This window comes from Phaeobacter sp. S60 (genome assembly GCF_000826845.1).
Lineage (GTDB): Bacteria > Pseudomonadota > Alphaproteobacteria > Rhodobacterales > Rhodobacteraceae > Phaeobacter > Phaeobacter piscinae.
In genome coordinates this window covers 52127-159004 of the sequence record NZ_JSWJ01000019.1, presented here as the reverse complement: position 1 = coordinate 159004, position 106878 = coordinate 52127, and the positions used below count along the sequence as shown (strand labels likewise).

Sequence of the window (106878 nt, the reverse complement as noted above, 5' to 3'; positions counted from 1 at the left end):
TTTCCATCTCGTGGACTATCTTCCTGTGCGCCCGAATAGCCGTGTCAGGGCGCCAAACTGGCTGATGCACAGGCCGCTGAGGATCAGCAGCAGCGCGATCAGCATCGCGGGCGGCAACTCTTCGCCCAGAAAGACTGCGCCCAGCACCACGGCCCAGACGGGCACCTGATAATTCGTCAGTGTCATGAAGGTGGGTCCCGCCTCGCGGACCACGATCACGCGCAAGAGGTTTGCGGCGGCGGTCGGGATCAAGCCGAGGACTGCTGCGATAAACAGCGTGCGGGTGTCAGGGATCACCGGCGGCCCCTCAGCCAGCCAGGCGACGGGGATAATGAGCGCGGACCCGATGAGCAGCAGGATGGCCGCCAGCCCCAATGGATCCACCGGCGGCAGCCGACGTGTCAGGATGGAGCTGACCGAGTAGCAGGCGGCCGCCGCAAGACAGGCGGCGCGACCATAGCCTTCAAGCGCTGCGCCGCTGCTTTCAAACGCGGTGCTGCCCAGCAGGACCGCCACCCCGGCAAAGCCGATGGCAAACCCGATCACGCGGCGCAGGGTCATTTGCTCACCCGGGATAAAGACATGCGCCAGCGGCAGCACCATCAGCGGAATGGCGGCCATGCTGACGCCAGTGAAGCCAGAGGAGACATGCTGCTGTCCCCATGAGATGAGCATGAAGGGCAGGGCGGTGCTGAGGATGCCGATGAGGGTCAGCGAGGGCCAGTTTGCCTCGGATTTGAACAGTTTGAAGCCGCGCACACCCCAGATCGCGGTCAGCAATAGGGCGGCAAAACAGATGCGGCTGGCCGCCAGCCAGAATGGGGTCGTGCCCTCTAGCGCAAGCTTGATCAGCAGGAATGTCCCGCCCCAGACAAAGCCGAGGACGGCGATCATCAGCCAATAGCGCGGTGCGATGTTGGGCATGGGGTCCTCCGCCGGTTCACCGCGCGACAAGACCCCGCCGGGCAGGTGGGGTCAATGGAAATTGCTTTGTTATCTATCGAAGTGGTTTCACGGGCAGGCCGCGCGCACGGCGGTTGCGGCTGAGAAGAAGACCTCCGAGGATCAGCGCCAAGGCGGCAAAGAGCTGGGGCGGCAGGGTTTCACCCAAGAGGGCCGCGCCGAAGACCACCGACCAGACGGGCACCTGGTAGTTCACGGTTGAGAGGAACGCCGGACCTGCGCTGCGCGCGACCTGAACCAGCAGCACCTGAGCAAGGGCGGTGGGCAACAGGCCGAGGTAGATCACGGCGGCGAGCGGCTGCATGGCGGGCAGCTCTGGCACACCTTCGGCCCAGAGCGCGGCGGGGGTCATCATTGCAGCACCGCACAGGAGAGCCGCAGCGGAGAGGGACAGCATGTTCACCTGCGGACAGAGCCGGGTGATGATTGAGCCGATGGCGTAGCACAGCGACGCGCCGAGGCAGGCCAGCCGGGCAAGGGATTCAAAATCTGTGCCAGCAGAGCGAAAGGCATCAAGGCCAATCAGCACCACCACGCCGGCAAAGCCGATCAGGAAGCTGATGGTACGACGCAGGGTCATATATTCGCCGGGCACCAGAAGATGCGCCAGCGGCAGCACAAACAATGGCACCACAGCCATGCACACCCCGGCAAAGCCGCTGGCCACGTAAGTTTGCCCCCAGCTGAGCAGGGTGAAGGGTAGGGCGTTGCTGAAGAACCCCATGCCGAAAGCGCAGGCCCAGATAATCCGGCCATCAGACGTGCGCAGCGAGGGCAGGGCGATGCCCATGGCCCTGATGACAGCGAGCAGACACAGCGCGCCGATCAGGATTCTGAGCGCGGCGATGGTCATGGGCGGGAAGCCGCGCAGTGCCAGCGACACCGCCATGAAGGAGGCGCCCCAGATCACGCCAAGAAACAGAAGCTTGGCCCAATTGGTAGTGCCGGGGGAGTCGCTCATCACAAAACCTCAATCACTGGCAGCTTGCCGGTTTGCCGGAAAACTGCGCTGCTGCTGACAAGTCGGGGAGGGCGGCGCCTGACCCTGGGAGGGGCGAAGCGCCCTCCCGTGGGGAGGGTCGGTCGCTGCCCGGCCTATCGGCCGGGCGGCAGGATTGGAAAATGACTTTCTGAATAAAAAGGGCGCCCCAAATCGGAGCGCCCAGCAGAGGAAAAGGCTGCGGAGGGTACCGCGGGCGCCTTAGTTCTTTTCTTTGTCGACCATCTTGCCGGCCGAGATCCACGGCATCATGCCGCGCAGCTTGGCGCCGGTTTCTTCGATCAGGTGCTCGTCATTGGCACGGCGGGAGGCTTTCAGGGTGGGCTGACCAACCTGGTTTTCCAGCATGAAGTCGCGCACGAATTTACCCTGCTGGATGTCGTCCAGAACCGCTTTCATGCGGGCTTTGGTTTCGTCATACTTCAGGATGCGCGGACCGGTGACGTACTGGCCGTACTCGGCAGTGTTGGAGATCGAGTAGTCCATGTTGGCGATGCCGCCTTCATAGATCAGGTCAACGATCAGCTTCACTTCGTGCAGGCACTCGAAATAGGCCATTTCCGGGGCATAGCCGGCTTCGACCAGGGTCTCGAAACCACAGCGGATCAGCTCAACCAGGCCGCCGCAGAGAACGGCCTGCTCACCGAAGAGGTCGGTTTCGCATTCTTCACGGAAATTGGTTTCGATGATGCCGGAGCGGCCACCGCCGATGGCGGAGCAGTAGGACAGACCGATTTCCAGCGCCTTGCCGGTGGCGTCGGTGTCAACAGCCACGAGGCAGGGCACGCCGCCGCCTTTGGTGTATTCGCCGCGCACGGTGTGGCCGGGGCCTTTGGGGGCCATCATGATGACGTCGACGCCTTCTTTCGGCTCAATCAGGCCGAAGTGGACGTTCAGGCCGTGGGCGAATGCGATGGCCGCACCCGGCTTGATGTTGTCATGGACGTATTTCTTGTAGGTCTCTGCCTGCAGTTCGTCGGGCATGGTGAACATGATCACGTCACACCAAGCTGCCGCTTCGGCGATACCCATGACCTGCAGGCCTTCGCCTTCGGCTTTCTTGGCGGAGGGGGAGCCTTCGCGCAGAGCAACGACGAGGTTTTTTGCACCGCTGTCGCGCAGGTTCAGCGCGTGGGCGTGACCTTGGGAGCCGTAGCCCAGAATGGCCACTTTCTTGTCTTTGATCAGGTTAACGTCGCAGTCGCGGTCATAGTATACACGCATGATCATCGTCCTTTTGTTTCGTGTTTGAGGGCATCATAGGGCGTGTTGGCAGGCGAGGTAGCCCTGATGTGAGTGAAAATCACCCGAAATCTGCAATAGTTATTCGCCAAAAAATGATATAGCATAGCTTTCATGCTTGAAGACCTTGACCGACGCATACTTCGCCACCTGCAGGCGGACCCGGAGCAATCGCTGCCGGATTTGGGGGACCGCCTCGGCCTTACGGCCTCGCGGCTGTCCCGGCGGCTGGAGAAGCTGCGCGAGAATGGGATCCTGCTGGGGCAGCGTGCGGTGATTGACTGGCGTGCCTTGGGTTATGAGGTCGAAGTCTCCCTGCGGATCACGCTGGACAAGACCAATTCACGGGCCTTTGACGAGTTTATCCCCGCCGCACGCGAGATTCCTGAGGTGTTGGAGATCCAGACCTTTCTGGGGCAGGTGGATGTGCGGCTTTCGGTGATTGCGCGGGACATGCCGCATTACCAGCAGATTTACCGCGCTGCGATCCTGACCCTGCCGCATATCACCGATATCGAGGCACTTATGCATGTGGCGCGGATCAAATCGGACGAGGCGCTGCCGATATGATGGCGCTGGATGAGATTGATCACGCGCTGTTGCGCGCTCTTGGGCAGGATGCGACGCAGTCTGCGGGGGCTTTGGGGCGCGAGCTGGGGCTCAGCCAGCCAGCCACGTGGCGGCGCATTCGCCGGTTGCAGGAGGCCGGCATCATCACCGGGCGCAAACTGGAACTGGATGCAGGCAAGCTGGGGTTTGGTGTGACGGTTTTTCTGGGCATCAAGCTGGCCACCAAGGGGCGCGTGTCGCTGGAAGATTTCGAACGCGCGGTGTCCGCCATTCCCGAGGTGCAGACGGTGGAGCATATTCTGGGCATGTATGATTACCGCCTGCGGGTCACTGCCCGCGATATTGCCGATTTTGAGCGGGTGCTGCGGCGGCGGGTGATGACCCTGCCCGGCGTGGGCAGCGTCGATGCAAACGTCCTGCTGAGCGAGGAACGCAGGCCCGGTCCGCTGGGCTAGCCTAGAGGCTGCGGGGCAGGGAGATATTGCTGGATCGACCAAGCCCGTATCGAAGCGTCAGGCCGATCACTGCGAGGCTGATCACCAGCCAGAGACCACCCCAAATGACGGTCGTCCCGCCAATTTCCTCCGCCATCATACGGGCGTCGGAGCGCAGGTAAGAGCGCGCGATTGTATCGTCCCAGATATCAAGCGGCGCATAGATCATGCTGCTGATGCCGATAATCCGCAGGATCAGGTCATTGACGGCAAGGCTGAGATAGCGCGCGGTGGCCAACATCAACACGCCTGTCGTCAGGGTGAAGACCAGCGCGAAGAGATCACGGATATAGATGGCCGCAACAAGCAGCGTGAGTGCCCCAAACAGGGCGAGGATTCTCCGATCCCAATCGGTGCGCAGGGCGATGACAAACAACGCAGCCCCAATGAGCAGCGAACCGGTATACCCGGCTGACAGCATCAGAAAGCGGTTGCCACCCCGCGCGGTCACGCTGCCGCCCTCATAGGGGTCTACGGTGAGATTGAGACCCTCACCGCCGGTGGCAAGGGTGACAATGGCATGAGATGTTTCATGCAGGAAGACGGTCAGGATACGCAGTGGCAGCACAGCTGGCGTGGACCAGAGCAGCACGATCACCAGCGTCAGGCAGATCAGCTGCCAATGTCCTGTGATCACACGCCGAAGAACCTGCATCTTATTTGACACCCAGCCCCATCTGCATGAGCGTTTTGCGCACCGGTGCCATGGAGTAGAGCGCATTGAGCCCATAGGCGCGCAGATCGCGCAACGGACGCGGGGTCAGCATGGAGGTCCGGTTCAACAGGTCGATCCCCTTCACCCGCATCAGAATATCGCTGTGGCGGGCCTTGTGGTAGCTGTCGAGCATGGCAGCATCACCCAGCCCTTCGGGACGGGCCTGCGCCAAATCCAGCAGCACGCGCAGATCGCCCAGCGACATGTTCAGACCCTGCGCACCAATGGGCGGCACCACATGGGCGGCCTCTGCCATCAGGGCCAGGCGTTCGCCATTCATGCGGGCGGCTGATTGGCTGATGATGGGCCAGATGCTGCGGCGGGAGGCAAGCCGCAGCTGCCCCAGAACGCCGCAGCTGCGCCGGTTCATTTCAGCCTCGAAAGCGTCCACATCCATGCGCTGCAGCGCCTGCGCCCGTGGGCCGCGTTCCATCCAGACAATGGCGGACGAGGGCTGGCCGTTGTGATCCGGCAGCGGCACCAGTGTGAACGGCCCGCCGGAGCGGTGGATTTCGGTCGAGACGTTCTGATGTGGCTGCGCGTGTGTAACGGCAAACGCCAGCGCTTTCTGCCCGTAACGGGTTGTTCGCACGGAGATGCCCACCGCGCGTCGCATCGGGCTGTCGCGCCCATCACAGGCCAGCACCAGGCGGGCGGTGACGCAGGTGCCGTCACTCAGGGTGACCTGTGCGGCGTTTGTGCGCGTGAACAGGTTACTGGTACCAAGACCGGGGCGGAAATCCACGGTATCGAGGTCATCAAGGCGCGCCAGAAGTTCGCGGCGCAGGAGCCAGTTGGGCAGGTTCCAGCCAAACGGTTGATCAGAGATGTCGGCAGATTTGAAATCCTTGGTGACACGGGCCACGGGCTCAGCACCGCCTGCATCAATGATCCGCATAATCTCCAGCGGGGCGGCGTGGCAGTCGAGCCGTGCCCAGATCCCCGCCTCTTGCAGTAGTGCCTTGGCCGGTTGCAGGATCGCGGTGGTGCGCAGATCGGCCCCGGCATCGTCGCGCAGCGTCACGGGCGGCGTCGGGTCGACGCAGATCACCTTGAACCCGGCAGCCCCCAGTGTCGCCGCAGCGGTCAGCCCAGCGATACCACCACCGGAAATCAGAATGTCGCAACTGTCAGCCATGGAACCTGCCTTTCATCTCTGTTTCTGAGATAGGCCGGTGATGATCGGAATGACAAGCGACATACTGTCCTTTTTGGCGACGCCGTTGACTGCGTCTGCGCAGATCTAGCCGCGAGTGATGCTTACCAGGATCACGAACATGATCGCTGTTTTGGCGACCGCAGGCAGGAACAGCGCCGGCAGGCCCCAGATGGCGACGGCCAGCCCCCAGAGCAGCACATAGAGCAGAATGGCCAGCAGGGCCTTTGTCGCATTGGCCTGATCGCGGCTGTCAGAGTGCGTCACAGGGGATGGAGCAGCGGGGGCGGCCACCGTTGGGGCAATTTGCTGCTGGGCGTGGTCAAAAGTCATGTCGTTCATCGGGCGGCATCCTCGGTCTGAGCAATCCGCGCGGACCGTGGCAGCAGGACGCCACGGACGCGCATCAAAGATGCCAGCCATATATACCTTATCAGCCCCGGCAAAAGAGCGGTGCGGCGGCGCGCCACAGGGGGGCGACAGGATGCGCAGCCGGGGCTGCGGGTGGTGGCACCGGTGCTCAGAGCAGGCCGAGAAACCCGGTTAGATCATCGGTATGATGGTGGATATGCGCGCCGGGTGCTGCCTCGGGCGCGACATGGACGGTCCGCATGCCAAGTTTATGCGGGGCCAGCAGGTTGCGTGGATCGTCCTCAAACATCGCGGCCTTTGCTGTGTCGATGCCGGCCTTGGCAAAGATGATGTCAAAAGCCTGGCGCTCCGGCTTGGGACGATAGTTGGCGTGTTCAACGCCGTAGATTTCGTCAAAACAGCCCTCAAGCCCTCGCGCGGCCAGCACCTGCTCGGCATAAGGCGCGGTGCCATTGGTATAGATGATCCGTTTGCCGGGCAGGGTCTTGATCCGCTCAGCCAGCAGAGCGTCCGGCTCCAGCTGATCGAAATTGATATCGTGGACCTCCAGCAGGAACGGATCTGGATCCAGATCATGATGTGCCATCAACCCCGCAAGGGTGGTGCCATGCTCGCGCCAATAGTCGTCGCGCAGCTTGTTGGCCATTTGCTGGTCAACGCCAAGGGCGGACATGACATAATCCGTCATCTTGACCTCAATCTGGTCAAACAGCCGGGCAGACGGGTGATAGAGGGTGTTGTCGAGGTCGAACACCCAGTGGCGGACGTGAGAGAAAGATTGCGATACCATGGCGAGGGACCTAGGCTGCGACCTATGCGATTGCAAGCATCGCCGGTGGAATAGATGTGGTCGAAACGCGATCCTTGACTGGAATACACCGCGCGATCTTAACCGCTTGGCCGGGGCGGGGTTGATTGCACGGCGGCGAGGCCTGTAGACATCGGGGAGCAACAATCCAAGGATCGACATGAGCCTTCCTCGCAGTACCAGCCAGACCGACGCTTATGCGCTGATCCTTGAAGCCATTGATGTCGGGGTCTATCGCCCGGGTGACCGTCTGGTCGAAAGCGACCTTGCGGAACGATTTGGTGTGTCACGCACCCCGATCCGCGAGGCCTTGCAGCGGCTGGAGACGCAGTCGCTGCTGGAACGTGACGGGCGGTCGCTGATTGTTGCCTCGCTGGACCATAACCAGATGGCGGAACTTTATGTGGTGCGGCGTGAGCTGGAAGGGCTGGCCGCCAGCCTTGCGGCGCGGCATGCCACCGAAGAAGAGATCCGGGTGCTGCAGGAGATGGTCGCCTCGGATGATGCCTTTGTCGACAATCCGACGGAGCTGGCCAAGGCGAACCGTCGCTTTCATGAGCAGATCCATCTGGCCTCCCACAATCGGTATCTGGTGCAGCAGCTGAACCTCGTGCATCGCACCATGGCGCTGATGGCAACCACATCACTCGCTGCGGAGGGGCGGGGCCGGATCGCGCAGGCGGAGCATAAGAGCATTGTGAACGCCATTGAGCGGCGCGACGAAGAGGCCGCCGGCCGGGCGCTGAAGGATCATATTTCGGTGGCCTTCATGACACGGTTGAAACAGGACGCTGGCGATCGCAGCAAGGGGTAGGGCGCCCGCTGCCCTCACTCTATGTTCGGGGGAGCGGTGTTTTGCGGGATTTCCGTGACTGCCCATGCGCGGTCTTGTCCCAGAAAAACGGTTTGAAGATCAGCTCATAAAGCGCCTTGTAAACGGCGATCACACCCATCGGGAAATACAGGATCATGCTGGGCGCCCAAAGCGCCAGCCAGCGCCGTCCGCTGGCGAAGGCGGCGGTGATCCCGATCGTGATGCCCAGCAATTCAAAGAACACCAATACGGCAGCAGCGAGGTAGGGCGCCCCGGCAGGCAGCAGTGGCGTGCTGGGATGGTCGAACCCCAGGGTGATCAGCCAGAAGGTCCAGAGGCAGGGGGCCAGCAGGAACTGACCGACCGTGCCGAGGAAGAAGGCCTGCAAGCCAAGAAATTGCCGCCAGCCCAGTTGCCGCGCCAGGACAGCGGGGCGGCGCATATGGACCAGATAGGTGACCATGAAGCCTTTCAGCCAGCGTGATCGTTGCTTGACCCATGGCCAGGGGCGGCAGTTTGCCTCCTCATAGGTGGTGGTGGGGAGCATCTCCGTGCGATAGCCAAGACGGCAGAGTCGGACGCCAAGATCAGCATCCTCGGTCACGTTATGGGCGTCCCAACCGCCCAGTTGCTCAAGTATGTCGCGGCGAATGAAAAGTGTGGTGCCGCCCAAGGGCACTACCAGACCGAGGCGCGCGATGCCCGGCAGTACGATGCGGAACCAGCTGGCGTATTCAAGCGTGAAGCAGCGCGATATCCAGTTCTGACCGGGGTTGTAGTAATCTAGCGCGCCCTGCAGGCAGGCCAGATCATTGTCGCCTTGTGCAAAGGCGTGCGCAACCTGCTCCAGTTGGTCAGGGTCTGGTGCATCCTCGGCGTCCCAAACGCCGATAATCTCACCCCGGCAATAGTTCAAGGCGTAGTTCATGGCCCGCGGTTTGGTGGTGAGACCGCCGTGGGCGGGTACCTCGATCACCCGGAACCAATCCGGCAGATCGGCGCAGCGGATGGCATTGCGTGTAACCTCGTCATCCTCTTCCAGTACCAGCAGAATCTCCAGCAAACTTCGCGGATAGGTGAGTTTACACAGGCGTCGCAATAAGGCGCGACCAATCTCCGCCTCCTTGTAGAGGGGCACCAGAACGGAGATCCGCGGCAGGCGTCGCTGCGTCGTCGCCCCCCCCAGTGCCTGAACGGAGAGGAGCGGTGTTTTGGGCTGTGATCGGGTCCTTTGATGCAGGCGCTGCCTGCGTCGATCCTGAAGGTGGGACAGAAAACCAGCGCATTTCAGCAGCACAAACAGCAGTAGCGTCCCAAGAGCTAGGCCGCAGAGCAGGGTGAAAATCGCCCGCGGAATGATGGTGACAAGTGCGAGGGCCGCCAGTCCGATGATGAGCGGCAGACCGAGCCAGTTCGGCTGGCCAAGGGTGCGGCAGCTGTAGGCCAGCGGCACGCAGGCGCTGGCATCGCGGGCGAGATCGTCGCGAAAATGAGCGCTCAGCAATTCGGTGATCTGGGCCTCGCTGGCGATGACGGGTCGGATATCGCCAAAACTACCCGCAAGATCGCGTTGCAGCTCAGCCAGACCGGCCGGATGCGCAATCGCCACCACAAGTGTCTGCCCCAGTTGCATATATGGCAGCGCACAGCGACGCAGCCAGAACCGGGCGGGTTTGCGCGCGAGCAGACGCGCCTGGGGGCGGTGACCACCCAGATCAACCCGTTGCATTCCATGCTCGGACGACAGCGCATCCAGAACCTGCTCCCGACTGGCCCATCCTTCCGATACAAGGATGTGATCAATCGGAACACGCTGATGCTGGCGCAGAACCAGCGCCCGCATCAGGTGGTCCTTGCTGACGGCGTGATGTTCAACGAGACGCCGCTCAAACGACGTCTGGCGTTCTCGCCGGATAAGGGGTCGCGCAGCTTCAATCAGTCTTAGGTTGTGTTCAGCCATAACCATACAGTTTATGCGGTTATGGATTCGAACAAGGGATTTCTTGGCAGGGCGATTGCCCAAATCCCTGTTATCCATGGCAAAAGCTCGCCATGGATCGGTGCTTTTTGCGCAGGCTTATCTAAAGCCGTGCCGATTTACGCGGATTTACGCGCTGCCATTGCCTCGGCGAAACGCTCAAACAGATAGAAGCTGTCCTGCGGGCCGGGGCTGGCCTCCGGGTGATGCTGGACGGAGTAGACCGGACGATCCGAGATGCGAATGCCGCAGTTGGACCCGTCAAACAATGAGACATGGGTCTCCTCAACGCCGTCGGGCAGGCTCTGACCATCTACGGCGAAGCCATGGTTCATCGAGGTGATTTCGACTTTGCCGGTGGCGTTCTCTTTCACCGGGTGGTTGGCACCGTGGTGGCCGTGGTTCATTTTGACGGTCTTACCGCCGAGCGCCAGCGCCAGCATCTGATGGCCGAGGCAGATCCCGAACATCGGCAGATCGGTTGTGTCGAGGATTTCCTTGATCATTGGCACGGCATATTCGCCGGTGGCGGCTGGATCGCCCGGACCGTTGGACAGGAAGACGCCATCAGGGCTATGCGCCAGCACGTCTTCAGCGGTGGCGGAGGCAGGCAGCACGGTGACGTCGCAGCCCGCAGACGCGAGGCACCGCAGAATGTTGCGTTTCGCGCCATAGTCTATGGCGACGACTTTGTGCTTGGGATCTTCCTGCCGGGTGTAGCCCTCAGGCCAGGCCCACCGCATCTCGTCCCAACGGTAGCTTTGGGTGCAGGTTACGTCCTTGGCCAGATCCAGACCTTCCAGACCGGACCATTCGCGGGCCTTGGCGACCAGGGCTTCGATGTCGAAGTTGCCGTCAGGATCATGGGCCAGCGCCACATGCGGCGCGCCGAGCTGGCGGATTGCACGGGTCAGACGACGGGTATCAACGCCGCCGATGGCAATGCGATTGGTCCGGGTCAGCCAGTCCTTCAGCTCTTCGGTGGCGCGCCAGTTGGAGGCCAGGGTCGGATCCCATTTCACAACCATGCCCGCGGCGACCGGGTCGGCGGTTTCGTCATCTTCCGGGGTGACGCCGGTGTTGCCGATATGGGGGAAGGTGAAGGTCACGATCTGCCCCGCATAGGAGGGGTCGGTCATGATTTCCTGATAGCCGGTCATGGCGGTGTTGAAGCACAGTTCTGCAACTGTTTCGCCATATGCTCCGAAGCCGTTTCCGTAAAAGATGGTGCCATCTGCGAGCGCCAAACATGCTGTGGGTTTGGGCGTGACGGTATCGGCCATGGCGCGACTCTCCAATCTGGGCAAAATTCATGGGCTTTTAAGGGGAGGGCCGCAAGGCGTCAAGCCTGCCTAGGCGTGTTACGGCCGTGTTCTGACCCTGTACAGCTGGTCTTCTTGCTTGGCTAAGGCCTTTGATGGCCGCTGGGGAGTGCCCCAACGTCATTCGAAGGGCCGCAACTTGAATTGTCCTACCACTTTAGGTAAAGATCCGGTTTCCGACTCCGTGGGAATGGACAGATAAATGGATACGCGAACTCGGGTCAATATGGCCCTGAAACAGGCCATGAAGGACCGCGCAGCAGCCCGACTGGCAACCCTGCGTCTGATCAATGCCGCGATCAAGGACCGCGAAATTGCCGAGCGGGTGGATGGCGAAGCGGGGGGGATCGGTGATGCTGAAATCCTCGCCATTCTTGGTAAGATGACCAAGCAGCGCAAGGAGAGTGCGCGCGCCTATGAAGAGGGTGGGCGGCTGGATCTGGCAGAGCGCGAGCTGGGTGAGATTGCCATCATCGAAGAATTCCTGCCCAAGCAGCTGAGCGACGAAGAAGTCGCCGAAGCGGTAAAGACCGCCGTTGCCGATACTGGCGCCCAGTCGATCCGGGATATGGGTAAGGTGATGGGCGCGCTGAAGGGCAAATACACCGGCCAGATGGATTTCGGCAAGGTTGGCCCGCTGGTCAAGGATCAGCTGTGCCAAGGGGGCGATTGCTGACCTGCCTCTGACGGGCGGATAACGTTGCAGAGATCAGAAGCCCGCCGCGTTTGGCGGGCTTTTTTGTGTGCGCGGCATAACGGGGTTACGGCACAGATCGGCGGCGTGCTTCAGGAAGCTGTCCTGTATGTCTGCTGCAAACGGATTGTCGCGCAGGATCGCCTCCAGCACGCCGGGGGCATCCCCGGTCACCATGCGGCTGGCCTGCTGCATCAGCTCGAAACTGGTGGTGGTCATCCGAAGTGTCTCCGGCGCGACCTGATTGAGGGCCTGAGCGATCAGATGGGTGAGCCCCTGTACCGTCGCCAATTCACGGTCATGCGCTTCGGGTGTGGTCCAGATCACCTCAAGCTGGAAGATATGCCGCAACATTGCTGCCAAGCGTAATGGGCGACCGCCGCGCAGGGGGCAGAGGGCGATTTTCTGACCCTCGAGTCCCTGCCGGGTGCTTTCGGGACCAAAGAGCGGATGGGTGCCAAGCAGATTGACCTCTGACGGCAAGATCCGTTGCATCACATCGGCCGGCGCCATTTTCACTGATCCGACATCCAGCACCCATGTGCCGGGCCGAACCAGCGGCGCGAGCGCGTGACACAGCGGCTCCATCGCGCTGACAGGTACGGCCAGGATCACCAGGGGGCAGGCGGCGGTTTCCGCAAGTGAGCCAAACCGGAGAGATGGGTGGCGTGGCCTCTCATCGGTCTGTACCGGATCATAGACGCAGATTGGCACCAGGGGTGACAGCTGACGGGCGATTAACTGCCCAAATGCGCCAAAGCCAATGAGGCCAACACGGGAGAATAGAGGAGGTTGGGGCATCGAAATCGGGCTCCGGTCTGTGCCGCGATGCCGATGGAAAGGATGGGAGATGATGTCTCAGACCGCCGGATCGCGGCGGGGTAAACATCAAAGAAATGAGAATGCGTCCGCCGTTATGGAAACAGCGGATAATAGACGGTCGAAAAGATCAGGCTCGCATTGGTCATAAGACAGCCATAGCCGGGCTGGGGGTCTATGTCAAAGGGCGGCACGTCAAGGGGGGCGTCATGCCTTGCGAAATGCGGTTCGTAGTTCATCATAGAGCGCCTTGCGCTCATCCTCTGACAGGAAGGCACCAATTTCGACCTCGCGACCGCTGCCGCGCAGGGTGACATAGTTGGGCACCGGGCCATCATCGGTGTGCAGCTCGACCTCTGTCCAATAACGATTGTAACTCCAATTCTGGCGCGCGCCTGTTGGATTGATGCGTTCCAGATGCGCTTCGCTGGGGTCCAGCGTCAGCACCTCCAGCACGTGGCGGTCGCGGCGGCTGCGGTCCAGCGCCCATTTGACGGCAAAGAGCGTGGCCGTCACAAAGGGCAGTACCCCCCAGAGTGCAGCGCTGCCCAAAAGCGGGATCATTGGAATGGTGATCAGCGCGGCGAGTACGCCGAGAAAACGCACATACCCCTCCGGTGGCAGCGATTGATGCGGCCAAAGATGCAGCTCCTGATAGCTGTCGGTCCGGGTGGTGATCCATTGGTAGGGCATGGCGTGAATTTAGCGTCTCGGTGAGGGCTGTCCAGCACTCTGGCGGCAGACAAGTTCACAGATGTGCCAAGACCTGCTGATACAAAGAAGAAGGCCCCGAAGCGGGTGCTTCGGGGCCTGTCTGTGTTTCAACTCAACTGCACCTTAGTGCGAATGGGAGCGATCCCAGTCTTCCTGCTTGGGCAGGATTTCGAAGGTGTGCTCCGGCGGTGGAGAGGGCAGGGTCCACTCCAGCGTGTCGGCATATTCGTTCCAGTAGTTGTTCTGGGTGATACGAGCGCCACGCAGCAGCGAGTAGATCACAACACCGAAGAACAGCAGGAAGGAGGCAAAGGAGAGGAACGCGCCATAGGACGAGATCTTGTTCCAGTAGGCGAACCCTTCCGGATAGTCGATGTAGCGGCGCGGCATGCCCTGACGACCCAGGAAGTGCTGGGGGAAGAAGGTCAGGTTGGCGCCGATGAAGAACATCCAGAAGTGGATCTGGGCGCCCAGCTCGTTGTACTGACGACCGGTCATCTTGCCGAAGTAGAAATAGATGCCGGAGAAGATCGCGAACACTGCGCCCAAGCTCATCACGTAGTGGAAGTGCGCAACCACATAGTAGGTGTCGTGATAGGCACGGTCCACAGAGGCCTGCGACAGAACCACACCGGTCACACCACCAACGGTGAACAGGAACAGGAAGCCGAAGGCGAACATCATGGGGGCTTTGAACTCAATGGAGCCGCCCCACATGGTGGCGATCCAGGAGAACACCTTCACGCCCGTTGGAACCGCGATGACCATTGTGGCCAGCATGAAGTAGGCCTGCTGGTTCAGCGACATGCCGACGGTGTACATGTGGTGCGCCCAAACGACGAAGCCCAGAACACCAATCGCGATGATCGCCCAGACCATCGGCAGGTAGCCAAAGACCGGCTTGCGCGCGAAGGTCGCGATCACGTGAGAGATGATGCCAAAGCCCGGCAGGATCACGATGTACACTTCCGGGTGGCCAAAGAACCACAGGATGTGCTGATACAGGATCGGGTCGCCGCCGCCGGCAGGATCAAAGAAGGTGAAGCCGAAGTTACGGTCCATCAGCAGCATGGTGATCGCGCCCGCCAGAACCGGCAGGGACAAGAGGATCAGCCAGGAGGTGACGAAGATCGACCAGCTGAACAGCGGCACCTTGAACAGGGTCATGCCCGGCGCGCGCATGTTCAAGAAGGTGGTAATCATGTTGATCGCACCCAGAATCGAAGACGCACCAGAGACGTGAACGGCGAAGATCGCCAGGTCCATGGAGAAGCCGCCTTCGTTGGTGGACAGCGGCGGGTAGAGCACCCAGCCAACACCGGAACCAGCCTGATCATTGCCGCCAGGTGCCAGAACCGAGGCAACTGCCAGCGAGGTGCCTGCGACATACATCCAGAACGACAGGTTGTTCATCCGCGGGAACGCCATGTCCGGCGCGCCGATCTGCAGCGGCATGAAGTAGTTGCCGAACCCGCCGAACAGGGCAGGAATAACCACGAAGAACATCATCAGGATGCCGTGGCCAGTGATCAGAACGTTCCAGAGGTGCCCGTTGGGGGTACATTCCGCAGACGCATCTGCAAAAAGACGTGCGCCTTCGAGGCACATGTACTGAACGCCGGGATCCATCAGTTCAAGCCGCATGTAAACGGTGAACGCGACGGAGATGAAACCAACGATCGCCGAAACGATCAGGTAGAGAATGCCGATATCCTTATGGTTCGTGCTCATGAACCAGCGGGTAAAGAAACCGCGCTCGTCTTCGTGGCCGTGACCATGAATGGCTGCATCTGCCATTAAGGTGCCTCCTGTTGCATAACGATAGGCCCAAAAAACCGTATAGGTGGGCCTAGACTCATCTTGCGTTTTAGTTCGCCCGCAACAGGCCTTCAATGGCGGAGTTTGATATGGATCAAGAATAATTGTCGCGGGCAGTCCCGTTTTGGGCTGCGCGGACTCCCGGCGGGTGTCACGGTCGAGGGCGGGACTTCGTTTTGGCGCCCGCGGCATTCATCGCCAATACCGCAAAGCGATACTGTTTTGTCAATCAAGATGCCGTGGCATGCTTGACCCCGATCGCCGGTGGCGCGAAAGTCTGTCCGACGACCTCACGGAGTGCAGATAGTGGCGCAATACGATCCAAACAATATCTTCGCGAAAATTCTGCGCGGAGAGCTTCCCTCCTACAAAGTGTATGAGGATGAGGCGACCTTCGTCTTTATGGATATCATGCCGCGATCTGACGGTCATATGCTGGTCATCCCCAAGACGCCGTGCCGCAATCTGCTGGATGCATCTGCCGAGCAGCTGGCCGCCGTGATGGCCACGGCGCAGAAGATGAGCCACGTCGCGATGCGCGCGTTCGATGCGCAAGGGGTCACGGTACAGCAGTTCAATGAGGCTGAAGGCGGACAGGAGGTTTTTCATCTCCATTTTCACATCCTTCCGCGCCGAAGTGGCGACGCTCTGCGCCCGCCGGGGCAGATGGCTGAACCGGGCGTCCTCTCAGCCCATGCCGAGAAAATGCGGGCTGCGTTGGCATCTATCTAAGGGAAAAGGCGATTGCGGGCGGTCTTGCGCCTGTGGGTGTTATTGCGCGACCTGCGTCTGTCTTGGGTGACTTATTCTACCCTGAGGCGAAAAAAGGATTGATATGTGTGACCCGTTTATCCTAGGGTCGCCGAAATTTTCACGCAGTCCTTGAAAAAACTTGGGTTGGCCGCGTCAGGGGAGTGGCGCGGCGCATAACTGGTGCGGCCTGAAGTCGGTGGCGTTCAATAATGCGGCGTGACCATTCTCGTCACTGTCGGAGTATCAGGCCGATGGAGAAAATAGACAGAACCTGGGCAGGGTGACTGCCCTCGTAAGTGTAAGGGCTGATTGGGCTCGCACCGCGTGCATTTGATTGCCGCGGGATTGCAAAGTGACGGGCGTTTTTGCCTGTGTATGTTGCTGAGGAGGGGCCGTGGGTAGGACGGCAGAGGATAGTGGCGCTTCAAACGGCCTGTCAGACGAAACGGTGGCGGCCGCAGTGTACGCCTCGGTTCTGGGCGCGGCCAATGCTGAGGCTTGGCGTGACCGATTGAACCGGGCAAGCTATGATGGTGTTTCAGAATTGGCGGCCCGGGCAGTTCCTGGCGCTGGCCAGGCCAGCAGGTTTAATGCTGCCACGGGGATTTGGAGCGGCCCGGCAACATCCGAAAGCGATATTCATCTCTGCTCGGTTCCCTCTTCAGAGGGGGGGGGCTCAGGCCCGATGCTGATTGGGCGTCATTTCGATAGGGCGATTTATCTCAGAAGTCGACTTGCTGCGGCGCAGAATCATGGATTTTGGCCTGAGCTGCAGACCGTATTGCCTTGCAATGGTCGCAACTGGACTCTGGTGTCATGTGAATCCGAAGTTCTGGCTTCTGGTGGGCGGTGGCCCAAAAGTGGTCGTGTGACCGATCCGCTGATTTCACAGAAATTGCAAATCGCGGATGTTGACCTGCGCAAGTGGCAGGACCTATTTGAAGTCAGCGCGCGCCGCCCCTCACTTGTATTTGTGCGGGCGACGGGGGGGCAGTTGCTGATGTGTCAATCCCTTAGTGGACGAACAGCGGTAGCTGAGGCGAGCGAGGGCTTTGCAGTTTCTGGTCGGATGGGAGCGGGGGCGGCGGACCTGCCTTCTCGACCTGTTGAGGCGGATGATGTGGCCGCTCCTGCATATTTGGTGGAGCAGGTGCAATCCGCCTGGTCCGAACCGGCTGCGACTTTGGTGGCAGAGCGCTTTGGTTTCAGTCGAGAAGACATGTTGCTGTTGCGGCGCCTGTTGACCGGTGACGATTGGGTTGACCTGCGGACCGGAACGGGTGGGCAGCGTAGTCCTGAGTTGGCTGTTCTGGCAGGTATGCTGACCAAAACGGCCGCTCCGAATTGCCCGGACATGTTACGATTTCTGGCTTATCTGATCTCTCAGACAGTAGAAGACTATGAAATTGCGGCGGCCAGTGTTTCACCGCCGCAGAAACGCCTCTCCCTGTCTTGTGGACTGAGCTCGCATTATCTGTGTTTTGGTGCAGCCCGTGGACAGGCAGTGGTGTTTGTTCACGGGATATTTGACGGTATCGCGGGGTTGCAACGACTGCAACCGGAGCTGCGTGCACGCGGTTTACGGGTCCTTGCGCCATTGCGCTGCGGATATGGGGCCTCTGATCGGTTGCCGTGGCAGGCTGATCCTGTCGATCTATTCGTAACACAGCTAGAAGCATTGATTGATACTGAGGGGCTGGAGCGGCCAATCCTTCTGGGACATCGCAGTGGATGCATGTTTGCGGCCGCCGCGGGGCGCCGCCTGCGGGATCGTCTGGGCGGAGTTGTTGGGGTGGGCGCGACGCTGCCGCTGCCGAGTATGGGGCAGGCGGGCGCGTTGCGTGGACATCAGCGTGCCATGGCGCTGAGTGCGGTTCATGCCAGTGCCGTTCTGCCGCTGGTCGTGCGCAGCTGGTCCCGGTCGGTACGCCAAAAAGGATCCCAGGTTCTGGTTTCACGGCAGATTGCAAAAGATAGTGCTGACCGGAGATTGCTGGCGGACCCACGGCTGAGCGCTGTGTTGGAGCAGAGCCACAGGATGATGATGCAACATGGTCGCGGCGGATATGAGACCGATCTGCGGTTGGTGGCGCGCCCACGCGACACCCGTCACTGTACCAAAGCGGCGCCGACCATCTATCTGCATGGTGGTGAGGATACGGTAACTCCTGCGGGACGATTGCAGGCAGCGTTGGGTCCCGGCAGCAAAGACTTGCAGATTCGAGTCTGCAAACGGGCAGGGACCATGCTTCTCTATACACAGCCTGAGCTGGTATTTGCAGCGATCGAGGAGCTGCGTCAGCGCATCACCTTATGAGTGTTCAAAGCTTGGCGGCCCAGAAAGCTGCTTTAGCTCTTGGAGCAGGTATCAGTGGTCGCGAATGCCACATCGAAACATTGTTTCAGCGCAACATCGACGTCGGTCATGGTCACTGGCAGGCCCAGATCCACCAGGCTGGTAACGCCAAACTCTGTGATGCCACAGGGCACAATACCGTCAAAATGGCTGAGATCCGGTTCGACGTTGATCGAGATGCCGTGGAAGCTGACCCATTTGCGCAGGCGGATGCCGATAGCAGCGATTTTGTCCTCGGTCTTCTCACCATTAGGCCGCAGCGGCTTGTCATCACGTTCAACCCAGACACCAACCCGACCATCGCGGATATGACCGGTCACATTGAAGCGATCAAGCGCCAGGATCACCCAGCGTTCCAGCTGGCGCACGAAGCACCGCACATCCCGGCCACGCTTGGCGACATCCAGCATGACATAGACCACGCGCTGCCCCGGCCCGTGATAGGTATATTGCCCGCCGCGCTTGCTCGGATAGACAGGAAAGCGATCAGGGTCTGTCAGATCTTCGGGCTGAGCTGAGGTGCCTGCAGTGTAAAGCGGAGGGTGCTCGACCAGCCAGATGCATTCCTCCTGAGTTCCAGCGGCGATCCCGGCGGCGCGGTCTTCCATAAAGGTGACGGCTTCGTCATAGCCGGTCAGACCTGAGGTGGTGATCCATTCAACCATCGAAGGTGTCCTTTGTTACGACTTTGGTAACCAGTATAGGGCTGTGCGCCGAATTTTCTGGCCTGCGCTGCGGGTGGTGCGCTACCTTGATTGCATGTTTTCATCAATAGGGGGGCGCGTAATATGTTCTCAAAATCAGTTAAAACCACATTAGTCGCATCAGTTCTGGCAACCTCAGGGGCAGCACCCGCAGTCGCGGATAATCTTGGTGCGGCGCTGGTCGGCAGCATCATTGGTGGCGTCATTGTCAATGAGGCCCATAAAAACCGAGCGCGCAAACAACCTGTTACACGTAAGCGCACCTATTCGCCCGCGCGCGCGCAGAACCGTGAAACGCAGACTGCACTCAATTATTTCGGCTTCCCGGCGGGCTCTCCTGACGGTGTGATGGGGCGGAAATCCCGCGCCGCTGTGGCCCAATATCAGGGACATATGGGATTCCCTGCGACGGGCCAGTTGACCCAATATGAACGCGATTTTCTGGTGTCGTCTTACAGTCGGGCGCAAATCGGTGGTCCGCAGGTAATCAAGGCCATGCAGGGGCCGAATGGTGTGCGCGGTCTTCTGCGCATCTGGCGAGATGAGGCCACCGGCACTCGCAGTGCCAACGCTGGCGGCTATGGCAGCTATGGGGGGTTGCCCTTCGAGGTTAGCGAGGCGGTGGATGAAATCGCTGCCAGCGCTGATCCCAGCGCCGAGCAATTGCTGCAGCGATCCGGATTTATGCAGTTGGCAGATCTGAATGGGGACGGCAAGAACGACTATATGATCGACACTTCGGTGTCTGGCAGTTCCTTCTGGTGCGGGGCGTCGCATTGTTCTGTCATGGTGTTCGCCTCAACCCCGCAGGGGTATCAGCGCAATGACTTCATGGCGCGCGGGGTCACCACCGCGAATTTCTCCTGTCATCAGGGCGTGTGCCGGATGAGTGATGAACCAGGGTCCGGCACTGTCCAAGCAGCGGCGCCGACGCCTGCACCAGCACCTGCGCCTGCACCAGGTGGTGGCGTGGGCGGCACGGTGCTCGCCTCCGCACCGCAAGCCGTGGCTCCTGCTCCTGCTCCTGCCGGTGGTGGTCTCGCGGCACTTCAGCTGTTCCAGCAACCGGCACCAGCGGCCAATACGGCCTCGCTGACCAGCCATTGCAGCAAAGTCAGCCTGCTCACCAGCTCCAACGGCGGCTACATGACCGTGTCCAATCTGCGCGATCCCGAATTGGCGCTGGGTGAGCAGTTCTGCCTGACACGCTCTTACGCGATCAACTCCGGCGAAGCGCTCGTTGCCAAGGTGCAGGGCGTGAGCCAGGCGCAAGTCGACAGTCAATGCGACGCCTTTGGTCCGGTGGTGCAGCCCTATCTGGCCAAGCTGGGGAGCACAGGCAGCGACGCGCTGGTCTCCGATCTGCAGAAATTCGTCTTGCAGTCGAATATGTCGATCGAACAGCTCTCCAATACCGCGGGTATCTGCCTATTCTCCGGGTATCGCCGGGACAACATGGAGGTGGCGCTCGGCGCGGCCTTGATCATGGTGGGTGTCGGGCAACGTCCCTACGCTGAGTTGGTCGGTCACCATCTGGCTCAGGGCTTCGGTGTGGCAAAATCACCGGAACAGGCACAGGGCTGGTACCAGACAGCCATTGCAGCCCTGGAGGCGGGGGTCGACCCTGTTTTCGCTCCAGGTCAGCCGGAACGTCTGGCGCTGATCAAGGCAGCGTCAGCCGGGCTGACCGGTGGGCTGGCGCAGCCGGTTCCGGCCTCCAGCGCTGCCGCTGCCCTGCCAAGCTTCTCAACTGACTGAGTTTTTTTAGCGCTAGGACCGCGCGTGTCGGGGGCGGGATACACATTCGCCCCCGTTACATTTTGGAGGCAATAGAAAACCCTGCAAAATGATCATTTTGCATCTTCACAACTGCGCCATGCTCGTCTATACGCCGCTACACCAAGTCAAGACAGTGCGGTCGTGGCGGAATTGGTAGACGCGCAGCGTTGAGGTCGCTGTGGGGTAACACCCGTGGAAGTTCGAGTCTTCTCGACCGCACCAACATTCAAGCCGGATCGAACGCGTTTGAATAATTATCCCTACAAAACAAGTTAGTTGCGGGTTTCAAAGGACTGCGTGACTGCCCGTAAGGTTCTGGAATGTGTAGTCGTTTACGCCTATCTTCCGCACGGCGCGTTATGCACGGGGTCTACTCGTAAGCTGCAATCGGAATATCGGACCGAGGTTGCCCGCAATGGTGTCCGAAAGTCAAAGGTATGGCCGCCAAAGCAAGAGGCCAAAGACTGGGCCGCTCGTACTGAACCTGAAATTTTGTACTATGACAAGCTGGCGGCCAGGCTGACACTAGGGCAGGTGTTTGTGCGCTCGGCTTTAGCGATTTGCGCCGTGCGGTTCGCTTCTAGGTGCGGCATCGGCTCCTCAAGCCGACGAGTATGTTTAGCAGCCTTCAGTTCATCAGTGAGTGCAGGCTGGCCTTAAGATCGGTTTGCGCAGTGCGAGCACCTCAATAAGATTTGGGTGGCCCAAGGTTTGAGGGGGGTGAGGAGTACCCATTGCAATCTGAACCGAAAGTTTGAAGCGTTCTGTCGAACGTGGGAGGCAGAGGCTCCTGATAGCTATTGGCAAGCAGCGTCAGCGCTCGTCAATACAGAACCGTTCTTCGCCATCTGCACGGCACTCGATCAGAAACACGGATGTCGCTGCTGGTACTGATAGCCGTTTCGAAGATCCTCAGCGGGTGAGCTTGTTGAATGGGCAGATGTCATCTTCAAATGGTACGCGGCGGCGACGGAAAGTCGTGCCTTCTACAGCAACCGGATGGCTGATCCGGTCCATGCGAAAGTGCCGAAAATCCTCACGCATCGGATCCCAAGCCACCAGATACCATAGTGGCTGAAGGATGAGCATGGCCTGCGGCTCTACCTCGCGTAAGGTCTTGCGGCCCTTCGCGTCGCTATAGTGGAAGCGCAGGGACTGTCGCTGAAGGAACCCGGTTTCGAAGGCTGCCAAGAGATCAGGATCCATTTTGCCAATGTCCGAGACATCCTGCAGCGGCGACAGCTGACCAATGTGGAGGCAGTCCAAAAAAGCGCGCAGATCTCTGACCTTGTCAGATGGCACTGCCTTTTCGATTTTGGCGAGGCCGACATCGGCTAAGTCAGAGAACGGCAAATTGCCTGCTGCACGCATTGCGGAAACGCTTATCAGGAGCGCAAAGACTTCAGGAACGGAAAGTCGAGCGGTGGTTTGCATGGATTGCGGATCAAGCCTCAAGCCACCGCCGCGCCCAACATCGGACTGAATGACATAACCTTCATCGCGCAGAACGCTGATGTCGCGTAACACCGTGCGGCGTGACGCTCCCACTTCATCAGCAAGTTCGTCAACGGTTGTAGCGCCGTTGCGTCGAAGGGTGCGGACGATGGCATCATGTCTGAGTCGAAATCTCATACTGCGACCCTACCACAATTGGTGACAAATTTTGGCACCATTTTAGCCTACAAAGTTTCCAGCAACATGAGAGGAGATTCGAAAGATGGAACGTACAGCTGTGAACCCATGGGATTGGTCCCTGAAGTTGGGCTATAACCAAGCTGAAGTGGTCGAAGGCGTAACACGGCAAGTCATCTGTGCGGGCCAGACGGCTGTAGATGGCGAAGGCAATCCGCAGCACCTCGACGACATGCGCGCCCAGATTGGTTTGGCATTGGACAACCTTGAGGCGGTGCTGGAGAAGGCGGGGATGGATCTCAGTAATATCATCCGTCTTGGCGTCTACGCGACGGATGTAGATGAGGCTCTGACGAATTTTGATGTCATGGGGATGCGTTTTGGCATACATCAAAATGCCCCGCCAATGACGCTTCTAGGGGTGAGCAGACTGGCGATACCAGGGCTGCTGTTCGAAATCGAAGCAACTGCAGCGGCCTAGGAGATGGATATCAACGGGCCATTAGGGTCAACCCCTCAATGGCCCGCTCGTGCAGTGTGAGTGAGGGCGCTTGAGCGAGCCTGCGTTCACTACGTTTACGGCTGGCGAAGGCCACCAAGTCAGGAGTCAGGCCGGCTGAATGTTCTAAGGCCACCCAGCGACTAAGCGGGGTGGTGGAGGTGTCGGCGGTCAGTCCCGAGCTGATCCAAGATCTGTCGAACGCCGCCTGTTGGTTGAGAGGGTGGCACATTCAGCGACGGTTCTAGCTAAGCTGATGCCTGGCAATAATAGTGCCACTCGACGTTCCGTTGATGATATGCGGTTTGCCGACCACACCGCAAGCGATCTTAAGTGTTCTCCACGTGAATGAGGGAGCTGAATACCAGATCTCGCCGATGCAATTTCTCTGTTGTTCACAACCTTGTTGTACAACGAACGTGTCTTACCGAAGATCCGTGGCCACCTCCTACCTCTTGCTGTTTGCGAGGCGACCTTGTCTCTTCTTCTGCCAATTTGCGCTCGAATTCTGGCAGCTGTTCAAGGGTAAAAGATAAGTCTGCCACCTAGGGCCATCGTCACCAGATCATCCGTAGAGCTATGTACGCAGGCCTCTTGGCTTCCGTAAGTGACTAGAAAATCCGTTGGATCCTAGGCCACAAGACAGCTTCACAGCAGTAGGTGTTGCGACAGCCCGGACGCCTAGGAAGCAGCCACTTGGGGCAGTTAACCAGTCAACTATAAGAGGATCGATTTCGTCTCACTGTAATGGGGCGCAGGGATTGGTGTGTGGATGGCCGTTACGTGACTTAACTTGTCAGTATTGACAAGTTAAGTTCATTGCTTCATACCTTGTCAAAAGTGACAGGAAATTAACTGCGATGAGTACAGACAAAACTTATTCGGCTAACCCCTCTGGGCGCGCGATCTTTCCTTCCAGTGTAGAGACAGGTGGCGCCTAGTGATGGGCCGTCCGTCGAACCGCGATGAGCGCTATGAGCAAGTTATGCAGGCATTGGTGCGTTGCGTGGCGCGTTATGGTCTAGAAGGCGCATCTCTCGCCCAAGTCGCAACCGAGGCTGGTCTGACTCGCCCCTTAGTCCGTTACCATCTCGGTAATCGTAGCGAAATGACCCTGGCCTTGCAGGCCTATGTATTGGACAGCTTCGATAGTCAGACCGACGCGCTGGTAGAGGTACTGCCAAAAGCCGATCCCGGCACAGCATTGGTCGAATTACTTTTTGACGATACCTGTGGAACGTCACCGGACATGGTCCTTGCTCTTGCGGCGCTAACGGCAAAAGCTAGTGAGGAAGTCGAATTGCGCGATGCTTGTCGGGCCTCAGTGCTTAATTTTGAGGCCGCCGTGGCTGGCGCTCTTAGAGGTGCTTATCCACAGGCCGGGGCTGGCGCGGTGGACGCGTGCGCCCACGGTGTTATTGCGCTCTACTACAACGTGTCGTCACTACGCCCATTGGAGATGCCTGCGACCTGGTCTGAGACCGCACGCGGTCTCGCTGTGAAGCTGGTCCGAGAGTTAGAGGACTATTCATGACCCGTATGCGCCTTCTGAACTATATCACCTTTGTAATCCTGATGGTCTCAACGGTCATGGGCTACCAATCCCCATGAGGGCTATTGTTCGTCTATTGGACAATTCAAAATTTCTATTCGGGCCGCGCCTTTTTACTTTCGGATGTGAACCGGGACGGGGAACCCGTGCTGTTCTGGTTGATCCAGATTGCCTGGATCGTATTGGGACTCATGCTCGTTGCGCTTGATCTCTTTCCGGTTCAATCCTGACACATGCCCTGAGGAGGTGCCTACATGTCCAACATGCTTCATCTGCTGCCCGTAGAAGCCTATACATCGCAGCATTGGTTCCATCGTGAAATGCGCGACATCTTCTCAAAAACCTGGCGTTACGCGGGGTTCTTGGAAGACGTTAGTAAGCCGGGTCAATACATCACCGTCCAAGCCGGGTTGAACAACATCTTTATTGTCATGGGGCGTGACCGTCGCCTGCGGGCGTTTCACAACATTTGCCGCCATCGCGGTACGCAACTCATCCGTGCTGTAGGTAAAACACAAAAGGCACTTACCTGCCCCTATCACGACTGGACCTACGATCTAGAAGGCAACCTGATTTCAGTCCCTGAAGAAAAGGAGGAATTCGGACAGATCGATAAATCCTGCCTTGGACTGAAACCAGCCAAGGTCGACATCTGGAAGTCGATGATCTTTGTGCATCCTGATCCGAATGCGCCTTCCATTGCTGACTGGTTTGGTCCGGTTGAACCGCACATTGGCCCGCACGTGCCGGGAGAGCTGATTGAATATGGCGAGCTAAAGAGTAGCTACGAGATCAAAGCGAACTGGAAGGTCGTCGTTGAGAATTACATTGATGTCTATCACTTGAGCCATCTGCATTCGAACACGCTACAGATGTATGATCACAAGGCGGCCAAGTATCACTGGGAGGGTCCGCACTATATGTTTTGGGAACCACCGGTTGAAGAATTCCTGGAAAATCAGGAAAGCAAACTGATTGCGCCTCGTGTCATTCCTGAAGGTGCCAATGGTGCTTGGGTTCCGATGCTGTTCCCCGGTATCGGGCTTGCGGGTTCGGAGGATGGCTGGAACATCTTCATTATCGAACCACTGGAGCCTGAGCTGACCCGCGTTATCAACCGTGGGCGTGTCTCCAACAGTTCTGGCTGGGAGTTCACCAAGCAGTCAATGAGATCATCGAACTTCTGGACGAAATTTGGGCTCAGCGGCAAATATGAGAGCCATGACGCAATGAACGACGATGACCCGATGGTTGCGGGAGACTTCACCGGCGAGGACGTCTATGCCTGTGAGCAACAGCAAAAGTCACTGAAGTCTCCCTATTTTGAGACCGGTCCTGTTGCCACTGGTGAAACCCCTATTGTCGAACATCAGAAAGTCGTCCTTGAATGGTTGGGAAGAGACAAATGACTGCGCGCAGTTTTCATCCGCTGACCGTTCTCGAGACACGCGAAGAGATTGATGGTATGGCCTAAACAGTGATGTTTGATGTGCCATCGCCTCTGCGTAGAGTATTCGGTTGGAGACCCGGGCAACATCTCTCGTTGCGCGTCACGGTGGATGGCCAGGAGCAACGTCGAAGCTATTCGATATCCTCCTCACCTTTCACCGGAGATCCTTTGCGGATCACTGTCAAACGGGTCAAGGGCGGCGTGGTCAGTAATCACATCAACGACACCGTTTCAGCAGGAGACATTATCGACGTAATGCCTCCTTTCGGCAGATTTCACCTCGACCCCAGCGCAACATCGCGGCGCACGCATTATTTTTTTGGCGCTGGATCTGGTTTTACCCCACTGTATTCGATGTTGAGTTCGGTTATGGCTGAAGAGCCTGGCTCCTTCGCGCATGTGGTATATGGCAATCGCAATGAAAAGAGCATTTTGCTCGAGGATGAGCTGAATCGCCTTTGGGAGGCAAATTCCGAGCGTATGTCCGTTCACCATGTCTTTTCTAAGCCGGGCTGGTGGTCAAATGCTCAGTATTGGCGCAAGGGCATTGTGAACAAAGCGGCCATTGAAGCAATGATCGCCGAGAACCCACCCTATGCGCAGGATACACAGTATTATGTCTGCGGCCCTGGGGAGATGAATAATGGAGTGAGAGAGGCGCTTATGTCGCTCGATGTCCCTGTCAGCCGCATTCACATGGAAAGCTATGGCGGTATTGATGATCACGACACAAGCACCATAGGCATAGCCGCAAAAGCAAGCGTAACCCTGGGTGGCTTGGTCCACCAAGTCAATATCTCAAAGGGGCAAACACTGCTCGATGCTATCAAGGGGGCGGGGCTCAAGCCGCCATTCTCTTGTCAGTCAGGTGTCTGCGGTGCGTGCTGTGCCAAGCTCACACAAGGCAGGGTCCATATGCGTGCACGTGCGGCACTTGAAGACGGGGATATTGCAAGGGGCGAGGTGCTAACCTGCCAATCCCTGGCTACGACGGAAACCCTTGCACTCGCCTATAAATAGGCCGTCGGATAGCAGAAATGCCCTTGTTCTTTGTACCACGTCGATCGTTAAGGCTCTCGCTTTTAGAGCCGGGTGCCCCAAAGGTGCCGGTCAGGCGTTGCGCAACTACGGCCATTAGACTGGCTTAACATCGGGTCCTTGTTCATGCGAACCAGTCGCTTCAGTAGGCAAACGGCAGTTTTAACTTAAGTCATTGTTTTAAAATAAACCACAGGCCGTAGCGCGACCGGTGGTCATCAACTCGTGTCAGAAGGGTAATTGGCCTCCGAAGATTTGCGCTATTGCTGACCTCATAGAAGTAAAATGATCCATAGTTTTCCCATTTTAAAATTGTTCATATTATGTAAATCAAATTTTTAACCAAAGCCCATCTTCAAGGATTACTCTTTGGTGTTTGAAAATACACATAGCATGTAGGTTGAACCTGAGTGCGGTTTTTTGAAAATGGAGCCTTTAGCTTACGCTAATGCCTATTTTATTGTCTTGCGACCCGTGAAGTCGCCCTCCCGCATTACTGAAAGTCAAAGGTCAACTGCTGTGAACCACTCAGCATCCTGATTTTTCGCCCCATTGATGCCTCTGCTTTCAATGTAACTTCAGCCGCAGCACGTGCATCCTCTTCAGCATCATGGTGCTCGAATTGAAGCCCTAACACCTTTTTGAGATTGGCCAGACCATGCCCACCATGGCCGCGTAATTCCGGCCAAGCTTGGCGAGCGATCGCAACGCTGTCTGACCATGTTGACTTCAACACTTGAAATCCCGCAAGCCGACACGCCGCGTCAAAGGCTTTCTCATCGTATCGGCTGTGTTGAATAAGCGGGTATGCCTCAAGAACCGGACGTAGGCTTGGCAATACTTCTGCAAATTTGGGGGCGCTTTTGACAGTTGAAGCATCAATCCCATGCAGTCGCGTATTGCCTTTAGCAAAGGGAGTGCCGGGATCAATATAGGCACTATAAGTTGCGATTGAGTTGTCAAATCCAACACAAGCGAGGCCAATTTGACAGATGCTCGCAATATCGTACCCGGCAGTCTCGACATCTACAGCTATGAATCTCAGATTGTCGCTCAGTGGTTCAGCCTGTTTGAAACAAGTTGGTAAAGACAAAGATGCAGCATTGGCCATGACAACGACTTTCATACGTTCGCAGACTGATGCAAAGACGCACCAATAACTCGCCGGGCTTCTTTTCCAGACCACGCAGCACGCGATGGCAGTCATTAATACAGACTGTAGCGAGCAGCGAAAGGGGGCCCGCTTTGACCGATGCTACGCCCTGCTTGAATATCGGCTTTACAGCGATGCTGGGCAGTTATTCGTGCCGACGGGCTAGCTAATATCTGCTTTCAGCCAATTCAGCAGCTTCGTCACGGGCGGTCTTTTCATTATCTCGTTGAACCTATCGTCGTCGGCACAGTTGCAGGCGCTATGATTGTGATGCGGGGACTGTCGGCTGATTGAATGCAGCGGATCAGGTTCCGCTTCGATTCTCCTGATTGCGTAAGGTCAGTGCCGTAACAAGCAAAACCCCCGCCAGAGCCGAAAGCCAGGTGAGACCATCGTCGAAGAATACGGCTCCGATTATCGCAGCAAAGAAGAGTGAGATGAAGTTTGCCAAGGACACCAGCGATGGTCCATAGTCTCGCGTCAGATTCAGATAAACCAGTAGCGCAAGCCCTTCACCAACGCCGATCAAGCCGATAGCGGGAATGTTGCCGGTGACAAGATGCCACTCAAGGATACTTCCGGAAATTATACTTCCTGCCAATGTGGCCATCGCAACGACAAGTGCTTGCCCATGCGCCACGCTTATCGCGTCGACCCGTTTCGGCCAACGAGATGCAACAAATACCGTATTGACAGCATAGAGGGTGGGGACTGCGAAGGCAGCCAGAAACCAATCCCAGGAAACTGGATCAGTCGACAATTCTGCTGTGTCCCAAACGATCATAATCGCAGCACCAAAGCCCAACAATACAGCGGCTACCCCCTTCAAGTTCACGGATTCCACACCAGCAAGAACGGCGAGGATGGTTGTGAAAATGGGCATTGTGGAAATGATCACGACGAAGATGAACAAGGGGAGTTTTGGTGCGACAAAAACCTCCAATGAAAATGGCAGTACAAATCCGAGGAATCCGCTGAGAACGTAGAACCCTGCAGCCTCTGGTCTAAGTGGAGGCCATTTGCGGCATGCCGTTGCTACAGCCGAATAGAAAAAGGCTATTCCAAGGATCGAAACTGGGGCAACCACAAGCGGTGGAAGCCCCGATTGCCCGGCTGATTTCATGGCGGCGAGGCGCACGCTCCAAAGACAGCCGAGCAGGATAAGTAAGACAAGCTTCATTGCGCTATCGCATGTTCATTAACAGTTTGGCCGCAAACCCGATTAGAAGGACGCCAGAGCCTTGTCGGAACCTGTTATATCGCGCCTGTGTCATGAACCGGCTCCTGAAAGCATGTGCGAGTGCCGAATAGGTGGTGAGCGACAGGATGGACAGGCCACAATAGGTCAGGATGAGAATACTCGCTTGTGACGCCATTCCCCGCTCCGGTTCCAGAATCTGAGGGAACAGCGCCATATAAAATAGCAATGCTTTGGGATTGGTGGCTGCCAGTAGAAATGCCTCAAAAAATAGAGTGCAAGCTGGAACTGCTGCGTCGGTCAGAGAGTGTAGAGATAGGGTTTCTGTCCTAATCAATAGTCTGGCGCCAAGCCAGGCCAGATACGCTACTCCCGCCCACTGAAAAAAGGACCAGAGCAAGTCTGACGCCATCACAAAGGACGTTATGCCTGCTGCACAGATAGCACCACCTACGGCAAGGCCCAAAGCATTGCCAAGAATCGTGGGCGCAACCTGGTAGATGCCCAACTGTATCGCGCGCCGCACGGTATTCAGGTTCGCCGGACCTGGTGTGACGATGTTCACGGCCGAGATAGTTGCAAAGGAAACCCAAAGTGCCCAGTTCATTGTCTCTCTCACATTTTGAGGTCGTTGATATGCAAAAATAGAGCGTGAATGCAGAGATGTGCTTGCTGAAATAAAAGTACTTAGCTGATTTTAATCGTGGAAAGTGAGGGGTTTTGGGGTATTTGCATTGGTATGGAAAATACTCTAGATGACCTTGATCGCGCCATTCTCACAGCTTTGGTGAGTGATGCGCGGATTAGCTGGAAAGACCTCGCCGCTGATGTGGGGGTCTCGTCCCCAACAATCCGTGATCGTGTCCGGCGATTGCAGGACAGGGGTATTGTGCAAGTGTTCTCGATTGATATTTCGTCGGCTGCCTTGGGGTATACTCTTGATGCTGTTGTGCGGTTTCGACCGTTACCGGGAAAGCGCCATGTGCTGGAGCAACAGATTCAGAATACGGATCGGATCGTGCAATGCGACAAGGTTACGGGTGAGGACGGGTTTGTGGCCCGCGTACTGCTGAAAGACATTGGAGAACTGGATCCACTTCTTGAAACCTTCGGGCGGATGGCAACAACGAACACGGCGATCGTAAAGTCGAGCCCCGTCAGAATGCGGCCGCCACCGTTCTGAGTTCAGACGCGCGTTGGTCAGACATGTTTCGGATATTTGTCTAAGTGGCAGCTCATACAGCGTTCGGGGTTGTGTTCGGGGACGCGCGCGGTTGTTTTTGAGATTGTCTTTCCATCAGCAAAATGGAGTGTTTTGATGGAAACTATGGAACGAGATACCGCATATATGGCCTGCCAATGCCGGTTCTTGCGTAGGATGATTGGTTCAACGCAGGAGAACCTGGCAGATGCGGCCGGGTTAACTGTCCGTACAATTCAGAAAGTAGAGAGTGGGTGGCATTCACGAAGGTTCAAACTCTGCGCAGTATCGCGCGGGGTGTCGGGTTTGACGTGGCTGTGTTCGAGAAACCGACGCCGGAACAGGAAGAACGACAGCTCAGGAAGATGCAGCGCGCACTGAGGCAAACTGTTCTTGTGCCAACATCACCTATTAAGAAAGCGAACGACTTTTAGCCCCGCAACAGGGCATGACGGAGACCGCTATGGTCTTGTGACCTTGGATGACCCATGGGAGTTTCCGGAGCAAGATCGCCTGAAGTTGTGATCTCTTCTGGTAAAGTGCTGTGGGTCAGTGGCGATGTCGGTAAATTGGTCCGCCATCGCGCTTTCAACCGGCGTTTATTGCAGCCTCTGACGGGGCTGAACGCTGGCTCCATACCAGGACGATGATCCCTGTAACAGTGACCTGCGCTATCGCAAATACCACCATCGCAGATTGAAGGCCGAGCATATCCGCAAGTGCTCCGCTGGCGATTACGGGAAGTGAGAAGCCGAAGTAGGCGTAGATAAATAGCCCGGCCGTTGCGCGCGCCCGATCATCTGGCGCACGCAAGGAAACCTCTGCCAATGAGGCGAGATAGGTGAAACCGTAGCTCGCTGCGCTGGTGATGCAGGTGCCAAGAAGAACAAATGCCAGTACCTTTAGCCAGACACCGGCAAGAAGAACCAGAAAACCAAGCGGGATCAGAATGAAACCTATAGCGAGGGCGCGCGCGTTGGACATACGCCGGGCGATCGGCTGGCACAAGAACCCTACGAAGATAGCCAGAAAAATGACGAGACCGGTCCATCCTCCGAGATTGTTTTCAGCCAGTTCCAGTGGAACGACAGCGATGGTCATGCCAGTGGTGGACCATGCCAGGGCCATCGCGGCCCCGAAGACCCACGTTCCCGTAGGGAACACCGGCAGACGCACAATCGAAACCGGCCTCGGCTTGTCGACACGAGGCAGGGTCAGGGCAATCAATGCCAGGACCGGGGCCGCTACGAAAAGCGCAATGTAGCTGACTGGTAAGAGAGTATGACCTTGCAGGCCGAGACTAATACCGGTTGCCAGAGCGCCGCCGCCAAAACCAAGAGACGTAGCCGAGGTCACAATGACAGCCGCGTTCCTAGCGCGATCTGCGCCCAGGATTTCAGTCATATAGGCGGTTCCGGATGTTGTTGCGAGGCCGGTGCCGATCCCGAGCATGAAACGTGCGATCACCAGACTGATCCAGCTTGGGGCTTGCACGAGAAGCGCTGTCGCAACGGTGCCAAGGATCAGTGCCAAGGCAATCGGAAACCGCCGCCCGATCCGGTCTGATAGGCCGCCGAGCAGCAAGAGCGTTGGCATAAGACCCCCGACATAGGCTGCAAATGCAACCGTTACAGCTGTCGCGCCCACCTCACTTTCCGTCGCATAGGAATCGTAGAGCGGGGCCTGAAGATTCACGGCAAATGTCACCGCAAACAGACCAAGGGCGAGAATAGAAACCGGGATCACCTTGGACATGGGTGGACCTCGCAGATTGACTTGAGATCGAAATGCCATGACGAAATGAACATGACAATTTTTCAATTGTACTAGATACAGTGTGATAATGAAGACACCCGACTACGTGCGTTTGGCCGACATGCTTCCTATCGAATGGTAACTGGCTCCGGGTACTAAGCTGTCGGCCCATCGGATCTCTGCGGAACAGGCTGGTGTGGCCCTCGCAACTGAAACAAATACTTACAGAGTGCCTGATAAGAGAGGCCCAATTATCGGCGAAGCTGGTCGCGACATATTCGCCCGCGCTCTCGGAGGGCAGCCAACACTCGGCGTTCTACAAACTGCCGCCGACGGTCTTGTCGATCTTATCTTTAATATGCTTGGCGATGCAGGTGACGCGACCGATACGCTGACCTATTCAGGCTTCGAATTTATCGCTGTCCTACATGGCCTTGAACTTGTTCCCGTATCGACGCCGGGATCGAGAAGTCAGCGGTCGAGGCAATCGCAAGCCAGCGGCGACTCCGCGATGCGCTACCGACCGTGCAAGAGGCTTTGCCGGTTTCACTTCGTTTCGCGGTCGAAAAGATCAGTGAGACGAAAATGGAAGACATCTTCCAAGCTAAACAGCTCGACGATGGGCAGGATGTCCTCCGCCACCTCCGGGCTTTGTTGAATGAACTCAGTGGAGCCCCGGTCCTGCATCACACTGAAGAGGGCGAACCCTACTGGGTAGGAGGATCGGACAACGGCCGCAAAGTTGAAATTCTAATCGAATGCCTCAAAGGTATGTTTTGTCATGCTCAGAAAACCAGCGACTGGCTCTCTGCCGCTCCGTTCCCGCCTGTAAGATTTAGCGGTTCCGCTTTACAGCACCGGAACTCATCAGGCGACGGCACCAGACGGCGGTGAGTGTTGGACAGCCTAGCGCCACCAACTTGCTTTCCTGGCGAGATCCGACTGCACCATCGAGAAGGGCCGCAGGAGTACTGCGGCCCTCGTTCAGTTCCTTGGTTCAAGGACGGATCTACACCGCGGATTGAGCGACGCCTCAGAGCGGTCTATGTCGCCGTTTCGGTGAGAGGTGAGCCAAAAACCCACCAATCAAGCCCATTCCCCGACCGAGACCCCAATGTGCACACTTTGCTTGCACAAAATGTCTGAGAACCCCGAAAAAATGCAAACATTGGCTGTCGGTACATTCACACGCAGAACGACATCAGAAACCGCTTACTCAGCCACATTTGGAGTGGCCGCAGCTGCGGCAGGTCATGCAGCCTTCGACCATTTGCAGGTCATATTGGCCACAGCTCGGGCAGGGTTTGCCGCGGGGGGCGTTGAGGGAGACAACCTCCGCTTTTGGATCTGATTTCAGACCCATCCCTTCGCCTTCGAGAAAACCGGTGGCAACCATATGTGTTTCGATCACGCCGCCGATCGCTGCGAGAATGGAGGGGATGTATTTTCCCTGCACCCAGGCCCCGCCGCGGGGATCAAAGACCGCTTTCAGCTCTTCCACGACAAAGGACACATCACCGCCACGGCGGAACACGGCTGAGATCATCCGGGTCAGGGCCAGCGTCCAGGCGTAGTGCTCCATGTTTTTGGAGTTGATGAACACCTCAAACGGGCGGCGGTGGCCGTTGATGATAATGTCGTTGATGGTGAGGTAGATCGCGTGCTCGCTGTCCGGCCACTTCAGCTTGTAGGTGTGACCTTCCAGCGATTGCGGACGGTCCAGCGGCTCGGACATATAGACCACTTCTGCCGCACCGGACTCGCTGATATCGGCCTCATGGGGGGCATCGGCGGTTTCACCTGGTGCCGTGTCTGCGCTTTCACTCACGGAGAGCACAGAGCCGGTCACGTCATTCGGGCGGTAGGTGGTGCAGCCTTTGCAGCCCAGATCCCAGGCCTGCATGTAGACATCCTTGAAACTGTCGAAGGAGATGTCTTCGGGGCAGTTGATGGTCTTGGAAATCGATGAGTCGATCCATTTCTGCGCCGCAGCCTGCATTTTGACATGCTCCGACGGGGAAAGCGTCTGGGCGTTGACGAAATAGTCGGGCAGCTCTTTGTCGCCGAATTTGTCGCGCCACATCTGCACGGCGTAGTCGACGACCTCTTCCTCGGTGCGGCTGCCGTCTTTTTGCAGAACCTTACGCGTGTAGGCATAGGCAAAGACCGGTTCGATACCGGAGGAGACATTGCCCGCGTAAAGCGAGATGGTGCCGGTGGGGGCGATGGAGGTCAGCAGTGCGTTGCGGATGCCATGCTCGCGGATGGCGTCGCGCACGTCCTCATCCATGTCCATCATGGTGCCCGATGCCAGGTAGGCGTCCGCATCGAACAGCGGGAAGGCACCTTTTTCCTTTGCAAGATCCACCGACGCCAGATAGGCCGCGCGGGCGATCGCGTGCAGCCAGTCTTCGGTCTGACGCGCTGCCTCGTCTGAGCCATAGCGCAGTCCAAGCATCAACAGGGCGTCCGCCAGACCCGTCACACCAAGGCCGATGCGGCGCTTGTTCTGGGCCTCCTGTGCCTGTGCGTCCAGCGGGAATTTGGAGACGTCGACGACATTGTCCATCATCCGCACGGCAGTTGCGACCAGGTTCTTCAGCCCCTCGGGGTCCAGTTCGGACTCCTTCTCGAACGGGTTTTTGACCAGGCGCGCCAGGTTGATGGAGCCGAGCAGGCAGGCTCCATAGGGGGGCAGGGGCTGTTCACCGCAGGGATTGGTGGCCGCGATCTGTTCCACGTAGGACAGGTTGTTGGCCTTGTTGATGCGGTCGATAAAGATCACACCCGGTTCGGCATAATCATAGGTGGCCTGCATGATCTTGTTCCACAGATCGCGCGCTTGCACGGTCTGGTAGATCTTGCCGTCAAAGATCAATTCCCATGAGCCATCAGCCTTGACCGCTTCCATGAAAGGATCGGTGACCAGAACCGACATGTTGAACATGCGCAGGCGGGCCGGGTCGGATTTGGCAGTAATGAAGGCTTCGATATCGGGGTGATCGCAACGCATGGTCGCCATCATCGCACCGCGGCGGGAGCCTGCGGACATGATGGTGCGGCACATTGCGTCCCAGACGTCCATGAAAGACAGCGGCCCGGAGGCGTCTGCCGCGACGCCTTTTACATCTGCGCCGCGCGGGCGGATGGTGGAGAAATCATAACCAATGCCACCACCCTGCTGCATGGTCAGCGCGGCCTCTTTCAGCATGTCGAAAATCCCCGACATGCTGTCCGGCACTGTGCCCATGACGAAGCAGTTGAACAGGGTTACCTGCCGCGCGGTGCCGGCACCTGCGGTGATGCGGCCAGCGGGTAGATACTGGAAATCCTCAAGCGCACTATAGAATTTGTCTTCCCAGGTCTTGGGGTCGCTCTCCGCCCGCGCCAGATCGCGTGCGATGCGGCGCCAGCTGTCCTCAACTGTCTGGTCGATGGGGGTGCCATCGGCCTGTTTGAAACGGTACTTCATGTCCCAGATCTGTTCGGCAATCGGGGCGGCAAAACGGCTCATATGGCGAATCCCTATGGTCGGTCGTGGCTAAGGTGGCGGCCTGCCTACACCAGCCGCGCTGCGGTCCTCAACGCTGAAATCACATTGAGGCGTAAATTTATCCTCATCATACCACAACACCTTGTCGATCTGCCAGTCCGACCTACAATATAGGGTTCATACTCTGGACGACTCTGTGGGCATCTTGTGGATAACTATATCAATCTTGTGAAACTTTCTGTTGGGACTGAAACCGTTGACGGGCTGGCGGCCTGGCAGGCGGAGTACCGCAAGCAGCTGCCTGAGGGGTTGCCGCGCCATGTCACGCGGATGTGGCCCAAGCGTGAGGCGGAGATCCTCAATGGCGGGTCGATCTACTGGGTGATCAAGGGGCAAATCCAATGCCGCCAACGGATTTTGCGATTGGATGAGGTGATCGGTGGCGACGGTGTCCGGCGCTGTGCCATTGTTTTGGAGCCGGAAATTCACCGGACCCAGGTGGCGCTGCGTCGTCCGTTCCAAGGATGGCGCTACCTGAAGCCGGAGGATACGCCGCCAGACCTGCCAAAGGGGCGAACGGCGGAAAAGCCATTGCCGCCCGAACTGTCACAGGCGCTTGCCGAGATCGGGGTGATCTGAGCCAGCGGGTTTTGTACCTGCGAGAACGCTAAGGCCCCGATTGGGGCCTTTGTCTGGCGTCAGGTCTGATCTTTGAGGGTAGGCTGACCGGTTATGAGCTTTCTTTGCCGACGTTTTCTTCAAATGCGGTTTTGAAGGTGGCTTGTTTTTCTGCAGAGGCGTCGGTCTGATAGGTCGTCTTCCACTCATCCATGGTCATGCCGTAGAAGATTTCGCGGGCTTCTGATTTGCCCATCTCGATGCCGCGCTCATTGGCCGCTTCCTGATACCAGCGCGACAGGCAGTTGCGGCAGAAACCGGCAAGGTTCATCATGTCGATGTTCTGAACGTCGGTGCGATCTTCCATCAGATGCTGTCGCAACCTGCGAAAAGCGGCTGCTTCGAGTTCGATCTGGGTTTGCTTGTCCATGTCGGGCTCCATCTGTGAAAACACCCGATTGACTAACAGCTGCGCCTGGACTGGGCAACTGATGACAGGGCGGGCAGGGGGGGTAGATCAATCGGCGGGTCGCTGGGGTGCTCGAAAACTACGCGCCATATGTCATCCGTCCGTCGTCATTTGGTGATGAAGCGTTAGGGGAGTTGCGGCAAAATGGGATTTAGGCGATAAGCGCCGCAGCAATGTTTGCGATAACACCGTTCCAGCCGATGAAGAGGATGACCCCATGAGAAGATCGCGCAATGTAAAGATTGTTGCCACCCTTGGGCCGGCATCCGAAACCTATGAGACCATTCGCGCGCTGCATGAAGCGGGCGCAGATGTGTTTCGCCTGAACATGTCCCATGGCAGCCACGAGGAAATCGCGGCGAAACATGCGATCATCCGCAAGGTCGAGGCCGATCTGGACAGCTCCATCGCCATTCTCGCCGACCTTCAGGGGCCGAAGCTGCGGGTAGGTGTGTTTGCCAACGGTTCAGAAGAACTGGTTGAGGGCGCGTCCTTCCGTCTGGACCTGGACGAGGCCGAAGGTGACGTAAACCGGGTCTGCCTGCCGCATCCTGAAATCTTCGAGGCGCTGCAGGCCGGTGCTCATCTTCTGGTCAACGATGGAAAGATCCGCCTCAAGGTTGAGACCTGCGGCAATGATTTCGCCAATTGCACTGTGACTACCGGCGGAACCATCTCAAATCGTAAGGGCGTGAACGTCCCCGATGTGGTGCTGCCGCTGGCGGCGCTCTCGGAGAAGGATCGCGGCGATCTGGAATTTGTCTGCGGGTTGGGCGTGGACTGGCTGGCGCTCTCCTTTGTGCAGCGCGCGAAGGATGTTTACGAGGCCCGTGGGCTGGCTGATGGCCGCGCGGCGGTGCTGTCGAAAATCGAAAAACCAGCCGCCGTCGACAACTTCGACGAAATTCTGGATGCCTCCGACGGGATTATGGTTGCACGTGGTGATCTGGGTGTTGAGTTGCCTGTCTCTGCCGTGCCGCCGATCCAGAAACGTCTGGTGCGCCGCTGCCGTGCGGCCGCAAAACCTGTGATCGTGGCCACCCAGATGCTGGAAAGCATGATCGAAAGCCCGATGCCGACCCGTGCAGAGGTCTCCGACGTGGCCACCGCGATCTATGAAGGCGCAGACGCCATCATGCTCTCTGCTGAATCAGCGGCGGGCCAGTATCCGATCGAGGCTGTGCAAACGATGGACAACGTCGCGACAGAGGTGGAGGTCGATCCGACCTATGTACAGATCATTGCGGCATCACGTTCTGCCAAGGGCGATACCGTTGCGGATGCCATCGTGGCTGCGGCGCGCGAGATCGCGGAGAAGACCGAGATCAAGGCGATTTGTTGCTACACCCAGAGCGGCACGACTGCGCTATTGACCGCGCGGGAACGTCCTGGTGTGCCGATCATTGCGCTTACACCATTGGCGCGCACCGCCCGCCGCCTGGCGCTGAGCTGGGGATGCAACTGTGTTGTGACCACAGATCAGGACCGGTTTAAAGGCGCTGTTGTTGGCGCCGCCCGCGCCGCGCGGTCTGGCGGGTTCGCAGGCGAGACGGATCAGATCGTTGTCACCGCCGGTGTGCCGTTCAACGTTCCGGGCACCACCAACATCCTGCGCGTGGCGCCCTGTGATGAACGTTTGATCTACAGCACCGACCCGGAGTAACCTAAACGCGTCTTACCCGAATGAGGACGCGCAGCATGGATACGGATCTGGCACTGGTGCTTGGGCTCTTGCTCGCCTTTTTGGCAATCCCCGCTCTTTTGTCTGCCGCAAGCGACCGCCGCACCCCCAGGGTGTCGGCGGTTTTTCTTGTCCTGGCGGTTGGTCTGCTCCTATATGCGTTCAGCACCAAATCCGGGGGCTACCAGGTCGATGATATCCCCAAGGCAATTTTCCGGGTGATTGGCCGATTTACCTAAGCGTCGTGGCGGGGTGATTGTCGCAGCGGGTCCCGTCAGGCCTGAATATGAAATCTTGGTGTTTCAGATGAAGAATCCGCTTGCCCTTATGGCCCGGCTTGCGTAAACGGCACCCCTGTTCGCGTGGCCGGCCCAGAGTGGCATGCCGAGTCGCGCATAGACCGAACCCGCATTGAAGGAGACGGAAATGCCCAAAATGAAGACAAAATCGAGCGCTAAAAAGCGCTTCAAAGTGACCGCGACCGGCAAGGTCCTCGCAGGTCAGGCCGGCAAGCGCCACGGCATGATCAAGCGGACCCGCAAGTTCATCCGCGACGCCCGCGGCACCACTACCCTGTCGGCACCCGACGCAAAGATCGTCAAGGGCTTCATGCCCTACGACCGCTAAGAGGAGATCTGAGATATGTCCCGCGTTAAAGGTGGTACCACAACTCACGCCCGTCACAAGAAAGTCATCAAGGCCGCAAAAGGCTATTATGGCCGCCGCAAGAATACCTTTAAGGTAGCGCGTCAGGCCGTTGACAAGGCAAACCAATACGCAACTCGCGACCGTAAGAACCGCAAGCGGAATTTCCGCGCACTGTGGATCCAGCGGATCAACGCAGCTGTGCGTAGCCACGACGAGGCTCTGACATACTCCCGCTTCATCAACGGCCTGACCCTGGCCGGTATCGAAGTGGACCGCAAAGTGCTGGCCGATCTGGCTGTCCACGAACCCGAAGCTTTCGGTGCGATCGTGAAGCAAGCACAGGGCGCCCTGGCTGCCTAAGTTCAGGCACAGGATCATTTCAAGCGGGCCGTTCTGAAAAGAGCGGCCCGTTTTGCATGTCGCGCCCCTATTTGCCCATATTCGTCCGGTCTGTGGCGTCGCGGCAGGCGTTGGGTGCGCGTGGGGGGCTGCCGGATTGCCGCGATTGCGTTCAGATTGGCTGCGAGCCGGTGCAAATGCTTGCTTTCAGCCTCTGCTGTGATAGCAGAGCGGCAGCATTATTCAGGGGACCGTCATGGACGATCTTAAAGCAAAATATCTCGGGCAGATCGCCGATGCTGCCGATGAGAACGCGCTGGAGGCCATCCGGGTCGCAGCTGTTGGCAAAAAAGGCGAAGTGAGCCTTAAGATGCGCGAGCTGGGCAAGATGACGCCCGAAGAGCGTCAGGTCGCAGGGCCGGCTCTCAACGCGCTGAAGGACGAGATTAACGCGGCACTGTCTGCGAAAAAAGCAGGGCTTGCGGATGCCGCACTGGACGCGCGTCTGCGGACCGAATGGCTGGATGTCACGCTGCCGACCCGCCCGACCCGCAACGGCACGCTGCATCCGATCAGCCAGGCCAGCGAAGAGCTGACAGCGATATTTGCCGAGCTGGGGTTTTCCGTTGCCGAAGGTCCGCGCATTGACACCGACTGGTACAATTTCGATGCGCTGAACATTCCCGGCCACCATCCGGCCCGCGCCGAGATGGACACCTTCTACATGCACCGTGCGGAAGGCGACAACCGCCCGCCGCATGTGCTGCGCACGCACACGTCGCCGGTGCAGATCCGGTCGATGGAGAAGATGGGCGCGCCGCTGCGCATCATCTGTCCGGGTGGTGTGTACCGTGCGGACTATGACCAGACCCACACGCCGATGTTTCATCAGGTCGAAGGCCTCGCCCTCGATAAGGACATCTCGATGGCCAACCTGAAGTGGGTGCTGGAAGAGTTCGTGAAATCCTACTTCGAGGTGGACAGCGTCGACCTGCGGTTCCGGGCCTCGCATTTCCCCTTCACAGAGCCGTCGGCAGAGGTTGATATTCGCTGCTCTTGGAAAGATGGCACGCTGAAGATCGGGGAGGGCGATGACTGGCTGGAGATCCTTGGCTCCGGCATGGTGCACCCCAAGGTGATTGCGGCCGGCGGGATTGATCCCGATGTCTATCAGGGCTTTGCCTTTGGCATGGGTATCGACCGGATTGCGATGCTGAAATACGGCATCCCCGATCTGCGCGCCTTCTTCGACAGCGACCTGCGCTGGTTGCGCCACTATGGGTTCCAATGCCTGGACGTGCCGACGCTGCACGGTGGTTTGAGCCGCTAAGATTTAGACAATTTAGATCGCGCATCGCCCACCTATCGTAGGTGGGCGTTTTGCGTTTTCGGGTACATCTCCCGATCCTCAGGCAGGGCAGGGCCTACGGTCTTTCGGTAGAAAGAAGGGGCCCCTACAATAAAAGTGGGAGCAGCCGCGCCTGCTAAGGGAGCGAGCACGAGTGCGAACGTTCCCGCTCTCTTCCCGCCCCACAAATATGTGACGTGACAAGGCGCTAACCTTGGTTAGTGTCGGGGAAATGATGCGATTTGTTCTGCCCCTTGCTGCCGTCCTGACTGCCACCTCTGCCCTCGCGATGGGGCCATGGAAGGGCAATGCTGCCCCTTGCGGCGCAGATGTGGCCTGTGCGTTGGGCGAACGGTCTTATCACGTTCTGGAGCCGGAGGGCTGGGACGGCGTCTCGCCTCTACCGGTTTTGCTGCATTTTCACGGATGGTCCCGGACGGGCAAACATGCGCAACGCTCTGACAGGGTGGGGGCCTCGGCAAAGCGGCGGGGGGTCCTGCTGGTGACACCCAACGGTCGCGGCAAGAGCTGGAACTTCTGGGCTGCAAGCACCGAAGACGTGCCTTTTGCCGATGCGGTGCTGGCCGATGTGAACAAGCGCTATCCTGTCGATCAGAAGAAGGTCTATGTGTCCGGTTACTCCTACGGATCCGCAATGGCCTGGCGCTATGTCTGCCAGAGCGGCGCGGATGTGGCGGCGCTTTTGGCGGTCGCGGGGAGCATCGATCAGACTGAGACCTGTCCGCAGGCCCCTGAGGAGGTGCGTCATGTACATGGTCTTGCCGACCAGGTTATGGATTTTCCGATGGGGCCGGGGGAGGATGTGACCTATCCGGTGGCTCTGTGGCGGCGGGCATTTGGTTGCGAGGGCGCGGGCGCGCCGCAGAAGGACTGGCAGGCGCGCAGCTTTCTGACCTTCTCTCGCACCAGCTGGAGCTGCGCGGGGCACGATGTCACGCTTGATCTGCATCCCGGCGGGCATTTCATTCCACACGGTTGGATCGGGCGGCAGCTGGATGAGCTTTTGGGTCTCACCCCCAGCTATCCTTAGGCCCTGAGCCGCGCCAAGGCTTGCACATGGGGGCAATCTTTGTCATTGCCTGCTGCAACATGCATGGCTTGCCATAGGAAACCGGACCGATGAAATTCACTCTTTCTTGGCTGAAAGACCACCTCGAGACCGACGCATCGGTCGAGGAGATCACAGAAACCCTGACCGATCTTGGTCTTGAGGTGGAGGGCGTGTCCAACCCCGCCGACCGGCTCAAGGACTTTACCCTGGGCTATGTGAAACATGCTGAGAAACACCCCGATGCGGACAAGCTGCGGGTGTGTAAGGTCGACACTGACGAAGGCGAGATGCAGATCATCTGCGGCGCGCCCAACGCACGTGAGGGCATCACCGTGGTGGTGTGTAAACCCGGCATGTATATCCCGGGCCTGGATATCACCATTGGTGTTGGCAAGATCCGCGGTGTCGAGAGCTTTGGCATGATGGCCTCCGAGCGGGAGCTGGAGCTGTCGGATGAGCATGACGGTATTATCGAACTGCCGTCGGGAGAGGTTGGGGATCGGTTTGTTGACTGGTTGGCACAGAATGCCCCGGCCAAGGTCGATCCGGTTATCGAAATTGCCATCACTCCGAACCGCCCGGATGCATTGGGGGTGCGCGGTATCGCCCGCGATCTGGCCGCGCGCGGTCTGGGCACGCTGAAACCGCTCACGATTGAGCCGGTTGAGGGCGGTTATGACAGCCCGATCAAGGTGGCGATCGCCGAGGATACATTGGACGGATGCCCGCTGTTCACCGGCCGCCTGATCCGCGGTGTCAAGAACGGCCCAAGCCCGCAGTGGCTGCAGGACCGGCTGAGCGCCATCGGCCTGCGCCCGATCTCGACCTTGGTGGATATCACCAACTATTTCACCTTCGATCAGAACCGCCCGCTGCATGTGTTCGATGCAGCAAAAGTGGCTGGCAATCTGCGGGTTCACCGCGCCGCTGGTGACGAGACGCTGACGGCGCTGGATGAGAAGGATTACACCCTCTCCGAGGGTCAGATGGTAATTTCTGATGACAATGGCGCAGAAAGCATTGCCGGTATCATGGGCGGGGCTGCGACGGGCTGCACCGAGGACACCACAGATGTATTTCTGGAGAGTGCTTTCTGGGACCATGTGCAGATCGCGACTACGGGCCGTGCGCTCAAGATCAACTCTGACGCGCGCTACCGGTTTGAACGGGGCGTTGACCCTGAATACACGCGTGATGGGCTGGATCATGCCACCCGGATGATCCTTGATCTCTGCGGTGGTGAGCCGTCGAATGTGGTGACCGCCGGCGCCGTGCCAGACCATGCGCGGGCCTATAAGTTGGATCCGGAGCGGGTTCAGTCGCTGGTCGGCATGGATATCCCGGAATCCGAACAACGCCAGACATTGACGCGGCTCGGCTTCCGCTTGGAAGGCAATATGGCCCATGTTCCCAGCTGGCGTCCCGATGTGATGGGGGAGGCCGATCTGGTTGAGGAAGTGGCGCGGATTGCCTCTCTGACAAAGCTGGAAGGCAAGCCTTTGCCGCGGCTCACCGATGGTGTGCCAGCGCCGGTGATGACACCGCAACAACGCCGCCAGCAGATTGCACGTCGGACCTGTGCCAGCCTCGGCTACAATGAGGTGGTGAGCTACACGTTCATCGACAAGGCCTCTGCGGCGCTGTTCGGCGGTGGCGATGATGCCACCATGCTGGCCAATCCGATTTCGTCGGAGATGTCGCATATGCGTCCTGCGCTGCTCCCGGGTCTCTTGCAGGCTGCGGCGCGCAATCAGGCGCGGGGCTTCATGGATCTGGCGTTGTTCGAAGCAGGCCCCGCGTTCCACGGCGGCGAGCCGGGTGAGCAGCATAACCTTATTTCTGGCCTGCTGGTTGGGCGGACCGGTCCCAAGGATGTGCACGGTGCCAGCCGCGCGGTCGACACCTTTGATGCCAAGGCTGATATTGAGGCGGTTCTGGCGGCGATCGGCGCCCCTGCCAAGGTTCAGATCCTGCGCGGGGCACAGTCCTGGTGGCATCCGGGACGGCACGGCAAGATCTGTCTCGGCCCGAAGAAGGTGCTGGGTGTCTTTGGTGAATTGCACCCCAAGGTGCTGAGCGAAATGGGCATCAAAGGGTCCGCCGTGGCCTTTACCATCTGGCCCGATGAGGTGCCGATGCCGCGCAAATCCGGCGCCAACCGGGGTGCATTGGTCCAAAGCGATCTGCAGGCGGTTGAGCGTGACTTTGCCTTTGTCGTGACGGATGATGTCGAGGCGCTGACCTTGGTCAACGCAGCGGCTGGCGCGGATAAGGTCCTGATTGACGATGTGCGTGTGTTCGACGAATTCATCGGTGGCAGTCTGGGGGAGGGCAGCAAATCGCTGGCCATCACCGTGCGGTTGCAACCGACCGACAAGACCCTGACCGAAAAGGACATCGAAGCGGTCAGCGCCAAGATCGTGGCCAAGGTCACAAAGGCGACCGGCGGCACATTGCGCGGATAACAGCGGACTGAGGGCAATTTGTCCGATCCGACCGTATGACGTTGAAAACGCGCCCAGTTCCGGGCGCGTTTTTATATATGGCTTAGGAAGTCAGCAAGCAGATCAAAGACCAACCTGATCCTGCGACTGGTGTGCAACTCCCGATGCGTGGTCAGCCAGATTGGAAAGGTGATCGGATCCAGACCGGGCAGCAGGCGTTCGATCCCGGGCGTTGGATCTGCCACAGCTGTCATCATCGGACAGATGCCAAATCCTTGTTTGACCAACTCCCAAGAAGCAAGGCCGCTGGTGGATTTGATCCTAAAATTCTGCGCTGTCAGGTGGATGCCGAGTGGGGCCATGAATTCAATAGACCGCTCCAGATCGGCGAATCCCACAAAATCATGACGCGACATCTCTTCGGCTGATTGCGGGCGGCCCCGGCGCTCCAGGTAACTGGAAGCAGCGTAGAAATGGGCGTGTGACTCTCTGACCAGACGGGCAATCAGCTCGGGCTGATCCGGGCGCACGTGGCGGATGGCGATATCCGCCTCGCGCCGCATCAGATCGCGAATGTCATTTGCAGCCACCACATCAATCGTCAGCCGTGGCGCGCGTTGTCTCAGCTGGTGGAGAACCGGTGGCAGCACATAGGCCGACATCACGTCGCTTGCGGTTATTCGGACCGTGCCCTCAATAGCTTGCGCCTGCCCAGTGGCGGCGAGCGACAGTGCCTCAGCGGCTTCTCCCATTTTGCGGCTGTGGCTCAGCAGGTCATGTCCGGCCGAGGTTAGCGCGAGACCGCGCCCCAATCGTTCGAACAGCAGAACTCCGAGGTCTGCCTCAAGCGCTGCAACCTGTCGCGACAGGGTTGGTTGGGTCAGGCCCAGTTTGCGCGCCCCTGCAGACAAAGAGCCTGTCTCAGCAGTCGCCAAAAAGGCGCGAATGTGGTTCCAGTCCGGATCATCCATGCGGAAATGTATAGCACCCTTGCGAATTTCAGCAATTTATTGCTGGTTCCTGTATGGGTAAACCACTCTCATTCAAGGAGAAGACTGATGACAGCCGACGCGCGCTTCTGGAACCGGATAGCCCCAAGATACGCCAAATCAAAGATCAGGGACGAAGCCGCCTATCAATACACATTGGAGCGGACCAGATCCTATCTCACGGCGGCGGATCATGCGTTGGAAATCGGCTGTGGGACCGGGTCGACGGCAATCGCACTGTCAGATGCAGTTGGAAGGATCACCGCAACCGATCTGTCGGATGCCATGCTTGATATTGGCCGCGACAGGGCTGCCGAGGCGGGAGCCGATAATATTCGGTTTGAGCAATGCGCCGATGATGGGTTGCCCGCTGGACCGTTTGACGCCGTGATGGCCTTCAACCTGTTGCATCTGGTGCCGGATTTGGACGCTGCGCTTTCGTCGGTTGCAGAGCGCCTGCCCAGTGGCAAGTTATTCATCTCCAAGACGCCCTGTCTGGGTGAGGCACGGGGCAGCTTCAAATATTGGATGTTCCTGACCGTGATCCCGCTTATGCGGCTGGTTGGACAGGCCCCGAGCAACGTGCGTTTCCTCAGCGTGGCAGATCTGGAGGGCGCGGTTGAACAGGCAGGGTTCGAGATCGTTGAGACCGGAAATTATCCGGCGTCCACCCCCGGTCGCTACTTGGTGGCAAGGCGTCGTTAATCCCGGCGCTGGACGAAGGTCCTCGGCTGGTGAATACTCCGCCTGCTTGCCGACCGGGTTTTCTGTCCGGTTCAATGGCATCCATCAATGAGCGACCTTAGCAGTGAGGCGGATTCGACGGCGTGGCCGCGCCTGCCCGTTGCTGGCGCAGGAAAGGACATTTCGTGACGTTGAGCATATATCTCTCAGGTGAAATTCACACCGATTGGCGCGATCAGATCATCGCCGGGGCCAAGGATCTGGATGTGCAGTTCAGCAGCCCCGTGACCGATCATGACGCCAGCGACGATTGCGGTGTTGCCATTCTGGGGGCGGAGCCGAACAAATTCTGGCATGATCACAAGGGCGCCAAGATCAACGCGATCCGGACCCGCAAGGGGATCGAAGAGGCCGATATCGTCGTGGTGCGATTTGGTGAAAAGTATAAACAGTGGAACGCGGCTTTTGATGCCGGTTATGCGGCCGCGCTTGGTAAGTCGTTGATCGTGCTGTCACAGGATGAGCATCAGCACGCTTTGAAGGAGGTTCATGCGGCCGCACTGGCCGTGGCGAAGGAGCCAGCGCAAGTTGTCGAAATCCTGCGCTACGTGCTGAAGGGGAGCCTGCCTGCGTGACAGGTCCAACTCTGACGACGGACCGCCTGCGTCTGCGACCGCACCAGCTGGATGATTTCGAGGCGCTGCTGGCGCTGTGGATGGATCCTGTGGTGGTGCGTCACACAATCGGTCGCCCAGCCAGCCGCGAAGAAACCTGGACCCGGTTGTTGCGCTACATCGGTCACTGGCAGGCCCTTGGCTTTGGCTATTGGGCGGTGACGCTGCAAGAGGACGGGCGCTATATCGGGGCGGCAGGGTTTGCGGATTATCACCGTGACATTGATCCACCGATTGGCGCGGTACCGGAGGCTGGTTGGGCCCTTATGCCTGCAGCCCACGGGAAAGGGTTGGCAACAGAGGCGGTTGACCGGATGCATCGATGGGCTGCGGAGGCCACGCAATGGGAGCGTACCTGCTGTCTTCTGGACCCAGAAAATGCAGCTTCGGTAAAAGTTGCCAAGAAACTTGGGTATCAGCCCAGCCACGATGCGCTTTATCGTGGGGAGCCGACTTTGGTGATGACGCGCACGATCACGCGTTGACCGATGTGACAAATAAGCCGCCCCACAGATCTGGCGGGGCGGCTGTTGCCGGATCAGGCCTCTTTCTTGATTTCGACGCTATGGGGATAGGGGATTGAGATCCCCTTGTCGTCGAAGGCTTCCTTGACCGCTTGCGTCATTGCGAATTTCAGCTCCCAATAGTCGGCCGCCTTGCACCACAGGCGCGCTGTTAGATCGACCGAACTGTCGCCGAGATTGGTAACCCGCACCCAAGGGGCGGGATCTGCCATGACACGCGCATCTGCGTTCGCGAGATCCAGGATGATCTCTTTGGCCGCGTCTGCGCTGTCGCCGTAGTCGATGCCGAATACCATATCAACGCGACGCGTATCATGCGCCGAGTAGTTGGTGATGATAGCGCCCCAGGCCTGGCCATTGGGGATGATGATCTGAACGTTGTCAGGTGTCACCAGCTCCGTCACGAAAAGGTTGAGATCCACCACTGTTCCCGAGGTGCCGCCAATATCTACGTATTGGCCCAGCTTATAGGGGCGGAACATGACCAGCATCACCCCGGCAGCCAGATCGCTCAGTGTGCCCTGCAGGGCCAGACCAATGGCAAGCGTTGCAGCGCCGAGCATTGCAACCAGGCTGGTGGCTTCGATCCCGAATATGCCCAGAACGGCGACCAGCACGATGGCCAGCAGCACCCAACGCACTGCGCTGGCGGCAAAGTTGCCGAGTGTTTGGTCAAGGTGCGGGGTGGCGTTGATGCGACGACGTACTGCACCGCTGATCACACCGGCTGCGATCCAGCCCACAACCAGTACGACCAACGCTTTGGCTGCGCTGATGAGCAGGGGCCAAAGGGCACCCAGCTGTTCAATCCATTGTTCCATAGTGTTGTTTGGTCCTTGTCACGATCTCATAGAAATACCCATCACCGGCTACAGGAGGACGCCGGTGTGTTCGCTGCGGGCATAGGCGGACCCGGCAGGGCTGTCACCCGCGGATTACACTGCAGCAGATCAACGTTTCAGGGAGTCGCGGATTTCCAACAGCACATCCAGTTCGGTTGGGCCAGCGGGGGCCTCCTCGGCCGGGGCGGTGTCCTCCTGCTTGAAGGTGGCGTCTTTAAGCCGATTGACATAGCGCACGAGCATGAACACCACGAAAGCAATGATCAGGAAATTAATGACGGCCATCAAAAAGGCGCCGTGGGCGAACACGGCGGCCCCGGCTTCGCGCGCGGCTTCCAAAGTGGCACCATCCGGCACATCCCCCGCCAATACGAAATAGGAGTTGGTGTAATCGACACCGCCGGTAAAGACACCGATAATCGGATTGATCAGATCGCTGACCATGCTCTTTACGATTGCCGTAAAGGCTGCGCCGATGATGATACCCACCGCCATATCCATCACATTGCCCTTAGCAATGAAGGCTCTGAATTCCTGAAGCATGCTACTTGTCCCCGTTAACGAACCACTTTGTTCTTGAGCAGTTGTGCGCGTACAACCGCGCGCTGCGTGTCCGCAGTCTAGTCCGGTTTTTGCGGCCAAGGCTATTGATTTTGCGTTGGAAATTCGAGGGGGTGGTGCGTTGAACCACTGGTGGAGGCGCTGCTGGTTGTGCCCATCGCCACATTCTCAACGCAAAATGGACTTGCGCTGACCCCAGACTGGTCCCGCGTCGGGCGTCTTTGCAGGTTAATTGTTCCGTAAGGGATGTGTTGTGACCTGTTCGCACATGGGCTGGTCGCGTCATGGGACGAAACAACACATCGGGCGGCTCCGTCAGATGAGGCGGCGGCGAAGTGTCCGCAGGCTTTGTTTCTGCGGGGTGAGTGTTAGGCATGAGGTAGACGCGAGACATGGCCACTCTTGACAATGCGATCTGGTTGACCGGTGCCAACGGTGCTGCGCAGAACGGCTCAACAACGCTGAGCGAAGGCGGCAATTCCACGGTCGTGACCGGGACATTCACGCCGGGCAGCTGGGACAGCTCGCAAAGCGGCTACCAAGTGTCCGATTTCGGTGCCTTTGGTGTCAGCGAGCCGATTACCGCAAGCTATGGTTTCTCCAACCCGGTGAGCGATTTGCGGTTTGACCTGCAGCATGTGAATTCCAACGGCAGTTCCCATGACGACAAATTCACCCTGCGGGTTCTGGATGCCAGCGGCGTTCTGATCCCCGCGGCACAGGTCATTGCGGGACTGACCGGCGTGACCCACCATCAGGTGACGATCAATGCTGACGGGACAGTCTCCATCGAAGGGGAGGGCAGCACAGCTGCCAATATCGGCGTCGCGATTGACGGGCCGATTTCGCAGCTGGATGTGACTTTTGACAATGGCAGCGATGCGCCGATCTCCGGTGGTGCCGGGCTGTCGGACTTCACCTTCTCCATTCCGCCCGCACTCGACTATGTCGTGGAAGGCACGGATGCAGGCGAGAGGATTGATATCGATTATCTGGGCGACCCCGAAGGGGATCGTGTCGACAGCGGGGATGCAGCTGACGGCTCTCAGGATGATGTGATCGTGGCCGGGGGTGGCGACGATACAGTTCTGGCCGGTGAGGGGGACGACTTCGTTGATGCCGGTGCGGGTGATGATTCCGTCGACGGTGGCGCCGGCGACGACACGCTCTCTGGCGGTGGCGGACGTGACCTGCTGCAAGGCGGCGTCGGCAATGACCTGCTGCAAGGCGGCCGCGGCGGTGACACGCTTGAGGGGGGCGCCGGGCGCGACACGCTGGAAGGCGGTGGCGGCAACGATTCACTAAGCAGTGGCGACGACAACGATCTTCTCTTGGGCGGCGATGGCGACGACACCATCACCGCAGGCTATGGCGATGACACACTTTATGGTGGGGACGGCAATGATCGGCTCGAAGGGCTTTATGGGAATGATCTGATCTACGCCGGTGACGGCGACGACCATGTCTTTGGCCGTGATCAGGATGACCTGATCTATGGCGAAGATGGCAACGATACGCTGATCGGCAGCATGGGAACGGATACCGTATGGGGCGGCGCCGGGAATGATATTCTGGCGGGCAGCCAGGGCAATGATGAGATCCACGGCGGCGATGGTGACGATCTGGCCTTCATCGGTGTCTATGAGGATTCCGATCGCATTTTCCTCGACGATGGCAATGATTTTCTGGACGGCAGCTCCGCCGGATCATCCTTCTACGGAGAAGGTGGTCGCGGCGACGATGTGATGAACAGTGGCGTTGGCAATGACACGCTGCTGGGGGGCGAGGGCTATGACCGGCTGAGCGGCGGCGCGGGTGGCGACTCGCTTGATGGCGGCAGCGAAGATGACATCATCGAAGGCGGCAGCGGGGCTGATACACTGATCGGCGGAACCGGCGCTGACAGCCTGTACGGTGACAACGATCGGGATTTCTTTGTTGGTGGGGCCGGAGACGTCGTTGATGGCGGCGAAGGTGGCGATGATTATGATCGCTTAGATATCAGTGAGCTGCGCGCACTGGGCGATACGCGTGTGGTCTACACCAGTGCCGACCGGGAAGACGGTCGGGTTGAGGTCCGAAATGATCAGGGGGACTTTGTCAGCAGGCTGACGTTCTCCAATATCGAAGAGGTCATTCCCTGTTTCACCCCGGGCAGCCTTGTTTTGACCCCCGGTGGCGCGGTGCCGGTGGAAGCGCTTGAGGTGGGCGACCGGGTGGTGACTCGCGATGGCGGGCCGCAGACTTTGCGCTGGACCGCGCGCCGGATCGTGACCAACAACGATCTTGCGCGGCGCCCGCAGTTCCAACCCATCCTCATCGAAGTAGGTGCGCTGGGTTCTGATGGTGGCGAACCTGTGCCGAACCGGGATCTGATGGTGTCACCGCAGCATCGGATGTTGCTGACCGGAAGCCGCGCCGAATTGCTCTTCGGGTCCAACGAGGTGTTGGTGGCGGCGGTGCATCTGCTCAATGATCGCGATATCCGCCGCGCGCGGACAATGGATGTAACCTACATCCATCTGCTGTTTGATCAGCATGAAATTATCTGTGTGGATGGCGCCTGGAGCGAGAGCTTCCAGCCGGGCGATCTGACGCTGTCGGGTATGGATGCGGCCCAGCGGTCCGAATTGTGCCATCTGTTCCCGGAGCTGGAGAGCATGGGGCGCGCATTCCCAACGGCGCGGCGTTCTCTACGCAGCCACGAGGCACGTGTGCTGTTGTCCTCAGGCCGCGGCAATATCAGGTAAGACCCCAATAGGGGAGGAGGACCCGGCCACTATTCGCAGCCGGGTCGATTTCGTTACTGGTACTTCTTGATTTCGCCCGTTTTGAGGCGTGCCAGATAGCTGTTCAGCTCGCCTTTGACGATGGGCATCAGGAAGTAGAGTGCCACGATATTGACGACCGCCATGGCAAAGATCGCCGCATCGGAGAAGTCGATGACCGGACCCAGGCTGGCTGCGGCGCCGATGACGACGAAGGCGCAGAAAATCAGCTTGAAGACGAGTTCAGTGGTCTTGCCTTCACCAAACAGGAAGGTCCAGGCCTTAAGGCCATAATAGGACCAGCTGATCATCGTGGAGAAAGCAAACAGGATCACTGCGATGGCCAAGATGTATTTGAACCAGCCAAATGCGGAGGAGAACGCCGCAGATGTCAGTGCCACGCCGGAGTTGCCATCGACGGTCTGGATGGCGCTGCCTGCTTCGTTCAGCACATAGAGACCGGTTTCAGGATCGCTGACCAGCTGACCGGTGATGATGATCACCAGTGCTGTCATCGTGCAGATGACCACAGTGTCGATGAAAGGTTCCAGAAGCGAGACGAAACCTTCGGTGATCGGCTCTTTGGTCCGCACCGCGGAGTGGGCAATCGCTGCCGAGCCAACACCGGCTTCGTTGGAGAAGGCCGCGCGTTTGAAACCCTGAATCAGCGCCCCGACCATACCGCCTGCAACGCCGAGACCGGTAAAGGCACCGTCGAAGATCTGGCCAAAGGCCCAGCCGATTTTGTCGAAGTTCAGCAAGATGATCACAAGTGCGGTCAGCACATAAAGGACACCCATGAACGGCACCACCTTCTCGGTAACACTGGCGATGGATTTCAGGCCGCCGATGATCACGGCGAAGACCACACCGGCAAAGATGACGCCGGTGATCCAACCGGGATAGTCGCCAAGCACATTGGTCAGCTGTGCATGTGCCTGATTGGCCTGGAACATGTTGCCGCCGCCAAAGGCGCCGAGGATACAGAAGATCGAGAAGAGAACCGCCATGAACTTACCACCGGGCAGGCCCCGTGCGGCAAAACCTTTGGTCATATAGTACATCGGACCACCGGAGACGGTGCCATCGGGGTATTCATTTCGGTACTTCACACCCAGCGTACATTCGGTGAATTTCGACGCCATGCCCATCAGGCCTGCGAGGATCATCCAGAACGTCGCACCGGGACCACCGATGCCAACGGCAACCGCAACACCGGCGATATTGCCAAGGCCGACAGTGCCAGAAAGAGCCGTGGCCAGCGCTTGGAAATGGCTCACCTCGCCAGCGTCATTCGGATCCGAATAGTCGCCTTTGACCAAGGAAATCGAATGTGGGAAGGCGCGGAACTGGATCAGTCCGAAGTAGATGGTGAAAATGGTTGCCGCGATCACCAGCCACGCAACGATCCAGGGAAAGCTGGTGCCGGGGAACGGGCTGAAGATGAAATTGACAAACCATCCGGTGGAGCTGGCAAACAGCTCATTCACCGTTTCGTCGATGGTCTGTGCCATCAGCGGGCCCGACAGCCCGAGGGCGCCGGGGACGGCCAAAGCAGCCGCTTTTGAGAGAGTGTTCATGATGACCCCTGTCGATCAGTTATGGGACAATGGTGACCGGAACCGGCGCAGCCTGCGCCAGGCTGCCTGCAACCGAACCAAACAGCCGCGACGAGAGCGCGGAGTGGCCGGTGCGTCCGATAACGATGTGATTGGCGCCTTCGGATTTGGCGATGGACACCAGCACTTCGGCGATATTGCCGTATTTCACCGTGGCAGTGACATCCACGCCGCTGGTTTCCAGGTCCTTGAGAAGCGGCTGAATCAATGCGGTTTCGGCGCGCTCCAGCTCTTCGGTGCGGCGCTTGTGGCGCTCTGCCAGCTCGGAGGCGGACAGAAACGAATACGGTGACCATTCCAGGACATGCGCGACAACAATGCTGCCGCCCTGTGCCTTTGCCACGTCCAGCGCAAAGTTGAGCGCGGTGCGCGCGCTTGTGCTGCCGTCGTAGCCAACTACGATTTTTGAGGCCATCTGCCCCTCCCTTGGTTCACGTCATCCCTGTGACGAAGTGTCTCAATTTTAAGACGTTGTTGATAGGAAAGGTTCTCGATTTCCTTGCGTATTGGGAAAATTTCGGAAAAATGTGTGGATAACGATTAACTACTGGGAAAAATTCCGATGGACTTGCTGGATTCGCGCATTCTTTCCGCCTTGCAACAGGACGGTCAGATCTCAATGGCCCGGCTGTCTGAAAAAGTTGGGCTGTCTTTGTCCGCATGTCATCGTCGTGTCAAGATGATGGAAGCCAATGGCATGATCGAAGGCTATGCCGCGCGGCTGGATCGCAAGAAGGTTGGTCTTGAGCTGCAGATCTTTATCGAGATCAAGCTGGTCAGCCAGCAGCGGGAGAATATTCAGGCGTTTGAAGATGCCATTTCACATATGCCAGAGGTGCTGGAGTGTCATTTGATTTCAGGGGAATTTGACTATCTGATGCGCGTCGCTGCGCGCAATACGGATGCTTACGAGAAACTCTATCGCAACCGATTGTCGGAGATCCCGTCGGTTGCGCAGATGAAGACGCTGCTCGGGGTGTCCACCGTGAAGGAGTTTCGCGGCTACCATCTGGACTAGCGCTTCATGGCTGGCGGGCATCCGCGACCAGACAATCCAGTCCCGAAGAGGTCAGAGTGCTGAGAAACGCCAGAAGATCAGATTTCTCCCGGTCGCTCAGGCCGAGTGGTCGCACACGCGGGTCTTGACCCGGCAGCCCCGCACCGCCGCTGTCGTAATAGTCAATCACCTCAGCCAGCGTGCTGAACCCGCCGTCGTGCATATAGGGGGGCGAGACACCGAGGTTGCGCAGCATTGGCGTTCGGAACCGCCAACGGTCCTGCGGGTCCTCGGTCACCTCATAGCGCCCAAGATCAGCATCCTGTGGGCCGCTGACCGCGCGGACCAGGTCATAGTCCACATGATGGATCACGCCGGGTGCGACCTGAACAGGCAGGGTTTCCGGGGGATTTTGGCGTTCCAACTCCCGCATCTGACCATATCCGGTGTCGTGAAACTGCTGATCGGTGAAGAGTGCATCCTCCGAGCCAACGCTGTGGCAGGACACACATCCCGCCTTGTTGCGAAACAGTTTGAACCCGCGTTTTGCGCTGGGTGACACCGCAGCTTGCTCGCCGCCATAGAGCCACCGGTCAAACGGGCTGTTGCCGACGGTCAACGCCCGTTGGTAGGCGGCCAGCGCCATGCCAATCCGGTCTAGCGAGGCGGGCGCCCCAAACGCCTCATGAAACAAGGTATTATAGGCATGGTCGGTTTGAAGGTGGGAAACGACCCGTCCTGCGGATGGGTTGGCCATCTCGTTTCGGGCGGTGAGGGGCCCGATAAACTGGGTTTCCAGCATGGGGTCGCGGCCATCGTGAAACAGCGGGTTCAGCAGGCCCACATTTATCAGGCTTGGCGCGTTGCGTTTCACGCTGCGCCCTTCCACGCCGACCGAAGTCGCGAGCTCCCAGTTGGCAAACCCCTGTTCCGGCACATGGCACATTGCGCAGGACATGGTGTTGTTGATCGACAGCGCGCGGTCAAAGAAGATCTGCCGCCCCAGCGTAATCCGCGCTGCTGTCGGAGGATTGTCCGCCGGGTAGACCAAAGGTGGCAGACCCAGCTGCGGTGTCAGGCTGCGTTTGGCGGCTCTCTCCGCCCAGTGCTCATCGGCGGGCTGTGGGCAGCTGTCAGCTGAGATTTGCACCGGCAGATCGCTTGGCCGTGCAACAATATCGCCGTCGGCGAACGCTCTCGGCGCGACGGCAATCAGCGAAAGCGCAGTGGCTGCGCTGAGCAATATGCAACGTCGCAGATGCGGGGGGAGGGGGATCACTCTCTCGCCTCTTCCAGTAGCAGTGTTTCCACATCCGTCATCAACAGGCGCGGGTCGATCAGGCCCAGCCCGTAGACATTGCGGATCATGCCATGACGGTCGACCAGATACATGCGCAGCAGATGGTTGATCTGGTCGTCTGCGCCGCCACGGTCCACGACCTGCCCAAACCCGTCCAACAGGGGCTGTAACGCTGCGGCATCCGGCGTGGTCAGCACCTGCCAATCCAGTTTATGGGCACTGGCAGGATCGCTGCTTACTGGATGCGCGAAGGCCGCGATGGCCTCGACCGTGTCGCGCTCTGGGTCGAAGCTGATGGTCATCAGTTGAACCTCCTGTCGCAGATCCGGAAGCTGTGCGCTGGCGTCGTGAATGTCATAAAGCGTCGAGAAGGCCAGCGGACAGCCATCAATATCGCCGCAGGTCAGATAGACAAAACTGATCAGCGTGATCTTGCCATCGATCAGTTGGTGCAGCCGATCCCTAGTGCCATCAGCAGTCAGCACCGTGCCATCCGGTGCAGGTTTCAATCGGTTCAGCCGATAAGATCCAGGTTCCGGCGGGCTGAACTGGAAGGCGGGATCGCTTGGGAATACCTCCGAAAGGCGGGCGGGCGTGGCCCGCAATGCAGCGGGCGTCAACCGTGCCATCAGATCCGCAGGGCGCCAGGTTCCGGCCAGGGCCACGACACCTGTCAGCACCACCGCAGCAGCGGCTATGGAGACGGCGAGAGTTTTCTTGCGCATGGAGTTCCTCCGGCAAGGTGAGATCCGCGAAGGGGGAGATCGGGGCGGCAGCATACCGCCCCAAAGCACAGTCTCTTAAGCGGAATAGAGCGCGGCGCTGCCAAAGCGCATGATGTGCGCGCGACCCAAGCCTGCGGCATAAAAGTCGATGTTGAAATCCTCGACCAATTCTTTGCCGTCCCAGTTGTAGGCCCTCAGGTATTGCACATCGTCCTCGCCCTTCTTGTCCCAATTGGCGAGCAAGGAAGAGGAGAAATAGACCCGTTTGCCGTCCCAGCTCTGGCTGACCATATTGACCTGTCGATCAATGGTTTTCTCATAGATCTGTGCCGGGTTATGCGGGTCGGAGATATCAAACAGCCGGGTCTTTCCATCCATGAAAGAATTGACCCAAAGCGTTTGATCATCGGCGGCGATGGATATGTCGACGGGCAGCGGGATATCCTCGGGGTTGCCGATGTCTGCCACCGATTTGGCCTGCCATTCGCCATCGTCATCCTCATAGATCAGCCAGAGCTGCGAGGTGAGTGCTGTGGTTGAGAAAGCGTAGTTGGCATTTGGCCCCCAGGGAAAGCGCACTTCGAGCGGCGCGCCAGGCACGTTGAACACTTTTCGCGGCTGACGGGTGTGCAGATCCCAGAGCACCATGCTGTTGCCAAAGCGTTTCATCGCTTCGGCGTCCTGCAGCATCTGCCCGAAATCCATCATGTAGTTTGACCATCCCGTGAAGGACGAGGTGAGCATCACGTTCTTGCGGATCAGGGCGCGAATGTCATAGCCATAACCATCCGCAACCGCGCCATCGACCGCGACGGCCCCTTGCATGTCATCAGCAGTGGGCATCCAATAGGTGGCGACGTAGTCTCCGTCATCATTATATTCGACCAACGCCGTTCGGCCGCCGTGGTCGTCCTGATTGCTCAGCCCGGTGATCATCATGCTACCGGGCAGGGCAAAAAACGTGTGGGGACCAACCACACCGCCGGAATCCGCAACAAATGTCTCGATCACCTTATGCAGCTTGGGCGCTGCAGGATCGCTGTGAATATCGAAGATGAAGATGCGATTGGTATCAAGCCCGCCAGTCCAGAAATAACGGCGATCAGCTGAGAAGCCGCCATGATGGGCCTCGTTCCTACCGCCGACTGAGAGACTGTGAATGACCTCCCCGCGGGTTGGCGAGTCGGGGCGCAGGTCAACCGTCACCATTTTGTCTTGCTCGTCGCCCATTCCCTCCACTCCGAGGGTCCAGACGTAGACGAATTCTTCCTGACCCGTAATCTTGGGCATATAAGGGGACTGACAGGTCTCATCCGCAAAGGCGCGAAACGGACCAGCCATGGCCAGCGCAGCGGCGGATAATCCGCCGAATTCTCTTCTGTTCATGTTCTCTCTCCCTTCAAAAAATCAATGTGGTTGGCTGGCCCTTTCCTGTGCCGCCGCCAGTGAATTGGCATTTGTGGTTTCCGCATGAGCGACCGAGCAATGTTGAATGGCCGCGGCGGCATGAATGGCTTGTTTTGTAAGAATGGGTAAAATTCTGGGCTGGATGGCAGGTGTGATACGGCTGGTTGGACCGACCACTCCCATCGAAAAAATGGCGCCAAGCCGGTCGACAATGATTGGCACCGCAACGCTGGTGACCCCGTTGTCAATCTCACCATCGCAGGTGGCATAACCATAGCGACGCACCTGCTGTAACTCGCGGGCAATCTGCTCCGGCTCAGTGCGTGTCTTGTCGGTAAAGCGCACCGGCAACGTGTCGATCAGGTCTTGCTGAAGCTCCGGCGCGAGAAAGGCGGCAATTGCCTTGGCCGAAGAACAGGCATGAACCGGGCGGACCCCTAACCCTGGATAGATATAAGGAACCGAGGGATCCGCCGGGACCTGCGTATGAATAAGATCAACGCGACCGCCGCGATAGCGCGCCAGAAACGCGGTCTCTCCCAGATCCTTCACCACCCGCTGCAACACGGCAGAGACCGCGTTGATGACATGGGTGTCGGACTTTCCCGTCAGCGCGATCTTGATGAACCGCAGTCCCAGAATATACCGGCTGCCGGTCTCGGTTTCTTCCAGAAAGCCGCATTCTAGCAGCGCGGCGATATGGCGATAAAGGCTGGCACGGGGGGTCGCTGTCATCTGGGCCAGCTCGCTTGCGCTTACCGGTGAGGCGGAGGAGGCTACCGCTTCCAGAAGAAGGATCTGTCGGTCCTGCATGCGATTCCCAAAATACGGACACTTGTATCGTAATTCGGGAAAATTGAGTCTGGCAAGAGGTTTCACAACCTTATGCTACGGGTGCAGGCCCTGATACGCGCGTACGGGTGCAGGCCCTGATACGCGCGACAGGTCACGCGGATCGGGGCTGGCCGCAGGGCAGATGGTGGCGGTAGGTCGCTGCCTTTCAAGAGGGCAGCGCAGAGGGTTTATTGGCCCGCGCCGCCAGCGCGACCAGTGGGGATGACCTCGTAACCGGGTTCCTCAGGCTCATCATCCGTCATCTCAGACGGAAACCCGGGGGCCGTGATCTTCAGGCCGGTGGCCTCTTCCAGCCGTCTGATGATGTTTGGGGACAGCTCCCGGCTGCCAAATCGGGCCTCGCCGTCTTTGAAGATCTCGATCATCAGAGGGTTGATCTCCAACGGCACGTCATGGCGATCAGCAACGGCCTGAAAGAGGCCAATATCCTTTGAGACCAGATCCATGGTGAAGGAAATATCGCGGGATCCGTTCAGGATCACCTGACTTTCGGTTTCATGCACAAAGGAGGTGCCGGAGGAAATCTTGATCGCCTCATAGGCGGTGTTGAGATCCATTCCAGCGGCCTTCGCGGTCACCAAAGCCTCGCAGCAGGTGAGAAGATTGGCGGTTGCCAGATAGTTGGTGATCACCTTCAGGACCGAGGCTGAGCCGATTGGCCCTGTGTGCAGGATTCGCCGCCCCATGGTTTTCAGCAGCGGCGCGATCCGGTCAAAGGTTTCACGGTCGCAGCCCGCGAAGATCGAGATATTGCCGGTATCCGCCCGGTGACAGCCACCGGATACGGGGCAGTCTACAGCGGCTCCCCCCGCCTGCTCGACCAAGGTGCCAAGGCGTTTGACCTCTGCCTCATCCGTCGTGGACATCTCCATCCAGATTTTGCCGGGCCCAACCTCTGGTAGCATCTGTTGCATAACCTGATCGGAGGCTGTGGGCGATGGCAGACAGGTGATCACCGTGTCGCAATTGCGCATCAGCTCTGCCGGATCCTTGGCTGCCGTGGCGCCCGCCTCCGCTGCCCTCGTAACCAGCGCGGCATTCAGGTCATAAACGCTGAGATCAATGCCGTTGCGCAGCAGGCTGCCACTCAGCTTGCCACCAACGTTTCCGAGGCCGATAAATCCTACTTTCATGCCGCTCTCCCTGCTGGCTGTTTCAAGGAGCATTCCAAGAACCAAGGCAAAGAGGAACAAAAATTGCAGTTCTTGGAGTGAAAAATAGCTGTTCGGCGCGCAGCTCTGACAGGTCCCCAGTTGGAGTGAGTAGTCAAAAGGTCATATGCGGCTTGGCGCCACCGAAACCCGCCAGGTGGCGATTTTATTTCTGAGGGGAGATGCGCGCAGAAACAGCATCCCCCGATCAGTTTTCAGCACAATCAAAGGGCGTGACCATGGACATGCGGCTCTGAGTCGCGACGGGTGGCGTCTTCAGGATATGGTTGGCGTGGAGCAAGTTGAGGAAGGCATTGCGCATGTCGCTGGCAATGTCGTGCTGCAAGGCAACGGTAATGTTTCCCTGTCGCAAAAGTGTTCGGTTCTCACTATCCAGATCATGAGCGACATAGGCGCGCGGGCGGTGACCATAACTTTGCAGACTTTCCGATATGGCGCGATTGGCCCCGCCCATTGAATAGACGCCCAATATCGGCCCAAGGCCCGGAGCGGACAGTTGCTCCTGCAGCACCGCTCGGGTCTCAAACGCGAGCCCGGCCCCGGCTGAAACTGTCATCAGCCGCAGATCAGGGCGGCGCTCTGACATCAACCTGAGGAAGCCACGTCGCCTTTGAGCCTCGCCGTGAAAGGCCAATTGGCTGAGTGTGGTCAGGATGGTTGCCCCGGGTAGAGTGCTTTCTGGCAGACAATTGTCGATCATATAGGCCGCTGACTGGCCGGCCGCGTAGTTGTCCGGACCGCAATAGGCGCGGCGAACACTCCCTGGCAGGTCGGTAAAGGCGCAGACAACCGGAATGCGCTTTCTGTCCAACTCAGCGACCATCGCGGTGATCTCAGGCAGATCCCGCACCTTCAGCACCACCCCGTGACTGCCACGTTTGAGGATCTGACGAAGCAGAGCAACGCAGTCAGGCGCGGACATGATCTGGCGAAAACTATACCGCGTGTGGATCACCGCGGGGCCAATGGTGGGCAGGACCGCCTCAGTTGCGTGCCGAATTTCCCGGCTGAACCGTTCGGGTGCTTCCACCACAACGTCGAAGTAGAGCCGCCGCCCCCGTGCTGAGAGTTGCTGTTCCTGTCCCTCCAGTTCGGCGATGGCTGCGCGAACGCGCGCCTGACTGCGAGGGCTGACATTGGCGCGTGCATTTAGAACGCGGTCCACAGTTGCCGTGCTCAGCCCAGATTGCCGGGCGATATCCTTGATCGGGAAAGGATGGCTCATTGATGTATTTTTGATGGATTCGCGCGCTGACCACAAGCGCCTGAACCGGCAATCTCATAGCGAGAGACAGTAGAGAGGAGGCTCTGATGACAGCTGCTGCGACACCGATGGGGCAGGCCTATTTTGATCCTGATGGATGCGCGTTGAGTGATTTTACCGCGCAGGTTGAACGAGAACTGACACCCGACCAGGTTCCGCTGGCCGACAAGATTGAGAAGAATATCCCGATCTATGACATGGCAGCCCTTAAGGCGATGCTCAGCGCGCCAGAGGCGCGCCGCCATCTGATGGCAGAATGGGCGCAGGGATTGCGATACGGGGCGGGTGTTCTGGTGCTGCAAGGTGCCTATCAGGACGTGGCTCCGATTGATGCCGCAAGCGCTGTCTTCGACGAAATCATCTCACAGGAGCGGCAGGCAAATGGCGGCGGGGCGGACCATTTCGCTGCAGCGGGGTCAAATGACCGGGTTTGGAATGCGCTCCAAAAGCTCTGCGTCGCTTCGCCTGATGTCTTCGCGCGCTATTTTGGCAACTCATCCATCGCGGCCGTTTGCGAGGCCTGGCTTGGACCCAACTACCAGATGACGGCGCAAATCAATCTGGTGCGTCCGGGCGGAGCTGCCCAGCAGGCGCATCGTGACTATCATCTGGGCTTTCAATCAGCGGAAACCTCCGCGCAGTATCCGGCCCATGTGCATGACCTATCGCCGGTCCTGACGCTGCAGGGGGCGGTAGCCCATACCGATATGCCGGTGGAGAGCGGCCCGACTAAGCTGCTGCCGTTTTCGCAACAATACCGTGCGGGCTACGCAGCTTGGCGGCGCGAGGGCTTCCGGGCCTATTTCGAAGAGCACTGTGTGCAGTTGCCTCTGGCAAAGGGCGATGCCGTGTTCTTCAACCCGGCTTTGTTTCACGCCGCAGGAGCCAACCGATCAAAGGATGTTCAGCGGATGGCAAATCTGTTGCAGGTCTCATCCGCCTTTGGCCGCGCAATGGAGACTGTGGACCGGCGCGGCATGTCGGAGCGGCTTTTCCCGGCGCTGGCCAGGCTGAAGCGTGAGGGCGCCATGACGGACGCTGATCAGGCCGCAGCAATTGCAGCCTGCGCAGAGGGGTATTCTTTTCCAACCAATCTGGATCGGGACCCGCCGGTGGGCGGTTTGGCCCCACAAACGCAGGCCGGGCTGTTTCATCAGGCCCTTACCGAAGGTTGGACATCCGAGCGTTTCAACAAGGCGCTGGCGGCACAGGACTTGCGCCGCCAGGCATAAGGATCTGATCGCTTACAACGCGACTGGTGCCCCCGTCTCAAGCGATTGGGCGGCGGCATCGGCCAACATCTGGGCGCGCAGGCCGTCGTCGATGCTGGGGGAGGGCGTGGTACCTGCCTGAACGGCCTCGACAAATCGCGCCATTTCGTTGCGATAGGCCGCTTCGTAGCGCTCAAGGAAGAAGTGCTGCGCAGGGGCGGTCTGGAAACCGTTGGTTCCGGCCACTTCCACCGTGTTTTCCAACATATTGGCCGCGCGGAGCATCCCCTTGGAGCCATGCACCTCCACCCGTTGGTCGTAGCCGTATGTAGCCCGCCGGGAGTTGGAGATTTGGCAGATCTTGCCGCTGGCCGTGGTCAGCGTAACGGCGGCTGTGTCCACATCGCCTGCTTCGCCAATGGCGGGATCGACCAGCGCTGAGCCAACCGCAAAGACCTGCACCGGTTCCTCGGCCAGCAAAAAACGCGCCATATCAAAATCGTGGATCATCATGTCGCGAAACAGGCCACCAGAGGTCTTGATATAGCTGACCGGCGGCGGGGACGGGTCACGTGATAGGATCGAGACGATCTCCACATCGCCAATCTCACCGGCCCGCAGGCGTTGTTGAAGATTGGCAAAATTCGGATCAAAACGACGGTTGAACGCTGTTAGAAAGGCAACTCCCGCCTCGGCCACTGCCGTTTGGCAATCGCGAATGCGGTCGGCGGACATATCGACGGGCTTCTCGCAGAATATTGCTTTTCCTGCAGCCGCAGCCTGATGGATCAAGTCGTAATGCGTATCAGTTGGGGTGCCGATAACGACCGCGTCGACGTCCGCGCTGGTGATTACCGCGGAGGCCTCGCGCACATCCGCGCCGATCTTGCTGGCTAGTGCATTCGCGGCATCCGGCATCGCATCTGCAACTGCAGTGACGCGCACCCCGTCCAATTGCCCGACAGACCGCGCATGGACCTGCCCGATGCGCCCGCAGCCCAAAAGGCCGATATTCAACATTGTGTCTCTCCCTTGAAGGCGCGAAGAACGCTGCGCGCCGCAGCAACGACCGGATCGTGGGTTTCGGACAGGATGCTGACCCTGTCGAACCGATCCGGATCGCTATTTACCGCATCGCGCAATGCGGCCCCAAAGGCCATGCGCAATTCGGTGCCGATATTGAATTTGCAGATGCGCGACTCGCGCGCCAGCATTTTGCGTTGCGCGACTGGTACGCCGGAACCGCCGTGGATGACCAGCGGCACTTCGGTGATCGCCTCAATGGCGCGGATGCGGTCGATATCCAGCCCGCCTTCCTTGTCCTGTTGCAGATGCACATTGCCAACTGAAATCGCCATCGCATCGACGCCGGTATCCTGCGCGAACTGCCGGGCCTCTTCCGGGTCGGTACCGGCTGACCCCTCGCCGCCGGAATACCCGACAAAGCCGATCTCTCCCTCGCAGGAGACATTTGCAGCATGAGCCATCTCTACGATGGCTGCGGTTTCGGAGATATTCTGATCCAGCGGATTGCGCGAGCCGTCGAACATCACTGAGGTAAAGCCGCTGTCGATGGCGATACGGCAGTCCTCAAAGGTGTAGCCATGATCCAGATGGGCGACCACAGGAACCGATGCACTTTCGGCCAGATGTCGAAACATCTTGCCTAAGATCGGCAGCGGAGTATGGGCGCGGCAGGACGGGCCTGCTTGCAGGATGACCGGCACGCTTTCAGCTTCAGCGGCGGCCACATAGGCGCGCATGTCTTCCCAGCCCAGTGTGACCAGCCCCGCAACGGCATAGCCATTGCGCAGGGCTGGCTGCAGGACGTCAGCCAATGTTGCAAGGGTCATTTGAACTTAGCCACCATATCCTTGATGCCGGGGATGGTTTCGACCTGATAGGCATGGGTCGGCTGGAAGTACTGGATCAGGCTGCGCTGGCTTAGACCGCCAAGGATGGTGAAGTAATACATCTCATATCCGGGCATCACCGCGCAGGGGTGATACCCCTTGTCGATCATGATCGTGGAGCCATCCATCAGTTGGTAGGCGTCCCCCGGCTTGCCCTCTTCGCGTTGCAGGATCTGCACGCCAGAGCCATGGTTGGGACGGAAGCGGAAGTTATAGGTCTCATCATGGCGTGTCTCGACGATGTTGCCATCCGCATCTTTGCGGTCGGTATCATGTTTGTGCGCCGGGAAGCCGGACCAGCCGCCCTGTCCCACGGTGAACAGCTCTGACACCAGCAAGCGGCCGACCTTGTCGTGCTGTTTCTGGCCCAAGATATGTTTGATTTTACGATGGGTCTTGGTGTCGTCAGAACCGTATTGCACCAGATCAATACCGTCGGCGCGCACGTCAAATGGTTCCAGCACCTTGTCGTATTTGGCGCCCGCGATGAAGGTTTCGGTCGCATCCGTTGTGCAGGTGATGGTCACCTTGGCCCCGACGGGAATATAGACGCCTTCCGGTTCACCGTCCCAGACGTCGGCGGTGCGGGTGCCGATGCCAGCATAGCTCAGGCCCTCGACCTCAATGTCTACGGTGCCGGTGGCCGGAACGATGCAGGTCTCATAGCCGGGCACCTGATATTCAAAGGTCTGGCCCTTGGTCAGTTTGACGATGTTGAAATAGTTCAGCGGAACAAGCGCGTTGTCAGCATCGACAATGGCTTTGTTCTGGTTGTCATGAGGGGCGATATGCATTTGCGGGTCCTTTCAAATTTCGGTGGCGCCGGGGTGCGTTGCAAGAAACGCCTCCAGCGCGGCAAGGTCGGGCATGGCGGGGGCGCAGCCGGGTTTGGCCACCACGACGGAGGCACAGGCTGAGCCGCGCAGAATGGCATCCTTCATCGGACGCCCTTCGGAGAGTGAGGCGAGGAAACCGGCCATGAAACTGTCGCCGGCGCCGGTCGGTTTTAGCGCATCTACGGGGTAGATACCGGTGCGGACCTCCTGGCCATCGGCAAAGGTGACGGCGCCCTCGGGTCCCATCTTATAGACGACGATGGAGGCTGAGGTGTGCGCCAGCGACCGTGCTTTGGCGAGGCCTTTGTCGATGCCACCGGCCATAAAGCCGAATTCCTCATCATTGCCGACAATGATATCGGACATGGCGCCTGCGCGAGACAGGACATCCGCCGCAACCTCAGGCGAGGGCCAGCTGTAAGGGCGGTAGTCCACATCAAAGATGATCGGCAGCCCGGCCGCACGCGCCAATTCAAAGGCGCGGAAGGTGGCGCTGCGTGACGGCTCGGCCGCAAAAACTGTGCCGGCGGTGATCAACGCGCTGTACTGGCTGTAATCCACCGCCTCCACATCTGCGACGGTCATCTGGAAATCGGCGGCATTGTTGCGGTAGATGACGCTCTGGTGATCCTCGACCCGGCTTTCATAGACCGCCAGAGAGGTCCGATATTCACCGGTGATGCGTTTCACGTGAGTCCGGTCAACACCGTAGTGATCCAACTGGTTGAGGCAGTACCACCCCACCGCATCATCAGAAACGCTGGTGACCAGAGCGGCGCTGCATCCCATTTTGACCAGACCTGCGGCGATATTGGCGCTGCTGCCGCCCATGGCGACCATCATGTCCTGTGCATCAGCCGTGGCGGTGCCATCAGGGGTTGGACACAGATCCATACCCACCCGGCCAAGGACGAGGAAATTGCGGCCTGCCAGATCTGAGCTGGCCTTGCTTGGCTGATCCATCACACGCCCCGCCGTTGTTTGATGCGGCTGGACTCCCAGTCGAGATGGGCCTCGCGCACCTTGTCATCCTTGGTGATATGCGGCGTGCCAACCTCCCACCAGGCGTGGCCTTCGGTGGTCCAGCCTTCGTAGGCGTCAACCTTCATCACGATGACGGTTGTCCGATCGTTGCCTTGCGCGCGTTTGAACGCTTCGCCCAGCTCTGCCGGATTGGCGGCGGTTTCGGTAAGTGCCCCCATCGAGGCCGCGTGACTGGCAAAATCCACGCCAAAGGCTTCAGGTATAGTGGGGCAATCCTCAAGCAGATTGTTGAAGCTGGTATTGCCCGTGTTGTTCTGCAGCTTGTTGATGACCGCAAAGCCGCCGTTGTCCAGGACCAGAATGATCAGCTTCTTCTGGCTGAGCACGCTGGAATAGATGTCAGAATTCAACATCATGTAGGAGCCGTCGCCGACAAAGACGATTGTGTCACGATCAGGCTCTCGCTCAGACTGGGCGATGCGAGCTCCCCAGGCGCCGGCAATTTCATAACCCATGCAGGAAAAGCCGAACTCAACATCAACTGTGCCGGGCTCCAATGTGCGCCAATTGGCGGTGACTTCCGCCGGAAGCCCGCCAGCCGCCGCGACCACACGGTCCTTCGGATTGCAGAGCGCGTTCACAACACCGATGGCCTGCGCATAGGAATTGGGCCGGTTGTCCCCGTAAGAGACGTTGTCTGCGACATAGGCCACCCAGCTACGGCGGCTCTCCTGGGCACGAGCGACCCAGCTGTCCGGCGCCTTGTAGTCACCGCTTGCAGCGCCAAGTGCCAGAAGCCCGCGCTGGGCGTCGCCGACAACCGGCAATGCGCGGTGTTTGCCTGCGTCATGGCGTGCTGCGTTGATCGAGATGAATTGGGCGTCCTGCGCAAAGGCGGTCCAGGATCCGGTGGTAAAATCCTGCAATCGTGTGCCAACCGCTAGGATCACATCTGCCTCGGCGGCAATCGCATTGGCGCTGTCCGATCCGGTGACTCCGATGGGACCGATATTCAGTGGATGGGTGTCACGCAGGTTGGCGCGACCGGCGATGGTTTCAACAACCGGGATCTGATGTGTTTCGGCAAAGCGGGTCAGCTCGGCCACGGCGCGGCTGTATTGCACACCGCCACCAGCAATGATCATCGGGCGTTTGGCGCCACGTAGGGCTTCGGCAGCATCTGCGATTTCGGTCGAATCCGGTGCGATGCGGCGAATGCGGTGGATTTTCTTCTCAAAGAAAACCTCGGGGTAGTCATAAGTCCAACCTTGCACGTCCTGCGGCAGGCCAAGGAAGGCGGGGCCGCAGTCGCCGGGATCCAGCATGGTGGCAATCGCAGCGGGCAGGGACTGGATGATTTGGGCGGGATGGGTGATGCGGTCCCAATAGCGCGACACGGGCTTGAAGGCATCATTTACACCTAAGGTCGGATCGTCAAAATTCTCCATCTGCTGTAGTACCGGATCCGGCAGGCGAGTCAGGAACGTGTCGCCACAGAGCATCAGCATCGGCAGGCGGTTGGCATGGGCCAGCGCCGCGGAGGTCAGAAGGTTTGATGTACCTGGGCCAGCACTGGCTGTGCAGAACATGAACCGTTGGCGCAGCCACTGCTTGGCATATCCAGCTGCCGCAAAGCCCATGCTCTGTTCGTTCTGACCCCGATATAGCGGCAGCGCATCGCGCGCCTCATAGAGCGCTTCGCCGAGGCAGGTCACATTGCCGTGGCCAAAGATGCCGAAGCCACCTCCGCACAGGCGTAACTCCTCGCCGTCAATCTCAATGAACTGATTGGACAGCCATCGGATGATGGCTTGGGCGGTGGTCAGCTTAATCGTTTTTGGCGGCGTCGTCATAGGCAGGGATCCCTGGGATGGTCTGTTGGCGGATCGATTTGATCTTGCGAGATGTCGAATCCCAAGATACAAGTTTTGCAACCGGTTGCAAATTGAAATTGATGGGTTGGGAGGCCAGAATGACCGAAATCGGTATCGGAATTCTCGGCGGGGGCTACATGGGCAAAGCGCATGCCGTCGCGATGGCTGCGGTGGGCGCGGTGTTTGACACTGCTTTGCGCCCGCGTCTGGAAATGGTCTGCGCCACGACCCCAGCCAGCGCGGAGCGATACCGGCGGGCCTATGGGTTTCAACGCGCAACGGACGACTGGCAGCTGCTGGTTAACGACCCCAAGGTCGAGGCGATTGTCATCGCGTCCCCACAGCAGACCCATCGTATTGTCGCAGAAGCAGCCTTTGCGCTGGGCAAACCCGTTTTTTGTGAAAAGCCGCTGGGCGCATCGCTGTCTGATAGTCGTGCCATGGTGGCAGCGGCGGAGGCATCGGGCTGTCCAAATATGGTCGGGTTCAACTACATTCGAACCCCTGCCAGCCAATATGCGCGGCGTTTGATTGTAGATGGTGTGATCGGAGAGGTGACCTGGTTTCGTGGCGAACATACCGAAGATTTCTACGCCGATCCCGATGCCCCCGCGACATGGCGCACGGAGGGCGAAGCCAATGGGACTATGGGCGATCTGGCGCCACATATGATCAATGGTGCGATGGCGCTGATCGGGCCGATCACTGAACTCATCGCAGAGGTTGAGACCGTTCATACGGACCGCCCCGGTGGCCGTGTCACCAATGACGACCAGGGGCAGATGATGTGCCGTTTTGCCAATGGGGCGATGGGGCAGATGTTCTTTAGCCGTATCGCGACCGGTCGTAAGATGGGCTATGCCTATGAAATTACGGGAACAAAGGGCGCGATCCGTTTTGATCAAGAGGATCAGAACGCGCTGTGGCTCTATCTCAGCGAGGGCGACGAGGCCACCCGCGGCTTTCGCAAGATCCTCACAGGCCCTGCACATCCCGATTATCTGCCGTTTTGCCAGGGGCCGGGGCATGGCACAGGGTATCAGGATCAGATCCTGATTGAGGCGCGGGATTTCCTGCGCGCGATCGAAACACAGACACCGGTTTGGCCGACATTTGAGGATGGGATGGCGGTAAATCAGGTGATTGCTGCAGCCATGGCCGCCTCAAAGAAGCGGTCCTGGCAAACCGTATCAACGTTCTAAATATCTAAGAAAGCACTGCAAAATGACGATCAGAATTGGCAATGCCCCATGTTCCTGGGGGGTAGAGTTTGCACAGGATCCCCGTAACCCGGACTGGCGCAGCGTTCTGAAGGACTGCGCCGAAGCTGGCTACAAGGGGATTGAGTTGGGGCCTGTGGGCTACATGCCCGAAGATCCCGCAATTCTGCGGGATGCGCTGGCCGAGCATGATCTGGAACTGATTGGCGGCGTGGTGTTCCGGGCGTTCCATGATCCTGATCAATGGGACGACGTCCTGGACGGGGCACATCGCACCTGCAAGGCGCTGAAGGCGCATGACGCGGAACATTTGGTTCTGATCGATTCCATCTCGCCGCGCCGCGCGCCGACTGCCGGGCGCGCGTCTGAGGCTGAACAGATGAGCCAAGCAGAATGGTCGGCATTCCGCGACCGTCTGGCCACAGTGGCCCAGATCGGGACCGAGGAATACGGTCTGACCGTCGGCATCCACGCCCATGCCGCGGGGTTCATGGATTTTGAGCCGGAGCTGGAGCGTTTGCTGGATGAAGTTGACGACAAGATCCTGAAGATCTGTTTCGATACTGGCCATCATTCCTATGCCGGATTTGACCCGGTTGCCTTCATGAAACGGCATATGGATCGTATCAGCTATATGCACTTCAAGGACATCGATCCCAAGGTGAAGGCAGATGTGATCGCCAAGCGGACAAATTTCTACGATGCCTGTGGGCAGGGGATTTTCTGCAATCTTGGCGAGGGCGATGTTGATTTCCCAGCCGTTCGGCAACTGCTTGTTGATGCTGGGTTTTCTGGCTGGTGCACGGTGGAGCAGGATTGCGATCCGACGCTGGATCCTGACCCCGTTGGTGATGCGCGGGCCAATCGCGAATACCTCGAATCTATCGGGTTCAACTAGGGAGCGGCACCATGACAAAACTTAAATGGGGCATGATTGGTGGCGGCGAAGGCAGCCAGATCGGACCGGCTCATCGTCTGGGCGCAGGCTTGGATGGTGCCTTCGATTTCGCGGCGGCGGCCTTGGATCATCGCCCAGAAGAGGGGCGTGCTTATGGTCAGCGGCTGGGGCTTGCGGCGGATCGCGCCTACGGTGACTGGACGGAGATGTTGGAGGGGGAGCGCAATCGCGCGGATCGGGTTGATCTGGTCACTGTCGCAACCCCGAATGCCACGCACTTTGAGATCACCAAGAGGTTTCTGGAAGCTGGCTTTCACGTGCTCTGCGAAAAGCCGATGACAATGACTGTGGAAGAAGGCGAGGAAATCGTAAAGATCGCCAAGACGAAGGGCAAGATTTGCGCCGTGAACTATGGCTATTCTGGCTATTCCCTGGTCCGTCATATGAAGGCAATGGTGGCGCGCGGCGACCTTGGCAAGATCCGGCTTGTGAAGGCTGAATTCGCCCACGGCCACCATGCGGACGCGGCTGATGCAGACAATCCGCGGGTGCGTTGGCGCTACGATCCCGCGCAGGCCGGGGTCTCTGCCCAGTTCGCGGATTGTGGTATTCACGCGCTGCATATGGCGAGTTTTGTCATCGGTCAGGAGGTGGAACGCCTGTCAGCTGATACGGTCAGCTGTATTGAGAGCCGGGTTCTGGAAGATGACGCCATGGTGAACATGCGCTTTGACGGCGGGACTGTCGGGCGGCTCTGGACTTCATCGGTGGCGATCGGACGCCAGCATGGGCTGACTCTGCAGGTGTTTGGAGAGACTGGTGGCTTGCGTTGGTCGCAGGAGCAGCCAAACCAGCTTTATTGGATGCCCCTCGGTGAGCGGCTGCAGGTGATTGAGCGTGGCGAGGATAATCTCAGCCCCGAGGCAGATCGCACCAGTCGTGTAACCATCGGTCATGCCGAGGGGATGCCGCTGGCCTTTGCCAATATTTACAGTGATTTGGCAGAAGCGATTAGGGCTGAAAAGGCCGGGCGCCCAATCGATCCTGCCGCGGATCTCTACCCGCGTGCGGAAGACGGGTTACGCTCCATGGCGGCGGTTTTTGCAGTCGCGGAGAGCGGCGCGACAGACGGGGCTTGGGTGGATGCGCGCCCACCTATGTTTCGTTGATTGAGCCTGAACTGAAGCTGGGCAGGGGCGTCGGTTTTCTGGCGCCCTTCTTCGATGCCGGGTGGTTCAGGTTTTTTGCGGTCGCAGGGTTCCGCGCTCTACCACATGACAGGGGAAAATACGGGCCTCTGGATAGCGATCAGGTTCATCCAGCATCGCCGTGACCAGTTCAATCGAAGAATTGACGATCTGCTCAATCGGCTGGTGGATGGTGGTGAGATCAATATTCTCCCACCGTGCCATCTCCATGTCGTTGAGGCCGATAACCCCGATGTCCTGCGGCACCTGCAGGCCCTTTTCGCGGATCGCACTAAGCGCCCCAATCGACAAGACGTCATCACCACAGAAATAGGCCTCAGCCGGTTCATCTCGAAGCAGGCGCAGCATTTCACGGCGGCCCGCCTCGAAGGAGTAATCCTCGGCGAAACTATGTGTTGCTGTGACATCTGGACGGGTTTCCATCTCCGATGTGAAGCCCTTGCAACGGTCCTGAGTTGAGGTAGCGGTCTGCGGGCCACCCATGAAAGCGACCGTTTTGTATCCGCGGGCTACAAGCGTGCGTGCAGCCATCCGGCCACATTCGACGTTGTCGATCCCCACGACATGTACCTGCGGGGTGGAGGACGAGCGGCCAAAACTGTGCACCACCGGCACACCCGCATCGCGAAATGCCTTGGCAAAGCCTGGCGGGAGAGTCGAAGAGGCTACGACTACACCATCCACGGAATACTGTCGCAACATCCGGACCGAGTTTTCGGGATCGGTTTCGTCAGAGAGATTGACCAGCAGTGGCCGCAGGCCGCGATCCTGCAGGCGGCGCGTAAACCGATCGAAGACCTCAAGGAAAATCGGGTTGTGAAAGTTGTTGGAGACAAGGCCAATCAGTTTGGTGCGTCCGGTTGTCAGAGAGGAGGCCAATGCGTTTGGACTGTAGCCAAGCTCCTGCGCGGCCTTCTCGACCTTGCGCCGCATCTTTTCGGAGACGGATGCGCCATCGGTGAATGTGCGCGACACCGCTGATCGTGAGACCTGCGCCCGTTCTGCCACATCTTTTAACGTTACAGCCATTCCTGGTCTTCCTCTTGTCCGGGCCATCTGGGGCCCATCCACCTGTGCAACCGGCTGCGCACCGGATCAGATTATCTATCGCGGATCCAAATCGAGTTCAGCAGAAAAAATGCTGCCACAAATTGCAACCGGTTGCAAAAAAAATCGATTCGTGGTTATTCTGATCCCCGACGCGAATGGGACCGCCCGGACGCGATCGTGACGGTAAAACTTTGGGAGGAAAGAATGACGTCAATCTTCAAGACATTTATGCTCGCAACAACGGTTGCAGCGGCGCCGATGATGCTGGCAACAACAGCCTCTGCCGAGGGTGAAAAATACATCCTCGTCAGCCACGCCCCCGACAGCGACAGCTGGTGGAACACCATCAAGAACGGGATCGCCCTGGCGGGCGAGCAGATGAACGTGGAGGTGGAATACCGCAACCCGCCGACCGGTGACCTCGCCGATATGGCGCGGATCATTGAGCAGGCCGCGGCCTCAGGGCCCAACGGCATCATCACAACCCTGTCCGACTATGATGTGCTGTCCGGCCCGATCAAAGCAGCCGTGGACAGCGGCGTTGATGTGATCATCATGAACTCCGGCACCCCGGATCAGGCCCGCGAAGTCGGCGCCCTGATGTATGTTGGTCAGCCAGAATATGACGCAGGCCATGCGGCGGGTATGCGCGCCAAAGCGGACGGTGTCGGCAGCTTTCTTTGCGTGAACCACTACATCAGTTCGCCATCTTCAACAGAACGCTGTCAGGGCTTTGCCGACGGGCTGGGTGTGGATCTCGGCGATCAGATGATCGACAGCGGACAGGATCCGGCGGAAATCAAGAACCGCGTTCTGGCCTATCTCAACACCAACCCGGAAACTGATGCGATTCTGACACTCGGCCCGACCTCGGCGGATCCGACCCTGCTGGCGCTGGAAGAAAACGGCATGGCTGGAGACATCTATTTCGGCACCTTCGATCTGGGTGAGGAAATCGTCAAAGGTCTGAAAGCCGGTGTCATCAACTGGGGGATTGATCAGCAACCGTTCCTGCAGGCCTATCTGCCGGTCGTGGTTCTGACCAACTACCACCGCTACGGCGTGCTGCCCGGCAACAACATCAACTCTGGCCCTGGTTTTGTAACCAAGGACGGCCTGGAAAAGGTCGAAGAGTTCGCGGGCGAGTACCGGTAATCATCTCCCCAAGTGCGGGCGGCTGAGACACATCAGCCGCCCCTTATTTCAGAGAGAGCACTATGTCTGACGCACCTACCCAATTTGCGGAAGACGAGCGGATCAAAACCCGTTCGAAATTCCGCGAAGCCATGATCCGACCCGAATTGGGCGGCATTATCGGCACCATCACCGTATTCGCGATGTTCCTTATTTTTGCCGGTGACAGCGGCATGTTCAACAGCCAGGGCGTAATGAACTGGAGCCAGATCTCCGCCCAGTTCATGATCATCGCAGTTGGGGCCTGCCTGCTGATGATTGCGGGCGAGTTTGACCTGTCGGTCGGGTCCATGATCGGGTTCGCGGGAATGTTGATCGCCATTTTCAGCGTAACGCTGGGCTGGCCGGTCTGGTTGGCTATTCTGGTGACCTTCGCAATCGCCACAGCCATCGGTGCGCTGAATGGATTTATCGTGGTGCGCACGGGTCTGCCCAGCTTCATTGTCACGCTGGCGTTCCTGTTTATCCTGCGCGGCTTTGCAATCTATTTGCCGCAGACCATTGAACGTAAGACGATCATTGGCGGGGTGGCTGACGCCGCCGAGGGCGATTGGATGGCGGCGCTGTTTGGAGGCAAAATTCTGACCGGCCTGTTCCAGTGGTTGGGCGACAACGGTTGGATCGCCGTTTTTGAACGCGGCACCCGCAAGGGGCAGCCGGTGGTCGAGGGGCTGCCCATGCTCATCGTTTGGGCTATTCTGCTGGTGATCGTTGGTCATGTCATCCTGACCAAAACACGGTTTGGCAACTGGATCTTTGCGGCGGGCGGTGACGCTGAGGCTGCGCGGAACTCCGGGGTGCCTGTCAACCGCGTGAAAATCCTGATGTTCATGTTCACAGCTTTCTGCGCGACCGTCTTTGCAACCTGTCAGGTGATGGAGTTTGGCGGCGCCGGGTCGGATCGTGGCTTGCTGAAAGAATTTGAAGCCATCATCGCGGTGGTGATTGGTGGCGCGCTCCTAACCGGTGGCTATGGCTCGGTTCTGGGGGCGGCGCTCGGTGCGCTGATCTTTGGCGTGGTGCAGCAGGGGCTGTTCTTTGCCGGGGTTGAAAGCTCTCTGTTCCGGGTGTTCCTCGGTCTGATCCTGCTGTTTGCGGTCATCCTCAACACCTATATCCGCCGCGTCATCACAGGGGAGCGCTGATATGACTACGTCTCAACCCTTGATCCGCATGCAGGGTATCGAAAAGCACTTTGGCAGCGTCATCGCGCTGGCCGGTGTCTCGGTTGATGTGTTCCCTGGGGAATGCCACTGCCTGCTTGGCGACAACGGCGCCGGGAAATCGACCTTCATCAAAACCATGTCCGGGGTGCATAAACCCACCAAGGGCGACATCCTGTTCGAAGGTCAGCCGCTGCATTTTGCGGATCCTCGTGATGCAATTGCCGCAGGGATTGCCACTGTGCATCAGCATCTCGCGATGATCCCGCTGATGTCGGTCAGCCGCAACTTTTTCATGGGGAATGAGCCGATCCGTAAGATCGGTCCGCTAAAGCTGTTTGATCATGACTATGCCAATCGCATCACCATGGAAGAGATGCGCAAGATGGGTATCAACCTGCGTGGGCCGGATCAGGCTGTTGGCACCCTGTCGGGGGGGGAACGTCAGACCGTAGCCATCGCCCGTGCGGTGCATTTCGGCGCCAAGGTGCTGATCCTGGATGAGCCGACATCGGCACTGGGTGTGCGCCAGACCGCCAATGTGCTTGCCACCATCGACAAGGTACGCAAGCAGGGGGTGGCCGTGGTGTTCATCACCCACAACGTGCGTCATGCCCTGGCCGTTGGCGATCGGTTCACGGTGCTGAACCGCGGCCAGACCCTCGGGACGGCAGAGCGCGGCGAAATCTCCGCTGAGGAGCTGCAGGATTTGATGGCAGGCGGGCAGGAGCTGGCAACGCTTGAGGGAAGCCTTGGCGGCACAGTCTGAGGCGATACCAGATTCATTTAAAAAAAGCCGCCGGGGTAGTCTCCGGCGGCTTTTGTTTTAGACCTCTTGGCGTGCCCTGCGCAGAACACCTGCGGGCGGGAGCGTGCCGACCTCGGTCTCTACCGGCTTGGCGAGATGGTTGAACCAGAATTCCTCCGTCGCGGTCTGGCGCATACGCACACCCTCGGGCATCTTGCGGATGGTCACGCCCGCGCGGGCGCAGAGCGTTGTGACCAAGCGGTCCAGGCCCGCCGGATCCAGCCAGCCGGCACAATAGATCTGATTTTCCGCAGCGACAGCGACCGCATGACCGGTTGAGGTTTCGATCAGAACATCCGCCTCACCCTCCAGCGTTTCCAGATAGCCGACAACCGCGCCATCGCCGTTTGCGAGTGGCAGCGGCATATCCGGTCGGAGGCTTTCGACCGCTGCGATGACCACATCCAGCCCCTGAAGAGCGGGCGGCAACGGGGCGGTTGGGATCTTGAAATCCTCATCCCGTGCCGCTGTACGCGGACCATAAAGACGCAGACCTGCCGCCTCGGCCAGTGCCTTTCGCAGGTCATCCGGGAGGTGCATCAGGCCGGGGGCAAGGATCAACTCGTATCCGGTGAAATCACTTCGGGTTGGCGGGATGATGTCAACAGACAGACCCGCGCGACGCAGGGCACGGTAGTGATCCAGCACAAGGTCGAAGTAGCTCAGACCTTGACCATGCGGCTGCACCTGCCAGGCCCATTCGGCGTCATAATCGAAGATCAGCGCGACAGGAGCCTGCGATGGCTCAATCTCACCCGCGTTTGCTAATTCCTCAGCCACCTGACGTGCCTCGGAGATGGCGGGGGTCTCTGCACTATCGGGACGCAGCAACCCAGCATGGAGTTGCTCCTGCGCAAAAGGCGCCTGCCGCCAGCGGAAATAGCAAACTGCCTCCGCGCCATGGGCAAAGGCCTCCCAGGTCCAGAATCGCACCATGCCGGGCAGGGGCGCAGGATTGTAGGGCGCCCAGTTCACCGGGCCGGGTTGCTGTTCCATCACCCACCAACGCCCGCGCCCCACAGCACGGTAGAGGTCATGGTGAAAGGCCTGAAAATCCGGGTCACCCTGTCGCGCATATCGGCGCTGATCTGCTGCGCTGGCACCAACCCGGTCCTCAAGAAAGCCCAAAGGGTAGCTGTCCCAGCTGGCGATCTCCAGATCCTCTCCGACCTTGTAATGGTCAAAGTCGGTCACCCGTCCCATGTAATTATGCGCAATCGGCGCGTCGGAATGAGCGCGCAGGATCTCCACCTGATCGCGGTTGAAGCTGACAACCTGGTCTGATGAAAACCGTCGGAACGCCTGCATATGGGCCGGGTTCGGTTCGGTCACGGTGAGGTTCGGGAGCCCGATCTGGTCAAAACGATCATACTCCATCGACCAGAACACATTTCCCCAAGCGCTGTTCAGCGCGCAAATGTTACCGTCGTACCGCTCTTCCAGCCACCGCACGAATGCCACACGGGCTGCGTCAGAGTAGCTGATCGTGGTCTCGTGGCAGCCGTATTCATTGTCCGTCTGCCAGGCGGCGATGCGCTCGCCGGGTCCATAGCGCTCCGCCATCAGTGTGACGATCCGCCGGGCCTCTGCGCGGTATCCCTGGTGGCTGAAGCAATAGTGGCGACGCGAACCGAAGCCGCGCGATTTGCCATCAGCATCCAGCGCAAACATGTCAGGGTGGCGGTCCACCATCCAGCGCGGCGGCGTTGCGGTCGGGGTGCCCAGTACCACCTTCAATCCGGCCGCGACCAAAGTGTCGATGGCCCGGTCCAGCCAGTCCCATTGCAGATCACCGCGGGTAGGCTCGATCCGAGACCAGGAAAATTCGCCAATGCGGACCCAGGTGAGCCCCGCCGCGACCATGCGTGCGGCGTCCCCCTGCCAGATGTATTCAGGCCAGTGTTCGGGATAATAGCAGGTTCCAAGCGTGCGCTGCATGATGGTCCTCAAAGAATGACGCGGTGTTCGCGCTGGCCCTTGGCCGTCGTGTGAATGCGGTAGGTCTTGCCCGCTGCCGGATCATTCAGCCCATCTGCGGCGGTGGTGATGAACAAGTCTGACAGGTCTTCCCCGCCCAGGGCTGGGCAGGAGGCCTGCGCGGTCGGGACCGGATAGATTGCTGTCAGCTCTCCCGTTGGGGTGTAGACCGCGACACGGCCTGCCCCCCACTGCGCGTTCCAGAACCGGCCTTCCGTGTCAACTATGGCGCCATCGGGGCCGAAATCTTCGCCGCTAAGATCGATAAACACCGATGGTTCGCCAAGCGGCCATCCATCCTCTGCTGCCAATGGCTGCCGCATGATCTTGCCCGTCTTGGTGTCGGTGAAATAGGCGCAGGATTTGTCTGGGGCAAAACAGATCGCATTGGTGATGGTCTGGTTTGTTATCAGTTGGCGCAGCTCGCCCCGGTAGTAGCGATAGATCGCGCCCAGACCGAACTCAGCCTTATAGCCCATAGTCCCGATCCAGAACCCGCCCCAGGGGTCTGCCCGACCATCGTTCGAGCGGGTCAGCGGCTGATCTGTCTCCAGATCTACCAGATGGATCCGCGCGCCACTTTCGATATCAAACCGCCAGAGCGCGCTGGCGCTGGCCATGATCAGTGTTGTTTCATCGACCCAGCCAGCGGCGGACACGCAATCGTCGAACTGCCAATGGATCTCCTTTCCCCCAACAACGCTGAACAGCCGCTTTTCGAGGATATCAAACCAGAACAGTTGCTTGCGGGTCGGGTGCCACAACGGCCCTTCGCCAAGGGTGCAGCGCGTTTCGCTGAGGACCTGAGCCGCCGCTGCATGGATTTTTGGGTCATCTGCCATCAAAGGCCTCGTCGTAAGCCGCAACGGTTTCTGCCGCAAGACGGGCGACGTCTTCGACTGAGCGGCCGGGTTTATAGAGAGAGGACCCCATGCCGAAACCGGTTATGCCAGCCCTCTGCCACGCTGAGAAGTCGTCAGGACCGACACCGCCCACAGCGTAGGTTTCAGCATCCATTGGCAATACCGCCTTCAACGCCGAAAACCCGTCCAGTCCCAGTTTGAAGGCGGGGAAGAATTTCAGTCCATCCGCTCCGGCACGGAGAGCAGAGAAACACTCTGACGCGGTAAAAACCCCTGGATAGGACAACAGACCTGCCGCTTTCGTCGCGCGGATCACATCCGGGTTGCAGTCGGGCGACACCACCATCTGCGCCCCCATGGCTGAGAGCTGAGCAACCGCACTGGTATCGAGCACAGTACCTGCACCGACTGTGGCGCGCCCCTTCGCCTGATCCAGCATGGCGGCGATGCTGTCGTAGGGTTGAGGAGAATTCAGCGGGACTTCGATCTTGGTGATACCTGCGGCAATCAGGGCATCGGTCATCGGGCGTGCCTCGTCGGGACGCAGGCCGCGCAGGATGGCGATAATATTTCGGCTCATGGGGTTTGGCTCTTTTGCAATTGGTCATAGGCGGCTGAGAGGCCGGCAAGGGTCAGGGTTTCGGCGTCAACGCGCTGGGGCACGCATCCCAGCGCGGACAGGGCTGTCTCATAGCAGCGGGCCAGCGTATCGGTGCCCAGTATGGTGATAGGTTGGCGGGACCAGTCGTGTTGGGTCGCCGCAAGCTCGGCCCCGATCAACAGGCCCGACAGGCGGGCTCTACCGGTTTCTGGTCGCTGGCCGGTCAGCAACGCATCTGCGCGCAGGCGAAACAGCTGCGCCGAGATCGAAGCCGGAGCTGCGAGGCTCTCAGCGATGGCCTGGGTAAAAGCGGCGTCATCCCAACCCTCCTCAGATACGCAGTGTCGCAGCACGGATTGTCCCCGGAGCAGGGCAAACATCTCACCGGTCATGAAGGTGGAGAAACTGGTGACCTGCCCCTGATCAAGCCTGACCCATTTGCTGTGGGTGCCGGGCAGGCAGATGACCTGGGTTTCCTGATGATTGCTGCCTTGGGAAAGAAACCCTGCGATTTGGGTCTCCTCTCCGCGCATGACATCAGCCGGATCCGTGGTTTTGATGCCAGGCAGCAAATAGACCGCGAGGCGTGGATCCGTGATTGCCGGCTGGGTGGCCTCGGCAATGCCTGGCGGCGGGCAGGGGGCGCTGGCATAGGGGGCCTCGGCCCAGCCTTGGCGCGAGCCTGCCATTCCGCAGCAGATAACGGGGAGCGGGCTGTCTTCGCCCGTTGGGAGATGATCGCCCAAGAGGTCCAGAAGTGTGGGTTCATAGTCCTGTGGGCACAGCCGTGACATGCCACGGTCAGAGGTGAGGCGGGCGATCACTTGATTTCGGGCATCCATCACCCAAAGCCGCAACTGGCTTGTCCCCCAGTCTGCCGCGATCCATGCAGGTGCAGGTGTGTCTGACGTTCTATCTGGAGAGAGGTCGGGCGGAGCTGTCATCCCGTCACCACAACCCCGCCGTCCACCACCAGAGTCTGGCCGGTGATCATGCGGCTTGTTGCAGAGGCCAAGAACAAGGTGGAGCCGACAATGTCCTGAGGGGCCAGATGGTCCTTCAGGCACTGGCGTTCCAGATGGGCCGCAAGTGCCTCTGGCGTTGCCCATTGATCCAGCTGCTTATCCGTGAGCACCCATCCCGGCGCCAAGGCATTGACCCGTATGCGATCTGGTCCGAACTCGCGGGCGAGGCTCCGGGTCATTCCATTTATGCCTGCATTTGCGGTGGTGTAGGCAGGGTAGCCGCTGTTACCCATCATGTAGCTGATGGAGGTGAAGTTGATGATGGAGCCACCACCTGCGGCCTGCATCCCCGGCAATACCGCCTGACAGGCAAAGAAATAGGCCTTGAGATTGATCGCCTGCGCCCAGTCCCAAAACTCTTCGTCCACATCCAATGCAGCGTGGCGCTGATCATTGGCGGCGTTGTTCACCAGCGTGGTGATTGGGCCATGCGCCTCTGCCGCCTGCTCAATCGCGAACTTCAGGGCAGGGATATCGGTAATGTCACATTGGATGAACAGGGGACGGTTTCCGGTCTCGGCCTGCATGCGCTCGACAAAGTCGGTGGCGTCAGAGCGCCCGACAAAGGCGACCTTAGCGCCCTGCCGCAGAAACCCTTCGCTCAGCGCGGCACCGATGCCAGAGCCACCGCCGGTGATGAAAACGGATGCGCCCTTCAGGTCCGGAAAGATTGCGGTATCGCTCATCAGTGGCTCTCCCGAGTGACGGGGCGGGTATCTTTGCCCACGAGAAAATCAAGGTCAGCGCCTTTTTCGGCCTGAAGCACGCTGTCGACATAGAGTTTTGCATAGCCGCGGGTGTAATGCGGCGGGTCCGGCTGCCAGACCTCCCGCCGCGCGGTTAGCTCTTCAGCTGAGACCAGAAGGTCCAGCGTACCGTTCTGGGCGCTGACCCGGATCCGGTCGCCGGTCTGTACCAGACCAAGGGGGCCGCCAGCCTGGGACTCTGGCGAGACATGCAAGATCACGGTACCAAAGGCAGTCCCGGACATGCGGCCGTCTGAAATGCGGATCATATCACGTACCCCTTCGCGGACCAGTTTACGCGGGATCGGCATATTGCCGACCTCGGGCATGCCGGGATAACCCTTGGGGCCAACGCCTTTCAGCACCAGAATGCTGTCCTTGGTGACCGGCAGATCGTCGCGGTCAATGTTGGCTTTCATGTCTTCGATAGTTTCAAACACATGGGCGATGCCTTCGTGCTCCAGCAGATGATCGGTGGCGGCTGAGGGTTTGACGATGGCACCGTTGGGCGCGAGATTGCCGCGCAGAACACGCAGGCCGGCTGCAGGTTTTACCGGGTTATCAAAGCTCTTGATCACGTCTTCGTTGAAACACTCAGCTCCGTCAGCATAGGCCATGATATCGCCGCCCAGAACAGTGATGTTACTGCGCAAATGCCCCTTGTCGGCCAGTTGTTTCAGCACGACCGGCATGCCGCCAGCATAGCAGAAATCTTCCATCAGGTATTTGCCAGAGGGCATGCAGTTGACCAGGAGCGGGATGTCACTGCCAAGGCCGAAGTCATCCAGCGATAGCTCAACGCCAACGCGGCCAGCCAGCGCCAGGAGGTGAACAACCGCATTGGTGGAGCCGCCAACCGCCGCGTTGGCCATGATCGCGTTGATGAAGGCATCACGGGTCAGCACGTCGGAGGGTTTGATATCCTCCTCGACCATCTCGACGATCCGCTTGCCGGTCAGATGCGCCAGCGCCATGCGACGCGCATCCACTGCGGGCAGGGCAGCATTTGTTGGCAGGCTCATCCCCATTGCCTCAACAAGGGACGCCATGGTGGAGGCCGTGCCCATTGTCATGCAGACGCCCTTGGACCGGCTCATGCCTGATTCTGCCGCCATGAAGTCCTGTAGCGTCATCTCTCCTGCACGCACCGCTTCGGAGAATTTCCATACATCCGTGCCGGAACCGATATCCTTGCCCTGCCATTTGCCGTTCAGCATCGGCCCGGAGCTGACGACGATGGCCGGTAGATCAACAGAGGCAGCCCCCATCAGCTGGCCGGGGGTCGTCTTGTCACAACCGCCGAGCAGGACAACACCATCGATGCCGTAGGCCCTGATCGATTCCTCCACATCCATCGCGAGGAGGTTGCGGAACAGCATCGCGGTTGGCTTCATCTGGGTTTCGCCCAGCGACATCACCGGGAATTCAACAGGGAACCCGCCCGCCTCCCAAACGCCGCGCTTCACCCCTTCGGCAAGATCGCGCAGGCCGGAGTTGCAGGGCGTTAGCTCGGACCATGTGTTGCAAATCCCGATGATCGGACGGCCGTCAAAGGCGTGATCGGGAAACCCCTGATTTTTCATCCAGCTGCGGTGGATAAATCCGTCTTTGTCCAGTTTGCCGTACCAGGCGCGATTTCGTCTGTCTTTGGTCATAGGCGTGTTCCTTCAATCACCCAGATCGACTGTGGGAAGGTCCAGGGCAGGGTGATCCCTTGATGCATCAGATATTGACCGCTAAGGCGGGCGTTTTCGGTTTTCAGGAGTGGCGAGCCACGCGACAGGCCGGGGGCGTCGTCGCGGTTCAGCAGGCGGATGTCATAGGTCGCATCCGCATCCAGTCCAGCGAGGCGCAGCGGGCGGGGCAAGATCTGCGCACTGGCTTCTGGGAGGCCGGCAAAGGCGACAAACCGACTGCCATCCTCGGCGCGTTGCAGCTCTGCGATCACTGCCGGATCGTCACTGTCGAGGCGCAGAATATCCGCCCGCTCGGTCCAATGCCGGTTGTCCTTCCACCAGTTGGTTACATCGCGCAGGACCTCGGCCTCATCCACGCTCAGCTCTCGCGGGTCCATTTCAAAGCCCATATGCCGCTGCGCGGCGGCCCAGGCGCGGAGGCGGATATCGGTCAGGCGACCGGAGGTGTGGCACTGACGTGGCCCGACGTGACTGCCCGTCACGACCATGGGCAGGAACAGCGCGGCTTCGTGCTGGATCCGCAGCCGCTCCAACGGGTCGTTGCTGTCAGAGAGCCAGACGCGATGGGTGCGCGACAGAATGCCAAAGTCGATACGCCCGCCACCGGATGAACAACTCTCAAATTCCACCGAGGGGAAGCCTGCCCGCAGCCGGTCAAAAAGTGCATAGATCGCCTCAGCCTGCGCGCTGTCTGGCTCTGGTAGCACACGATTGTGATCCCATTTCACATAGTCGATGGGATGGTCGGCAAGTACGGCTGAGACGCGTTCGTAGAGATAGGCCTGAACCTCTGGTCGGGCGATATTCAGCACCATCTGCTGTCGGCCCAGGACCTGATCCGTGTCCCCCAGAACCCAGTCGGGGTGGGCGTGAAACAGATCGCTGTCCGGGTTGATCATTTCCGGTTCAAACCAGATGCCGAATGTCATGCCTTCTGCATGAATGTGGTTGATCAGCGGCATCAGCCCATCGGGATATTTGCGCGCATCGATGGTCCAGTCGCCAAGCGAACTGGTATCGTCATCGCGTTTGCCGAACCAACCATCGTCCAGCACGAACCGCTCTGCTCCCAATGCTGCGGCGCGGCTTGCAATATCGCAGAGTGTGGCGTGGTCGTGGTCGAAATAGACCGCTTCCCAGCAGTTGTAATGCACCGGGCGCGGGCGCGCAGGGGCAGGAGGCTGAAGGATATCGTCGCGCAAGTGGCGCTGAAAGGCAACGGCGCAACCGTTTATCCCCTGATCCGAGAACACTGCATATAGTGGCGCGGTTTCAAATTTGATGCCGGGGGTGCGGCGGCTGCCGGTTGCGTGCCCCCATTGGATCTGGCGCCGTCCGTCAGGCAGTTCCTCAGCCAGCATTTTGTGGCCTCCGGACCAGCCGTAGTGAAAAGCGTAGGCGGATCCTTGGCTGTTTGTGGCGCCTGTGCAGGGCACGATCAGGCCGGGAAAATATTCATGCCCGGTGCGACCGGTGGGATTGTCCCGTAGCCGTGCGCCGGCACTCCATGGGGTCCTGCTGGTCTGAAACTCCCCGATCCAGCGACCATGAAAATCGATCATCTCGTAACTGTTCTGAGGTCCCGGAAAGACTGGTGCAGAGAGCCAGCTCACGCTGATCGGCTGTTCGGAGGCGAGCGAGGCCTGCGCACGGATCATGCCGGTTGTGGGCGTCAGTTCAAACATCGCCTGATAGCGAAGACCGTTGCCGGTGTCGTGGTAATGTAGGATGAGGCTTAGGTCGCTTTCTTCCGCTCGATCAAACGCGAAGCGCGGCAGCAGCGCCTTGCCTGTGCTGGCTGTGAGCGACAGACCCGGCTGTCCGGGAAAGGTCCGCCGGGCCTCGGGGCAGATCGACAGCGGCGGCACGGCATCCAGCATGCCCCCCGTCACATCCATGCGCGCGGCGGCAACAAGCATCTCCAGATCAGTCCCATCCGGCAGGCGCGGCCCCCAGTAGATGATCTCGGCCAAATCTGTGCCATGGGCGGCGAGGATCAGGCTTTGCCTTTGATCCTGAAGCGCCCAACAGCGGATACCGGTGATCGTGCTCACTTCACGGCCCCCAGAGTCAGACCGGCGATAAAGTGGCGCTGCATCAGGAAGAACATCGCAACCGGCGGCAGCGCCGCGACAATGCTGCCCGCACTCATCAGATGGTAAGCCGCGCGGTATTGCGCGTTGAATGATGTGATACCTGCTGTGACAGGCTGGCTCTCGGCGCCTTGGGTCAGAACAACCGCCCAGAAGTAGTCGTTCCAGATGAAGGTGAAGATCAGCACACTGAGCGCGGCAATTGCCGGCTTCATCAGCGGCAGGACCACGAACCAGAAAATCCGCCATTCCGCGACACCTTCGACGCGGGCCGCCTCTATCAGCTCATAGGGCAGGGCGCGGATGAAATTACGCATGAACAGCGTGCAGAAGCCGGTCTGAAAGGCAATGTGAAACAGCACCAGACCCGTCTTCGTGTTGTAAAGCCCCATGTCCAGCGTCAGATCGCGCACCGGCACCATCAGGATCTGAAACGGGACGAAGTTGCCCGCCACAAACATAAAAAACAGCAACAGATTGCCGCGGAATTTATACACGCCAAGCGCAAAGCCCGTCATGCAGGACAGGGCGACTGCGCCGATCACGGTAGGGACGGTGATCAGGACAGAGTTGAGCAAATACCGCGGCATGTCGGAACCAAAGAAGACCCGGCCATAATTGCTGATCCCTTCGAAGGATGACGGCACCCCCCAGTAATTGCCGGTAGTAAAATCGGCCTCTGGCTTGATCGAGAAAATCGCCACGGCGATCAGTGGCAGCAGCCACATGATAAGGGCTGTCGGGACCAGCGCCTGATAGGTTGTCTGCCACGCGCGCGAGCTGTTCTGAATGGGTTTCGGAAACATCAGCGGGCCCCTTTGTCGTCTTGGTACATGGACCACAGGAAATAGGCGATGAAGCAGAGCATGATCAGGAACAGAACCACAGCAATGGCCGCGCCATAGCCCATGCGGAAGCCATATTCGGACAGCGCCTTCTCAAACATATAGAACGACAGCACCCGGCTTGAGCCAAATGGGCCACCGTTGGTCATGATGGAGATGAGGTCAAAACTGCGCAGCGCGCCGATGATGGTTACGACAAACGCCACGAAGGTCGCCGGACGCAGCTGCGGGATGATCACATACCACAGCATTTTGGCGCCTTTTGCACCATCCAGACGCGCCGCCTCGACCTGTTCGGGGTCGACCGCGTTGAGGCCGGTTAGGTAGAGGATCATACAATAGGCTGTCTGGGGCCAGAGGCCGGCAATGATAATGCCATAGGTCACCAGCGTCGGATCGCCCAGCACATTGATCGGACCAAGGCCGACCCAGGCCAACACCTGATTAAGGAGGCCGAATGTGGGGTCATAGAACCAGCTGAACACCAACCCGACAACCACTTGGCTGATCACAAACGGAAAGAAGAACAATGATTTGTAGAGGCGGATACCTGTCACAGTCTGATTGAGGAACAAGGCGATGAACAGGCCTGCCGGGATCGCAAGGAGGTAAAGCAGCAGCCATTTGAGATTGTTCCAGAGAGAGACCTCAAAGGCGCGGTCATCCATCAATTCCCGGTAATTTTCCATCCCGATGAACTGCGGGTCACCCAGACCGTCCCAGCGATAAAACGATAGGTTGAAGCTCTGCAGAATTGGGAAAATTACATAAAACAGAAAGAAGATCACGCCGGGTGCGAGAAACAGCCAAGGCGCAAGGGCTTGCCGGTTGCGCCTGAGCCAGCTGTCACTGACACCGGGTGAGGTGGCAGACGATCCGGTTTCTGGAGCGAGGTTCATCTCGGCCACGGGAAATCTCCCTTGTTATCGTCAGTAGCGTGGTTTGATCACGGATCCCGACAGGCGGATGGCGATCTGGTGTCAGGGCGCCGGGAACTCATGAGGAGGGCAAGGCCGGCGACTGTCGGCCTTGCTGTTTGGGAAAATGGCGCTGATCAGTAGACCCGCTCGCGTGCCTTCTCCAGCCGGTTCAGGATGTCATCCAGATTGTCCGGGAACACCATGAACTCCTGGAACCCTTCCATCGCGACCGAGGCCATTTCGGCAGGCGCATCGCGATCGAAAAACTGGGCAATACCACCCGGGGAATTGGACGACAGCATCTCAAATCCCTGGTTCAGCATCTCGTCATCATCGACCGAAGAGCCGGAGTTGACCGGCAACTGACCAAGGGCTGCGCCACCGTTGATTTTGGTCTGATTGTCAGCTGACACGACAAAGCGCAGGAAGGCGCGTGCGGCTTCCTTGTTCTGTGCGCCGGACGGAATGTGGAAGGTGTCCGTTGGTGCGTCCTCTGCCAGCTCGACATCGGGGTTGATGCTGGGGAACTGGTAGAAGTCCAGCTGATCCGTGCCAAGGCCCGCTTCGCGCAGCGGCGCCACGGCAAAATTGCCCATCAGATAGGCCGCGGCCTCGCCCTTGACCATGAACGGTAGGGCTTCCTGCCAGCTGTAGGACTGATGGTTGTCGATGAAGGCGCCCATGTCGATCAGCTCGCGCCAATTGGCGAAGGTCTGCTTCACGCGGTCATCGGTCCAGGCAACTTCGCCGTTGGTCAGCGCCATATGGAAGTCGTAGCCGTTTGTGCGCATGTTCAGGTAGTCAAACCAACCGCCCGCAGTCCACAGAAACTTGGTGCCGATGGTGAAGCACTTGCGTCCCGAATCGAGGATCTTCTGGCAGTTCGATTTGAAAGTTTCCCAATCCTTGGGCTCTTCGAGACCGAGCTCATTGTAGATGTCTTCGCGGTAGTAGACGCCCCACTGATAGTAGGTATAGGGCACGCCCCATTGCTTGCCATCCAGCGTCATCGCACCTTTGGTGGAGGCCAGCGCATCGGCGATGTCAGGTTCTGCCCACAAATCACTGATGTCCTCGAAGAGGCCGGCGGAGACGTAGGGCCGCATACGGTTCGCGGCATACCAGTTGGCCACATCGGGCGGATTCGCCGACAGGAAGTTGCGGATCTGTGTCTTATAGGCTTCGCGGTCGATCACGGTCAGTTCAACTGACAGATCGGGATGCATGGCGTCGAATTCCTCCGCCATCTGCTCCATCACTGCGCGGGGCGCAGGATTGGACATGTCCGAAAAAATCTTGAGCGTGCCACTCAATTCAGCCTGTGCCGCAGTGGCCAGGCCAAGGCTGAGAGCGAGACCCGCAACCGTTCCTTTCAAAGTCTTCATGACGTCCTCCCTGTTGACGTAGGTTCTTTGGTTTCATATAGTGGAACCAAATTCCAACTATTGAAACTATGAACGCGCTCGGCTAAGGATGTCAACAGTTACATCGGCTGGGTTCGGTCAGAGAAAGGACAGTGATGGCGAAAGCTGCGCCCCAATCACGAGAGGCGGATGGTACCGTCGGCAAGGCGCTGGCGGTGCTGGATCAGATCGCCGAGGCTGGCCGCCCGATGCGGTTTGGCGAGGTGCTGGCCGCATCCGACCACCCGAAAGCAACGCTGTACCGGCTGGTCCAGACACTGACCAATCAAGGGATGTTGGCCTATGACGAAACCAATCAGACCTACGCGCCGGGCCTTCGGTTGGTGCGGTTGGCCCATGCTGCGTGGCGGCAAAGCGCATTGGCACCTGTGGCCCGTCCCTATCTGGATCAACTGTCTGCAGACGTCGGGGAAACCATTCATCTGGCGCAGCTTGATCGTGGGCAGGTGCTCTATGTTGACAAGCGCAATGCCGAAACGCCGATTGAAATGTTCAGCCAGGCTGGAAAGATCGGGCCGGGCTATTGCACCGGTGTTGGCAAAGCCATGATTGCGCATCTGTCAGCCGATGCACAGGCCGACGCCATTCGCAGGCAGGCGTTTTTTGCCCACACCGCGCACACCCTTGCAACTCCTGAGGCGCTGCTGGCCGAGCTTGCCGAGATCCGCCGTGATGGTGTGGCCTTTGATCGGGAAGAGCATGAACCGGGTATCATCTGCATTGCCGCCCCGATCCTGTCGGAGGCGGGCAAGGTGATGGGCGGGCTGTCGATCACATCATCGCTGCAACGTCAGTCGCTGGAGGGGCTGACAGCCCTGCGCCCGGCGCTGCTGCAAACGGCCAAGGACATCGCAACCGCTGCCGAGACCTGGCAATTTCCAAGTTAACCCAAGGGGAGAAGACGCATGACAGGGGTCACTTTGGCCAAGGCCGTCAAGAAATATGGAGATGTGCAGGTGATCCATGATGTGGATCTCAGCATTGACGACGGCGAATTTTGTGTCTTCGTTGGTCCTTCGGGCTGCGGGAAATCGACATTGTTGCGGATGATTGCCGGGCTGGAAGAAACCAGCAGCGGTAATATTCATATCGGCGATCGGGACGTGACCCGCCTTGACGCGGCAGATCGCGGCGTTGCGATGGTCTTCCAGTCCTATGCGCTTTACCCGCATATGACGGTGGAGGACAATATGGGCTTTGGCCTCAAGATGAACGGTCAACCCAAGGAGAAGATCCGGGAGAAAGTGGCCGAAGCCAGCCGGATCCTGAAGCTGGACGACTATCTCAAACGCAAGCCCAAGGCCCTATCGGGTGGTCAGCGTCAGCGGGTTGCGATTGGCCGTGCGATCGTGCGGGGGCCTGAAGTGTTTCTGTTCGACGAACCGCTGTCCAACCTTGACGCCGAACTACGGGTCGACATGCGTGTTGAAATCGCGCGCCTGCACAAGGAAATCGGCGCGACGATGATCTATGTGACCCATGATCAGGTCGAAGCGATGACACTGGCGGATAAGATCGTGGTGCTGCGCGCTGGACGTGTGGAGCAGGTCGGCAGCCCGATGGAGCTTTATGCAGACCCTGATAATCGCTTTGTGGCGGGCTTTATCGGCTCGCCCAGCATGAACTTCCTGCAAGGGACCGTGCAGGGTGACGGTGTCGTTGTGCCTGCGCTTGAAAACCGTCGGGTTGCGACCTCAGTGGCCTTGCCAGCAGATGGCAGCAAGGTGCTGTTGGGTCTGCGTCCGCAGCATCTGAGCGTGACAGCCGCGGACAGCAGCTTGGTTCTGGACCTCAGGGAGCGACTTGGCGGTGTGTCCTACGACTATCTAAGCACGCCAACCGGTGAAAAGCTAATCGTTGAAACCCGTGGTGACGAAGCCTTGCCGGAGGGGACGGCCGTTGCCTTGGGCTTTGATGATGCGGATGCCTATGTCTTTGATGAAGCAACAGAACAGCGCCTGCGATGAAAAGGAGAAAAACCCGGAGCTTCAGCGCCCCGGGCATTTCGCAACCCACGGCCGACCCTCTGTGATTACAGCGACTGCATCCGCATGGTCCTGCCTGTCCATGCCGGGTTGCTGACCGCTTCGGCAAGCGCAGCAGCAACATCACCACGCGCTGCGACACCTCCGGGATCCACCTCGTTACCGAACAGCATGTCACCATTTCCTTCGCCATCGGTCAGTCGGACCGGACGCAGGATTGCGTAGTCCAGGCCAGATCGCATCAGGTGTTCGTCGGCGTCATGTTTGGCCTGCAGATAATGGGCAAGATCACTGTCTGGGTCAGGATCATCCGCGCCGATGGAGCTGAGCATGACAAATTTGGAGACGCCTGCGTGTTTGGCCAGATCAATCAAGGCCTTTGCGCCGTCACGGTCTACTTTGTCTGTCATCTCCGCCGATGTGTCGCCGCCGGACCCAGCTGCAAAAACAACGCTATCGCACCCATCGCAGGCCGCCGCTGGCAGATCTGTGAGGTCTCCGTGTCGGGTGGTCGTGCCGCGCGGCAAGGTGCTTGTGTCGGACCCTTCGCGGATCAGGGCGATTGGGTGGTGGCCGAGACGCTGGAGTTTTTCAACGACCCGGCGACCAGTATTGCCGGTGGCGCCGGCTACGAGAACTTGCATGGTGATCTCCTTAGTTCCTGTGAATGATTTTGGTGATCGATAGCTGGCGGCTCAGAACGAGGGCGCCATCGGCCCCACCTTGGCCACTGTGGCTTGATAGCCGGGCTGTTGCTGCAGATCGGCCCAATAGCGCGCCACCCGAGGCGCGTCCTCTAGCGCGCCGATAGCCGCCAAATTGGCGAGAATGTAGGAAAACTGGATATCTGCCAGTGTGGCGGTGTCGCCAAACAGCAGCCCCTGTTCGGGCAGCTTCTGGGTAAGATAGTCAAGGTGTTGAGCCATAGCACGGTTGGCCTCGTCGGTGGCCTCTTCACCCTTCAGGGCAGGCAGCAGCAGGCCCATGGCAACTTCGGCGAAGGAGCTTTCGACATAGTCGAGCAGTTCCTCGTGATGCACCGCCTCTGCGCTGCCGGGAGAGGGATGATGATGCGTATCTCCGTACCGGTCGGTAATGTAGCGCAAGCAGGTTGCGGATTCCGCGATCATGGTGTCGCCATCCTCGATCACGGGGGATTTGCCCAGCGGATGTACCTTGGCGAGACTTTCGGGCGCCCTGAAGGACGCGGTGCGGTCATAGGTGACGACAGTGTAGGGTTGCCCCAGGTCTTCCATCAGCCAGATCAGGCGGATTGCGCGCGAATAGGCGAGGCAATGTATCGTCAGCATGGGCGGCGTCTCCTTACAGGGGTGTCGATCGCAAAAGGAACGGCGGCCATTTTTGCCGCCGTTGTGTATCCAACGGTTGGGGTCGCGATTTTGTTCCTGAGGCCTGCCGCAGCTGCACAGCGAAGTAATTGAGAGTGGAACCAGCATGCCCAGTCAGGTGTTTCACCCATAGCGATCGCATCACATCAGGGGCAGTTGCAGCAAATGCCTACCGGATGTGGTACGATGTAGCCTTACGAGAGGAGATGGACCATGGCTGGAGGATGGGCGCGCGATGGCGCAGTGAGCGAGCAGATCGAGGCGTCGATCAGTGACGAGCTAGCGCGTCTTAAGTCTCGGCCTGCGCCGATGGGCGAAAGCCTCACCCATTGTGCCGATTGCGAGGAACCGATCCCGGAGCCGCGTCGCAAGGCCATTCCGGGAGTGAAGCTCTGTATCGAGTGCCAGCAGGATCGCGACAGCGCCTACAGCGCGCGGGGTGGTATCAACCGGCGTGGCAGCAAGGACAGTCAGCTCAAATAACCGCCCACAGAAAGCAAAGGGCGCAGCCGATTGACCACGCCCTTTCTTTGTCCGGTGATGTGCGTGAGGATCAGTCCTCCATCGCCTCCAGCTCGTCGATCATATCGGAGATCATGCTCAATCCCTTATCCCAGAATGTGGGATCAGACGCATCAAGGCCAAAGGGCGCAAGCAGCTCCTTGTGGTGCTTGGATCCACCGGCCTTCAGCATCTCGAAATACTTGTCTTCAAATCCTTCAGCCCCCTCGGCATAGACCGAATAGAGGGCATTCACCAACCCGTCGCCAAAGGCATAGGCGTAGACGTAGAACGGGGAATGGACAAAATGCGGCACATAGGTCCAGAAGGTTTCGTAACCTTCCATGAAGTCAAAGGCCTCGCCAAGGCTTTCGGCCTGCACTGACATCCACAGCGCGTTGATATCGTCTGGTGTCAGCTCTCCCTCGGCACGGGCGGCGTGCAGTTTGCACTCGAAATCGTAGAATGCGATCTGGCGCACGACCGTGTTGATCATATCCTCGACCTTGCCTGCCAGCAGGATCTTACGCTCGGTCTTATCCTTGGCGTTTTCCAGCATCTTGCGGAAGGTCAGCATTTCGCCAAAGACCGAGGCGGTCTCGGCCAGTGTCAGCGGTGTCGATGACAGCATCTCGCCCTGATCCGCCGCCAGCACCTGATGCACACCGTGGCCCAGCTCATGCGCGAGGGTCATCACGTCGCGCGGTTTGCCCAGGTAGTTCAGCATCACATAGGGGTGTACGTCGGTCACCGTCGGGTGCGCAAAGGCGCCGGGCGCCTTGCCCGGTTTCACGGCGGCATCGATCCAGCCCTTGTCAAAAAACGGCTCGGCCAGATCGCCCATTCGTGGGTCAAAGGCGCTATAGGCGTCCATCACCATTTTGCGGGCTTCGTCCCAGTTGACGGTGCGCGAGGTTTCCATCGGCAGCGGTGCATTGCGGTCCCAGACCTGCATGCGGTCCAGACCGAGCCATTTGCGCTTCAGCTCATAATAGCGGTGCGACAGCTTGGGATAGGCGGCAACAACGGCTTCGCGCAGCGCCTCCACGACCTCCGGCTCGACGTGGTTGGAGAGGTGGCGCCCCATTTGCGGCGACGGCATCCCGCGCCAGCGGTCGAGGATTTCCTTTTCCTTGGCTTGGGTGTTGTGGACGCGGGCGAAGATCTTGATGTTGTCGGAGAAGACCCGCGCCAACTCCCGCGCTGCGGCCTCGCGCTTGCTGCGATCCTGCTCGGTCAAGAGGTTGAGCGTGCCCTCGATGTTCAGTTCTTCGCCATTCACGGTGAAGGTCAGACCGGCAATCGTCTCGTCAAACAGCCGCTCCCAGGCATCGCCCACAACGCCCAGGTCATGCAGGAATTTCTCCAGCTCATCCGACAGCTGATAAGGCTTCATCGCGCGGATCCGGTCAAAGATCGGTTTGTAGCGGGCCAGATCGCTGTTGGCGGCGAAGTGGCCGTCCAGCACGGCGTCCTCAAGCCGGTTGATCTCCAGCGTGAAGAACACCAGCGGCGTGGTGAAGATGGTGATCTTCTCCTGCATGTCGGACATGAACTTCGCGCGACCCGCATCGGTGGTCAGCTGGTAATACCGCAATCCGGCAAAGGACATGATCCGGCCAGCAATCGCGTTGATCTTTTCATTGCGCAGGACACAATTGAGCAGGCCATCAGCATCCAGATCAGCAAGCTTGCCCTCGTAATCAGCCGCGAAGCTTGCGCATTCCTCTTCCAGCCAGGCCAGATCCCGGTCCAGCTCAGACGCATCCTCGGAGGTGTAGAGATCGCTGAGGTCCCATTCGGGCAGATTGCCCAGCCCGTCCGGCCCGGCCCCACCTGCGGCATTGGCGTTGACGTCTCGCATCAGGTCGCGGTCAAGGAAGGGAGCGTTGATCATCAGGGCACCTCAGGCTGTTTTATGTCTGCTTCGACATCTAAGCGCGAGGGCAGGGGATCACAAGCAACCGCCCTGCGTGTTGCGTGATTTATGCGCATGACCAAGGCTGTGCGCTCTGATCCAATCTTACGGCACAGGGCAGCCTAGTCGGCGTATTGGTCAAATAACCGGGTCATCTTGTCGAAAATGCTGCGGCGTGTGTCAGCCCCTTCCATCATCACCTCGTGCTGCGCGTTCTTGACCAGATCCAGTTCCCCGCCGGGCCAGCGGGCCATGCGATCATGGATGGCAGCGGTGTTGACGATCTGTTCTTGCGTCCCGAGGAAGGTGATGCAGGGCAGCGCGGGAGAGGGCATTTTTGCAAGGTCGGCGCATTCACGCAGACTCTCACCCAGCCACCGCACCGTCGGCCCGCCGAGCGACAGATCCGGCTGTGCCGCCAGCTGATCCTGCATGAGACGATACATCTCCGCATGATTGGTGAGCGAATTGCCCTCAAACGGGCTGGCCTGCACATAAGGGGCAAGGGTGGTTGTCGGGGTCCGCATCGCGCCAATGCCGAACCGGTCGCCCATCGCGCTGAGCAACCGCGCCACAGGGCGCAGGGCCGGGGGAATCTGAATGCCCCACATCGGGGCGGAAAACACACAGGCCTTCACCGGCAGCCCCTCCATCACGGCGCGCAGCCCGATGGCCCCGCCCATGGAGTGGCCAAGAACAAACCAGGGTTTCGGCAACGCCAGTCGCTCTGCCAGATTCACCGCAGCGTCGACATCTTTCTGAAAATCGCGAAACGCCCCGACATGACCCAGAAGGCGCTCGGGCAGCATCCGGTCAGCAAGCCCCTGGCCACGCCAGTCAACCGCCAATGTAGCATAGCCGCGGTCGGCCAGGTCCTGGGCAGCGGCGCCGTATTTCTCGATGTATTCGGTGCGTCCCGGAAACAGCAGCAACGTGCCTTTTTCGGCGCCGTCCGGACGCCAATGGCCCACGCGGATGCGCAGGCCATCGCTGGTGGTTACCCAATGGGCCTGGCCGCCGTCGGGTCCTCGCGCGATATCGGCAAAGAATGGAGCGGGGGTCAGATCCATCAGGTGCGCGTCCATCAGGCCATCGCCGATGCCAGTTTCATCGCGGTGCCCATGTCACCATCGATGGTCAGCTTGCCGCTCATGAAGGCTGTGGTCGGGTTCAGTTCCCCTTCGATGATCGACTGGAACGTCTCGGCGTCGGCAGTCATGGTGACTTCGGCCTCTTCGTCAGCGACGCGCGCACCATTCTGGTCAAGCATGATTGTGCCCATGCCGGTGATGTCGAATTTGGCGGAGCCATCAAAGCCGCCGTCCATTTTTTCGTTCAGCGTTTCTGCTGCTTGGGTCAGCGTTTCGCTCATGTTCAGTCCTCATATTTGGTCCGCAGCCGCAAATTTATGTGAGGGAAGGCCCCCAGGCTCTGGAAAACGCGGGCTGCGCGGTTACACTTAACCCATCATGGTTGCAAAATTCTCCAATCTCAAAGCTATCGTGGCGGCAACGTCTTTGACAGTCCTGTTTTCCGTGCCTTTGCAGGCGCGTGCGGAGGACCCCGTGGATGAGGCGGGATTGCTTGCGGCGCTGGCCCAGGCCGACCCGGGCGAGGCGATTGGCCTAGACAGGTCATTGCAGGCGCTTTGGGGGAGCAGTGGTTCTCCGGCGATGGACCTTTTGCTGAAACGAGGCAAGGACGCTCTGGAGCGGGGCGACATCCGTATTGCCATTGAGCATCTGACCGCGCTGACCGATCACGCGCCCGGATTTGCGACCGGTTGGTATGAACGTGCGCGGGCCTATTTTACTGCGGGGCTTTTCGGGCCTGCGGTGGCGGATCTGGAGCGGACGCTGATGTTGAACCCTAATGACTACAACGCGATCTTTGCGCTGGGAGCGATGTTCGAACAATTCAATGATCCGCAAAATGCCTATGAGGCCTATCAGAGGGCGCAGGCTATACATCCGCATCACGAGGCGATAACCAGCGCGCTTGATCGGCTGAAGACCACAGTCGAAGGCAAAGAGCTGTAAAGCGGGCAATTGGGCGCGGTTCGGGCGTTGAGGGCACTATCATGACAGGCATGCAGAGTTCCGGGACCTCCCGGGTCCTGGCGGTTCTGGGACCGACCAACACCGGCAAGACGCATTATGCAATCGAACGCATGTTGGGGCACCGCACCGGTGTTATGGGGTTTCCGCTTCGTCTTCTGGCGCGGGAGGTTTATGACAAGGTGGTGGCGGCCCGTGGCCCCTCTGTGGTGGCGCTGGTCACCGGGGAGGAGCGGATCGTTCCGCCGCGTGCGCAGTATTGGATCTGCACGGTTGAGGCGATGCCCGAGGGCATGGGCTGTGATTTTCTGGCGGTAGATGAGATTCAGCTCTGCGCCGATCCGGAACGCGGACATGTGTTCACTGACCGTCTGCTGCGGGCGCGTGGCACGCAGGAGACACTGTTTTTGGGTGCGGATACCATGCGCGGCCCGATCGCAGCACTGGTCCCCGGCGTCCAGTTTCTGCGCCGGGAGCGGCTTTCGGATCTGGTCTATTCTGGCTCAAAGAAGCTCAGCCGGATGCCCGCCCGCACAGCCATCGTCGGGTTTTCCATCGACAACGTTTATGCCATTGCCGAACTTCTGCGCCGTCAAAAGGGCGGCGCGGCGGTGGTCATGGGCGCGCTCAGCCCACGGACGCGGAACGCCCAGGTGGAGCTATACCAGAACGGAGAGGTGGACTATCTGGTTGCGACCGATGCCATCGGCATGGGGCTCAACCTTGATATTGATCACGTTGCCTTTTCCTCCCTGACCAAATTTGATGGGCGCCGGATGCGGCAGTTGGCGCCCAATGAGTTGGCGCAGATCGCCGGGCGGGCAGGGCGCGGCATGAGCCACGGCAGTTTCGGGGTGACCGGCGACGCGCCGCCGCTGGACGATGGTGTGGCGCAGGCCATCATGGAGCATCGTTTCACGCCGCTGAAAAAGCTGAACTGGCGGTCCTCCAAGCTTCAATTTGGCACTGTAGAGGCGCTGATCCGTTCCCTCGAATCAGCACCGGAGGATCAGAATCTGGTTCGCGCACGTGAAGCGGATGATCTTATCGCGCTGAAATCGCTTTCCCAGCAGGATGAAATTCTGGCGCGGACAACCAACGCCCCCTCTGTGCGACTGCTGTGGGACGTCTGCCGGGTTCCCGATTTTCGCGGCATCTCTCAGTCGGAACATTCTGGCCTTTTGGGCGTTTTGTTCCAGTATCTGCACGGGTCCGGTGTGGTGCCGGACGATTGGCTGGCACGGCAGATAAAACGGATCGACAGGGTTGATGGCGACATTGACGCATTGTCGAAACGTTTGGCCTTTATCCGGACCTGGACCTACGTTGCACAACGGAACGGCTGGGTCCGTGATGAAAGTCATTGGCGCGGAGAGACGCGCGCTGTAGAAGACAGATTGTCGGACGCCTTGCACGAACGTCTGACTCAGCGATTTGTGGACCGGCGCACATCCGTGCTTTTGCGCCGGCTCAAACAGAAGGAGGCCCTTTTGGCCGAAGTGAATGACAAGGGTGAAGTGACCGTCGAAGGTGAATTCGTTGGTCGTCTTGAAGGGTTCCGGTTCTCGCCGGACAAGAGCGCTCAGGGCGCCGAGGCAAAGGCGTTGAAATCCGCCTCCCTGCAAGCACTCGCACCGCATTTCCATCTCCGGGCTGACCGTTTTTACAACGCGCCGGATACTGAAATTGATTTTACCGATCAGGGCGGCCTGATGTGGGGCGAGCATGCTGTCGGCAAATTGGTGGCCGGCGCAGATCCGCTGAACCCACGCATCGAGGTTTTTGTCGATGACGCTGCTGGGGCAGACGTCGCTCAGAAAGTCGAACGCCGCCTGCAGCATTTCATCTCCCGCAAGGTCAACGCGCTGTTTGAACCGCTGCTCAACCTGCAGCGGGACGAAGAGCTGACCGGCCTTGCGCGTGGCTTTGCCTTCCGCATGGTCGAGGGGCTGGGTCTTCTGCCGCGTGGAGCCGTCGCACAAGAGGTGAAGGATCTGGATCAGGATGCCCGTGGCGCGCTGCGCAAGCATGGCATTCGGTTTGGCCAGTTCACCATCTTCATGCCGCTGCTGCTGAAGCCGGCGCCGACGCGCCTGCGTCTGGTGCTCTGGGCGCTTGCCGAAGGTCTGGGGGAGTTCCCGGATGCACCACCAGCTGGTCTGGTGACCGTGCCGGTCATCAAGGATGCACCGCAGGGGTATGATACCATGTGCGGGTATCGCAATGCAGGCGAACGCATGATCCGTATCGATATGCTGGAACGCCTTGCAGATATGCTGCGGGCCGAAGACAGCCGTGGCGGTTTTGAAGCCAAGGCCGACATGCTGTCGATCACCGGCATGACGCTGGAGCAGTTTGCCGATCTGATGCAGGGGCTTGGCTACCAGGCTGACAAGGGCGAGCGGGTGAAAGCCAAGGCTGTTGATGCGGTGGTGACTGAAACCGGCACGCCCGAAGCCGATGTTCCTGTTATGGATGCCGCTCAGCAGGTTGAGAACACGCCTGCCGCTGCGCCGGATGAGGCTGACACCGCTGCAACCACCGACGCTGTGGTCGCCGACCCGGCCGCGCCTGCTGACGTTCCGGTTGAGGTCACCGGGATCGAAGATGCCGGCGTTGCGCCTGTGGCGGAAGAGCTCGCTGATCCGGTTGCTGCCGATCCGATCCCGGAAACCGCAGAAATTGAGACACCTGTCGGCGATGCGGCGGATGCGAAGGTTGAGGAGCAGGAAACCGAGGTTTTCTATACCTTCACCTGGGGCCGCGCTCGCAAGACCGGTGGAAACCGCAACGGCAATCGGCGTGGTCAGGAGGCTGGCGGCGACCGTGGCGGTGCCAAACGCGGTGGTGATGCCCCGCGTGGCAAGGGCAAACCGCGCGGCGGTAAGCCGGGCGGTCGTGATGGCAAACCCGGCAAAAAGGGCGGCCGTCAGGATCAGGGCAGCAAGACCTATTCGGCGCGCCCGCCGAAGAAGGAAAAGCAGATTGACCCCGACAACCCCTTTGCCGCAGCGCTGATGGGGTTGAAGCAATCCGATTGATCGGCTGCTGAAACCGAAGAGGGTGCTGGTGAGCGAAAAGATCAGAATTGACAAATGGTTGTGGCAGGCGCGGTTCTTCAAGACCCGCAGCCTGTCCGCCAAAATGGTCAGTGGTGGTCATCTTCGTCTCAATGGCAACAAAATCGCAAAACCGGCTCAGAACGTCTCTTCCGGGGATGTTCTGACCTTCCCGCAGGGCCGCATCATCCGAACCGTGCGGATCGAAGCCCTCGGAACACGGCGCGGACCAGCCCCAGAGGCACAGGCGCTGTACTTTGATTTGATCGAAAAACAGGACCCCGTGCCGCGTAACCCGCGCTACGAGGGAAAAGGTCGCCCGGATAAGAAGGAGCGCAGAGCGCTTGATCTTAGTCGCCGGGATGGTGCGTTTTGACATCTTGAAGCCGGCGCTTCGGTGATTTAGCTACAAGCCAAACAGCTACGGGACTCGGCCAACCATGACTTATGTCGTTACGGATAACTGCATCGCCTGCAAATACACCGACTGCGTCGAAGTCTGTCCGGTCGATTGCTTCTATGAGGGTGAGAACACATTGGTGATCCACCCTGATGAATGTATTGATTGCGGTGTTTGTGAACCGGAATGCCCGGCGGACGCGATCCGCCCCGATACGGAACCGGACATGGATAAATGGGTTGAGTTCAACCGCAAATATTCTGAAATGTGGCCGGTCATCGTCTCCAAGAAAGACCCGCTTCCCGAGGCGGAAGAGCGCGACGGTGAAGAGGGCAAGCTGGAGAAATATTTCTCCGAGGCTCCAGGCGAAGGCGGCTGAGCCAAGGCTCCTGGCAGGACTATCGCATCATATGAGCGGCGACTCACCTCCGGTGTTCTTGGCGCTGCTGCCAGGGATGCGCTGGAAGGTGAGCCCGTTTTGCGGTGTTTTCTATGGTCCGATAGCCCGCCACCATGAGGTTTCACGGGTCCTCGCCTTTTTGTAAGGCAAAAATTGTGATATACTCAGTCAGCAAATGACCAATCACGGATGTCCGCCTTGGCTGTGCGCCTTATGTCGCACGGGTCTGTTGGCGGTTTTCCTGCGACATGTCTGCGACGCGGATCTTCGGATCATCGCGCGTGTGGACCTGTGGCAGCCCAGCCGATCCTGACATCGGCACATAGCGAGGAAAGACCTGTATGACTAAATCGAAGAAGCCTGAATTCCGCCCCGACGACTATGTTGTGTACCCCGCCCATGGCGTAGGCCAGATCATTTCGATCGAGGAGCAGGAAGTGGCCGGCTTCGCGCTGGAACTGTTTGTGATCACCTTCGAGAAGGACAAGATGACCCTGCGGGTGCCAACCAACAAGGCAACCGAAATTGGCATGCGGTCGCTCAGCTCCCCCGATGTGATCGCCAAAGCGATGACCACGCTCAAGGGTAAGGCGAAAGTAAAGCGCGCGATGTGGTCGCGCCGTGCCCAAGAGTATGAGCAGAAAATCAACTCGGGTGATCTGATTTCCATCGCGGAAGTGGTCCGCGACCTGCACCGCACCGATGATCAGCGTGAGCAGAGCTATTCGGAACGTCAGCTTTATGAGGCCGCGCTTGAGCGTCTGACACGTGAGGTCGCTGCGGTGTCTGGTGGCGATGAAATTTCTGCTGCAAAGCAGGTTGACGAGGTGCTGACCTCCCGCGCTGCAGCGTGATCATCACCTAATACAGCGTTGATCTAGTCTGCTGTATATTTTGGGAATCAAAACAAAGGCTGCGTCTCAGGGCGTGGCCTTTTATTCTTGGGCCTATGTTCTAGCCCCACCTGATGTTGCCGCGTGGATTTGACAAGGCGGTGCAACCTACGATTCCCCCGAACAACTGAGTCCATGGATAATGGGAAAAAGTCCTCGCCTAGCTGATCTGCATGGCCGTGCGGGGCTAAAACGGGCGCCAGCATTAGATTCTGGCTCATCCGTCCACTCGTTGACACACATCGTTGTGTTGAGGTTGTTTTTGGAAACCACTCTGCCCGAAGGGGTGCCTTTTTTGCATTTTGCGGGAGTGAGACTGATCCACTCCTCTCAACTGCGGCAGCGGTGCGGGGCTGAAACCACTGGCAGTAGCGTCTTCACCATGGGGAGGCTTGTTGGCGAAATATAGTTGGTATTCTTTCTAGAGTTGGGGGGCTTATTCGTACGGCTGACGCAGTGATCTTTAATCTGCAGCGAGTTGTCTATACTTGTAACCAAAGTGGGCTGCCCCGCCTTGGTTTGGGTACAGGATGTCGTCAACACCGTAACGAGCAGGCAGAGATCAGCATCAACAGAGTTGAATACATAGAGGCGTTCAGCTCAGCGCGGCCGTCAGGCAGAGCAGTCCGACAAGCTCACTTAGTTGCTGCGTCGCCCCCAGGACATCTCCGGTCTGCCCACCGATCTTGGTCTGGGCGGTGGCGGCGATGACGGCAGTCACAACACACATTGCCAGGAGGGGGCCCCAGGCGGTCCAGCCAAGGATTAGAACGGCAGCTAGCGTTGCAATCGCCAGCCCCAATCCGCAGTTGCGCCAGGGAGGGCGCCCGACGGCGGAGGACAGGCCGGTGGCGCGCGCATTTGGCAGAGCGGCCATAACGGCCGGCATCATAGCCCGGCTCAGCATAGCCACCGGCAAGAGCGCCCACACTGCACCTGCCGCCAGCAGGCCCGCATAGGCCATCCAGCGCAGACCAATTGTCAGGATCAGCGCCAGTACACCATAAGTGCCGATTTGGCTGTCCTTCATGATCTCCAACCGCCGCTCACGGGTGAAGCCCCCCCAGAACCCGTCTGCGGTGTCCGCCAATCCGTCTTCGTGCATGGCACCCGTCAGTAGCGTTTGCATAAGTAGCGCAATCCCAGCCGCCAGCATCGGATTCAGGCCCGCCCTAAGCAGGATCGCCGCAGAAAGACACGCCGGTACCGCAACGGCAACCCCGGCGAAGGGAAATGCCCATGTCGCGTGCGCATGCCGCGCAAACCGCTGTTTTTGCAACACTGGCATGGGCAACCGTGTTAACAAGATCAACACAAGCAGAAAATCTACACCAGATATGTCGTTTTTTCGCATTTGCGGGCCTCACGGAGGGCTTGCGGTGTCAAGATGAACCGGTACATACGGATGACCCGCTTTACCTGCGACGACCCCTTCGATGCAATGAGGCTTTCCATGCTGTCACCGCTCTTTTCGCTTGATCACTTTCGTGCGCAGCTTGCGCAGGCTCCGGGCGTGGATGAACGGGCTGAAACGGCGGCGGCCGAACGCAACAGTCAATTGACCAAACCGCCGGGTTCGCTTGGGCGGCTCGAGGATTTGGCGATTTGGTATGGCAGCTGGCGTGGCACAGAGCGTCCTGTGATCCGCGCGCCGCAGGTGATCGTCTTTGCAGGCAACCACGGGATCGTGCAACAGGGGGTCTCGGCCTTTCCCAGCGAGGTGACCGCGCAAATGGTCGCCAACTTCAAACACGGCGGCGCCGCGATCAACCAGCTGGCCAAGCTGGCGGGCGCCCGTCTTGATGTCCATAGTCTCGATCTGGAAACGCCAACGAAGGATTTTACCAAAGACGCGGCCATGGACAGCGCTGAATTACTTAGCGCGCTGCAAACCGGGTGGAAATCGGTTGATCCCTCCGCCGATCTGCTTGTGGTGGGAGAGATGGGCATAGGCAATACCACACCGGCCGCGGCGCTGGCCTGCGCGCTGTTCGGCGGTGACGCCGGGGATTGGACCGGACGTGGGACTGGTGTCGATGACACGGGCCTTGCGAACAAAACTCGCGTTGTGGCGGAAGGGGTGGCGTTGCACGGCCCGGCCATCACCGACGGTGTTGAGGCGCTGCGCCGCCTCGGCGGGCGCGAGATTGCCGCCATGGCCGGGGCCATGACCGCGGCTCGCATGATGAAAATTCCGGTCATTCTGGACGGATTTATCTGTTGTGCGGCGGCCGCCTGCTTGATGCGGACCCACCCGGCGGCACTGGATCATGTCGTCGCCGGTCACCAGAGTGCCGAAAGCGCCCATGCCGCATTGCTGACCCATCTTGGTAAGCCACCGTTTCTCTCGCTGGATCTACGCCTTGGGGAGGGGTCTGGTGCGGCCTTGGCCATCCAAGTGCTGCGGGCGGCTGTCGCGTGCCACAGCGGCATGGCAACTTTTGAAGAGGCGGGCGTTACCGGCAGTTGAGCCGTTGCTATATGCCGCCGATACCACCTAGCCGTAGCGCCTTCTGACCGGCCGCGCGACGCAGCGGCGCGGTCATGCTGACTTCTGGTCGGAGGACTTCTTGGCCTCAGCAAGCTCGAGCAACGCTGTTTCCAGATCTTTTTCCAGCTCACGGGCGCGGGCGATATAAGCCGGGTTTTCGCTGGTTGGCGTTCCGGGGATCCAGAGGCTCGCCAGTTCACGCACGGTCTGACGATCATGGGCATAGAACGTCTGTTCGGCTTGCGCCGCCTCATATTCGCTCAGCCCGATCTGCTCTAGAACATAGCGTCCGGCGCGCAGGGAACTGTCGAACATCTCACGCACGATATCATTCGCCCCTGCCCTGTAGAGCTCAAACACGTGGTTGCGATCAAATGCGCGCGCAATAATATGCAGATCCGGATAGCCGCGGCGGGCATGGGCAACCAGCCTAAGCGCCGCCTCTCTGTCGTCAAGTGCCACAACAAGAACCTTAGCCTTTGCAATACCTGCTGCTTTCAGCAGTTCGGGGCGGGTCGGATCACCGAGGAAGCTCTTGACGCCAAACCGCCGCATCAGCTGCACGGATGCCATGTTGCTGTCCAGAACCACGGTATTGAACCCACTGGCACGGACCAGGCGATTGACGATCTGACCGAAGCGTCCAATCCCGGCCACGATGACCGGACCTTCTTCGTCGATCTCATCTGCGGCCTGTTCCTTGGGGCTGTCCTTGCTGTATTTCGACAGCAGGTCATGGAGGATGAACAGCAGCGGTGTGATCAGCATGGATAGCGCGATCACAAGAAGCAATTTCTCTGACAGTTCGGGTGGCACCACATTGAGCTGCCGGGAAAATGCCAGCAGGACAAATCCGAACTCACCCGCCTGCGCAAGGCCCAGCGTAAACAGCCAGTGGTCACGTTTCTTCAGGCCGAACGCTTTGCCCACAAAGTAGAGCACCGCGCCTTTTGCAATGATGACCAGAAGGGCAAGACCGATCAGATCGCCCGGTTCGGCCAGAAACAGGCGATAGTTGATGCCGGCGCCGACCGTGATGAAAAACAGGCCCAGAAGCAGCCCCTTGAAGGGGTTGAGGTCGCTCTCTAGCTCGTGCCGAAATTCACTGTTTGCCAGCACGACCCCCGCCAAAAAAGCGCCAAGCGCAGGCGAGAGACCGACCAGCGTCATCAGGAAGGAGATGCCAACGACGATCATCAGCGCCAGGGCCGTGTACATTTCGCGCAGGTTGGAGGCATGGATAAACCGGAACACTGGCCGTGCCAGATAAACTCCGGCCAACACAATTGAAGCTATTGCAGCAAGGGTCACCAGAGTGACAGCCCACCCCGGCAGCCCTTCGACCAGTGAGAGAGTGGCGTGGCTGGATGCGCCATGGGCATCATCAGCGGTGCGCGCGATGGATCCATCCCCGGTGATCTGCGCGCCATGTTGGGCCGCCAGCAGCGGTAGCAAGGCAAGAATCGGGATGACCGCGATGTCCTGCGTGAGCAGAACTGAAAATGTGGCCCGACCCCCGCCGGTCCGCATCAACCCCTTCTCAGAAAGGGTCTGCAGTACGATGGCGGTTGAGGAGAGCGAGAGCGCCAGCCCGACGGCCAGCCCCACCTGCCAGGTCTCGCCGGCCAGCATAGCGGCCCCCATCAGGGCCATCGTGCTGACGAGGATCTGCAGGCCGCCCAAACCGAGCAGCTTATGCCGCATCGCCCAAAGTGCGCGCGGCTCCAGCTCCAACCCGATCAGAAAGAGCATCATAACAACGCCGAATTCGGCAAAATGGCGCAGATCTTCGGCTTCGCTTCCAACGAAGCCGAACACGGGTCCGATGATGATGCCGGCTGCCAGATAGCCTAGGACCGACCCAAGCCCGAGACGTGCCGCAATGGGGACGGCAATCACCGCGGCTGCAAGGTAAATTGTCGCTTGATAGAGAAATGCATCCATATGCTTTGGTATCGCAAGCGGTGCCCGGCTTGGCAATGTTTAACATGCCATGGCAGTGCAGCGCGCCCGAGCGGCCTTTCCTGGCGCTGCAATGGCTGCAAATGGTTGGGGGAAAGCAACCCGCGTAGACCCACTTGACCGGCCAACTGCGCCCTCCGGTGGTCGCCCCAAGGCACGCGTGTCTTCAGGAACTACAGGGGCTGCTTTCGAGGCTCACTTGGCACCGGTGAGAATGGTCAACGCTCCAGGGAGCGGATCTCGCTGCTGAGTCGTGCAATACGCTCCAGCCGCTGCGAAATACGTTCCTGAAACACGCCAAGCTGGTCGATGATATCTGCCAGCGTTTCACCCGACTCGGGGAGGCGGGCACTTTCGATCTTACACAGAACCCGGGTCGAGCTGAGGCCCAGGAAATGGCGGTGCATAACCTGACAGGCGTGCATGATACGTGAGGCTTCGCGCTCCACCTGATCAAGCCCCTTGCCGGCCCGTTCGAGCTGCTCGCTCACCAATTGAGCCAGTAGATCACGTTCCCCCTGCATATCCATTTCTCCGAGGCTGCGCCGTTCTTTTTGGAGCTGAATATCACATTCCTTCAGAACACGAACCATGCACTCAACAAACAGAGAATCGTCCACCGCGGCTTCAATCACCGCAAAATTGCTGTCCTTGCCCATAACATGGGCAGCAAACCAATCAGACATTTCACGCGACATCGCGCCGTAGTTTTGTGAGAGCACTGTGACGGGGCCGCCCGACGGCTCGATGCGCGATGCGATAACCCGCAGATTATGCGGAATCGTATGCATGGCGTCAAAATCCTTGATCAGGCCTTCAGTCTCGCCGACGAGTGTTTTGGCGTTGTCCAGCGTCTGGCACAGATCGACTATCATCTGATCCGGTTCATTATCCAGCCCGGTGTCACGCGCGATCAGTTCCTCGCTTATCGCTTTGGTCGCGAATTGGCGATAGTCGTCGTAGCCCTGATCGACGACCCAGCTCTTCAATCGCTCAGCGCTTTCTTCAGGTGACAGGTCTTCGTTCTGCTCCGCAGCAAGCAGTTTGGCGTAGAGGCCTTGAACATCGTCGAACAACTTGCTGCTTGGTTTTATCCGCGCCGACAGATAGCCCTCGGCACAAGGGACTACGACAGCATAGACCCAGTAATGCAGACCGTCCTTCGACTTGTTCTTGACGTAGGCTCCCATGGTCTGGCCGCTCTGGATGGTGTCCCAGAACAATTTAAACACACCTTTCGGCATATCTGGGTGCCGAATGGTGTTATGCGGCGCGCCGAGCAGTTCTTCCCACTCGTAGTTGGATACCCTGCGAAACACATAATTACCGGCGAGGATGACCCCGCGGCTATCGGTGCGGGAGAAAAATACCTCGTTTAGCCCAAATGGAGCCTCGCCGCGGGTGGGGCGGCTTTCAATGCGACGATCTACAAAGGACACGGTCTCTATCCAATCTCTAAGTCTGTACCGTGATTGTATAGCGCACGAGTGTTCACGGAACCTTAAGTCGGCAGGGGGCCATCGCTTTTTAATTGCGCCATTACAATCTGGCTCTGAACCCGTGCGACTGTTGGGTGCGGCAGCAAAATTTCGTGCAGAAGCCGGTTTAGGGCAGCAAGATCGGTGCAAAATACCCTAAGCAAATAATCAGCTTCGCCGGTCATGGTCCAGGCTGAGGTGATTTCAGGGCGCATCCGGACCAGCCGTGAAAATCGTTCAGATTGTTCAGGTCCGTGACTCTCTAGGTGGACCTGCACAAACCCCTGAACACTCAACCCCAGCTTGTCAGGATCCAACCGCGCCTCGTAGCTGCGGATATAGCCGTCGGCCTCCAGACGTTGTCGGCGCCGCCCGGCCTGGCTCGCTGAGAGGTTTAGCAGTTCCCCCAGCTGCTGTGCGGTCAGATGGGCGTCTTTTTGCAGTGCGGAGAGCAGTTTCTGATCAGTTGCGTCTAACATGTGCGGGACTTTCACGAGTATGCGGAATAACGCGCGTGATTTGCGCATCTGTACACTGGCATATCCTAAACTATGCGCAAAACAAGCATCTGAAGTGCGATATTCTACATGCAGCTACACAATTCCCTACCTGGAGGAAGCCGCATGGGTCCGTTCCCGCATAATGCCCCGAAATCCGTCATCAGCGCCGAAAATCCGGCCGGGACCGATGGGTTCGAGTTCGTCGAATTTGCCCATCCTGACCCGCAGGAGCTGCGCGATCTTTTTGCGCGCATGGGGTATGAGCTGGTGGCGCGCCACAAGAACAAGCCGGG

At 58.9% G+C, this 106878-nt stretch carries 99 protein-coding genes and 1 tRNA gene (1 of these 100 running past the window's edge); 44 read left to right on the top strand and 56 right to left on the bottom strand.

The genetic code is table 11. The features are described from left to right. Positions 1-15 precede the first annotated feature (15 nt). The 3 genes from OO25_RS17705 to ilvC form a co-directional block, all read right to left on the bottom strand. On the bottom strand, positions 16-924 hold the full coding sequence (locus OO25_RS17705) for a DMT family transporter (protein WP_040181601.1): 909 nt from the start codon (positions 922-924) through the stop codon (positions 16-18). A 73-nt stretch (positions 925-997) separates the two neighbouring features. Then, complete coding sequence (locus tag OO25_RS17700) at positions 998-1924, bottom strand: DMT family transporter (RefSeq protein ID WP_040181599.1); 927 nt, start codon at positions 1922-1924, stop codon at positions 998-1000. Between the two features lie 240 nt (positions 1925-2164). Then, positions 2165-3187, bottom strand: coding sequence for a ketol-acid reductoisomerase (gene ilvC, locus OO25_RS17695; protein WP_008204148.1), 1023 nt, complete (start codon positions 3185-3187; stop codon positions 2165-2167). A 132-nt stretch (positions 3188-3319) separates the two neighbouring features. Here ilvC and OO25_RS17690 point away from each other — a divergent pair, with 132 nt between their 5' ends. After that, positions 3320-3775, top strand: a complete 456-nt coding sequence (locus OO25_RS17690) for an Lrp/AsnC family transcriptional regulator (RefSeq protein WP_040181597.1) — start codon at positions 3320-3322, stop codon at positions 3773-3775. Beyond that, complete coding sequence (locus tag OO25_RS17685) at positions 3772-4230, top strand: Lrp/AsnC family transcriptional regulator (protein ID WP_040181596.1); 459 nt, start codon at positions 3772-3774, stop codon at positions 4228-4230. The genes OO25_RS17690 and OO25_RS17685 overlap by 4 nt, the downstream gene beginning before the upstream one ends. Before the next feature lies 1 nt (position 4231). Here the strand turns inward: OO25_RS17685 and OO25_RS17680 are convergent, their stop codons facing one another. From OO25_RS17680 to OO25_RS17665, 4 genes are all read right to left on the bottom strand, one after another. Beyond that, positions 4232-4924, bottom strand: coding sequence for a M50 family metallopeptidase (locus OO25_RS17680; protein WP_040181594.1), 693 nt, complete (start codon positions 4922-4924; stop codon positions 4232-4234). Between the two features lies 1 nt (position 4925). Further along, a complete protein-coding gene (locus tag OO25_RS17675) occupies positions 4926-6122 on the bottom strand; it encodes a UbiH/UbiF family hydroxylase (protein ID WP_040181593.1) in 1197 nt (398 codons plus the stop codon). Between the two features lie 105 nt (positions 6123-6227). Then, positions 6228-6482, bottom strand: a complete 255-nt coding sequence (locus tag OO25_RS17670) for a hypothetical protein (RefSeq protein WP_040181591.1) — start codon at positions 6480-6482, stop codon at positions 6228-6230. A gap of 178 nt (positions 6483-6660) precedes the next feature. Then, positions 6661-7302, bottom strand: coding sequence for a pyrimidine 5'-nucleotidase (locus OO25_RS17665; RefSeq protein WP_040181590.1), 642 nt, complete (start codon positions 7300-7302; stop codon positions 6661-6663). A gap of 178 nt (positions 7303-7480) precedes the next feature. Between OO25_RS17665 and OO25_RS17660 the strand changes: the two genes are divergently transcribed. Beyond that, positions 7481-8134 carry a GntR family transcriptional regulator gene (locus tag OO25_RS17660; protein ID WP_040181589.1) on the top strand — a complete coding sequence of 218 codons (654 nt, stop codon included), beginning with the start codon at positions 7481-7483 and terminating at the stop codon, positions 8132-8134. 19 nt (positions 8135-8153) lie between these two features. On the opposite strand, the gene OO25_RS17655 is transcribed toward OO25_RS17660, so the two are convergent. Beyond that, positions 8154-9977 (bottom strand): glycosyltransferase, encoded by a 1824-nt coding sequence (locus OO25_RS17655; RefSeq protein WP_040181587.1) that lies wholly within the window; start codon positions 9975-9977, stop codon positions 8154-8156. Positions 9978-10231: 254 nt separating this feature from the next. Then, positions 10232-11395, bottom strand: a complete 1164-nt coding sequence (gene carA / locus OO25_RS17650; protein ID WP_040172220.1) for a glutamine-hydrolyzing carbamoyl-phosphate synthase small subunit — start codon at positions 11393-11395, stop codon at positions 10232-10234. 241 nt (positions 11396-11636) lie between these two features. Here carA and OO25_RS17645 point away from each other — a divergent pair, with 241 nt between their 5' ends. Continuing rightward, positions 11637-12110: a GatB/YqeY domain-containing protein gene (locus OO25_RS17645; RefSeq protein ID WP_040172223.1), complete on the top strand. Its 474-nt coding sequence runs from the start codon at positions 11637-11639 to the stop codon at positions 12108-12110. Between the two features lie 33 nt (positions 12111-12143). On the opposite strand, the gene OO25_RS17640 is transcribed toward OO25_RS17645, so the two are convergent. The 3 genes from OO25_RS17640 to ctaD form a co-directional block, all read right to left on the bottom strand. Then, the gene (locus tag OO25_RS17640; RefSeq protein ID WP_040181584.1) at positions 12144-12929 is read right to left on the bottom strand and encodes a prephenate dehydrogenase; all 786 of its coding nucleotides are present in this window, start codon (positions 12927-12929) and stop codon (positions 12144-12146) included. A gap of 225 nt (positions 12930-13154) precedes the next feature. After that, positions 13155-13640, bottom strand: a complete 486-nt coding sequence (locus OO25_RS17635) for a DUF2244 domain-containing protein (protein WP_040181582.1) — start codon at positions 13638-13640, stop codon at positions 13155-13157. Positions 13641-13784: 144 nt separating this feature from the next. Continuing rightward, positions 13785-15458 (bottom strand): cytochrome c oxidase subunit I, encoded by a 1674-nt coding sequence (ctaD, locus tag OO25_RS17630; protein WP_014873767.1) that lies wholly within the window; start codon positions 15456-15458, stop codon positions 13785-13787. 327 nt (positions 15459-15785) lie between these two features. Between ctaD and OO25_RS17625 the strand changes: the two genes are divergently transcribed. Together OO25_RS17625 and OO25_RS23280 are read left to right on the top strand one after the other, a co-directional pair. Continuing rightward, a complete protein-coding gene (locus OO25_RS17625) occupies positions 15786-16211 on the top strand; it encodes an HIT family protein (RefSeq protein WP_040181579.1) in 426 nt (141 codons plus the stop codon). A gap of 1141 nt (positions 16212-17352) precedes the next feature. Further along, complete coding sequence (locus OO25_RS23280) at positions 17353-18549, top strand: alpha/beta fold hydrolase (protein ID WP_242407069.1); 1197 nt, start codon at positions 17353-17355, stop codon at positions 18547-18549. A 32-nt stretch (positions 18550-18581) separates the two neighbouring features. On the opposite strand, the gene lipB is transcribed toward OO25_RS23280, so the two are convergent. Continuing rightward, the gene (gene lipB / locus OO25_RS17615; RefSeq protein ID WP_040172237.1) at positions 18582-19253 is read right to left on the bottom strand and encodes a lipoyl(octanoyl) transferase LipB; all 672 of its coding nucleotides are present in this window, start codon (positions 19251-19253) and stop codon (positions 18582-18584) included. 123 nt (positions 19254-19376) lie between these two features. Between lipB and OO25_RS17610 the strand changes: the two genes are divergently transcribed. Then, positions 19377-21050, top strand: coding sequence for a peptidoglycan-binding domain-containing protein (locus OO25_RS17610; RefSeq protein WP_040172240.1), 1674 nt, complete (start codon positions 19377-19379; stop codon positions 21048-21050). A gap of 156 nt (positions 21051-21206) precedes the next feature. Then, positions 21207-21293, top strand: a tRNA-Leu gene (locus tag OO25_RS17605). A gap of 690 nt (positions 21294-21983) precedes the next feature. Here the strand turns inward: OO25_RS17605 and OO25_RS17600 are convergent. Then, positions 21984-22703 (bottom strand): YafY family protein, encoded by a 720-nt coding sequence (locus OO25_RS17600; protein ID WP_040181573.1) that lies wholly within the window; start codon positions 22701-22703, stop codon positions 21984-21986. 85 nt (positions 22704-22788) lie between these two features. Between OO25_RS17600 and OO25_RS17595 the strand changes: the two genes are divergently transcribed. The 4 genes from OO25_RS17595 to OO25_RS17580 all read left to right on the top strand — a co-directional run bounded on the left by OO25_RS17595 (position 22789) and on the right by OO25_RS17580 (position 27224). Then, the gene (locus OO25_RS17595; RefSeq protein ID WP_040181570.1) at positions 22789-23184 is read left to right on the top strand and encodes a RidA family protein; all 396 of its coding nucleotides are present in this window, start codon (positions 22789-22791) and stop codon (positions 23182-23184) included. 1003 nt (positions 23185-24187) lie between these two features. Further along, the gene (locus tag OO25_RS17590) at positions 24188-24736 is read left to right on the top strand and encodes a TetR/AcrR family transcriptional regulator (RefSeq protein ID WP_040181567.1); all 549 of its coding nucleotides are present in this window, start codon (positions 24188-24190) and stop codon (positions 24734-24736) included. A 272-nt stretch (positions 24737-25008) separates the two neighbouring features. Further along, positions 25009-26163: an aromatic ring-hydroxylating dioxygenase subunit alpha gene (locus OO25_RS17585; protein WP_052465719.1), complete on the top strand. Its 1155-nt coding sequence runs from the start codon at positions 25009-25011 to the stop codon at positions 26161-26163. A gap of 71 nt (positions 26164-26234) precedes the next feature. After that, positions 26235-27224, top strand: coding sequence for a ferredoxin--NADP reductase (locus OO25_RS17580; RefSeq protein WP_082035357.1), 990 nt, complete (start codon positions 26235-26237; stop codon positions 27222-27224). A gap of 511 nt (positions 27225-27735) precedes the next feature. Here the strand turns inward: OO25_RS17580 and OO25_RS17575 are convergent. From OO25_RS17575 to OO25_RS17565, 3 genes are all read right to left on the bottom strand, one after another. After that, positions 27736-28353: an exonuclease domain-containing protein gene (locus tag OO25_RS17575; protein WP_082035358.1), complete on the bottom strand. Its 618-nt coding sequence runs from the start codon at positions 28351-28353 to the stop codon at positions 27736-27738. A 346-nt stretch (positions 28354-28699) separates the two neighbouring features. Further along, a complete protein-coding gene (locus OO25_RS17570; protein WP_040181565.1) occupies positions 28700-29575 on the bottom strand; it encodes a DMT family transporter in 876 nt (291 codons plus the stop codon). A 4-nt stretch (positions 29576-29579) separates the two neighbouring features. Beyond that, a complete protein-coding gene (locus tag OO25_RS17565; RefSeq protein ID WP_040181562.1) occupies positions 29580-30200 on the bottom strand; it encodes a LysE family translocator in 621 nt (206 codons plus the stop codon). 96 nt (positions 30201-30296) lie between these two features. Here OO25_RS17565 and OO25_RS17560 point away from each other — a divergent pair, with 96 nt between their 5' ends. After that, complete coding sequence (locus OO25_RS17560) at positions 30297-30776, top strand: Lrp/AsnC family transcriptional regulator (RefSeq protein ID WP_242407068.1); 480 nt, start codon at positions 30297-30299, stop codon at positions 30774-30776. 606 nt (positions 30777-31382) lie between these two features. Here the strand turns inward: OO25_RS17560 and OO25_RS17550 are convergent. Continuing rightward, entirely contained in the window at positions 31383-32549 is a 1167-nt protein-coding gene (locus OO25_RS17550) for an MFS transporter (protein WP_040181559.1), read from the bottom strand. A gap of 585 nt (positions 32550-33134) precedes the next feature. Here OO25_RS17550 and OO25_RS22845 point away from each other — a divergent pair. Then, complete coding sequence (locus tag OO25_RS22845) at positions 33135-33443, top strand: hypothetical protein (protein ID WP_123580057.1); 309 nt, start codon at positions 33135-33137, stop codon at positions 33441-33443. 322 nt (positions 33444-33765) lie between these two features. Here the strand turns inward: OO25_RS22845 and OO25_RS17545 are convergent, their stop codons facing one another. Then, positions 33766-36063: an adenosylcobalamin-dependent ribonucleoside-diphosphate reductase gene (locus OO25_RS17545; protein ID WP_040172341.1), complete on the bottom strand. Its 2298-nt coding sequence runs from the start codon at positions 36061-36063 to the stop codon at positions 33766-33768. A gap of 186 nt (positions 36064-36249) precedes the next feature. Here OO25_RS17545 and OO25_RS17540 point away from each other — a divergent pair, with 186 nt between their 5' ends. After that, positions 36250-36681: a DUF1489 family protein gene (locus OO25_RS17540; protein ID WP_040172343.1), complete on the top strand. Its 432-nt coding sequence runs from the start codon at positions 36250-36252 to the stop codon at positions 36679-36681. Between the two features lie 91 nt (positions 36682-36772). Here the strand turns inward: OO25_RS17540 and OO25_RS17535 are convergent, their stop codons facing one another. Then, positions 36773-37090: a DUF1244 domain-containing protein gene (locus OO25_RS17535; RefSeq protein ID WP_040181660.1), complete on the bottom strand. Its 318-nt coding sequence runs from the start codon at positions 37088-37090 to the stop codon at positions 36773-36775. Positions 37091-37346: 256 nt separating this feature from the next. On the opposite strand from OO25_RS17535, the gene pyk reads away from it, so the two are divergent. The 7 genes from pyk to pheT all read left to right on the top strand — a co-directional run bounded on the left by pyk (position 37347) and on the right by pheT (position 44682). Continuing rightward, complete coding sequence (gene pyk, locus OO25_RS17530) at positions 37347-38792, top strand: pyruvate kinase (protein WP_040181558.1); 1446 nt, start codon at positions 37347-37349, stop codon at positions 38790-38792. A 35-nt stretch (positions 38793-38827) separates the two neighbouring features. Beyond that, positions 38828-39049 carry a hypothetical protein gene (locus OO25_RS17525; RefSeq protein WP_014879316.1) on the top strand — a complete coding sequence of 74 codons (222 nt, stop codon included), beginning with the start codon at positions 38828-38830 and terminating at the stop codon, positions 39047-39049. A gap of 187 nt (positions 39050-39236) precedes the next feature. Then, a complete protein-coding gene (gene rpmI, locus OO25_RS17520) occupies positions 39237-39437 on the top strand; it encodes a 50S ribosomal protein L35 (RefSeq protein WP_014873788.1) in 201 nt (66 codons plus the stop codon). A 15-nt stretch (positions 39438-39452) separates the two neighbouring features. Next, on the top strand, positions 39453-39818 hold the full coding sequence (rplT, locus tag OO25_RS17515; RefSeq protein WP_040181557.1) for a 50S ribosomal protein L20: 366 nt from the start codon (positions 39453-39455) through the stop codon (positions 39816-39818). 235 nt (positions 39819-40053) lie between these two features. Further along, positions 40054-41127 carry a phenylalanine--tRNA ligase subunit alpha gene (gene pheS / locus OO25_RS17510; RefSeq protein WP_040181555.1) on the top strand — a complete coding sequence of 358 codons (1074 nt, stop codon included), beginning with the start codon at positions 40054-40056 and terminating at the stop codon, positions 41125-41127. 250 nt (positions 41128-41377) lie between these two features. Continuing rightward, positions 41378-42196, top strand: coding sequence for a PHB depolymerase family esterase (locus OO25_RS17505; protein ID WP_040181553.1), 819 nt, complete (start codon positions 41378-41380; stop codon positions 42194-42196). An 89-nt stretch (positions 42197-42285) separates the two neighbouring features. Further along, complete coding sequence (pheT, locus tag OO25_RS17500; RefSeq protein ID WP_040181551.1) at positions 42286-44682, top strand: phenylalanine--tRNA ligase subunit beta; 2397 nt, start codon at positions 42286-42288, stop codon at positions 44680-44682. A gap of 71 nt (positions 44683-44753) precedes the next feature. Here the strand turns inward: pheT and OO25_RS17495 are convergent, their stop codons facing one another. After that, positions 44754-45632: a LysR family transcriptional regulator gene (locus tag OO25_RS17495; RefSeq protein ID WP_040181549.1), complete on the bottom strand. Its 879-nt coding sequence runs from the start codon at positions 45630-45632 to the stop codon at positions 44754-44756. Between the two features lie 87 nt (positions 45633-45719). Here OO25_RS17495 and OO25_RS17490 point away from each other — a divergent pair, with 87 nt between their 5' ends. The 3 genes from OO25_RS17490 (at position 45720) to OO25_RS17480 (ending at position 47493) form a co-directional block, all read left to right on the top strand. Next, positions 45720-46355 carry a class I SAM-dependent methyltransferase gene (locus OO25_RS17490; RefSeq protein WP_040181547.1) on the top strand — a complete coding sequence of 212 codons (636 nt, stop codon included), beginning with the start codon at positions 45720-45722 and terminating at the stop codon, positions 46353-46355. A gap of 164 nt (positions 46356-46519) precedes the next feature. Next, positions 46520-46969 carry a YtoQ family protein gene (locus OO25_RS17485; protein ID WP_040181546.1) on the top strand — a complete coding sequence of 150 codons (450 nt, stop codon included), beginning with the start codon at positions 46520-46522 and terminating at the stop codon, positions 46967-46969. Further along, a complete protein-coding gene (locus tag OO25_RS17480; protein ID WP_040181545.1) occupies positions 46966-47493 on the top strand; it encodes a GNAT family N-acetyltransferase in 528 nt (175 codons plus the stop codon). Before OO25_RS17485 ends, OO25_RS17480 begins: the two co-directional genes overlap by 4 nt. Before the next feature lie 53 nt (positions 47494-47546). Here OO25_RS17480 and OO25_RS17475 read toward each other — a convergent pair whose 3' ends face one another. Continuing rightward, a complete protein-coding gene (locus tag OO25_RS17475) occupies positions 47547-48353 on the bottom strand; it encodes a mechanosensitive ion channel family protein (protein WP_014879324.1) in 807 nt (268 codons plus the stop codon). Positions 48354-48482: 129 nt separating this feature from the next. Further along, complete coding sequence (gene mscL, locus OO25_RS17470) at positions 48483-48917, bottom strand: large conductance mechanosensitive channel protein MscL (protein WP_040181544.1); 435 nt, start codon at positions 48915-48917, stop codon at positions 48483-48485. Positions 48918-49327: 410 nt separating this feature from the next. Between mscL and OO25_RS17465 the strand changes: the two genes are divergently transcribed. Continuing rightward, the gene (locus OO25_RS17465; RefSeq protein WP_040181543.1) at positions 49328-51685 is read left to right on the top strand and encodes a Hint domain-containing protein; all 2358 of its coding nucleotides are present in this window, start codon (positions 49328-49330) and stop codon (positions 51683-51685) included. A gap of 53 nt (positions 51686-51738) precedes the next feature. Here the strand turns inward: OO25_RS17465 and OO25_RS17460 are convergent, their stop codons facing one another. After that, positions 51739-53283 (bottom strand): sodium:alanine symporter family protein, encoded by a 1545-nt coding sequence (locus OO25_RS17460; protein WP_040172368.1) that lies wholly within the window; start codon positions 53281-53283, stop codon positions 51739-51741. A gap of 19 nt (positions 53284-53302) precedes the next feature. Beyond that, positions 53303-53737 carry a universal stress protein gene (locus tag OO25_RS17455; protein WP_040172370.1) on the bottom strand — a complete coding sequence of 145 codons (435 nt, stop codon included), beginning with the start codon at positions 53735-53737 and terminating at the stop codon, positions 53303-53305. 147 nt (positions 53738-53884) lie between these two features. Here OO25_RS17455 and OO25_RS17450 point away from each other — a divergent pair, with 147 nt between their 5' ends. Then, positions 53885-54340, top strand: a complete 456-nt coding sequence (locus tag OO25_RS17450) for an Lrp/AsnC family transcriptional regulator (RefSeq protein WP_024098143.1) — start codon at positions 53885-53887, stop codon at positions 54338-54340. A gap of 4 nt (positions 54341-54344) precedes the next feature. On the opposite strand, the gene OO25_RS17445 is transcribed toward OO25_RS17450, so the two are convergent. From OO25_RS17445 to OO25_RS17420, 6 genes are all read right to left on the bottom strand, one after another. After that, complete coding sequence (locus tag OO25_RS17445) at positions 54345-55598, bottom strand: cytochrome-c peroxidase (protein WP_040181542.1); 1254 nt, start codon at positions 55596-55598, stop codon at positions 54345-54347. Then, positions 55595-56344: an SCO family protein gene (locus tag OO25_RS17440; RefSeq protein WP_040181541.1), complete on the bottom strand. Its 750-nt coding sequence runs from the start codon at positions 56342-56344 to the stop codon at positions 55595-55597. The genes OO25_RS17445 and OO25_RS17440 overlap by 4 nt, the downstream gene beginning before the upstream one ends. 75 nt (positions 56345-56419) lie before the next feature. Next, positions 56420-57730 (bottom strand): selenium-binding protein SBP56-related protein, encoded by a 1311-nt coding sequence (locus tag OO25_RS17435; protein ID WP_040172376.1) that lies wholly within the window; start codon positions 57728-57730, stop codon positions 56420-56422. A gap of 21 nt (positions 57731-57751) precedes the next feature. After that, complete coding sequence (locus tag OO25_RS17430) at positions 57752-58564, bottom strand: IclR family transcriptional regulator (RefSeq protein WP_040181539.1); 813 nt, start codon at positions 58562-58564, stop codon at positions 57752-57754. Positions 58565-58773: 209 nt separating this feature from the next. Then, positions 58774-59739, bottom strand: a complete 966-nt coding sequence (locus OO25_RS17425) for an NAD(P)-dependent oxidoreductase (protein ID WP_040181537.1) — start codon at positions 59737-59739, stop codon at positions 58774-58776. Positions 59740-59965: 226 nt separating this feature from the next. After that, positions 59966-61003, bottom strand: a complete 1038-nt coding sequence (locus OO25_RS17420) for a LacI family DNA-binding transcriptional regulator (RefSeq protein ID WP_242407067.1) — start codon at positions 61001-61003, stop codon at positions 59966-59968. A gap of 86 nt (positions 61004-61089) precedes the next feature. On the opposite strand from OO25_RS17420, the gene OO25_RS17415 reads away from it, so the two are divergent. Continuing rightward, positions 61090-62274 carry a phytanoyl-CoA dioxygenase family protein gene (locus tag OO25_RS17415; protein ID WP_040181533.1) on the top strand — a complete coding sequence of 395 codons (1185 nt, stop codon included), beginning with the start codon at positions 61090-61092 and terminating at the stop codon, positions 62272-62274. Positions 62275-62286: 12 nt separating this feature from the next. Here OO25_RS17415 and iolG read toward each other — a convergent pair whose 3' ends face one another. Genes iolG through iolD form a run of 5 tightly spaced genes read right to left on the bottom strand, consistent with a single transcriptional unit; the run spans position 62287 to position 67839 of the window. Further along, the gene (gene iolG, locus OO25_RS17410; RefSeq protein WP_040181531.1) at positions 62287-63273 is read right to left on the bottom strand and encodes an inositol 2-dehydrogenase; all 987 of its coding nucleotides are present in this window, start codon (positions 63271-63273) and stop codon (positions 62287-62289) included. Further along, positions 63267-64106 carry a class II fructose-bisphosphate aldolase gene (locus OO25_RS17405; protein WP_040181529.1) on the bottom strand — a complete coding sequence of 280 codons (840 nt, stop codon included), beginning with the start codon at positions 64104-64106 and terminating at the stop codon, positions 63267-63269. The genes iolG and OO25_RS17405 overlap by 7 nt, the downstream gene beginning before the upstream one ends. Further along, a complete protein-coding gene (locus OO25_RS17400; protein ID WP_040181526.1) occupies positions 64103-64960 on the bottom strand; it encodes a 5-deoxy-glucuronate isomerase in 858 nt (285 codons plus the stop codon). The genes OO25_RS17405 and OO25_RS17400 overlap by 4 nt, the downstream gene beginning before the upstream one ends. A gap of 12 nt (positions 64961-64972) precedes the next feature. After that, positions 64973-65965 carry a 5-dehydro-2-deoxygluconokinase gene (gene iolC / locus OO25_RS17395; protein ID WP_052465716.1) on the bottom strand — a complete coding sequence of 331 codons (993 nt, stop codon included), beginning with the start codon at positions 65963-65965 and terminating at the stop codon, positions 64973-64975. Continuing rightward, entirely contained in the window at positions 65965-67839 is a 1875-nt protein-coding gene (iolD, locus tag OO25_RS17390; protein WP_040181524.1) for a 3D-(3,5/4)-trihydroxycyclohexane-1,2-dione acylhydrolase (decyclizing), read from the bottom strand. The genes iolC and iolD overlap by 1 nt, the downstream gene beginning before the upstream one ends. 119 nt (positions 67840-67958) lie before the next feature. Here iolD and OO25_RS17385 point away from each other — a divergent pair, with 119 nt between their 5' ends. Genes OO25_RS17385 through OO25_RS17375 form a run of 3 tightly spaced genes read left to right on the top strand, consistent with a single transcriptional unit; the run spans position 67959 to position 71147 of the window. After that, positions 67959-69062 (top strand): Gfo/Idh/MocA family protein, encoded by a 1104-nt coding sequence (locus OO25_RS17385; protein ID WP_197540517.1) that lies wholly within the window; start codon positions 67959-67961, stop codon positions 69060-69062. Positions 69063-69084: 22 nt separating this feature from the next. Further along, a complete protein-coding gene (locus OO25_RS17380; RefSeq protein ID WP_040181519.1) occupies positions 69085-69978 on the top strand; it encodes a sugar phosphate isomerase/epimerase in 894 nt (297 codons plus the stop codon). 11 nt (positions 69979-69989) lie between these two features. Beyond that, positions 69990-71147, top strand: coding sequence for a Gfo/Idh/MocA family protein (locus OO25_RS17375; protein ID WP_040172399.1), 1158 nt, complete (start codon positions 69990-69992; stop codon positions 71145-71147). A gap of 66 nt (positions 71148-71213) precedes the next feature. Here OO25_RS17375 and OO25_RS17370 read toward each other — a convergent pair whose 3' ends face one another. Further along, positions 71214-72215 carry a LacI family DNA-binding transcriptional regulator gene (locus tag OO25_RS17370; RefSeq protein ID WP_040181517.1) on the bottom strand — a complete coding sequence of 334 codons (1002 nt, stop codon included), beginning with the start codon at positions 72213-72215 and terminating at the stop codon, positions 71214-71216. A 225-nt stretch (positions 72216-72440) separates the two neighbouring features. On the opposite strand from OO25_RS17370, the gene OO25_RS17365 reads away from it, so the two are divergent. The 3 genes from OO25_RS17365 to OO25_RS17355 all read left to right on the top strand — a co-directional run bounded on the left by OO25_RS17365 (position 72441) and on the right by OO25_RS17355 (position 75362). Then, the gene (locus OO25_RS17365) at positions 72441-73391 is read left to right on the top strand and encodes a sugar ABC transporter substrate-binding protein (protein WP_040172405.1); all 951 of its coding nucleotides are present in this window, start codon (positions 72441-72443) and stop codon (positions 73389-73391) included. Between the two features lie 62 nt (positions 73392-73453). Beyond that, positions 73454-74575 (top strand): ABC transporter permease, encoded by a 1122-nt coding sequence (locus OO25_RS17360; RefSeq protein ID WP_040172408.1) that lies wholly within the window; start codon positions 73454-73456, stop codon positions 74573-74575. A gap of 1 nt (position 74576) precedes the next feature. After that, positions 74577-75362, top strand: a complete 786-nt coding sequence (locus tag OO25_RS17355) for an ATP-binding cassette domain-containing protein (RefSeq protein WP_040172410.1) — start codon at positions 74577-74579, stop codon at positions 75360-75362. A gap of 57 nt (positions 75363-75419) precedes the next feature. Here OO25_RS17355 and OO25_RS17350 read toward each other — a convergent pair whose 3' ends face one another. The 10 genes from OO25_RS17350 to OO25_RS17305 form a co-directional block, all read right to left on the bottom strand. Continuing rightward, positions 75420-77339 (bottom strand): beta-galactosidase, encoded by a 1920-nt coding sequence (locus tag OO25_RS17350; protein ID WP_040181515.1) that lies wholly within the window; start codon positions 77337-77339, stop codon positions 75420-75422. 8 nt (positions 77340-77347) lie between these two features. Beyond that, positions 77348-78220: an SMP-30/gluconolactonase/LRE family protein gene (locus tag OO25_RS17345; RefSeq protein WP_040181513.1), complete on the bottom strand. Its 873-nt coding sequence runs from the start codon at positions 78218-78220 to the stop codon at positions 77348-77350. Then, complete coding sequence (locus OO25_RS17340; protein ID WP_040181511.1) at positions 78210-78821, bottom strand: 2-dehydro-3-deoxy-6-phosphogalactonate aldolase; 612 nt, start codon at positions 78819-78821, stop codon at positions 78210-78212. The genes OO25_RS17345 and OO25_RS17340 overlap by 11 nt, the downstream gene beginning before the upstream one ends. Next, positions 78818-79786 carry a 2-dehydro-3-deoxygalactonokinase gene (locus OO25_RS17335; RefSeq protein WP_040181509.1) on the bottom strand — a complete coding sequence of 323 codons (969 nt, stop codon included), beginning with the start codon at positions 79784-79786 and terminating at the stop codon, positions 78818-78820. The genes OO25_RS17340 and OO25_RS17335 overlap by 4 nt, the downstream gene beginning before the upstream one ends. Further along, positions 79783-80553 (bottom strand): SDR family NAD(P)-dependent oxidoreductase, encoded by a 771-nt coding sequence (locus OO25_RS17330; protein ID WP_040181507.1) that lies wholly within the window; start codon positions 80551-80553, stop codon positions 79783-79785. The genes OO25_RS17335 and OO25_RS17330 overlap by 4 nt, the downstream gene beginning before the upstream one ends. Continuing rightward, on the bottom strand, positions 80553-82268 hold the full coding sequence (locus tag OO25_RS17325; protein ID WP_040181505.1) for an IlvD/Edd family dehydratase: 1716 nt from the start codon (positions 82266-82268) through the stop codon (positions 80553-80555). Before OO25_RS17325 ends, OO25_RS17330 begins: the two co-directional genes overlap by 1 nt. Continuing rightward, complete coding sequence (locus OO25_RS17320; protein ID WP_040181503.1) at positions 82265-84364, bottom strand: alpha-galactosidase; 2100 nt, start codon at positions 84362-84364, stop codon at positions 82265-82267. The genes OO25_RS17325 and OO25_RS17320 overlap by 4 nt, the downstream gene beginning before the upstream one ends. Continuing rightward, positions 84361-85209: a carbohydrate ABC transporter permease gene (locus tag OO25_RS17315; RefSeq protein ID WP_040181501.1), complete on the bottom strand. Its 849-nt coding sequence runs from the start codon at positions 85207-85209 to the stop codon at positions 84361-84363. Before OO25_RS17315 ends, OO25_RS17320 begins: the two co-directional genes overlap by 4 nt. Then, positions 85209-86147: a carbohydrate ABC transporter permease gene (locus OO25_RS17310; protein WP_175304840.1), complete on the bottom strand. Its 939-nt coding sequence runs from the start codon at positions 86145-86147 to the stop codon at positions 85209-85211. The genes OO25_RS17315 and OO25_RS17310 overlap by 1 nt, the downstream gene beginning before the upstream one ends. Positions 86148-86302: 155 nt before the next feature. Next, positions 86303-87553 (bottom strand): ABC transporter substrate-binding protein, encoded by a 1251-nt coding sequence (locus OO25_RS17305; RefSeq protein WP_040181499.1) that lies wholly within the window; start codon positions 87551-87553, stop codon positions 86303-86305. 134 nt (positions 87554-87687) lie between these two features. Here OO25_RS17305 and OO25_RS17300 point away from each other — a divergent pair, with 134 nt between their 5' ends. Together OO25_RS17300 and OO25_RS17295 are read left to right on the top strand one after the other, a co-directional pair. Continuing rightward, a complete protein-coding gene (locus tag OO25_RS17300) occupies positions 87688-88479 on the top strand; it encodes an IclR family transcriptional regulator (protein WP_040172432.1) in 792 nt (263 codons plus the stop codon). An 18-nt stretch (positions 88480-88497) separates the two neighbouring features. After that, positions 88498-89559 carry an ABC transporter ATP-binding protein gene (locus OO25_RS17295; protein WP_040181497.1) on the top strand — a complete coding sequence of 354 codons (1062 nt, stop codon included), beginning with the start codon at positions 88498-88500 and terminating at the stop codon, positions 89557-89559. Positions 89560-89624: 65 nt separating this feature from the next. Here the strand turns inward: OO25_RS17295 and OO25_RS17290 are convergent, their stop codons facing one another. Continuing rightward, positions 89625-90221: an SDR family oxidoreductase gene (locus OO25_RS17290; RefSeq protein WP_040181496.1), complete on the bottom strand. Its 597-nt coding sequence runs from the start codon at positions 90219-90221 to the stop codon at positions 89625-89627. Positions 90222-90272: 51 nt separating this feature from the next. Beyond that, the gene (locus OO25_RS17285; RefSeq protein WP_040181494.1) at positions 90273-90887 is read right to left on the bottom strand and encodes a glutathione S-transferase family protein; all 615 of its coding nucleotides are present in this window, start codon (positions 90885-90887) and stop codon (positions 90273-90275) included. Positions 90888-91139: 252 nt separating this feature from the next. Here OO25_RS17285 and OO25_RS17280 point away from each other — a divergent pair, with 252 nt between their 5' ends. Next, complete coding sequence (locus tag OO25_RS17280) at positions 91140-91409, top strand: DksA/TraR family C4-type zinc finger protein (protein ID WP_040172442.1); 270 nt, start codon at positions 91140-91142, stop codon at positions 91407-91409. Positions 91410-91479: 70 nt separating this feature from the next. Here the strand turns inward: OO25_RS17280 and OO25_RS17275 are convergent, their stop codons facing one another. From OO25_RS17275 to OO25_RS17265, 3 genes are all read right to left on the bottom strand, one after another. Continuing rightward, positions 91480-93324 carry a M3 family oligoendopeptidase gene (locus OO25_RS17275; RefSeq protein WP_040181492.1) on the bottom strand — a complete coding sequence of 615 codons (1845 nt, stop codon included), beginning with the start codon at positions 93322-93324 and terminating at the stop codon, positions 91480-91482. Between the two features lie 143 nt (positions 93325-93467). Next, a complete protein-coding gene (locus OO25_RS17270) occupies positions 93468-94430 on the bottom strand; it encodes an alpha/beta hydrolase (RefSeq protein ID WP_040181488.1) in 963 nt (320 codons plus the stop codon). Continuing rightward, the gene (locus OO25_RS17265; RefSeq protein ID WP_040172450.1) at positions 94430-94717 is read right to left on the bottom strand and encodes an SCP2 sterol-binding domain-containing protein; all 288 of its coding nucleotides are present in this window, start codon (positions 94715-94717) and stop codon (positions 94430-94432) included. The genes OO25_RS17270 and OO25_RS17265 overlap by 1 nt, the downstream gene beginning before the upstream one ends. 97 nt (positions 94718-94814) lie before the next feature. Here OO25_RS17265 and OO25_RS17260 point away from each other — a divergent pair, with 97 nt between their 5' ends. From OO25_RS17260 to OO25_RS17240, 5 genes are all read left to right on the top strand, one after another. Beyond that, positions 94815-95384, top strand: a complete 570-nt coding sequence (locus OO25_RS17260) for a tetratricopeptide repeat protein (RefSeq protein ID WP_040181486.1) — start codon at positions 94815-94817, stop codon at positions 95382-95384. Positions 95385-95425: 41 nt separating this feature from the next. After that, on the top strand, positions 95426-98443 hold the full coding sequence (locus OO25_RS17255; protein WP_040181484.1) for a helicase-related protein: 3018 nt from the start codon (positions 95426-95428) through the stop codon (positions 98441-98443). A gap of 28 nt (positions 98444-98471) precedes the next feature. Then, entirely contained in the window at positions 98472-98837 is a 366-nt protein-coding gene (locus OO25_RS17250) for an RNA-binding S4 domain-containing protein (RefSeq protein ID WP_040181655.1), read from the top strand. A 64-nt stretch (positions 98838-98901) separates the two neighbouring features. Further along, positions 98902-99240 carry a ferredoxin FdxA gene (gene fdxA / locus OO25_RS17245; protein WP_014873843.1) on the top strand — a complete coding sequence of 113 codons (339 nt, stop codon included), beginning with the start codon at positions 98902-98904 and terminating at the stop codon, positions 99238-99240. A gap of 362 nt (positions 99241-99602) precedes the next feature. Then, a complete protein-coding gene (locus OO25_RS17240) occupies positions 99603-100115 on the top strand; it encodes a CarD family transcriptional regulator (RefSeq protein ID WP_014873844.1) in 513 nt (170 codons plus the stop codon). Between the two features lie 634 nt (positions 100116-100749). On the opposite strand, the gene cobS is transcribed toward OO25_RS17240, so the two are convergent. Next, complete coding sequence (gene cobS / locus OO25_RS17235) at positions 100750-101508, bottom strand: adenosylcobinamide-GDP ribazoletransferase (RefSeq protein WP_040172458.1); 759 nt, start codon at positions 101506-101508, stop codon at positions 100750-100752. A 99-nt stretch (positions 101509-101607) separates the two neighbouring features. On the opposite strand from cobS, the gene cobT reads away from it, so the two are divergent. Continuing rightward, on the top strand, positions 101608-102624 hold the full coding sequence (cobT, locus tag OO25_RS17230; protein ID WP_040172577.1) for a nicotinate-nucleotide--dimethylbenzimidazole phosphoribosyltransferase: 1017 nt from the start codon (positions 101608-101610) through the stop codon (positions 102622-102624). Between the two features lie 72 nt (positions 102625-102696). Here the strand turns inward: cobT and OO25_RS17225 are convergent, their stop codons facing one another. From OO25_RS17225 to OO25_RS17215, 3 genes are all read right to left on the bottom strand, one after another. After that, positions 102697-104589, bottom strand: a complete 1893-nt coding sequence (locus OO25_RS17225) for a monovalent cation:proton antiporter-2 (CPA2) family protein (protein ID WP_040172459.1) — start codon at positions 104587-104589, stop codon at positions 102697-102699. Positions 104590-104825: 236 nt separating this feature from the next. Beyond that, positions 104826-106046: a PAS domain-containing protein gene (locus OO25_RS17220; protein WP_040181481.1), complete on the bottom strand. Its 1221-nt coding sequence runs from the start codon at positions 106044-106046 to the stop codon at positions 104826-104828. A 62-nt stretch (positions 106047-106108) separates the two neighbouring features. After that, positions 106109-106564: an Lrp/AsnC family transcriptional regulator gene (locus OO25_RS17215; protein ID WP_040172464.1), complete on the bottom strand. Its 456-nt coding sequence runs from the start codon at positions 106562-106564 to the stop codon at positions 106109-106111. A 144-nt stretch (positions 106565-106708) separates the two neighbouring features. Here OO25_RS17215 and hppD point away from each other — a divergent pair, with 144 nt between their 5' ends. Next, on the top strand, positions 106709-106878 hold the 5' portion of the coding sequence (hppD, locus tag OO25_RS17210; RefSeq protein WP_040181478.1) for a 4-hydroxyphenylpyruvate dioxygenase. 931 nt of this gene lie beyond the right edge of the window; 170 of the gene's 1101 nt are visible here — the first part of the coding sequence; its start codon is at positions 106709-106711; its stop codon lies beyond the right edge, outside the window.

Coding starts and splice junctions, on each gene's coding strand:
- OO25_RS17550 (WP_040181559.1), bottom strand. CDS start 32,549: ATGTCCAAGGTGATCCCGGTTTCTATTCTCGCCCTTGGTCTGTTTGCG.
- carA (WP_040172220.1), bottom strand. CDS start 11,395: ATGGCCGATACCGTCACGCCCAAACCCACAGCATGTTTGGCGCTCGCA.
- iolD (WP_040181524.1), bottom strand. CDS start 67,839: ATGACGACGCCGCCAAAAACGATTAAGCTGACCACCGCCCAAGCCATC.
- OO25_RS17600 (WP_040181573.1), bottom strand. CDS start 22,703: ATGAGATTTCGACTCAGACATGATGCCATCGTCCGCACCCTTCGACGC.
- OO25_RS17640 (WP_040181584.1), bottom strand. CDS start 12,929: ATGCCCCAACCTCCTCTATTCTCCCGTGTTGGCCTCATTGGCTTTGGC.
- ilvC (WP_008204148.1), bottom strand. CDS start 3,187: ATGCGTGTATACTATGACCGCGACTGCGACGTTAACCTGATCAAAGAC.
- OO25_RS17330 (WP_040181507.1), bottom strand. CDS start 80,553: ATGAGCGATACCGCAATCTTTCCGGACCTGAAGGGCGCATCCGTTTTC.
- OO25_RS17655 (WP_040181587.1), bottom strand. CDS start 9,977: ATGCGGGCGCTGGTTCTGCGCCAGCATCAGCGTGTTCCGATTGATCAC.
- pheT (WP_040181551.1), top strand. CDS start 42,286: ATGAAATTCACTCTTTCTTGGCTGAAAGACCACCTCGAGACCGACGCA.
- OO25_RS17460 (WP_040172368.1), bottom strand. CDS start 53,283: ATGAACACTCTCTCAAAAGCGGCTGCTTTGGCCGTCCCCGGCGCCCTC.
- OO25_RS17685 (WP_040181596.1), top strand. CDS start 3,772: ATGATGGCGCTGGATGAGATTGATCACGCGCTGTTGCGCGCTCTTGGG.
- OO25_RS17675 (WP_040181593.1), bottom strand. CDS start 6,122: ATGGCTGACAGTTGCGACATTCTGATTTCCGGTGGTGGTATCGCTGGG.
- OO25_RS17495 (WP_040181549.1), bottom strand. CDS start 45,632: ATGGATGATCCGGACTGGAACCACATTCGCGCCTTTTTGGCGACTGCT.
- OO25_RS17365 (WP_040172405.1), top strand. CDS start 72,441: ATGACGTCAATCTTCAAGACATTTATGCTCGCAACAACGGTTGCAGCG.
- OO25_RS17660 (WP_040181589.1), top strand. CDS start 7,481: ATGAGCCTTCCTCGCAGTACCAGCCAGACCGACGCTTATGCGCTGATC.
- OO25_RS17490 (WP_040181547.1), top strand. CDS start 45,720: ATGACAGCCGACGCGCGCTTCTGGAACCGGATAGCCCCAAGATACGCC.
- cobT (WP_040172577.1), top strand. CDS start 101,608: ATGCTGTCACCGCTCTTTTCGCTTGATCACTTTCGTGCGCAGCTTGCG.
- OO25_RS17280 (WP_040172442.1), top strand. CDS start 91,140: ATGGCTGGAGGATGGGCGCGCGATGGCGCAGTGAGCGAGCAGATCGAG.
- OO25_RS17590 (WP_040181567.1), top strand. CDS start 24,188: ATGCAGGCATTGGTGCGTTGCGTGGCGCGTTATGGTCTAGAAGGCGCA.
- OO25_RS17570 (WP_040181565.1), bottom strand. CDS start 29,575: ATGAAGCTTGTCTTACTTATCCTGCTCGGCTGTCTTTGGAGCGTGCGC.
- OO25_RS17440 (WP_040181541.1), bottom strand. CDS start 56,344: ATGCGCAAGAAAACTCTCGCCGTCTCCATAGCCGCTGCTGCGGTGGTG.
- OO25_RS17545 (WP_040172341.1), bottom strand. CDS start 36,063: ATGAGCCGTTTTGCCGCCCCGATTGCCGAACAGATCTGGGACATGAAG.
- OO25_RS17450 (WP_024098143.1), top strand. CDS start 53,885: ATGGACTTGCTGGATTCGCGCATTCTTTCCGCCTTGCAACAGGACGGT.
- OO25_RS17300 (WP_040172432.1), top strand. CDS start 87,688: ATGGCGAAAGCTGCGCCCCAATCACGAGAGGCGGATGGTACCGTCGGC.
- fdxA (WP_014873843.1), top strand. CDS start 98,902: ATGACTTATGTCGTTACGGATAACTGCATCGCCTGCAAATACACCGAC.
- OO25_RS17635 (WP_040181582.1), bottom strand. CDS start 13,640: ATGCCCTACCAATGGATCACCACCCGGACCGACAGCTATCAGGAGCTG.
- OO25_RS17435 (WP_040172376.1), bottom strand. CDS start 57,730: ATGAACAGAAGAGAATTCGGCGGATTATCCGCCGCTGCGCTGGCCATG.
- OO25_RS17240 (WP_014873844.1), top strand. CDS start 99,603: ATGACTAAATCGAAGAAGCCTGAATTCCGCCCCGACGACTATGTTGTG.
- pyk (WP_040181558.1), top strand. CDS start 37,347: ATGAGAAGATCGCGCAATGTAAAGATTGTTGCCACCCTTGGGCCGGCA.
- OO25_RS17525 (WP_014879316.1), top strand. CDS start 38,828: ATGGATACGGATCTGGCACTGGTGCTTGGGCTCTTGCTCGCCTTTTTG.
- OO25_RS17585 (WP_052465719.1), top strand. CDS start 25,009: ATGTCCAACATGCTTCATCTGCTGCCCGTAGAAGCCTATACATCGCAG.
- mscL (WP_040181544.1), bottom strand. CDS start 48,917: ATGCTTCAGGAATTCAGAGCCTTCATTGCTAAGGGCAATGTGATGGAT.
- OO25_RS17260 (WP_040181486.1), top strand. CDS start 94,815: ATGGTTGCAAAATTCTCCAATCTCAAAGCTATCGTGGCGGCAACGTCT.
- rplT (WP_040181557.1), top strand. CDS start 39,453: ATGTCCCGCGTTAAAGGTGGTACCACAACTCACGCCCGTCACAAGAAA.
- rpmI (WP_014873788.1), top strand. CDS start 39,237: ATGCCCAAAATGAAGACAAAATCGAGCGCTAAAAAGCGCTTCAAAGTG.
- OO25_RS17425 (WP_040181537.1), bottom strand. CDS start 59,739: ATGAAAGTAGGATTTATCGGCCTCGGAAACGTTGGTGGCAAGCTGAGT.
- iolG (WP_040181531.1), bottom strand. CDS start 63,273: ATGTTGAATATCGGCCTTTTGGGCTGCGGGCGCATCGGGCAGGTCCAT.
- OO25_RS17455 (WP_040172370.1), bottom strand. CDS start 53,737: ATGGCCTCAAAAATCGTAGTTGGCTACGACGGCAGCACAAGCGCGCGC.
- OO25_RS17335 (WP_040181509.1), bottom strand. CDS start 79,786: ATGACAGCTCCGCCCGACCTCTCTCCAGATAGAACGTCAGACACACCT.
- OO25_RS17670 (WP_040181591.1), bottom strand. CDS start 6,482: ATGAACGACATGACTTTTGACCACGCCCAGCAGCAAATTGCCCCAACG.
- OO25_RS17310 (WP_175304840.1), bottom strand. CDS start 86,147: ATGAACCTCGCTCCAGAAACCGGATCGTCTGCCACCTCACCCGGTGTC.
- OO25_RS17305 (WP_040181499.1), bottom strand. CDS start 87,553: ATGAAGACTTTGAAAGGAACGGTTGCGGGTCTCGCTCTCAGCCTTGGC.
- OO25_RS17465 (WP_040181543.1), top strand. CDS start 49,328: ATGGCCACTCTTGACAATGCGATCTGGTTGACCGGTGCCAACGGTGCT.
- OO25_RS17290 (WP_040181496.1), bottom strand. CDS start 90,221: ATGCAAGTTCTCGTAGCCGGCGCCACCGGCAATACTGGTCGCCGGGTC.
- OO25_RS17690 (WP_040181597.1), top strand. CDS start 3,320: ATGCTTGAAGACCTTGACCGACGCATACTTCGCCACCTGCAGGCGGAC.
- OO25_RS17705 (WP_040181601.1), bottom strand. CDS start 924: ATGCCCAACATCGCACCGCGCTATTGGCTGATGATCGCCGTCCTCGGC.
- OO25_RS17610 (WP_040172240.1), top strand. CDS start 19,377: ATGTTCTCAAAATCAGTTAAAACCACATTAGTCGCATCAGTTCTGGCA.
- OO25_RS17225 (WP_040172459.1), bottom strand. CDS start 104,589: ATGGATGCATTTCTCTATCAAGCGACAATTTACCTTGCAGCCGCGGTG.
- OO25_RS17475 (WP_014879324.1), bottom strand. CDS start 48,353: ATGGAACAATGGATTGAACAGCTGGGTGCCCTTTGGCCCCTGCTCATC.
- OO25_RS17665 (WP_040181590.1), bottom strand. CDS start 7,302: ATGGTATCGCAATCTTTCTCTCACGTCCGCCACTGGGTGTTCGACCTC.
- OO25_RS17325 (WP_040181505.1), bottom strand. CDS start 82,268: ATGACCAAAGACAGACGAAATCGCGCCTGGTACGGCAAACTGGACAAA.
- OO25_RS17535 (WP_040181660.1), bottom strand. CDS start 37,090: ATGGACAAGCAAACCCAGATCGAACTCGAAGCAGCCGCTTTTCGCAGG.
- OO25_RS17265 (WP_040172450.1), bottom strand. CDS start 94,717: ATGAGCGAAACGCTGACCCAAGCAGCAGAAACGCTGAACGAAAAAATG.
- pheS (WP_040181555.1), top strand. CDS start 40,054: ATGGACGATCTTAAAGCAAAATATCTCGGGCAGATCGCCGATGCTGCC.
- ctaD (WP_014873767.1), bottom strand. CDS start 15,458: ATGGCAGATGCAGCCATTCATGGTCACGGCCACGAAGACGAGCGCGGT.
- OO25_RS17575 (WP_082035358.1), bottom strand. CDS start 28,353: ATGGCCAATGCTGCATCTTTGTCTTTACCAACTTGTTTCAAACAGGCT.
- OO25_RS17505 (WP_040181553.1), top strand. CDS start 41,378: ATGATGCGATTTGTTCTGCCCCTTGCTGCCGTCCTGACTGCCACCTCT.
- iolC (WP_052465716.1), bottom strand. CDS start 65,965: ATGGATCAGCCAAGCAAGGCCAGCTCAGATCTGGCAGGCCGCAATTTC.
- OO25_RS17285 (WP_040181494.1), bottom strand. CDS start 90,887: ATGCTGACGATACATTGCCTCGCCTATTCGCGCGCAATCCGCCTGATC.
- OO25_RS22845 (WP_123580057.1), top strand. CDS start 33,135: ATGGAAGACATCTTCCAAGCTAAACAGCTCGACGATGGGCAGGATGTC.
- OO25_RS17275 (WP_040181492.1), bottom strand. CDS start 93,324: ATGATCAACGCTCCCTTCCTTGACCGCGACCTGATGCGAGACGTCAAC.
- OO25_RS17420 (WP_242407067.1), bottom strand. CDS start 61,003: ATGAGCCATCCTTTCCCGATCAAGGATATCGCCCGGCAATCTGGGCTG.
- OO25_RS17430 (WP_040181539.1), bottom strand. CDS start 58,564: ATGCAGGACCGACAGATCCTTCTTCTGGAAGCGGTAGCCTCCTCCGCC.
- OO25_RS17415 (WP_040181533.1), top strand. CDS start 61,090: ATGACAGCTGCTGCGACACCGATGGGGCAGGCCTATTTTGATCCTGAT.
- OO25_RS17370 (WP_040181517.1), bottom strand. CDS start 72,215: ATGGCTGTAACGTTAAAAGATGTGGCAGAACGGGCGCAGGTCTCACGA.
- OO25_RS17400 (WP_040181526.1), bottom strand. CDS start 64,960: ATGCATATCGCCCCTCATGACAACCAGAACAAAGCCATTGTCGATGCT.
- OO25_RS17375 (WP_040172399.1), top strand. CDS start 69,990: ATGACAAAACTTAAATGGGGCATGATTGGTGGCGGCGAAGGCAGCCAG.
- OO25_RS17355 (WP_040172410.1), top strand. CDS start 74,577: ATGACTACGTCTCAACCCTTGATCCGCATGCAGGGTATCGAAAAGCAC.
- OO25_RS17215 (WP_040172464.1), bottom strand. CDS start 106,564: ATGTTAGACGCAACTGATCAGAAACTGCTCTCCGCACTGCAAAAAGAC.
- OO25_RS17680 (WP_040181594.1), bottom strand. CDS start 4,924: ATGCAGGTTCTTCGGCGTGTGATCACAGGACATTGGCAGCTGATCTGC.
- OO25_RS17340 (WP_040181511.1), bottom strand. CDS start 78,821: ATGAGCCGAAATATTATCGCCATCCTGCGCGGCCTGCGTCCCGACGAG.
- OO25_RS17255 (WP_040181484.1), top strand. CDS start 95,426: ATGACAGGCATGCAGAGTTCCGGGACCTCCCGGGTCCTGGCGGTTCTG.
- OO25_RS17595 (WP_040181570.1), top strand. CDS start 22,789: ATGGAACGTACAGCTGTGAACCCATGGGATTGGTCCCTGAAGTTGGGC.
- cobS (WP_040172458.1), bottom strand. CDS start 101,508: ATGCGAAAAAACGACATATCTGGTGTAGATTTTCTGCTTGTGTTGATC.
- OO25_RS17385 (WP_197540517.1), top strand. CDS start 67,959: ATGACCGAAATCGGTATCGGAATTCTCGGCGGGGGCTACATGGGCAAA.
- OO25_RS17350 (WP_040181515.1), bottom strand. CDS start 77,339: ATGCAGCGCACGCTTGGAACCTGCTATTATCCCGAACACTGGCCTGAA.
- OO25_RS17700 (WP_040181599.1), bottom strand. CDS start 1,924: ATGAGCGACTCCCCCGGCACTACCAATTGGGCCAAGCTTCTGTTTCTT.
- OO25_RS17295 (WP_040181497.1), top strand. CDS start 88,498: ATGACAGGGGTCACTTTGGCCAAGGCCGTCAAGAAATATGGAGATGTG.
- OO25_RS17405 (WP_040181529.1), bottom strand. CDS start 64,106: ATGACCCTTGCAACATTGGCTGACGTCCTGCAGCCAGCCCTGCGCAAT.
- OO25_RS17580 (WP_082035357.1), top strand. CDS start 26,235: ATGTTTGATGTGCCATCGCCTCTGCGTAGAGTATTCGGTTGGAGACCC.
- OO25_RS17645 (WP_040172223.1), top strand. CDS start 11,637: ATGGATACGCGAACTCGGGTCAATATGGCCCTGAAACAGGCCATGAAG.
- OO25_RS17345 (WP_040181513.1), bottom strand. CDS start 78,220: ATGGCAGATGACCCAAAAATCCATGCAGCGGCGGCTCAGGTCCTCAGC.
- OO25_RS17315 (WP_040181501.1), bottom strand. CDS start 85,209: ATGTTTCCGAAACCCATTCAGAACAGCTCGCGCGCGTGGCAGACAACC.
- OO25_RS17270 (WP_040181488.1), bottom strand. CDS start 94,430: ATGGACGCGCACCTGATGGATCTGACCCCCGCTCCATTCTTTGCCGAT.
- OO25_RS17565 (WP_040181562.1), bottom strand. CDS start 30,200: ATGAACTGGGCACTTTGGGTTTCCTTTGCAACTATCTCGGCCGTGAAC.
- lipB (WP_040172237.1), bottom strand. CDS start 19,253: ATGGTTGAATGGATCACCACCTCAGGTCTGACCGGCTATGACGAAGCC.
- OO25_RS17380 (WP_040181519.1), top strand. CDS start 69,085: ATGACGATCAGAATTGGCAATGCCCCATGTTCCTGGGGGGTAGAGTTT.
- OO25_RS17360 (WP_040172408.1), top strand. CDS start 73,454: ATGTCTGACGCACCTACCCAATTTGCGGAAGACGAGCGGATCAAAACC.